This window comes from Halomonas sp. A29, assembly GCF_046723295.1.
In the GTDB taxonomy this organism is placed as follows: Bacteria; Pseudomonadota; Gammaproteobacteria; order Pseudomonadales; family Halomonadaceae; genus Halomonas.
This window is the reverse complement of sequence record NZ_JAXQPR010000011.1, coordinates 1-114,818: the sequence shown is the minus strand read 5'-3', so window position 1 is coordinate 114,818 and position 114,818 is coordinate 1. Positions and strand designations below refer to the sequence as shown.

Here is a 114,818-nt window from a genome sequence, read left to right as displayed (position 1 = left end):
CGCTTTAACGCTTGAGGCTTTCACCACTTCACAACCCGACCTCGGCAACTCAAAAACAGCAACAGCATCACTATCAACCAAGACAGTAAAAATATCCTCTCCTTGCTCGGGCACCCAGTCTAAAATATATGCCAAATGCATGCTCGGAAATTCACTTTTTATAGAATCAAGCAAACGAGAATTGGCCTCATCATGGAAGAGATACTGATGACCTCTTTCCAGTTCCTCTCGGACCTGTTTCTCCAAATCACTCCCTATAAGCTTCATTGTATTCTCCCAAGCGCATGTATAAAATCAGAGCAACTGTGTCGCCTCCACCACTCGAGCTATGACACACTGAAACCCAACCGTTTACTGGCTCATAAAACTTTAAATAGCCATAAAAAAATCTCATGACCGGACACAAACACCACACACACCATCACAGCCATGACAGCGGAAATAGCTGCTTGATAACGCCCGCCATAGCTTTCAATTTTTTGAATAAAAATAACAAAGCAAGAAACAAATAAAGCAAGTTCGTAAGAAACCCCATGTGGACTCTTGCCAGGATAGGCTACTCCTGCTGCAATTGTTGGCAACGAGAAAAAAAGATGAACCACAATAGACAACAACAACACCTTAATGGCAGTCGCAAACGGACGTGAAATTTTTCCCCTTGAATATTTATCAAACGCCAGCACAACCAAAAAAATTGAAAGAAACAGAAACATAGACTTCAAAAACGCCATCAACACTCCTGCCAGAAAAAAGCTTGGCGCCACTGTCATCCAAGGGCCCTCAATGAAGCATACAATGCCAACCAGAGAAATTTTCAGCCATGCTTGATCCGGTTAAATTTCTCAGGGCGCGACTCTATTCACCGTTTTTCATCGAAACGGTAGCCGATGTAATACACCGGCTACCAAGGCAGATCAGGCTTCGCTAAGCAACTGCTGATTTCGAGGGAATATCTTGTTCTCGAATTCTCGTAGGCAAGAGTCCGCAGCCACCATGAGCTCCTGCTTGAGTCGCTCGGCACCGTTTGCCAATAGCTCAGCATGGCTCGGTGAGTCATAAGTTTTACTCGGCGACCTGCTACAGTGGGCTTCGGCTATTGTTTGCATCGACCTCGTATCGATCACCTTAAGCCTTGCGGAATATGCAACGTCATAGGTTCTCATGGCGGAGGGATAGTAGGAAAATCCCCAGCCCAGGGTTTCAACATCGACCAGCAAGTCGCTAGCCGCATAGTCCCTTGCCAGACCCGCTACGCTCTTTTCTTTGGTCACGAAGCCGCTCTCGTCCATTTGCTCTATGCCAAGCCGCTCAGCAAGCGATGCCGCCAAACCACTGCTTATACGACCCGCAGGGTCCTCGATCTCGTTCTCTTCAACAATGTTGTTCCCTGCTATCACCATTGCTGCATAGCCTACTAGCCCGCCCACCATGGCTTTTCCTGTTGTCATAGCAACAAAGCTCGGCTTCTCACGACTGGATATTGTGATTGAGCTAGGCGACGTCTGCTCTACCTTAGCGGTATCCATGGGTACTGTGTTGGTACTAGCACACCCAACCAGCATGAAACCCAAGAAAAATACTGCGACCCCTTTGTACATCTTACTTCCTTTATAAACATATTTTTCACACCCTAATCAGGGTGCAACAAGGAGTGCCGAGGGCACCCAGCGCTGCCGGCCTCTGGAGGTTACTCTCCATGACGACATGTCCAAATAAGGCATGAGCCGGCCCCCGCACAGCGGAAGGTATGCTGCTAGTGTTAGCGGTTCATATAGACATCCCTGCTTGGCTTACGTTACTCTTCTTTTCGGCCATAGCGACGAAAACTTTAATTATTTAGCCAAGAAATAGGGCCATATGCTAAATTCGAAATCGTGGTGACGGCACCTCATGGCGGCGAATCATTCGCCGTTTTTTTGTATGGTGGGAGTGGAGAAGTTGGATGGCAGGCTGCGCTTGGCTAAGCGTACCTGCGACAGCACCTTGCCTACTGACCCTCCTCTTTCGGATGACGCCTCTTTTCCGGATATTTTTGCCAGTGCCAAACACTAATAGCATCCAAAATTGCCACAAACATAAAAATAATCACGAATCCTGCTGCCCAGACACGATGCCAACGCTGCTGCGCCGGCCCATAGCCTCGTAGCTCTCCCCCAAAAAGAGCATACAGCCACTCCCATATCACCACGCCATTCCAAAAAAACACGAAAGCAAAACAAGCAAACAAAGCGTTAATTAAATTCCGCTTCAAGCAGCCTTTCCATGACATATCGCGCTTAGACACTACGATCACTCCCTATTGTCAGTTTCAGGCAATGAAAGGCTGGGATATTGCTGACAACCGTTTCCGTCATCCCTCCTATCACATCTGCCGAGGGCAAGGTCACACTAAATGTTGCCGGTGTGGCGAAGTACGGCACCGTAACCTGAGAGGGGATATATGGCCCGAGTCCTTTAATAGACTCACCTAGGCGTGTGCCAACCCCACCAGCGGCTGCTCCCGTGCCTATGCTCCGTATCACAGATTTATTTTCGTCATACATCCAGCTGGTCACCGTAGTATGGCTACCTCCAGCGACCCCACCGATGGCGGCATTGCCCCACAGACTACGACCTGCCAACGGACCATAAACCAGCGCCGTGCCGCCAGCCGCAAGCGTTTGGCCGAACCGGTATTCGCCACCCTGTACGTGCTGGCCCGCCGCATCAAAGCCTGCCCCAGTGGCAAATAGACCTACCCCACCGCAAGCAGTCGGCAGCGTGGCAACTGGCAGCACCTTGCCTACTTACTCTCCTCTTTCGGCTGAGGTCTCTTGTCTGGGTATTTATTCCAGTGCCAAACAGCAATTAAGTCCATCAGGAATCCGACTAGATACATACCCAAAAAGCCCATGGCCCAGACACGATGCCAGCGCTGCTGCCCCGGCCCATAACCTCGCAACTCCCCAGCGAACAAGGCGTATACCCATTCACCAATAACCACGCTATTCCAGAAGAAAAGGAAGATCGCAAAAATACCCAAGGTATACTTGACCTGGCGCTTAAAAAAGCCTGACCATGACATATTCCTCACTGCCATTATTGCCGCTCCTCAAGGCAGGTGCATTACCCTTTGCAAGACAGGGCAGATCACCTATAATCAGACTCTTTTTTGTCACACCTCTTAGATGGGTATTTTCTATAATACCGAGTGTTAAAAACATCCAACAATAGCCCCAGCATAAACACGACTACAAAGCCCGAAGCAAAAAAACGATACTTCCGCTGCTCGCCGGACGTATAACCTTGAGACTCCCATCCGAACAATGCACACAACCACTCCCACAAGTCCAAACCATTCCATAAAAAAACAAACCCCGCCAAGCAAACAGCAAACAGCTTGACATTTCTCTTAAGAAAAGCCGCCCATGCCCATACAGACTTACTCATCTACCGCCCTCTTTTTCAGCATCAGAAAAACTTATAATAGCTGGCATATTACCAATCAACATCTGAACACCATTACCCACGGATTCGGCGCTAGGTAGAGGTATGTTAATAGTGGCTGGCGTCTGGAAATACGGTACGCTGACACTGCCTGGTATGTGCTGAAGACGCTGACCTATCACGCCACCGGCGACCGTGCCCACCCCGGCAGTGCCTGCACCCAATAGAGCACTCCTCCCCACCGGCTTACCCTCATCGTAAAGCCGGTTGGTCACTGCGGTATGTGTCCCCCCTGCCGCACCGCCGACAGCGGCATTATTCCACAAGCTTCGACCAGCCAGCGGACCATACACCAGCGCCGTGCCGCCAGCCGCAAGCGTTTGGCCGTACCGGTACTCGCCGCCTTGTAGCGATTGGCCTGCCATGTCAAAGCCCGCCCCGGTGGCAAAATATCCCGCAGCGCGCTGGGTGCCCAATGTATAGAAAGAGCCGGCCCCGAAAGGCAATGCCGCCATGCTGGAAACACCGCGCACGAACGCATCCATATCCTGCTGCTGCTGCAAGGGTGTGCGCGTATCCACACCGTTGAGGTTGTAGGGCAGCCCTGCCGCCATCGCGATACTACCCGGGAAAAGCAGCTGCGGCTCGCGCGCATTCGGTGTCTGTACGGGTGGGATCCAGTACGGAGAATTCTCCCCACCCGTGTGACGGATGATGAAATTGGCCAATTCTCGCGGCGCGTTCGGTACCACCTGGCGCAGCTCCTGCGATCCGTCGGCCAGCGTAACGTTGACCCACTGGCCACCGAAGTCGTAATAACCCAACTCATCGGAGCCTAGCCCTGGCAGCAAGGGAACGATGATATTGTCACCGGGCGCTTCTCCATTCGCGAGGTTGTGCATGCCACGCATCGCCTGCTCGATCTCTTCCAGGGTAAAGCGCCCCTCGCTTAGATCCGCCAGATCCCTCGCCAACTTGCGCTCTTCGGAGTGCAACTGCCTGTTGTAGCTTTCCACCTGGCCGGCGATAAAGGCGCCGTTGTTAACGTCGCCGCCGCTGAGCTCGGCCGCGACGATGCCCACAAGCTGAGCGATGGTGTTGCTGAGCACCGGGTTGGCGCGACCGTTCTCAACGAGGTGATGGACGAGCGCTTCGCTGGCACCCGCAGCCAAGGCACCGGTGCGGAAGTCGCCGCCCATGGCTTCGGCGACCAATCCACCCGTCAGGGCGTGCAGGGCAATCTTTTGCGGACTGCCCTCGTCCCAGCGGTTGTCGAAGGCACGGTCGCCCACGGCATTGAACAGCACACCGCTGACGACGTGGTGCACGGCGTTTTCGAGGCTGTCGCCGAGGTGGCTGCGGTAGCTGCCGCCTTCCACAGCGCTGCGAATGCCTGCATCGATAACGGCCTGGGTGGCGCGCTGCCCGGCGAAGCGGGCGATATCGCTCCCTTGGCCAAAGCTGAGGTTGAGGTTGTTGGTGGCGCCGGTGGTGGGGTTGGTCTGCGTTCCCCAATACTGATCGGTCATGCCGCGGGTGGCACCGGCCGTCAAAGCGGCGGTGGCGGCGCCGCGCAGGCTGTCGCTGGAGAAGGTATCTTCGAAGGTGGCGCCGAGATCGCCACGGCTGTTGATGGCGCTGACGGTGGCGGTGGTGGCCATGCTGGTCATCGCGGCTGTGGCCGCGACGTTGGCCCAGCCGGCGGAGGCGCCGGCCGATGCGGCGGCCCAGGCACTACCGGCGGCGGTCGAGGCTCCTGCCGCCGAGACACCACTGGCCACCAGGCCACTGGCAGCGCCGGCGGTGAAGTAGGTCACTACGACGGCCACTGCCAGCGCCGCCCCCGGCCCGAGGCCGGAGTGGGAGTAGTCCCAGCTGTCGTGGAAGGCCTTGACCTGCTGCCAGTCGACGTCGCCGCGCTGTTCCATTTCCTTGAGCCAGGCGAGGTCGGGGTTGGCCGCGACCATGGCGTCGATGGTGCGGGTGACGCTGTGGCGGTCGATCTGCTCTACGTCGATGTGGATGCCTTGGGCGGCCTGGATGATGAGCTCGCCCTGGGCCACGAGTTCGCTCTGGCGCAGCGTTTCGCGGGTGAAGCCTTCGCCTGAGGCGGATTGCCAGGCGAAGCTGCTCTTGCTGCGCTCGTGGGATTCAGTGTGCACGTCGCTGGCGGTTTCGAAGCGGATGGTGCCGCCGCTTTGCAGGGCGATGTCGCCGCCGGCATCCAGCCGCGCCGCCTGGTAGGTCTGGTCTTGCCCGCTGACGATGAGCAGGTCGCCGCCGGTAGTGACTTCGCTGCCGATCAAGCGAGTCTGGCTCACTTCGTCGCGCTGGGTGCGGCTGCCGCCGAACGTGCCGCGGCGGCGCGACTCGTAGAGGGAGTAGTCATGCTCTTGAGCGGTGAGGAACTCGATGTTGCCACCGGCCAGCAGGGCGGCGCCTTCGCCGGCCTGGAGGCGGCTGGCGGTCAGGCGCAGGTCCTCGCCCGCGGTGAGAGTGAGGTTACCGCCCGCCGAGAAGTCGCTGCCCTGCACGCGGCTCTGGCTGTCGATGGTGTGGGTTCTGCGGGTGCGGCGCTCGTCATGCTGGCTGGAGTGCCCCGCTTCGATCTCGATGTCGCGCCCGGCGATGGCCGCCAGGTCGCCGGCGGCGCTGACGTTGGCGGCGCGGGCGTAGAGGTCCTGGCCGGCCATCAGGGTGAGGTCGTTGCCGAACGCGAGCGTGGTGCCAACCTCCTGCTGCTGGCTGCGCTGGAGGCGACCGCCGCTCATGGCGCTGCCCGTGGCCAGGGTCTCCAGGGCCAGGTCGCGACCGGCGGCAATCAGGCCATTGCCGCCGGCGGTGACGTCGACCGCAGCGAGGCTGAGGTCGCGCCCGGCATTGAGGATCAGGTTTTGACCGGCGGTCAGCGTGGCCTGGTAATCGATGCTGGCACTATTGAGGGTCACTCTGCCGTAGCGGTTGGACTGGGTGTCGAGGGTGCTGGCGATGTTCAGGTCGCGACCGGCGCCCAGCGCCAGGCTGCCGGCCGAGTCGAGGGCGGCCCCGGCAATGGTCAGGTCGCGACCGGCACCGGCTTGCAGCAGGCCATCGGCGTCGGTGACCGTGAGCGCGGTCTGCCGGCCCGCCTGGCTCGTCAGCGCTAAGTCCCGGCCGGCCTGCAGGGTCAGTTCACGCTCGGCGGTCACCCCGCCCCCTTGCAGGGTGAGGTCGCGGCCGGCAAACAGCGTGACGGCCCGGCCGTCGATGTCGCCGCCCCGATGCAGCAGATCGCTGGCGGCCATCAGCGATACTTCGTCGCCGGAGATGCGCCCGTTGAGGTTGGCGATACGGTCCGCCGAGACGGTCACACCCTGGCGGCCAGCCAGCGTACCGGAATTGACCAGCTCATTGGCCACGTTCAGGTTGAGGGAGCTGCCGGCGATCAGGGTGCCGTCGCCACGCAGGTCGCCTTCGCGCACCCGGGCATAGACCTGGGGCACCAGCACCTTCACCGTGCTGCCATCCGCCAGGGTCACCGTCTGTTCCACCAGCCACACGATGTCGCTGGTCAACTGCGCCATTTGCTCGGCGGTAAGGGCCACGCCGGGGCGCAGGCCGTGCTGCTGGGCGAAGGTTGCGGCGTTGTTCATCAATGCGGCGTACTGCGCCTCGTCGTCGGCGTAACCTTCGAGGAAACGCTGCCCGGTGAGTTGGGTGACCTGCTCGCGAATCAGGCGCTGCTCATAGAAACCGTCACCCAGGCGCTTCTGGGTCATGGCCGGGTCGGGGTGCAGGGCCGAGAGCAGGTAGTCGGAGCTGAGCCACTCGCGCTGGTTGGTGAAGCGCGGATCGGTCTCGACCAGCGGCCGGATGCCGGTGGGCCTGAGTTGGAACAGGCTGTTGCTGGGCAGCTGGAGCTGGGGCGTCAGGGTGCGAATGACGTCGCGCGGCAAGTCCGCAGTGGCCCGGCGGTCGACGCTTTGCGCCTCGGTTGATTGCCGATCCGCCCGAGCCTGGCTGCCGACTGCCGAGGTGTCGACCAGGCTCAAGTCACCGGAGCGCGACGTGATGCTGGCAGGCACGCGTGCCGGCACTTCGATCATGCCTCCGCCCACATTGACGTTGCCGACACCGGGCTTGATGGTGCCGGTGCCGGAGGCGGAGCCGTTGATGGTGACGTTATTTTGTGCGGCGTTGATTTGGGTGCCGGTGCCGGCCGGGTTTCGGTTGCCTCCGAATTCGCCCGCTTTTAGGTCGATCGTGGTCGTGCTGGTGCCGCCGCTGTAATCTTCCCACTCCGTCCAATAACGAGTTATATCACCAGTATTATTTTCCTGATGAAACTGCTCCCAATAACTCCACCTAACCTTTCCTGATTCTTGTATCCTTTGCTCTCCAAGCGCTTCGACATTCTTAAGGCTAGCCAAATCAGTCGTCAGCACCCCTCCTGACAACACCTTACTCTTATCATTGACAAGTGAACCACCTGAGATTGCTAGATTACCACCAGAAAGTATTTCTCCCGGCAAAGAGGTTATTACTCTACTCGTATACTCAATGCGTTCCAGTTCGTACTCCCACCAATGCATCACCCCTCGATCGGTAGGTTCATGATAATAAGCGAGAACGCAACTCCTCGAACGATTATGACATGCCGTCGTTTCATAAAAATCGCCTATAGGCCTTTTATCTGACCACCCAGAAGGCTGAAGATAAGTTACCTGCTGCGGCCCGCCCCCCACCAACTCGAGCCTTGTCTCGAAATAATCGTTGGTGTTGTTCAGCACATCCGCCGCGATGGTCATATCGCCCAGCGCCTCGATGGTGGCGCTGTTGTTGTCGATGCGGCGGGCCTGGCCGGTGGCATTGCCGGCGGCGTTGAGCCTTCCCGCGATGGCCAGGTCGCCGGCGCTGAAGATCAGCGCCTCGTCGCGATTGGTCAGGTTGCGCACGCCGAGGTCGAGCCGTTCGCGGGCGGCGATGACCGGGGAGATACCCCCCGCACGCTGGTTGGTCAGGGTATTGGCCTGAATGCCGAGCCAGTCGCCGTAGATGCGCCCGGTGCCGAGGTTGTCGAGGGTGGTCGCCTCGATGCGGGTGGTCACGCCGTCGATCAGCCCGCGGTTGGTGAGCAGGCCGGCAGTGAGCCGGGTGGTGGTGCCGGAGAGTTCGCCGCTGGCGGCGTTGACTATGGTACTGGCGGCAAGATCGAGGGTGGCGCCGGCCTGCAGGGTGCCGCGATTGGTCAGGTTGCCGGTAGTGGCAAGCTGGAGGTCGCCTGCCGCCTTGAGCTCCTCGCCCTGGCCCAGGATGAAGTCACTGGCGAGCTGAAATGCTAGATCGCCCAGCGACAGCAGCCGGCCACTGCCGGGCAGACGCACCAGGTTCAGGGCCAGGCGCTGATTGGCGACCAGGGTGCCGCCCTGGTTGTCGAGGTCATCGGCCCGCACGTCGAGTGTGTGCCGCGAGGAGAGCAGGCCATCGCGGTTGTCGATGCCATTGGCCGATACGAGGTCGAGCCGTTCATCGGCACGCATCGCACCCTGCCGGTTGTGGATCTCGTCGGCGGCGATGCTCACGCGATGGCCTTCGATCCCTTGCTCATCGCCTAGCGTGGTGCCGTTGAGCAGGCGCCTGGCGGCGATGTCGAGCAGGCCAAGGGCACGCACCAGGCCGCCCTGGTTGCGCAACACATCGCCCAGGACGAGGCGTATGTCTCCCAGCGCCAGCATCTCACCGCTGCGGTTGTCGAGTTCGGTGGCCGCCAGGGTCAGCTCGCCCCGGCTGAACAGGGTGCCGTTGCGGTTGGTGACGCCTGTAGCCTCGATCTCCAAGCCTCCGGCACCCACCAAACCGCCACTGTTATCGAGCAGGCCACTGCGCATGACCAGCGTGCCGTTGGCCAGGATGCCGCCGGCATCGGCATTGTCGCGGTTGAGCAGGCTGCGGCCCTGGGTATCTAGGGTAAGGTTGCCGCCGGAACGCAGCGTGCCGCCGGTGTTGTCCAGCACGCCGCTGACGATAGTGAGTACGTCGCGAGCGGCGATCTGGCCCGCGGTATTGTCCAGCCGCCGCCCGGCGGTATTCAGCGTGACGTGCTCGCCGAGCAGGGCGCCGCCCTGGTTGTTCAGCTCTAGGCTATTCGAGCGCAGCCTGCCGCCCGCTTCCATCGAACCATTGCCGTTGTCGATAGTGCCACCGATGGTAAGGGTGAGATCACCCTCCACCGTACCGATCGCGCCTTGGGCATTGCCGAGGCTCGCCGCCTTTAGATCGAGTGACCGCTGGGCCAGCAGTTGGCCCTGGGCGTTGGCGACACTCCCCTCGACCGTCAGGCCAAGCGTACCGCCGGATACCAGCTCACCCTGGCGGTTATCGAGCGATACCGCATTCACGTAGGCATCACCTGCCGCTTGCAAGGTGCCCCCGAGGTTGGCCACGCTACCGGCCTGCAGAGCAAGATCGCCATTCGCGGCGACAAAGCCATTGGTATTCGCCAGGCTTGCGCTGGAGAGACGCAGTTCTCCCTCGCCGAGCTGCATGATGCTGCCACGCAGGTTGACCAGCGCCCCCTCCACTGTGAGCACGACATTTCCCACCGCTTCCATCTGCCCCTGGGTATTGTCGAGTGCCGTCGAGGAGATGCTCAGGCCATCGCGAGCCGCACTGATGAGGCCCTCACGGTTAACGAGCGAGCCCGCCGCGAGATGCGCGGCATCCGCCAGCAGTTGGCCATGGCTGTTGTCGAGTACGCCCTGAACCTCGATATCCAGCACGGCGCCTACAACGATCTCTCCGGCCTGGTTATCCAATTCGCTCAAGATAAACCGGGCATCGCCCGCCGCCTGAAGCGTGCCCCCTTGGTTGGTCAACTCGCCACCGCGCAGCACCAGGTCGGTGTTACTGGCGATCAGGCCCTGGGTGTTGTCCACCGCCTGGGCAACGTCGAGAGTCAGGGAAGCATCCGTGCCAAGATGGATCAGTTCGCCGCCGCGGTGCTGGAGACGATCCGCTTGCAGGGTGATGTGCTGAGCCTGGGTGCGGGCGCCGTCGAGCACGAACTCGCCGCCTTGAAGCGCGAGGTCACCCCGGCTGACGATCAGCCCATCGCTGCCGTGCAGGTTCGCGGCGGCAACCTGGAGTTCGCCCTGGTCGCTCAGTTGGACGATCTCGCCAGCTTCGTTGGTCAGGGTGTCGGCAACGTCGAGGCGCAGGCCATCCGCGGCTTCGATACGCCCTTGGGCGTTGTTCAGCGTGGTGGCAGCGACGTCGAGCGACCCCTGCACCGCACCCATCAGGCCCTGGGCGTTGTTCAACCGACCCGCGCTGAGATGAAGGTCGCCCTCGGCGACCAACTGCCCTTGGCTGTTGTTGAGTTCACCCTGAACGTCGATATCCAGCCTGCCACCTGCGACGAGCTCTCCGGCTTGGTTATCCAATTCACTCAGGGATAGCTGAGTATCGCCAGCCGCCTGAAGCGTACCTTCCCGATTGATCATCTCGCCGGCCTGGAGCACCAGGTCGGCATTACTGGCGATCAGGCCGGCGCTGTTGTCCAGGGTCTGGGCAACATCGAGGGTCAGGGAAGCATCCGCGCCAAGATGGAGCAGCTCGCCGCCGCGGTGCTGGAGCCAATCCGCTTGCAGGGTGATGTGCTGGGCCTGGGTGCGGGCGCCGTCGAGAACGATCTCGCCGCCCTCCACGGTAAGGTCGCCCTGGCTGACGATCAGGCCATCGCTACCGTGCAGGTTCGCGGTGGCAATCTGAAGCTCGCCTTGGTCGCTCAGTTGGACGATCTCGCCGGCCTCATTGGTCAGGGTGTCGGCCACCTCGAGGCGCAGGCCATCCGCGGCTTCGATTCGTCCTCGGGTGTTGTCGAGGGATTCGGCGGCGACATCGAGAGTGCCTTGTACCGCGCCCATCAGGCCCTGGGTATTGTCCAGCCGATTGGCACTGACGCTCAGGTCGTGCTCGGCCACCAGGCGGCCTTGGCTGTTGTCGAGCGTTTCGGACTCGATGTCGAGCGAGCCACCGGCTCTTACGGTACCGGCGGCGTTGTTCAGTGCGTCGGCCCGGATGGCGATACCGGCATTGGCGATCACACGCCCGCCGCTGTTGTCGAGCGTGCCGGTGGTCAGGTTCAGGGTGTCGTTGCCGGCCTGGACGAGTTCCCCGTCGCGGTTGGAGAGGTTCGCGGCGCTGAGTTCGAGCCGTTCGGCCTGCACGCTGGCGTCATCGGTGCGCAGCGTGGCTGCGGCGCTGGCGGTAAGGGTGTCGCTGGCGGTGAGCGTGGCGCCACTGGCATTGATATCGCCACGGCGGGCAGTGATGTCGATATTGCGAGCCTGGGTTTCGCTGCCGGCCAGCGAGACGGTATCGGCTTCGGCCAGGAAACCGCCGCCGGCCAGGTTGCGGCCCTGGGCCGTGATGCTGTCGCCGGCGGTAAGGGTGAGCTGGCCGCTGTCGCCAAGGCTTAGGCTGCCGGCGTCGACACCGGCGGCCAGGGTGGCACCGGCCGCGCTGTGAATGCTGCCTTGCGCTGCCGTAGCACGGAGCTCCAAATCGCCCTGGGCCAGGATGGTGCCTGCGCCGAGGTTATCGATCCGCGCCTGGCTCGCCAGTCGGATGTCGCCTTCGGCGGTGATCGAGCCGCGGTTGACGATGCGCCCCTCCGCGGTGAGTACCACTTCGCCCACGCCGCCGGCATGCGTCGCCGCGATGTTGCCGGCGTTGTTGACCCCGACGCCGGCCTCGGTGGCGACCAACCGGATCTTGCCGGCGTACATGCCGCCCAGGTGGGCCACGTCGATGGCGACTTGCGGCGCGTTGCCCTGGGTGTTGAGGCGTTCGATTACCTGGCCGTCGGCGCCGATGCGGTTGGCACCGGCCACCACGTTCAGGTCGTTGGCCCAGACGCCGCCCTGGACCTCGACGGCACGTGCCAGCACCGCGGTGTAGTCGGTGCCGCTGGCATCCAGCCCGGCGCCGCTGATTCGAACGCGACCATCCTGCACACGATAGCCGGTCAGCTCGCCGTTGCGCAGTTCGGGGGTGCCGGTGGTCAGGGTGGCGCGACTGGCGTTGATGAAGCCGGCACCATTGACGTCGATGCCCGCCGGGTTGGCGATGACCACTTCGGCCCGCGAGCCGGCCACTTCCAGGTAGCCGCGCAACTGGCTGGGGTTCGCGGAGTTGACCTCGTTGAGGATGACCCGGGCTTCCCCACTGGTGAGGTGGGGGTTGCCCTGCACCCAGCCGCCCAGTTGGGTCTGGGTGTTGCTGCGCGAGTTGTTGAGAATCACGCCCTTGGAGGAGACGTCGAACTGGCGGTAGCTGTTGCGCGAGACGCCGGCTGCGCTGGGCGTCTGGATGTTGACCTGGGGCACGCCGTTGGCGGTTTCCAGCACGGTGGGGCGCTGGTTGCCCGGGGCGCTGGGGTCACTGGCGATGCTCGCCTGGACGAGCGGGCTGCCGAGCAGCAGGGCCGCCAGCGTGGCGGCAATGGCCGGTTGGCGAAGCAAGCGACGGCGCTCGACCCTACTGCCTTCCGCCGGTGACTTCCCTGTGGCCACGGCAAGCTCCGAGGCGGCAACGAGCTGGCCCTTGGCCCGGTTGAAAATGAGTCGATAGCATTGCCGATTCATAAGAGCGTCCCTGCGTGGCTTATGTCAGTTATGTCGGTTACTTCAATCAGAACGAGAGGTAGAGGCTGAAGCCGATGTCGCGGTGGTCGGTACGAAAGCCATCTGGCTTCATCACCGGGGTGGCGATGAAGGCGTCATAGCTCAGGTGACCGAATAGCGTGCCGCGCAGGCCCGCCACCGCGCCGGCGAGCTCCGAGCCCAGCAGCCATTCGGTGCTGGGGCCGCCCACCCGGCCGTAATCGAGCCCGGCGTAGAGCGATTGGCCACTGTTGCCCAGCGCCAGCCCCAGGTCGTTACGCACCAGCCAGCCCCGCTCCGCCACCAGGCTGGCTTCGTTGAAGCCGCGCACGGTGTAGCGGCTACCGATGGAGAAGCGATCCAGGGGTGTCAGCGGGGTCAGGTTGTTCTGCATGCGCCAGCGCCCGCGATACTCCAGCGCCTGGCTGCCCACCTGGAACGGCAGCGTAAGCCCGGCATGGGTGGAGATGAGCTGGAAGCGCGAGGTGCCCTCGTCGAATGCCTCTTCGGGCGCTGGCAGGGAACCGAAGGCGCCGGTGCCGCGCTTGTAGGCGGTGCCGAGGTCCAGGGTGGCCCGGCCGATGAACTCGCGGTGGTCGATGCCCGCCTCCCAGCCGCCCACTACCCGGCGTTGGATCTCGATCTCGATATCGTCGATGTAGTTGCGCGAGCGGCGCTGGAAGCCACCCAAGGACACCGTGGTCTTGCGGGTAGCATCGCGATAGACCAGGCGCGACAGGGTCACTCCGGCCTGCTGGCTGGTGCCGCTGTAGACGTACTCCTGGAAGGCGCCGGCGATGGTCTGGTAGTAGTCGTGGTCGCTGTAGTCGAGCGCCAGGCTCCAGTAGCCCCAGGGCACCGAGTAGTGGAGGCTGTGGCTACGACTGCCACGCGGCCCGGAAGCGCCGCCGCCGAGGTCCCGCCCCAGGTGGATATGGAAGAGGTCGTTGATGCTCAGGGGGTTGTCGAGGGAGATGCCGACGCCGCCCATGTACTCCCCGGTGGCCTCGCTACCGCTGTCGTCGGCCGTCCACGAGGGGCGCAGTCGCCAATCCTGCTGGTAGTCGATAACCAGGTCGCTGGCGCCCGGCGCATCCGCCGGTGCGATCTGGATATCGGCCTCGACGGAGGGCAGGCGCTGGAAGTTCTCCAGCGCCTGTTCGATGTCACGCAGATTGAGCACATCGCCTTGCCGCGCGGGCACGGCGTTGCGCAGCGAGGCATGAGAGCGACTGGGATCGGCGACGCGGATGGCGGCGATGCGACCGGGAACCAGGCTCAGCGTCAAGGTGCCAGCGCTGAGGTCCTGGTCTTCCAGCAGGATGCGGCTGGTGATGAAGCCACGCTCGATCAGCGCGTTCTGGGCGCGCTTCATGACCAGGTTGATGCCTTCGGTACCGAGGCAGCGGCCGATGGGAGAATCCTCACCCCGCTCACCGGCGGTAGCGTCCAGTACCCAGACGAAGCGCTGCGCTTCCTCACCTTGCAAGGCAAGCTCGTCGATGACGAAACAGGGCGCTTCCTGCTCGGGCAGCCGATCGAGCTCCTCCACGGGAACCGACAGACGAATATCCGCCTGGGGGAGTTCGCGCTCCTGAATGGCCTGCTCGCGCTCCTGCTGGCGGCGCAGCGCCTCGTCCGGCGTCGCATCCTGTGCCAAAAGTGCCGTCGGCAAGCTCAGCGCCAGCAAGGCTGGCATGAAGATAAGGCGGGGCAGCCTGCGTTCCCTGCCGACGGTCTTGCTGCCGGTTGCCTGCGTAAAGCAGCCGGCGATTCCCTGTCGTACGGCGTCCATTGCACCACTGTCTTTATCGATTGAGTTTTATGTCCTGCATCCGGCACTGCTCGCTGTCCGCTCTAAGGTGGCGAGACTGGCGTGGTACCGGATTGAAGGTGTTATCGGCAGGCATGGCGCAAGCTTTAGCCCCATTTGACTTCAATTCATCCCAGCGAAGCGCCGGCCATTGACCCAAGACAAGGACAGCCAAGGTCGCAGCAGGCATAGTCTCAATAACAAGCAAATGAAATGCTTTTTTAACCATCTTACGGGAGGAAGCGATGTCCACCGTCTCGTATCCCAATACCCAGGCCGACATGGCCGAATCCCCCCTCGATACCCGCGGCCGCGGTCTCGCTGCGGTCGTCTACGTGCTCTACCTGGGCAGCATCATGGCGGTGGTCACCGCCCCTATCGGGGTGCTGATCGCTCATCTGCGTCGCCGCAGCGCCGCCGACTGGGTCGCCAGCCACCTGCAGTTCCAGATCCGCACCTTCTGGCTGGGCGCACTAGGTGGCGCCGCAGCGCTTGGGGCATGGAACCTGCTGGGGCTGGTCGAGGCGCCTGCCTGGGCCTCCTGGGTGCTCGGCTACGGCTTCTTCACCGCCTGCCTGGCCTGGACCATGGGCCGTTGCGGCGTAGGCATCAACCGCCTGATGCACGACCGCGCCATCGACGACCCACGCAGCCTGTTGTTCGGCGGCGCCAAGGTCTCGCTAGAAGATTGATTACCGGAGCACGCCCATGAACACCGCCGCCTCGACACTGCGCCTCACGCCATCACGCTCCGGCGCTGTTACCGGCCTGGCCTGGGGCTTCATCGCCTTCTCCGCGCTGGTCTTGGCGCTGGTCACGCTGCCGCTGCTGCCCGGCGAGGCACTGGTCGCCTCGCTCGGCGTGGAAGCCGGCAGCGGCGGGCTCACCGGCGGCGTGGCCTGGCTGATCGAGCGCAGCCGCACCGTGGCCGGCCTGCTGATGGTAGGCGCCGCCATTACCCTGGCGCTCTCCGTAGCGCTGTTGCAGCGTCGTCGCTGGGCCAGGCCTGCCTTCATCGGCCTGGTAGGTGCCGGCTTTGTCGGCGTGCTGGGCGGTGCCGCGCTGACCCCATTGACCTTCGGCTTCATGGCCGACGCGGCGGGCAATATGACCGGCTCCGAGGATCCGGTAGCGGGGCTGATCGGCGCGCTGGCGCTGTTGATCCTGATCGCCACGGTTCTGGTGGTGCTGTTCGCCTGGGCCGGCTGGAAGCTGACCACCCCGGCAGTTCGTGCCGAGTTCGAACGCACGCCCATTGCCGCGGAGGGCTGAGTGGCGGATCGCCAGGAGTTGACCCACCCACGGCCACTGCCCAATCCGGGCTGGGGGCCGCTCTCGGCGCTACCCGGCAACCCGCTGATGTGGGTGCTGATCCTCAGTGAGATGGTGGTGTTCGCTGCGTTCTTCGGGCTGTTCGCCTGGCTGCGTGCCGGTGAGCGCGAGATCTTCGATGCCTCCCAGCAGCTGCTCGACCCGGTAGCCGGCGGCATCAATACCATGGTGCTGCTGACCAGCGGGCTGTTCGCCGCTTTGGCGGTGCAGGCGATTAGCCGTGGAGCCAAGCGCCGTTGCCGCCAGTGGCTGGGGGCGGCCTTTGCCCTGGGCGTGGTGTTCTGCGTGGTCAAGGTGATGGAGTACGCCGACAAGCTTGGCCAGGGTTTCATGCCCGAGACCAACACCTTCTTCACCTTCTACTACCTGCTGACCGGGTTCCACTTCGCCCACGTGCTGTTCGGCCTGGGGCTGATCGCCCTGGTGGCCTGGCGCATCTCCCACGACAACGTGGAGACCGCTGCCGCCTTCTGGCACATGGTCGATCTGATCTGGATCCTGCTCTATCCCATCATCTACCTGCTGAGGTGAGCCCATGAGCGACATGACGCATGCCACTCGCCGGCTGTTGATCACCTGGGCGGTGCTGATGGGGCTGACGCTGGTCGCCATGCTCTCCGCCCGGCTCGGCGGCGATGCCCGTCTGGCCGCCCTGCCGCTGTGGTCGGCCGGCCTGCTGCTGGCCACCACCTTCTTCAAGGTCCACCGGGTACTGATGGTCTACCTGGGTCTGGCCGACGCCTCGCCCGCCTGGCGCGGCGCCTTCGTCGGGCTGGTGCTGGCTACCCTGGCGCTGGTGGCATCCGGCTATCTTGTCGCCCAGTTAGCCTAGCCTTCGTCCTCGAGAGGAGTGAACGAAACGGCGCCGCTATCGGGGATAGCGGCGCCGTTTGCCGTGGTAGTGACGTCGGGGTCAGCAGGTGGGAGGTGGTGGCCCTACCCCAGCCCACTCGGCCAGCCGCCGAGCCAGGCGGATCAGGCCGTAGACGGCGAACGGCGCGACAAACATCATCAGGATGCCCCAGTCCTGGGTGTTGATCACCCAGGCCAGCGGGGTGATCACGGCGAAGGCGGCCAGCAGGCCGAGGCACAGCGCAATGGCGGGACGGTTCAAGGTCATTTTTTACCACCTCCCCTAGTTGCCAATGATTTGACGGTAGATGCCCGGCAGCGCAAGCGAGAGATGCTCCGGCCGGTTGACGATGGCGTAGCTGCCGCGACCGAACAGGTGCGATACGTACTGGTGCGCCTCGCTGTCGATGGTCACGCCGAAGACCCGCACCTCGTGCTGGCGTGCTTCGAGCACCGCCCGGCGGGTGTCCTCGATGCCGTAGCGGCCCTCGTAGTAGTCGGTGTCGTTGGGCTTGCCGTCGGTGAGCAGCAGCAGTAGCCGATGCCGGTTGGGGCGTTCGGAGAGCTGCTTGGTGACGTGGCGGATCGCCGGGCCCATGCGGGTGTAGTGGCCGGGCTTGAGCGCCGAGACACGCCTGGATACCCGTTCGCTCATGGGCTCGTCGAAGGTCTTCAAGGTGTTGACCCACACTTTCTGGCGCCGGTGCGAGGTGAAGCAGTGAATGCTGTAATCGTCGCCGCAGCCTGCCAGGCCATGGCCCAGCACCAGCAGTGCTTCCTTGGCCACGTCGAGCACGCGCCGGTCCTCGAGCCAGGCATCGGTGGAGAGCGAGACGTCGACCAGGATGGAAACGGCCAGGTCGCGGGCCTGCTGGCGGGTGGCCTGATAAAGCCGATCGCTGGACTCGCCGGTGGCGGCCAGGTCGCAGCGCGAGCGGATCACCGCATCCATGTCGAGTTCGCTGCCGTCGTACTGTCCGCGCAGGGTCTCACGACGCGGCCGCAGCGCCTCGAACTCGCGGCGCACCCGGCGGATACGCCGCTGGGTAGCGGCGTCGGGCTGCCACTGCTCGCCCTCCTCGCTCGCTAGCTCGGTGTGCACCAGGCAGTGGTCGGGCAGGTAGATCTGCTTGCGGTAGTTCCACTCCGGATAGGTATGCTTGCCGCGCAGTCGCTCGCCCAGCGCCTCGTCCGGCGGCAGGTCGAGGTCGACCTTGATGCGCGTCGCCGCCCGCTGCTTGTGCGGGCTGAGGATGATCTCCTCCATCTGCTCGGCGGCGCGCTTGGCTTCCTCGTCCTCGTTGTCCTCCACCAGGCGGTTGAGGTTCACCATCTCGGTCCAGGAGAGCATCTTCTCGAAGCGGTTGGCGACGAGTGGATCGTCGCGCTCGGTCTGATCCTGCTGCTTGCGTTCGGCCTTGCGCTTGCCGTCGCTGACGGTCTGAGCGCTGTTGGTCTCGCCTTCTTCCGGCTCCTCCTGGCTCTCGTCGCGGCCCGCCCCGGTACCCAGAGTGACTACCTGACCCCACAGCGGAACCGGCAGCGGCGGGCGGTAGCCTCTCGGCGCATGGATCCCTTCCAGCGAGAGTGACGGGTCAAGCACCGCGCGATGCATCGCCGCGGCCCAGCCTTCCAGCGCCTGCTCTTCGCCGAGCAGCACGCGCAGGGTCTGCTCCAGCGCCAGCTCCATCGGCGGCAGACGGTTACGGGCCGGACGCACCACCAGCAGCGCCAGGCTCAGTCGGCGATAGCGTTCGGCAAGCCCGGGGAAGCGCTCGAGCGCCGCGTCACGGGCACGCACCGCCTCGCGCAGGCGAACCAGGTCGTCGCGCAGCGGATCCCGCTGAGGTACTGGCTTGCTGGCCACCGCCAGATAGGCCACCAGCCAGAAGTAGAGATCGCGGTTCAGCTCGGCATCGGGGAACAGGTCGATACGTGGCGGCAGCAGCAGGTTCTCTTCGTCGCGCCGAGCCTGGTCGATGGCCTCGTCGTCGAAGCCCAGCTTTTGGCGCAGAGAAAGGCGGTGGTGGGAGCTGCGCGCAATGATGGCCGATACCTCCACGCCCGCCTCGCCGCCGCTGGCGCGGAAGAAGACGCCGAGCACGTGGCGCATCTGCTCCATGGAGACGGCCGCTTCCGGATAGCGCTGATAGCTGGCGGCGCTGGAGGCCCAGCGATGCCAGTGGCGACCGACGAACTCTTCGAGTTCAAGAAACTGCATGACCGATCTCCTGATCAGGGAAGGCGGTGTAGGACGTCCTCTTCGGCCTGCCCCCTACGCCCCTCGCTGTAGAGTGCTTCAACCGAACGTCGCGCGAATCGACTCGATCAGGCCTTCCTGCACGTCCAAGTCGTCCGAAAGCGGTTCGACCAGGGTCGCACGGGTGGCCTCGAGGATCGGCATGCCGGCCTTGATCAGGGTGGCGCAGTAGACCAGCAGGCGGGTGGAAACACCCTCTTCCAGATCCTGCCCCTTGAGTTCGCGCAGGCGCCCGGCCAGGTTGACCAGTGCAGCGCAGCGCTCGTGCGACAGGCCGCTCTCGCGGGCAACGATGTCGCACTCCACCTTGGGCGGCGGGAAGTCGAACGACATCGCCACGAAGCGCTGGCGGGTACTCGGCTTGAGCGACTTGAGAATGTGCTGATAGCCCGGGTTGTAGGAAACCACCAGCATGAAATCGTCCGGCGCCTCGAGCAGCTCGCCGGTACGCTCCAGCGGCAGCATACGGCGGTCATCGGTGAGGGGGTGCAGCACCACGGTGACGTCCTTGCGCGCCTCAACCACTTCGTCGAGGTAGCAGATACCGCCCTCGCGCACGGCGCGGGTCAGCGGCCCGTCGACCCAACGGGTCTCGCCGCCCTGCAGCAGGTAGCGGCCGGTGAGGTCGGCGGCGGTCAGGTCATCGTGGCAGGAAACGGTGAACAGCGGACGGCCCAGCTTGGCCGCCATATGGCTGACGAAACGGGTCTTGCCGCAGCCGGTCGGCCCCTTGAGCAGCATCGGCAGACGCTGCCGGTACGCCTGCTCGAACAGCGCGCACTCGTTGCCGACCGGTTCGTAGTAGGGCAGGTCCCGCTCGAAGGCGGAAGCGACTTTGGTGGCGGTAGCGGTATGAGACATGGCGAAGCTCCAAGAGGTGAATAGGACGGGGCGGCGTGCCGCCCCGTCACTGGCTCACTCGGCGGCGACGATGGAGGGCTGCTTGACGTGAGCAGACACCTGCTGGCGCGCCGGTCCGAAGACCGCGTAGAAGAACATGGCGGCGGCGATGGCCACGAAGATGCCGGTGCCGAAGCGCATCACGTAGAACAGGTCAAGCTGTGCCTGCACCTGCATGAAGTTCATGCCCAATACCCGCTGCAGGTGAGTCTGGACGACACCGGCAAAGGTCAGGGTGAAGGTCATGAACCACATCGCCGAGGTCATGATCCAGAACGCCCACATGTTGAGCACCTGGTTGTAGGGCTGCACGCGACGCATCTGCGGCATGGCGTAGGTGATGATGCCCAGCAGCAGCATCACGTAGGCACCGTAGAAGGCGAGGTGGCCGTGGGCCGCGGTGATCTGGGTGCCGTGGGTGTAGTAGTTGATCCACGACAGGGTGTGCATGAAACCCCACACACCGGCGCCGAAGAAGGCCACGGCGGCACAGCCCAGGGTCCACAGCATGGCGGCCTTGTTGGGGTGGTTACGGCTGCCCTTCCAGAACATGTAGAAGGCGAATACCACCATGGCGAAGAACGGGATGACTTCGAGGGTGGAAAAGATGCTGCCGATCGGCTGCCAGTAGCCGGGGGTACCGATCCAGTAGTAGTGGTGGCCGGTGCCCAGCAGGCCGGAGAACAGCGCCAGGCCGACGATCACGTAGAGCCACTTCTCGATGATCTCGCGGTCGACGCCGGTCATCTTGATCAACAGATAGCCGAGCAGCGAAGCCATGATCAGCTCCCACACGCCTTCGACCCAGATGTGCACGATCCACCACCACCACAGCTTGTCGAGCGCCAGGTTGTCGGGGTTGTAGAAGGCGAACAGCCAGAACACCGCGGCCAGCCACAGGCCCAGCATCAGCACCATGTTGATGGCGGTCTTGCGGCCCTTGAGCATGGTCAGGCTGGTATTGAACAGGAACATCAGGAACGAGATGGTGATCAGCAGCTTCGACCACAGCGGCTGCTCAAGGTAGTGACGCCCCTCGTGGATGCCGAATTGGTAGCTGATCAGCGCGCCGGCGCCGGCAATGGCGAACAGCAGCAGCTGGAAGTAGGCCAGCTTGGGGCTGTAGATCTCGTTCTCGGCCTCTTCCGGCATCAGGTAGTAGGTGCTACCCATGAAGCCGATCAGGAGCCACACGATCAACAGGTTGGTATGACTGGTACGGGTGATGTTGAAAGGCATCGCTTCGGACAGGAAGTGCGGCCACACGTAGGCCGCCGCGGCCAGCAGCCCGAAGACGATCTGCAGCGCGAACAGCGCCATGGCCAGCATGAAGAAGGGCAGGGCCACCTTCTGCGTTTCGTATTTCATCGTTCGACTCCTTGGTGCCTGGAATGCGGATCAGCCGGCCGGATGCGGCGGCCAGCCCTGGGTGTTGATGGAATCGGTCCATTCCAGGAAATCGATCAGGGCCGCCATTTCTTCGTCGTTGATGTCGTGCGCGGGCATCTGGCGACGACCGGGTGCGCCGGTGGGCTGGGCATTCATCCACGCCTTGAGCGCCATGCGCGCGCCTTCGGGGTTGCTGTGGCCACCGAAGCGGGTCCAGACGTTGCCGATCTCGGGCGCGAAGTAGGAGCCTTCGCCGAGGATGGTGTGACAGTTGATACAGTTGTGCTCTTCCCAAACGTGCTTGCCCAGGCGAACGGAGTCCGTCAAGGGCTGGGTCGAGGTGTTGACGATGTAGAAATGGCTGTGAGCCGTCAGCGCGGCAAACAGCAGGAAGAAGAACAGCGAGCCGCCGTAGAAGATGTTACGGGCCGCCGCCTTGGTGAGGCCTTCGGTCATGGGCCTTTCCCCCTCGCTAGTGACACTTAAGGGACCTGCGACCGAAGTCGGCGAGCCCCACCCCTTAAACAAGCATTTTCAATGCATCTTAAGAGTACTGCCACGGGAAGGGGGCAGCATTGATCTTCGTCAAATCGGCGGTGATGAACGGCAGAAGCGGCGAACTAGCGGGGCTGACGCGGGGGCGGTGGAATGTCGCACGGCGGGCCGGAGCGGGCCCGCCGGTGGGAGATTCAGCGTTTCATGTCGGTGATATCTTCGATCCAGGTCAAAGCCGCCACCCCGGCCGGCAGCCCCAGCGTGGGGATCGCCAGCATGGCCACCTGCTTCAAGGCTTCGGGCTCGATGCCTTCGTCCATGGCGCGACGCATGTGGGAGTGCACCGCTCCTTCAGAACCGCCACCCACGGCCAGCGCCAGCTTGACCAGGCGTCGCGTACGGTCGTCCAGCGGGCCGGCTTCGGCGCACGCCTTGCCCAGCGAGGCGTATGCCCGCCATACCTCAGGGTAGTCGTCGGCGACCTTGCCGGCACCGGAGGGAAGATCGTGATTGGCCATACGGTTGTCCTCGTCTTGTCGTGAATGTCTCGCCAGGCTTCAGTATAGAGGCCCGGTCTGGCGAAGAAAGCGGCGCATCAAAGCGGCAGGAAGAACAAGGGATCCTTGGTCATGGCCGTGCCCATGATGTAGACGAACACCACGATGGCGGCCAGCGCCGCCAGGCCGCGGGTCATGGGCGTGCGCCCGCGCTTGATCGCCACGGTGCCGAGCAGGATGTAGCCGACCAGCCCCAGCAGCTTGGCCGCAAGCCATGGATGATGCTGCGGCCACATGGAGAGCATCGTCATCAGCGTAATGCCCAGCACCAGCAGCAGCGTGTCGTTGACGTGGGGCAGGATCCTGACCCAGCGCCGCTGCAGCAGCGTGACCTCGCGCACCGACCACCAGGCCCGCACGATGAAGAAGGTAATGCTCAATACCGCGGTGGTCATATGCAGGTGCTTGATCAATGCATAGTGTTCGATCATCGACTGGCTCCGGTTATCCCTTTCGCCCGCCTAGCCTCTTGGCCGCCTTATCCCTCTTGGCCGTCTACGCGGGCACTCAATAGCGGCAGCGTATAGTGAAACAGGAAGATGAGATAGGCGATACACCAGAAGATGATGCTCAGGTTGTAGGTCCAGTGGGTGATCTGCGGAAACATGGCGAGAATCGGCGCGCGCAGCAGGGCGGCGGCGAACATCAAGCCCAGGCCCACGCCGATACCCGGCAGGGTGCGGATCTCGCGCCCGGTGTGCCCCAGCGAGACCCGCGCCATCATCGCCAGCATCATGGCGGCAATGCCCCCGATGGCCAGGGCGTGCACGGCCAGCTCGACGCGGAAGGCCCCGAACAGCGCCATGGCCCACATCGCCAGGCCGAGCGGCACGAAGGCGTAGCTGAGGTGAAGCCCCCACAGCAGCGGCTCGCGCAGGGTGAGATGCCCTTCCCAGCGCGCCAGGCGCACCAGGCTGGCCGCTGCCGCCACCAGCATCACCGCCGCCAGCAGAACTCCTGGCACCGTCACGCCGAGCAGTGCCGCCAGCTGCAGCAGTACCACAGCAGCCATCGACAGCACGGTCACCTTCTCCAATAAGAGAATCGGGGCCGGCTGCGGCCGGCCCAGCTTGCGCGAGGTGAAGAAGGGAATCACCCGCCCACCGAGCAGCACCATCAGCACGGCGATCAGCAGCACGGCGAGGTAGGCCCCCTCACGGATCAGCGCCAGCTTGCCCTGGGTCACCCCCAGGTGCATGGCCAGGTTGGCACCGGCCAGCAGCAGCAGTACCGGCACGAACATCAGGTTGCGCCACAGTTTCGCTGCCACCACCAGGCGCGCCATGACCAGCGCGGCCAGCGGCAGGAAGGCGAGGTCAAGGGTCATCAGCAACCAGGCCGGCAGCCCCACGGGAAACGCCAACGCCAGCCGCGCCGCCAGCCACAGCGCTACCAGACCGAGCAGCGGTGCGCCGCTCACGCTCTTCTTGCCGGTCCAATTCTGCACCGCGGTGAGCAGGAAGCCGACCACCACGGCGGCACCGAAGCCGAAGATCATCTCGTGCTGGTGCCACCACATCAGCCCACCGTGGGGGCGCAGCAGGATGTCGCCGTGCCAGAACGCGAACCACACCACCATCGCCAGCACACTGAACAACGACGCCAGCAGGAAGAAGGGGCGAAATGCCAACCGCGCCAGTGGAAGGCGCGGCTGGCGGGGAGCGGGAGGTGAAGTGTTCATGGCGGCATACCCGACTTGAATGGTTGGACGAATCCAGTATGCGGGCTCACGCCGGGCGGCTTCATGACCAGTATCAAGAATGCTTCTTTTTAATGACCGCGCAGCCAATGATTGCTAGTGGCTGGTGCCTTCCTCGTACTGCGTCTTGTTCCACACGTTATATTTTCCCGAAGGCTTTCGCATCGGCATGCGGCCCAGCTCTTCCAGGGTGTTGGCGTCGAGCCACAGCAGGTAGCCGTCGTCGTCCCAGATGCTCAGCAGCAGGGTCTCGCCGCGGCGGTCGAACTCCACGTGGGCGGCGGTCTTGCCCGGCTCGGGAATCAGCGTCTCGACGATCTCCAGGGTCCGCTTGTCGATCACGTGGATACGGTCGTGGTTAGGGCCGAAGAAGACGTCCACCCAGGCGTAGGGCGAGTTCTCGTGGCTGCGCATGAAGAAGCCGGGGCCGTCGGTCTCGATCTGGGTGACCAGCGACCAGTCGCTCATGTCGAACACCGAGACCTGGCCCTTGTCGATGTGCGGAATCGCCATCACCCGGCGGCCATCCAGTTGCCAGGTGATGCCAGCACCCAGGTGCGGCATGCCCTCCAGCGGCAGGTCGGCGACCTTGACCTCCTCATCCATGTCGAACACCTGCCCGCCCTTGCCGCCGCGGGCGGCACCGACCAGGTAGCGGTACTCCATGTCGAAGAAGAAGTCGTCGAGGTAGTCCGGCGCCTCCATGCGGTGCAGGGAGAAGTCGCCGACCAGCGCCTCGTCGCCCGCGGCACGCTCCTCGGGCCAGCGGATCTCCCACACCTCGGGAATGTCGCGCAGGGCAGCGACGAAGCTGTTGCGCGGTGGCGCGGTGTAGACGGCGCTGACCCGCGAGGTCTCGCCGTTGAGGCCTTCCACCGGAATGGATGCGATCAGCTCGAGGTTGCGCGCATCGAGCAGCACCAGGGTGTGGGGCAGGTAGTTGCCGGCCAGCACGTAGTTGCCGTCGGCCGAGACCGCGATGTTGCGCATGTTGATGCCGGCACGCACCTCGGCAGTGACCTCGAGATTGTAGATGTCGTACTTGGTTACCCAGCCGTCGCGGGAGCCGAAGTAGACGTAGCGACCGTCGGGCGAGTACTTGGGCCCGCCGTGCAGCGCGTAGCGGCTGGGGAAGCGGGCGATGCGCTCGAACTTGTCACCGTCGAGCAGGCTGACGTGGTGGTCACCGATCTCCACTACCAGGAACAGGTTCTTGAGGTCCTCGACTTCGAACACCGGTGCGTCGGGCAGCGTGCCGTGGGCGTGGTTGACGATATGGCTGGCCAGTATGTCCGCGTCGGTCCAGCTCGGCTCGACCTCCGGTCGCTCGTAGATCCACTCCGCCAGGGCGGCGATTTCCGCGTCACCGAGCAGTGCGCCGTAGGCCGGCATCTGGGTAGCCGGGCGGCCGTCGCGTATCACCTCGATGGCCTCGGCGTGCTTGAGCCGCGAAAGATTGTCGGGCAGTAGCGCGGGGCCGATGCCTCCCAGGCGGCTGACACCGTGGCACACCGAGCAGTGCTGGTTGTAGAGCATGTTGGGGTCGGGCTCATCGGCCAGCGCCGGCAGGGCGGGCGCGGCCAGGCCGATTAGCGCGCCGAGCAGCAGCTTGGTGATCTTCACAGCACTGCCCTCCCCATGACCAAGGCGGGTTCGATATCGACATCGCTGCGGGACAAGCGCGTCATGCCCGGGGCCAGGGTCGCGGCCAGGCTCACCACCTCGCCCACCACGATCAGGGTCGGCGGCTTGAGCGCCTCACGCTCGATCACCTCCACCAGGTCGCCCAGGGTGGCAAACACGTTGCGCTGTTCGTTCGTGGTGCCACGCTCCACCAGGGCCACGGGATGATCCGCCGGCAGGCCGTGGCGCTGCAGTTCGCGGCTGATCAGCGCGGCATTGGCCAGGCCCATGTAGAACACCGCGGTATGGTGAGGCACCGCCAGGGCGGCCCAGTCCAGCGCCAGCTCGCCGTCTGCCTTGGCGTGGCCGGTGACGAAGGTCACGCTCTGGGCATGATCGCGGTGGGTGAGCGGGAAGCCGGCATAGCTGGAGCAGCCCGAGGCCGAGGTGATGCCCGGCACCACGCGAAAGCCGATACCGCACTCGATCAGGTACTCGGCCTCCTCGCCGCCGCGACCGAAGATGTAGGGGTCGCCGCCCTTGAGGCGCAACACGCGCTGGCCTTCTCGGGCCAGCTTGACCAGCAGGGCGTTGGTCTCCTCCTGGGGTAGCGAATGGTGGCTCGAGGCCTTGCCCACGTAGTACTGCTTCGCCTCGGGTCGGGCCAGTGCCAGTATTTCCTGGGACACCAGCCGGTCGAAGACCAGGCAGTCGGCTTGCTGCAGCAGCGACAGGGCACGCAGGGTCAACAGGCCGGGGTCGCCGGGGCCGGCGCCGACGATGGCGACCTCGCCGGGGGCCAGCGGTGCCTCGTCGAGAGCGAAGCCCAGGTGTCGCGAATGGCGATGAAGTGTCATGGTCGGCCTCTCCCCGAAGCGTCAACGGTCTTTTTCGTGTTCTCTTTTTCGTGTTCTATGGGGCCTACAGCTCGATGGCCTGGATGGCATCGTAGGCTGCCGCCACGCGACGCTGCCGGCCATGTTCGACGCCGATCTCCTCGTTGCTCAGGTAACAGCCGGGATCCTCTTCCCAGGGATCTCCCGTCACCTTCCACGCCCTCACCCGGGTATTGCCGTTGCAGATGGAGAGATAACGGCAGTCGCCGCAGCGCCCCTTGAGCGGGCGCGGACGCTGGCGGAAGCCCTGCATCAGTTCGTCCTGGCTGTCGCGCCAGATCTCGGAGAACGGCCGCCGGCGCACGTTGCCGATGTCGTGGTCCCACCAGAAGGTATCCGGATGCACCATGCCGAGGTTGTCGATGTTGGCGATGTACTCGCCCGAGGCGTTGCCGCCCCAGTGGATCAGACGCCGCTCCAGCTCCTCGGCCCGTTCGGGAAAGTGTTCGCGGGCCCACATCAGCAGGAAGGGGCCGTCGGCGTCGTTGTTGCCGGTGACGTACTCACGCTCCACGCCGCGCTCGAGCTCGGCCCGGCAGTGGTCGAACAACCGGGTCATGGCGTCACGGGTCATCTGGTACCAGGCGTCCTGCTTGCGATGGCGATGGCCGCGTCCGCCGTAGTTGAGGTGCGAGAGGTAGAACTTGTCGACGTCATGCTCGTCGATCAGTGCCAGGATGGCGTCGAGCTGCTCGTAGTTGTGCTGGGTCAGGGTGAAGCGCAGCCCCACCTTGATGCCGTGCTGCTTACATAGCTTGACGGCATGCATCGACTCGCGGAACGCCCCCTGGCGGCGGCGGAACTCGTCATGGGTGGCCTCTAGGCCGTCGATGCTGATGCCCACGTAGTCGTAGCCGCACTCGGCGATGCGCGCGATGTTGCTCTCGTTAATCAGGGTGCCGTTGGTGGAAAGCCCGGTGTAGATGCCCAGCTCCTTGGCGCGCCGGGAAATCTCGAAGATATCGGGCCGCATCAGCGGCTCGCCGCCGGAGAGGATCAGCGCCGGCACGCGGAAGCGCTTGAGGTCGTCGAGAACGGTGAAGACCTCCTCGGTGGAAAGCTCGCCCTTGAAGTCGATATCCGCCGACACCGTGTAGCAGTGCTTGCAGGTCAGGTTGCAGCGCCGGATCAGATTCCAGATCACTACCGGGCCGGGAGGCTTGGGCGGCGGTCCTCCGGTTTCGAGGCCGTGGGTTGATGGCTCGAGCAGCGACTTGACATAGCGAGTGACGCGAAACATGGAAACCTCCTCTGGCGCGAGCGAACCTCAGCGCGGCGGACCGGGTCGGCGAGCGAGCCGCAGGCCGGTCTTCTTGAGAATGCGGGAGCTGTACAGGATGCGGTGGTCGCGGCAGGCGTCGCCGAGGAGTTCGCGCAGCGACTCGGCCTGGCGTTCGACCTCGGCCTGGCTCTTGCCATGCAGCATCACGAACAGGTTGTAGGGCCATTCGGGCAGGTGTCGTGGGCGGCGGTAGCAGTGGCTCACGCCGGGGATGGCCGCCACTTCGCGCCCCAGCCGCTCTATGTGCGCATCGTCCACGTCCCATACGGTCATGCCGTTAGCCAGGTAGCCCAGGCGGTAGTGATTGGGCACCGCAGCGATACGGCGAATCACGCCGCTCGCCTGCATGCGCTGCATGCGTGTGCGCACTTCGTCGCCACTGAGTCCGAGCGGTTTGCCCACCGCTCCCCAGGGGTCCGGCACCAGTGGTAGACCCGCCTGGGTAGCCACGATGAGGGCGCGATCGAGATCGTCCAGGCCGTCCGATACGTCAGTGGCCATCGGCTTAGACGGGCAGGTGGAGACGGACATGGAATTCCTCCTGCTTGGGCATGTTGAATACCGCAAGGCCGGTGGCGGCCTCGATCGCCTCGATTACCTCACCGATGCGCTCGGGGGTCTCGGTGGCCAGCACGAACCACATGTTGAGCCGATGCTCGCGGCGGTAGTTGTGGGCCACTTCGGGGAAAGCGTTGACCGCTCCGGTAACCCGTTCGAAGTCGGCTTCCGGCACTTCCAGCGCCGCCAGGGTCAGCCCGCCGCCCAGGCGTTCGGCGTGGTACATGGGGCCGAAGCGGCTCAGCACGCCCGCTTCCAGCAGCCGCTCGAGGCGATAGAGCAGCTCCCCTTCGGAGAGCGAGAGCTCGGCCGCCACGGCGGCGTAGGGTGACTCGACCAGCGGCAAGCCATCCTGCAGGCGGTTGATGATGCGCCGGTCGGCGCCGTCCAGTTCTACCGGCTCGGGCCGGTGGGCACGCGCGACGCTCATGACTGCTCCTCGCGGGTATAGCGACCGCCGCACTGCTTGTAGGCTTTCAAGCTGAACAGCACGCGATGGGGAATAGCCTGCAACCCCAGGCGTTCGATGATCTCATCGAGCGCACCCAGCACGCGGTCGCGCCGGGTGCCGTGGATCATGCAGAACAGGTTGTAGGGCCAGTCGGGCAGGCGCCGCGGGCGGCGGTAGCAGAGCGTCACGGCAGGCTCCGCTGCCAGGCGCCGTCCCACTTCGGCCACGGTGGCGTCGGGCAGGTCCCAGACCACCATGGCGTTGGCGCGGATGCCCAGGGCACGATGCCTGACCACCAGCCCCATGCGCTTGATCAGGCCTTCGCCCTGCCAGCGCTCGACCCAGGCCAGCACCTCGCCTTCGCTCATGCCGCACTGTTCGGCCAGCGCCTGCCAGGGGCGCTCGGTCAACGGCAGGCCGTGCTCGAGCAGTGAGCGCAACCGCTGTGACGCCGGGTAGGCATGAGAGGCGATGAAAGGTGACGAAAGCGGCGTCATGTGGCCTCCAGCTCGGCCCAGGGAATCGGGAAGCCGAGGTCGATGTGGTAGCCCTCGACCATCGGCAGGCGCAGCAACGGGCGCCCCAGCTCTTCTTCCAGCGCCTCCAGCCGCGCCTCGAGCTCGATCTCGTCGGCTGCCACCATCACGAACCAGAGATTGAAGTCGTGTTCTCTTGCGTAGTTGTGGTTGACGCCAGGCGAGCGATTGATCGCAGCCGCCACTTCGTCACGCTCGGCTTCGGGCACTGCCACCGCGGCCAGCAGGCTGGCGCCGGCGCGGGCATGGTCGAACACCGGCCCCACTCGGCTCAGCACTTCTCCCTGCTGCAGGACCTGCAGCCGCTCGATCACCTGCGCTTCGCTCGCCCCCACGCGCTCGGCCATGACAGCAAAGGGTCGCTCGCAGAGCGGCAGGCCGCGCTGGTAGGCATCGATGAGGCGACGGTCGAGTGAGTCGAGTACAGCCATGGACAGTTACCGGGCAGGCCGATGGAAGCATGATCTTAAGCGGTATCTTACATGCCACATCAGTCCCGAAAGCCGCCATCGGACGTGCCGTTGACGCAAGTCAAAAGAGTCGAGCGACTTGCCAATCGCTTGATGACGGTCAAGGCAGCACCTTGCCGGGGACGGGACACTGCGGCGACGGTGCGCTCCTTGCGCGCCCCATCATTACGCTGCCGCACGAGGTGCTGCATGAAGCTGCCGGCCCTGCCAATGCTGATCTGTGCCGCCCTGGCTCTACCGGCCCTGGCGAGCGGCGACGCACTCAGCCCCCAACGCCAGGCCGAGCTGGAGACCCTGCTCTATCAGGACTGCGGCTCGTGCCACGGCATGACCCTGCGCGGCGGGCTGGGTCCGGCGCTGCCGCGTGACCGCATGGAAGGCTTCAGCGTCGAGGCGCTGGCGCACATCATCCAGCACGGTATCCCCGGCAGCGCGATGCCGGGCTGGAAGGCGCTGCTCAGCGACGCCGAGGCGCGCTGGCTGGCCGAGCATCTGCGTACCGACAACCGTCTGGAATCGCTGCAGCAGGACTGACCCGGAGATCCGCCATGCCCATTGCCCACCCTCTCAAGACACTGCTTGTCGCCGGCGCCCTGGCCCTGCTTACCACCGGTCAGGTCCTGGCCGAGACTCCGGTCTGGAACGGAGAGCTGCGCGGCACCGGCGATCTTGGCGTGGTCATCGAGCGGGCCACCGGCAGCGTGGCGCTGGTCGACACCAGTGCGAAGACGGTATTGCGCCATATCGAAGGCTTCGGCGATCTCTCCCACGCCTCGGTGAAGTTCACCCGCGATGCGCGCTATGCCTTCGTCTTCGGCCGCGACGGCGGCTTGACCAAGCTGGATCTGCTCAGCGGCGAGATCGCCGGGCGCATCATTCAGGGCGGCAACAGCATCGGCGGCGCCATCTCCCAGGACGGGCGCTTCGTGGCGGTGGGCAACTACGAGCCGGGTGGGGTGAAGGTGTTCGATACCGAGACCATGGAGCTCGTCATCGACGTGCCGGCCACCTACGAAAAACCCGATGGCAGCAGCGCCCAGGCCAAGGTGGTGGGTGTGGTCGACGTGCCGGGCAACGTCTTCGTCTTCAGCCTGTTCGAGGCCGGCGAGATCTGGACCCTGGACATGTCCACGCCCGAGCCTGAACTGACCAAGTTCCGTGACGTGGGCAGCATGCCCTACGACGCCCTGATCACCCCCAACGGCCGCTACTACATCGCCGGCCTGTTCGGCGAGGATGGCATGGCCCTGCTCGACCTGTGGTACCCGGAAAACGGCGTGCAGCGCATCCTGCCCGACTACGGCCAGGGCGAGGAGCGCTTGCCGGTGTACAAGATGCCCCATCTCGAGGGCTGGGCCATGGCCGGCAACCGGGCCTTCTTCCCTGCCGTGGGGCGCAGCGAGGTGCTGGTGGCCGATACGACCGACTGGTCGCTGACCCGGCGCATCGCGGTGCATGGCCAGCCGATCTTCGTCATGAGCCGCCCCGACGAACGCCAGGTGTGGGTCACCTTCGCCCACCCCAACAACAACAGGGTGCAGGTCATCGATACCCAGACGCTGGAAGTGATCCAGACCCTCGAGCCGGGCGAGTCGATCCTGCACAAGGAGTTCACTCCCCGCGGCGAGCACATCTGGATCTCGGCGCGCGACAGCAACCAGGTGGTGGTCTACGACACCCGAACCTTCGAGGAGCTGGCCAGGCTGCCGGCCGAGTCGCCGAGTGGGATTTTCTTCACGAACAGAGCGCATCGCATCGGGTTGTAGAAAGGGGCTCTTGACAGGCTCTCGTCTCGGCGCTAAACCAAGGAAAACTATAATATTTTCCTGACGCGAGAGCCCCTTGATGGATATCAACCATATCCTGCAACTGCCCTTCACCCATGAAGGTGGTTGGCAGCAACTGCGCCGCGAGCGCCCTTCCCTCAACGCCCTGGTCCTGCGCCTGGTACTGCCGCTGTCGCTGCTGCCTCCGGTGATGCTGCACTACGCCATTCACCGGCACGGCGACGCCCTGCTGGCGGGCCTGGCCGAGCGCCCCTGGGCGCTCATCGCCCCGGTACTGCTCAGCGCCGAGCTGATCACCTTCCTGATCATGGGCTGGCTGATCCACGGCGTGGCGAGCGCACACCGCCTGAAAATTTCCTTGCACGACGCCTATCTGCTGGCGGCCATGGTGCCGCTGCCGCTGTGGTTCTCTGCGCTGACGCTGTTCGTTGCCGACATGCTCTTCATCGTCAGCGGCGTGCTGCTGGCACTGATGATCTCCTGCGGGCTGGTCTATCACGGCCTACAGGCACTGGCCGAACGCGAGGAGGCCGACGTGATGGTGATGTCGGCGACCTATACGGTCATCGCCTTCGGCCTGATGGCCTGGGGAGTACTACTCGCTCTAGTGTGGGCACTCTAGGGCTCTGACCAACTCACTTTCTGGAAAGCCCGCGACAAGCACCGCGACAATGCGCCTCAGGCTGGCTCGGGACTAAAGATGTATTTTACATACACATTAAAAAAATCCCCCCCGACGAAGGAGAGACGCATGCTCACCCAGCAGCAGGAGCAGCTCATCGAAGCCACCGCCCCGGTGGTCGCAGAACATCTCGACACCATCACGCAGCGCTTCTATCCGCTGATGTTCGCGCGCTATCCCGGCGTGGCCTCGCTGTTCAACGCCGCCCACCAGCAGAGCGGCGCGCAGCAGCGTGCCCTGGCCGGTGCCGTGCTGGCCTACGTGCAGCTGCGCCAGAACCCCGCCAGAGCGCGGGAAGTGCTTGGCATCGTGGTCGAGAAACACGTGTCGCTGGGCATCCAGCCCGACCAGTACCCCATCGTCGGCGAGTGCCTGATGGCCGCCATCGGCGAAGTACTGGGCGATGCCCTCACGCCTGAAATCGCGGATGCCTGGGGCTCGCTCTATGACGAGCTGGCCGGCCTGCTGATCGAACTCGAAGAGCGGCGTTACCGCGACTTCGCCCGGCAGCCCGGTGGCTGGCGCGGCCTGCGTCGTTTTCGCATCGCCGCGACCCGCCAGGAGAGCGCGGTGATACGCTCCTTCGTACTGGAACCAGAGGATGGCGGCCCCGTCGCCGAACATCAGCCCGGCCAGTACATTGGCGTACGTCTCACCGTCGAGGGCGAGCCGGTCTATCGTCACTACAGCCTTTCCGACATACCCAATGGCCGCAGCTACCGGATCTCGATCAAGCGCGAGGCCGAAGGTCGTGTCAGCCGTCATTTCCATGACGTCCTGGCGGTAGGAGATGGCGTGGAGCTGCTGCCCCCGGCCGGGGAGCTGGTCCTCGCAGAGGGTGACGAACCGCTGCTGCTGGCCAGCGGCGGCGTGGGGCAGACGCCGATGCTGCCGCTGGCCAAGCAGGCGCTGTCCCAAGGACGCCAAGTGGTCTACCTGCATGCCGCCCTGGACGCCGAGCACCACGCCTTTCGTGACGACATCGCCGCGCTGGAGCGACAACATCCGAACCGGCTCACGAGCGTATCGGTTCACGAGCGAGGCAGCACCGCCGACCATATCGGACGTATCGACCGCGAGCTCCTCGCACGCTATCTGCCTGTGGGCTCGCCACGCTGCTATTTCGTCGGCCCGCAGGGCTTCATGAGTGCCATCAACCAGGCGCTGGCGGAACTGGGCGTCGACGAAGGCCGTCGTCATTTCGAGCACTTCGGCCCGTCGCACCCTCTCGTCGCTGCCTGACGATGCCTTGGCGCCCTGGTTGTCCAGGGCGCCAAGGCTTGCATTCGCCGCCCAATTCGCCTCGCCATGACCCTCATCAAAAGCCGCTCTCCCGTAGTCGACTAGCATGGTCGGGTTTACCCAGACTGCGAGGAGAGCGACATGGAGCTCGTCTGCCCGGCCGGCAACCTGCCGGCCCTGAAGCGGGCGGTGGATGAAGGCGCCGATGCCGTCTACTTCGGCTTCCAGAATGCCACCAATGCCCGGCAGTTCGCCGGCCTCAACTTCACCGACAAGCGCGCCCGCGAAGGCATCGACTACGCCCATGCCCGCGGCAAGCGGGTATTCTGCGCCATCAACACCTATCCGCAACCCGACGGCTGGGCCCAGTGGACCCACGCCGTGGACAAGGCCGCCGAGCTCGGCGTCGACGCCCTGATCATGGCCGACATGGGCCTGCTCGACTACGCCGCCCGGCGCTACCCGGACCTCGCCCGCCACCTCTCGGTGCAGGGCTCGGCCACCAGCCACGAGGCCCTGCGCTTCTACCACGACCAGTTCGGCATCAAGCGCGCCGTGCTGCCGCGGGTGCTCTCCATCACCCAGGTTCGCGATCTGGCCAAGCAGAGCCCGGTGGAACTCGAAGTGTTCGCCTTCGGCAGCCTGTGCATCATGGCCGAGGGGCGCTGCTACCTGTCGTCGTACCTCACTGGCGAGTCGCCCAACACCCGCGGCGTCTGCTCGCCGGCGGCCCATGTGCGCTGGGAGGAGACGCCCCAAGGACTGGAGTCGCGCTTGAACGGCGTGCTGATCGACAGATACGGCGACGACGAGCGGGCCGGCTACCCGACCCTGTGCAAGGGACGCTTCGAGGTCGGCGGCGAGACTTACCACGCCATCGAGGAGCCCACCAGCCTCAACACCCTGGAACTGCTGCCGGAGCTGCGCGAGCTGGGCATCAGCGCGGTGAAGATCGAGGGTCGTCAGCGCAGCCCGGCCTACGTATCGAAGGTGGCCAGCATCTGGCGCCAGGCACTGGACCGCCTGGAGCGAGCGCCGGAGCGCTTCCACCCCGACCCCGCCTGGATGGCCGGCCTCGGCGAGGTCTCCGAGGGCGCCACCACCACCCTGGGCGCCTACGAACGCCGCTGGAAATAGGAGGTTTCATGTCATCCGATTCCCTGCAGCTCGCCCTGGGCCCGGTGCTGTTCTACTGGACCCGCGAGCGCTACGCCGACTTCTATCGCGAAGCCGCCGGCTGGCCGGTGGAGATCGTCACCTTGGGCGAGTCCGTCTGCTCGCGCCGCCGCGACATGAAGCTCGACGACTGGCTCGGCATCGGCCGAGAGCTGACCCAGAGCGGCAAGCAGGTAGTGCTGGCGAGCCAGACGCTGATCGAGTCAGAAGCCGACCTGCGCGACCTGCGCAAGCTGTGCGACAACGGCGAATTCACTATCGAGGCCAACGACCAGAGCGCCCTGCAGCGCCTGGCTGCCGCCCGCCTGCCCTTCGTCGCCGGCGCCGCACTGAACCTCTACAACCCCGCTTCCATCGGCGTGATGGCCCGCGCCGGCATGCGCCGCTGGCAGGCGCCGGTAGAGATGTCGCGCAGCGATCTCACCCGGCTACTCGCCGACAGCAAAGCCGAAGGGCTCGACCAGCCCTGCGAGGTGTTCGCCTACGGCCACCTGCCACTGGCCTGGTCGTCGCGCTGCTTCACCGCCCGGCGCCACCAGAAGCCCAAGGATCGCTGCATGTTCGTGTGCCAGAAGTATCCCGAGGGCCTGGCGCTGCGTTCCCAGGAATCCAAGGAAGTGTTCACCCTCAACGGCATTCAGACGCTTTCCGGCGCCTGCCAGGACCTGCGCCACGAGGTCAGCGACATGGCCGCAATGGGCGTAGCCGTGGCGCGCCTGAGCCCCCGCGCCGAGGGCATGGCCGAGGTGGTCGCCGCCTTCGACGCCGCACGCCGCGGCGAGCTGCCCGCCGCCGACCCACTGGCCCTGGTAGACGCCGAGGTATGCGACGGTTACTGGTTCGGCCGACCGGGTATGGACAACAGCCGGCTGCCCGCCGGCTGAGCCGCCCGCGATGAGCGCCTTTGCGGCCGTGTTCGAGCCCCGCCAATCGGCGGGGTTCATCGTTCCCCACGGATCCAACTGGCCTTTTTCTGACTTGGATCATGTTCTCCCGCTGCCGAAGGCACTAGCCTTCACACACCATATGTTGTGTATAGAAACACCAAACGGCAGCACATATAGGGAGATTACGGTGAACGCCCCCACAAGCCAGGCCGGCCCGCGCCGCATCGACGTCGCCTCGACCGTCAACGAGTACCTCGAACGCGCCGATTGGCGCGTGCACGCCAACGCCAACCAGGGCTACTCCCTGGGCGGGCTGATCCTCAACGTCTCGGGCAAGCTGATCGCCAACTACTGGCTCGACGAGGTCTACCCGGCCGAGGTCGGCGCCGCCCACCGTGAGGGCGACCTGCACATCCACGATCTCGACATGCTGTGCGGCTACTGCGCCGGCTGGTCGCTGCGCCAGTTGCTGATCGAGGGCTTCAACGGCGTGCCCGGGCGCGCCGAGAGCGCACCGCCGCGCCACCTCTCCAGCGCGCTTGGGCAGATGGTCAACTTCCTCGGCACGCTACAGAACGAGTGGGCCGGCGCCCAGGCCTTCAGCTCCTTCGATACCTATCTCGCCCCCTACGTGCGCAAGGACGGCCTCGACTTTGCCGCGGTGAAGCAGGCGATCCAGGAGTTCATCTACAACCTCAACGTGCCGTCGCGCTGGGGCAGCCAGACGCCCTTCACCAATCTCACCTTTGACTGGGTGTGCCCGGCGGACCTGCGCGACCAGGTGCCGATCGTCGGCGGTGAGGAGCAGCCCTTCACCTATGGCGAGCTGCAGGCGGAGATGGACCTGCTCAACCGTGCCTACCTGGAGGTGATGGAGGCCGGCGACCGCCAGGGACGGGTGTTCACCTTCCCCATCCCCACCTACAACATCACCCCGGATTTCGACTGGGAGAGCGACAACGCCGAGCGGCTGTTCGCACTGACCGCCAAGTACGGCCTGCCCTACTTCCAGAACTTCCTCAACTCCGACCTGGAGCCGCACATGGTGCGCTCCATGTGCTGCCGCCTGCAGCTCGACCTCTCCGAGCTGCTCAAGCGCGGCAACGGCCTGTTCGGCAGCGCCGAGCAGACCGGCTCGCTGGGCGTGGTGACGCTCAACTGCGCGCGGCTGGGCTACCGCTTCGCCGGCGACCGGGCGGGCCTGTTCACCGAGCTCGACCGCCTGCTGGCGCTGGGCCGCAACAGCCTGGAGCTCAAGCGCGAGCGCATCCAGCAGTGGATGGACGAAGGGCTCTACCCCTATACCCAGCGCTACCTGGGCACCCTGCGCAACCACTTCTCCACCCTGGGCGTGAACGGGCTCAACGAGATGGTGCGCAACTTCTGCGACGACCGCTATGACATCACCGTCCCCGAAGGGCGCCAGCTAGCCCTGGAGGTGCTCGACCACGTGCGCGCCAGGATGCAGGAATTCCAGGCCGAGACCGGCCACCTCTATAACCTGGAGGCGACCCCGGCGGAGGGCACCACCTATCGCTTCGCCCGCGCCGACGCCGAGCGCTTCCCCGGCATTCTGCAGGCGGGGGCGCCAGAGGCGCCCTACTACACCAACTCGAGCCAGCTGCCGGTGGGGCATACCGACGACCCCTTCGAGGCGCTTATCCACCAGGACCCGCTGCAGACCCGCTACACCGGCGGCACCGTGCTGCACCTCTACATGCGCGAGCGGCTCTCCAGCGCCACCGCCTGCCGCAAGCTGGTGCACACCGCGCTGTCGCGCTTCCGCCTGCCCTACATCACCGTGACGCCGACCTTCTCGATCTGCCCGGTACACGGCTACCTGGCCGGCGAACACGAGTTCTGCCCCAAGTGCGACGAAGCACTGCTGGCAAGACGCGCCGCGGCCGTACCGGCCTGAGCGTTTTTAACCGCTGTCATCAACCCTTTGGAAGGAGCCAAACCATGACGAACATCGATACCCTGCCCACCGAGCAACGCCAGCGCTGCGAGGTATGGACCCGCGTGATGGGCTACCACCGCCCGGTCAGCCAGTTCAACGTCGGCAAGCGTTCCGAGCACCGCGAGCGCCGTCACTTCACCGAACGGGCCGCCGCCCTGACGCCCTGACATTCGACCGACTGAGCGGCCGGGCCCTGCGCCCGGCATGAGCCCTCAGTTGGGTAAGGAGCTTCTCGATGATCGCCACCGACCTCGACCCGTCCTCACACCAGCCTCTCGACGGCATTCGCCTGCCCATCGCCGGCATGACCCAGATGACAACGCTGGACTATCCGGATCACCTGGCCTGCGTGGTATTCCTGCAGGGCTGCCCGCTGCGCTGCGGCTACTGCCACAATGGGCACATGATGCCACCGCGCCGCGGCGACGAGAGTGAATGGCAGGCGGTACGAGAGTTTCTCGAGGAGCGAAGAGGGCTGCTTGAGGCGGTGGTGTTCAGCGGCGGCGAGCCGACCCTGCACAATGCGCTGCCGACGGCAGTCCGCGAGGTGAAGGCGATGGGCTTCAAGGTCGGCTTGCACACCGCCGGCCCCTACCCGGCGCGGCTCTCGCGGCTGCTGCCGTGGCTCGACTGGGTGGGGCTCGACGTGAAAGGACGCGGGGGCGACTTCGACCGTATCTGCGGGCGCCCCGGCATCTGGCAGCGCAATAGCCAGAGCCTGATGGCGCTGCTCGACAGCGGTGTGGCCTTCGAGTGCCGCACCACCGTGCACTGGCGCGATTTCGACTTGGCCGACGTGGAGCGCCTGGCGCTGACCCTGGCCGACTGCGGCGTGCGCCATTACGCCATCCAGGTGGCCCGCACCCGCCAGTGCCTCGATCCGGCCTACTGCCAGCCGGTGGAGAACGCCCCGCCGCGGGCCATGCTCGCCGGCCTGGTCAGGCGCCTGAGGCCGTATTTCGAACGCATCGAGCTGCGCGAGTAAGGAAACACCGTACAAATGCCTGCGCGAGCGAATCGCTGCGTTGCGCGGTGCGCGGAATCCTCACATATACCCCATATGCTCCGGTTCCTGTGCTCCGGGCGCCTTGCGCTTCATCTCGCTCGTCGATTTGTTCAGTGCTTCCTTAGGCTTTCAAAGACCCAGATTCTCCGGCCCGAAGGCATCGGGCAGGAGCTGTTCCATGGTGTAGCGCTTGAGCAGCCGGCCCTCGGCGTCGACCACATGGATGCGTGTCGCGGCGTCGGCGAACTCGCGGATGCGCTGGCGGCAGTCGCCGCAGGGCGAACACAGGTGCTCGCCGGGGCCGATCACGTAGACGTGACGCAGTCGCCGCTCGCCGGCGCTGACCATGGCGGCGATAGCCGAGGCTTCCGCGCACAGTCCCTTGTAGTGGGCCACTTCCACATTGGCGCCGTAGAAGCGCGCGCCGCTCTCGCTCTCCACCATGGCGCCCACCGGATGCTGCGAATAGGGCGCATAGGCGTTACCGCGCACCGCGATCAATGCGCCAACGATCGCCGCGTCGATGTCGCTCATACCGCCCCCGCCGCGTCGTCACGCAGTACCGCTTCGAGGGCCACCTCGACCATCTCGTTGAAGCTACGCTCGCGGGCTTCGCTGGGCAGCGACTCGCCCTTGAGAATATGGTCCGACACGGTGCAGATGGTCATCGCCCGAGCGCCGAACTCCGCCGCCACGCCGTAGAGCCCCGCCGCTTCCATCTCCACGCCGACGATGCCGTAGCGCTTCATCAGCTCGAAAAGCTCGGGCTGCGGGTTGTAGAACAGATCCGCCGAGAACAGGTTGCCCACCTTCACCGCCACGCCCTGGGCTGCGGCGGCATCCACTGCATGGCGGGTCAGCTCGAAGTCGGCGATGGCGGCGAAGTCGTGACCCATGAAGCGAGTGCGGTTGACCGCCGAATCGGTGCTCGCGCCGAGGCCGACAACCACGTCGCGCACCGCCACGTCGTCGCGCACCGCGCCGCAGGAGCCGACCCGGATCAAACGCTTCACGCCATAGTCGGTGATCAGCTCCTTGGCGTAGATGGAAACCGACGGAATGCCCATGCCGTGTCCCATCACCGAGATCTCGCGACCGCGATAGCGGCCGGTGAAGCCGAGCATGTTGCGCACGCTGTTCACCTCGCGGGCATCCTCGAGGAAGGTCTCGGCGATGTGCTTGGCGCGCAGCGGATCGCCGGGCATCAGCACGGTGTCGGCGAAGATGCCGCGTTCGCCCTGGATATGGGGAGTCGCCATGTCGAGGCTCCTAGGCAGCGAGAGGGTCGTTGGGGAGTGGCTTGGAAATAAAACTCGTGCCGTCGGCCATGGGCGCAAGCCCCAGATGCACCGCCAGGCTCTGGCCGATGTCGGCGAAGGTGTCGCGTGCACCCAGCGAGCCGGGCGGGAGCCCCGCGCCCAGCGCCAGCACCGGTACCCTTTCGCGGGTGTGGTCGGTGCCGTGCCAGGTAGGGTCGCAGCCATGGTCGGCGGTAATTACCAGCAGGTCGTCGTCGCGCAGCTTGGCCAGCAGCTCGGGCAGCCGCGCATCGAAAGCTTCGAGGGCTGAGGCGTAGCCGGCCACGTCACGGCGGTGGCCGTAGAGAGTGTCGAAGTCGACGAAGTTGGTCATCACCAGCGAGCGCTCGCCGGCCTCATCCAGGGCAGCCAGGGTGGCGTCCATCAGCGCGTCGTGACCGCTGGCCTTGATCGTTCGAGTAATGCCGCAGTGGGCATAGATATCGGCGATCTTGCCGATGGCGATCACCTCGCCGCCCTCGCTCTCGAGCTTCTGCAACACCGTGGGTGCGGGCGGCTCGACGCTGTAATCGCGGCGATTGGCGGTGCGGGCGAAGTCATCTGCGCCCTGTCCGACGAAGGGCCGCGCGATCACCCGACCGATATTGTAGGGCTCGAGCAGTCGCCGGGCGGTCTCGCACAGGGCGTAGAGCCGCTCGAGGCCGAAGGCTTCCTCGTGGGCAGCGATCTGGAACACCGAGTCGCCCGAGGTATAGACGATGGGCTTACCGCTGGCCACGTGCTCCTCGCCGAGCCGGGCGATGATCTCGGTGCCCGAGGCGTGGCAGTTGCCCAGCACGCCGGGCAACTCACCCTCGCGGATCAGCGCTGCTAGCAGCTCGGGCGGAAAGCTCTCCTCGCGGTCGAGGAAGTAGCCCCAGTCGAAACGTACCGGCACGCCGGCGATCTCCCAGTGACCCGAGGGGGTGTCCTTGCCCGAGGAGATCTCGCGGGCGTGGCCGTAGGCGCCGACCACTTCGGCCGGCAGCTCGACGCCCTCGGCCCAGGCGCCGGTGCTCTCGCGGTGGGCGTGGAACAGCCCCAGCCGGCCCAGGTTGGGCAGCGCGAGGGGGCCCTTGCGACCGGCACCGTCGCACTGCCCGCGGGCACAGGCGCCGGCAATATGGCCCAGGGTGTCGGCTCCGGCGTCGCCGAAGTTCACCGCATCCGGCGCCCCACCGATGCCGAAGGAGTCGAGTACTAGTACGATGGCGCGATTCATGGCGCCTCCCGACGGATCACGTCCTGAATGAGTGTAGGCAATCTGACGTCACCGGCGGCGACGTCGTTCACTTCGATGGCGGCAAGCAGCTGCATGGCGGCACGCTCGGCGTCGGCTTCGCTTCGAGCATGCACCCAGGCCAGCGGGCGCTCGCCGTCGACCGTCTCGCCGAGGGCGGCGATGCCGGTCAGCCCGACGGCATGATCGATGGCGTCATTTGGTGCACGGCGCCCCCCGCCCAGCGCAACTATGGCGAGGCCCACGGCACGGGTGTCCATGCGCGTGACCCGCCCGCTGCGCTCGGCATGCACGGGGCGCACGATGGGGGCCTGGGGCAGGTGGCGGTCGTGGCGCTCGAGTAGGTCGGCGGGGCCGCCCAGGCCCGTCACCATTCGCGCGAAGCGCTCAGCGGCGGCGCCGCTGGCAAGCCGGTCGTCCAACAGGGCCATGGCTGCATCACGGCTCTCAACCAGCCGGCCGGCCAACAGCAGCTCGGCGGCGAGTTCGCGGGTCACCTCAAGCAGGCGGCCGCCCCGCTTTTTGCCGATGAGCAGGTCAATGGCCTCGCGCACTTCGACGGCGTTGCCGGCGCAGGGCGCCAGCGGCTGGCTCATGTCGGTGAGCAACGCGGTGGTGGGCGTACCGGCACGGCTCGCCACCTCGGCGATAGTACTCGCCAGTTCGAACGAGGCCTCATGGGTGGGCATAAAGGCGCCGCTGCCGCTCTTGACGTCCATTACCAGGGCGTCGAGGCCGCAGGCGAGCTTCTTGCCCAGTATCGAGCTGACGATCAGCGGCAGCGACTCTACCGTGGCGGTGACATCGCGGATGGCATAGAGCCGCCGGTCGGCCGGCGCCAGCTCGGCGGTCTGGCCGACGATAGCCACGCCTGCCTCCTTGACCAGGCGACGAAAGCGCTCCCGCGAGGGCGCGATGTCGTAGCCGGGAATCGCCTCGAGCTTGTCCAGGGTGCCGCCGGTGTGGCCCAGGCCGCGGCCGGAGACCATCGGCACAAAACCGCCGCAGGCGGCGATCCACGGCCCCAGCACCAGCGAGACGAGATCGCCCACGCCGCCGGTGGAGTGCTTGTCCAGCACCGGCCCCGGCAGGTCCAGATCATGGCCCAAGCCGCGCCACGCCAGCACCTCGCCGGAGTCGCGCACCGCCTCGGTCAGCGCCACCGTCTCGGCGGCATTCATGCCGTTGAGAAAGATCGCCATGGCCAGCGCCCCCACCTGGGCGTCGGAGAGGCTGCCGTCGCTGATGCCACCCACCAGCTCACGGATCGCCTCGGGCGAGAGCGCCTCGCCGTCGCGCTTGGCGCGGATCAGCTCCTGTGGCAGTGCTCGTGCCGGCATCAGTAGCCCTCCGTCGAGCCCTTGTCTTCCCCGACACCGAGGGTCTCGAGCAGGCTGCCGAGCAGGCCCGAGGCACCGAAGCGGAAGTGCGCCGGCGTGATCCAATCCGCTCCCATCACCTGCTCGGCAAGCTGCAGGTAGGCGGCGGCGTCCTCGGCGGTGCGCACGCCGCCGGCGGCCTTGAAGCCCACGTCGCGCCCGCTCGCCTTGATCGCGGTGAGCAGGACCTTGGCGGCCTCCAGGGTGGCGTTGACCTTCACCTTGCCGGTGGAGGTCTTGAGGAAATCAGCGCCGCCGTCGATGGCGAGCATGCCGGCACGGTCGATCAGCCCGGCGCCCTTGAGTTCACCTGTCTCGAGGATCACCTTGAGCACGGCGTCGCCGCACTCGCGCTTGCAGGCGGCAACCAGCTCTTGGCCGACCTCGGCGTCGCCCGCCATCAGCGCACGATAGGGAAACACCACGTCGACCTCGTCGGCCCCCGCGGCGATGGCCGCACGGGTCTCGGCCGCAGCGCGTTCGATGTCGGCCTCGCCGTGGGGGAAGTTGGTCACCGTAGCGACCTTCACCTTGCCGGCCAGGCCCTGCCCGGCCAGCGCCTCACGGGCGGTTTCGATGAAAGCGGGGTAGATGCACACCGCCGCAGGATGACCCGCTGGCGTATTAGCACGACCGCACAGTTCGCGAATGACGGCGTCGCTGTCGTCGTCGTTGAGGCTGGTGAGGTCCATCAGCGCCAGGGCCTGGCGTGCGGCCTGCTGTAGATCGGTCATGGTATTACCTGTGGAATCAAGAAGTCGTTGGCAGCAGCCATCAGATCACCCCGCCCAGAGCGAGGAAGAAGCCGGCGATCGCCGCCGACATCAGGTTGGAGAGGGTGCCGGCCAGCACCGCCTTGACGCCGAAGCGAGCAATATCGTGGCGCCGGCTGGGAGCGATGCTGCCCAGGCCGCCAAGCAGGATGGCGATGGAAGACAAGTTGGCGAAACCGCACAGGGCGAAGGAGAGGATCGCCACGGTATGCCCGCTCATGACTTGGCCGGTATTCGCTACCAGCGAATCGCCGTCGATGTAGGGTGCCAGGTTGATGTAGGCGACGAACTCGTTGACCACCAGCTTCTGGCCGATGAAGGAGCCGGCCAAGGTGGCCTCCGCCCAGGGCACGCCGAGCACGAAGGCGAGCGGTGCGAACAGCCAGCCCAGGATCAGCTCCAGGCTCAGCTCTTCGACGCCGACCCAGCCACCCACACCGCCGAGCATGCCGTTGATCAGCGCGATCAGGCCGATGAAGGCGAGCAGCATGGCGCCGACGTTGGCCGCCAGGCGCAGCCCCGAGGTGGCCCCGGTCGCCGCCGCATCGAGGATGTTGACTGGCCTGTCCTCCTCCTCGATGACCTGGTTGGCCTCCTCGGTGTCATCCACCGGCTGCTGGGTCTCGGGCATGATCAGCTTGGCGAACAACAGCCCGCCGGGGGCCGCCATGAACGAGGCCGCCACCAGGTACTCCATGGGGATGCCCAACGCCGCGTAGCCGGCCAGCACCGAGCCCGCCACCGAGGCCAGCCCGCCGCACATCACCGCGAACAGCTGCGAAGGAGTCATGCGGGCGATGAAGGGGCGCACCACCAGCGGCGCCTCGGTCTGGCCGACGAAGATGTTGGCGGTGGCCGAGAGCGATTCGGTACGTGAGGTACCCAGTGCCTTCTGCAGCGCCCCGCCGAGGATTCGGATCACCCACTGCATGATGCCGATGTAGTAGAGCACGGCGATCAGCGAGGAGAAAAAGATGATGACCGGCAATACCTTGATGGCAAAGACGAAACCGACATTGCCGGTATCGGCCAGCCCACCGAAGAGGAAGTCGATACCGTCGTTGGCGTACATCACCACTTGGCTGACGCCGGCGGAAATGGTCTGCAGCACCGCCTGGCCGAACGGCACGTAGAGGACGAAGGCGCCAATGCCGGCCTGGATGGCGAAGGCACCGCCCACGGTTCGCAGGCGAATGTCACGCCGGCTGCTAGAAAAAACGAGAGCGATGGCGATCAGCGTCGCCATGCCGACCAGGCTCATGATGGCGGTCATGGTTCCTTCCTTTCGTGCCGGCGGCGGTATGCCAGGATCCACCGCATCTGGTTGTCGTGATGTCAGCGCAGTGGGAAGGCTGCACGAATGTGAAAAATATAACATTCAGTGTAAGACTTCCAACATCTCAACGCCTGAAACGAAAAAACCGCTACGCACAGGGTAGCGGTTTTGTCAGATGGGGCACTTACCGGCCGGCGGCCGCAGAATCGGAGTCAGCCGAAGTCCTTGCGCAGCGCCTCGAGAACGTCGAAGGCACGCAGCAGATCCTCTCGGGATACGCTGCAGAAGCGATTCAGGGAGCGCTTGAGGTCGGTAGTCGAGACGCCCTCGGTACGTGTCAGATAGACCACCTCGCAATAGGGTGACAGGAAGTCGAAATGGCCCTGCCAATCGTCGCCGATAGCAAAGGTGCTCACCCCATAGCGCTGGACGTCCTCGACTTTCTGTTCCCAGCGCGTCTCGGGGATGACTTCGCTCACGTAGCGAATGGAGCGAACGATTTCGGCACGCTGCTCGAAGGGGATCAGGGTTCTCTTGCCCTTGCCGGCATTGAACTCGTCGGTCGAGACCGCCACGATCAGGCGATCGCCCATTTCAGACAGACGGCGCAACAGGTTGAGGTGGCCGATATGAAACATGTCGAAGGTGCCGTAGGTGATCACGGTGCCACTCATGGTATCGCTCCTCTAGAAATCACACGGCTGGCCGGGTCACGACTTCCACCAACCGCGCATGCGTTCGAAACAGGGTTGCGGCATCAACAGCATGAGGACCTGCAGCCACTGCCGCGGGCGCATGCCAACCAGCGTCAGCGAGGCCAGGTCCGCCCTCACCGGTTTCCCCAACCGCTTCTTCTTGACTGCCCAGCAGAGCACCTTACGGTTGACCGCCGCCTGGAGGTAATGAGACTCATACCACGACAGTCGCCCGGCGAATTCGGCTAGCAGATCGACACTGGGGTGAACGCGGTCCAGGCCGTTCTTGCCTCCCCCAGTGCCGTTGCTCTCGATCAGCCAAAGGCTGGTCACGGTATCGTCGTAGTGGATCGCCTCGAGAGCGCAAAGCGCCTTGAGCCAGAAATAGACATCGCCTCCATGCCGGTAGCGGCCGGCAGGGAAGCCCCCCAGCGCAAGGAAGCGCCCACGACGAATGCAGACGCCATTCATGTTGATGAAGTCGCAGTAGGAGAACGCCTCCAGCGCCTCACGGCGTGCCAATACCCCGGTGGGAATGCTCTCCGTCCTGGGCTGGCGTTGATGCCCCTCCATCTTCTGAAAGGCATTGACGAACAGTTCAATATCGGGGTGCCTGGCGATAGCCTCGGCAAAGCGGGACAGGTGATCGAAGAGCAGGATATCCTCGGCATCGAAAAAGACCAGCCAGGATGCCTTGGCTTCTTCGGCCCCGAGATTACGCGCCGCCTGGCCACCCGGACCGGGCTCGTCACGCTGCAAGAGACGCAGCCGTCCTTTCCTGGCATGCTGTTCGAGAAGTTCGTAGGAGCCGTCGGTGGAACCGTCGTCCACGGCGATGACTTCGAAGTCCCGAAACGTCTGCTGGAAGAGGCTGGAGAGCGAGGCTGCCAGCGTCGCTACCTTGTTATAGACAGGTATCACGACCGAGAAGAATGGCATTTCAGTGGCTCCGACGGCGACGCCAGCGGTGATAGAACTCTACCGCCTGCTCACCGAACCACAGCCATATCAGGCGCTGCATCCAACGTGAAGCGAGACGGCGCCCGAGGTCGAGTTCATAGAGGCTTCGATGCCAGAACAATGCCGGGCGATTGCCCGCTATCAGCGCCTGCATCATGCCCAGGTCCCGGCGGTCCTCGAAGGTTCCACGGGAGCGCTTGAAATGGACGACCTGACTGAACGAGACGCAGCGCAGCTCACCCAGGTGAAAATGGCAGGAGGGGTCTTCGAGCATTTCTCGCAGCGTGCGCCCGTGATACCTGCGGTCTCTGTCATTGCGCTTTATTCGCGGCCGCTGCACCCGTTCGGCGGCGAGTGACAGATAGTCGATGTTCTCGGCCTTGCGCAGTCCGTAGAGTTCGAGTACCAGGCTCGTATCAAGCAGGACTTCGTCATGGTGGTAGCGATTGTTGGCCATGAACGAGCGGAAGTAGGAGAGCCTGGCCGAGGTGACGGAGAAGCGCCCCAGGCGAGCAAAGCGCAGGAAATGATTGGCGCTGTCGTCGAGCAGCCAGCGCGCCATCCGGATCGCTTCCTCACCGGCCAGGATCAACCATTCACCGTGCTTGTCCGCCGCCTCGCTGCAGTCGCTCCACCGCGGCATTCGGTAAACCAGCAGTTCGAGCGTGGATGCTCGTCCCGGCATGATGATTTGGGTCAGCGTTTCCAGATTGGCCCTGGCGCGCGGGGTGAGCCGAATGCTCTCGCGATAGCCGGCCTCCTCCACGGCGAACGGAAAACCTTTTGCCCGGGTCCTCGACTTGTTTGGTCTGATGGCCAGCCTCCAGGTAGTCTCGGCCAGCGCCAGGGCTTCAAGAGCTGAACGCCGTGTCATCGGGAGCGTGGGTAAGCTCAGGCCTGCATATGTTGCTTTCATGGCAGTGCTCCCCTCAACTGCATCCCTATGGAATACGATCAGCCAAAGAAGTTATCGCCGATCCACTGATTGCGTTTCGACAGTCGCTTCAAGGTGTCCGGGTCGGGCCTCCAGCCAAGCCCATTCAGGAATTCATCGAGACACTCGAGTGTCATGCTCAACGCCAAGGAAGCGTGGCTCGATTGGCCCTGAAGCGCCTCGAGAATACCGCGGTAATCGTGATCCTTCGGCACCACGACCTTGGCATTCCGCTCACTGTGTTCGGACGGGATGCCGGACAGGTACCCCTTGTGGTAAACGGCGTGGTAGCTCAGCGACAGGAAATGTTCATCGGCTGCCGGTACACGGACGAGCCCATTGACCCGAACGGCGTTGTCCAGCATTTGCCGCGCCTTGGCTGCCGGATAGTAGCTGCCTTGATGATGGTCGGTTCCGGGAAGACCGCTGACGCTATAGATGTCGCAAGGAATGTCCTTGCTCCTGCGATTGACGCTCACACAGGCTGCGAGCTTCTCGGCATCCTCGTCGGCGACGAGAATGTCGACATCTTCGTCCGGCTCGACGTGGGGCAAGGTCTCGAACCAGCGCAGCACGACATAGTCGATCTCCCTCTCCTGCAAGGTCTCGAGGAACCCCGCCACGCCCCTGCGGCCATCGATATATCGCCTGTGCGTCACTGGCTGATGCAACAGGCTCGCATATCGCTGCCTGGCATATCGCTTGAGTCTCTTGAGCAACATACCGCCCCCCGTCTATCGCAGCGCTCCGGCACCGGACGCGCGCCCCTTCAAGAAGCGCCGTAAACGGCGCCGTCCCAGACGCTTCGCGCCTGCCAATGTCATGCCGATCAGCGTGACGTGGCGCACGAGAATCAGCAGCGGGCGTGGAAAGGAATACAGGCACATGAAGCGCGGCAGGCCGGTATAAGGCAGCCAGCGCCGAAGATAAGGGCGGTACTGGGTGGTGGGGGGAATGTCACCGGGAAAGGTGTCCGGTACCGGGTACCAGGCGTAGTTGCCCTTCAACGAATTCCGTTCCTGCCCGGGCTGCAGGTATTCGAAATCGATGACCTTGAGCCCCTTGCACGGGTCATAGATGACATTGTGCGGATTGAAATCGATACATTCGTATCCGAGACGCCGGTAGTGCAGGATGAGCGAGCGCAGACGTTCGATGGCCCATATCGGCAGCAGCCCATGAGGGTAGAACAGCGGCTTTGGCGAAAGAATGCTCGGCAGGCTGTTCTCATACCACTCGAACACCAGGTACGAGGGGCCTACCGCCAGGATCTGCGACACCTCCGGCAATGAGCTGCCCAGCTCCCGCGCCTTGACTTCACGTTCCAGAAAGCGCTCCCGGCCCGGCCGGAAGGTCTTGCAGATCGCCTGGCGGCCATGGAAGTCGATCAGCTCCACCTTGGCCCGACGCGCATGCTTGCTCAGGTCGGCCAGGACAGGAAAGGGCGTGACGAAGGCCTCGTTGCGCTGCCGGGCGCTGGCCAGTACCTCCTCCATTCGCTCGGGCGCCACCACACCGAGATACTCCGCCGCCTGCATGGCGTTGTCGGAAGAGTGGACGGGATTGCAATGCTGCGAGGCGGGGACGCCACGGTTGACCTGCCGGCGCATCTGTTCCTTCACCGCGAACACACGGGCGTTGTCCACCATTTCGGAAGCGCCCGAAGCCTTCGAGGGCGAGCGGTCGGGGTAGACGTCATGTGCCACGAGCAAGCGGGAGGGCAAGCCGCCGCTGCAAGGAAACGGACCACGCCCCCAGTTGCCGCCGCGGATCTGATCGGCCACCTCGTCGCGATGAGCCCCTTCGATCGGCATGTCGCAAAGCACATCGAAGCCATGGCGGGTGAGCGTGCCCCGCAAGGCGTCGAGGTGTGCCAGCCCACGCTCCCGAATCAGAAAGACTGCCAGGCCCGGCACACTGTCATGAACGGAATCCTGCAGCCGTGACTTGAGCCAGGGATTGACGCCGGACAGCTTGAGCATGGTGTCCGAGAAAGGCGACCAGCCCGCCGCGGCAAGCCGGTCGTCCAACTCCTCGAGGCCGAAGCGCTGCGATAGCGGCCACAGGCCACAGCGAGCATTCAACGCCTCGATGACCTGAACATACGGCGAGGTCGCGCTGTCTTCGCCAACAGCGGTATCGCTGGCCAGGCCGCTGGCCGGGCCGAGGTGGTAAACCGCCTCGGCGCTTATCACCATCAGCCGCTGGGCATCGCTGGCAAGCCGGGGTGCCGGCTGCGCGCGCACCGCGTCCAGCAGCTCGCGTGAGCGGCGAACCGGCAGATAGGCCACCCCGTTGCGGTCGCTGCCCCGCAACCCTCCGACACTGTAGAGGGTACAGCGAAGATCGCCAGGGCGTGCCCTGGAGCGCAGCAACCCCGCTATCTTCGGCAGCCCGTCGTCGGCCACCAGCAGCACGATATCCTCACCGCTGGGCCAGGCCACCTCGGCCCCTGGCCAGTGCAGGAAGGTGTGATCGATGTCACGCTCCACCAAGGTGGCGGCCAACGTCTCGAAACCCACTGACCCGGCCACATAGAGCTGTCGATGATCGCGACGCTTGCCCCCTAACTTCCGGAATAACTTGCTCCACATTTTCGCCCATCTCATCACGGGGACCCTCTTGGTAGCGACGCTCGTCAGACCCTGTCATCAGGGCGGGAGGCGCCGTTCTCTCGATGAAGCAGTCGTCGAAAACCTTGAGCGCGGCCGACGGCTTGAACAGGCCGGAAGAGACTCCCGGCCAGAGCATGACGTCCTGCCTGCGCACGAAGTGCTCGACCCGGATGGGTACACGAGCGTTACCTAAAGCACTGATCACGGCGTAGCGATGCTGACCTACCAGCACCTGCCAGCGCCAACGACCGTCGGGATGGCTAAGCACGAGGGCGCGAATGTCGCCATCGGTGCCGTCGTGGCGGCGAACGCCGTTGACACGCACCGATTCCAGCACCCGCGCCAGGCGCTCGACCTCGACATGCAGCTTGAGCTCGCTCACCGGCCCGCAGAACTTCCAGCCGGCTTCGACGCCGAGCGGCTTGCCGAGTACGCGCGCATTTTCGCGCCCCTCGGCGCGCCGCCGCTGGACACGCTTCTGCTCCAAGCCGAGCGGATCCCAGGGCCAGGGGGTGAGCCACGCAGGCAATTCCGCCAGGCCACCGGCCTCACTCTCGTCGAGACCGAGGAACTCGGCCGCCGAACGGGGTTGCCAATCGCGGTAGAAATTCTTCAGCGCCTTACGGATCAGCGCCCGTTCATGGCCGGGGCTGGCCAGGGCCTGCTGCATCACGGTGGCGAGCGGACGCGGCCGGTCGAAAGGAAAGTTGAGAAAGCCAAAGCCCCACTCCACGGGAGCGTCAAGTAGCAGGCGACGCCCCGGGTGACGATAGCTGAGCAGCAGCGGATTTCCCTCGTGGTTGCGCGCATCGATGGGCGCAAAGCGTTTCATCGACTGCAGATGGAACCCCATGGCTTCCACCTTGCGGATGAACCAGAGTTTAAGCAGCAGTGGTTCGATTCGCATTTCACCCCCCCTTGGTCAACGGGCTCAGCCTAGGCACCTGGCGGGCACCTGGAATTCGACTCGGCTGAGCGGGGTACGGGGCTGTCGTCAACAGCCGAGCCTGACGCTCTCTCCAGATCAGGTCCGCCAATCCATCGGTCGGCCGATAGTCCAGTGGGGCCGCCTGCAACAGTTGCCGTACGCTCGAGTGGTCGGCGCTGGCCAGAGCCCGCTCGAGCCGGTGCAGGAAGGCTTCGAGCATTGGCCATTCCCAGTAGCGCTCGGAGCTGGTCAGGATCCGGTCGTGGCAGGTCCGTGCCGCCGCCCCGCCGATCAACAACTCCTCGAAGAGCTTCTCACCCGGTCGCAAGCCGGTGTAGATGATCTCGATATCGCCGCCAGGGCGCCGTTCGTCCTTCACCGTGAGGCCGGAGAGTCGAATCATGTTCACCGCGAGGTCACGAATGCGCACCGGCTCGCCCATGTCGAGCACGAACACCTCCCCACCGCTGCCCATGGCTCCGGCCTGGATGACCAGCTGCGCCGCCTCGGGAATGGTCATGAAATAGCGAGTGATATCGGGATGGGTGACCTCGACCGGCCCACCCTGCTCGATCTGTTGGCGAAAGCGCGGCACCACCGAACCGCTCGAACCCAGCACGTTGCCGAAGCGAACCATGCAGAAGCGGGTCTGGCTGCCGGCGCGAGAGAACGCCTGGCAAATCAGCTCGGCCAGGCGCTTGGAGGCCCCCATGACATTGGTCGGCCGCACGGCCTTGTCGGTGGACACCATGACGAAAGTGGCCACCCCTCCCTGCATCGCTGCCTGGGCCAGCTCGAGCGTGCCGAAGACGTTGTTGCGCAGGCCTTCGACCAGGTTGTACTCCACCATCGGCACATGCTTGTAGGCCGCAGCATGGTAGACGGTATGCACGGCGAAGGTGTCGAAGATCGTGGTCAGGGCATCGTGGCTCTGGACCGAAGCCAACAGCGGCTTGAGTTCGATGCCCGCTGCCACGGCGGGATGTCGCAGCAACTCCTGCTCGATGGCAAAGAGAGCAAACTCGCATTTGTCGAGCAGCAGCAGTCGCGCTGGCTGCTGGGTCAGGATCTGGCGGCAAAGTTCGCTGCCGATCGACCCGCCCGCGCCGGTCACCATGACCGTCTTGCCCCGGATCTCGGCATCCATCAGGTCGGAGAAGGGCGGCACCGGCTCCCTGCCCAGCAGGTCTTCCAGCGCCACGTCACGCACTTCCGAAATGCTTGCCCGACCGGAGATGACGTCAGCGCTGCCGGGGATGGTCTTGACGGGTACGGACAGTGCGGAAAGTCGCTGCAGGATCTCTCGGCGCCGGCAACGCGGCGCACTGGGAATGGCGAGCAGCACCATGTCGGCCTTGTACTCTGCGATCAATGCCGCCAAGGCAACCGGCTGATGTACTCGCAGCCCTTCGACCAGGGTGCCGTTCAGGCCGCGCCAGTCGTCGACGAAGGCGACCGGCTCGTACTCGCTGCCATGACGCAGGGCCGCCACTAGCTCGCTCCCGGCCGCACCGGCACCGTAGATCACTACCGGCCGCCGCTTGCAGCGCTGGCTATGGAGATAAAGCTCACGCAGCACGAACCGCACACCGCCCACACCCAACAGCACCAGCAAGGCATAGGTGATGACGATGGGCAGCACCAGTTCGGGCCCCTTCAACCGCGTGACCAGCAGTACGACCAAGGCCGACGCCACCACCGCCAATGCGGCGATCAATACGGTGGTGTGATTCATGTAGCGGATCACCACCCGATACAAGCCCAGCCAATGGAACAGCACGATACTGGTCACGGCGACGATCAGGCTGGTCGACCACAGTTCCAGATCGATCAATGGCACCAGGCTTTCCCGGTGAAGCACAGCGGCCAACAGCAAACCGGTGACGACGATCAGTCCGTCGATCGCCACCAGCACGCGTCGTTTGACGCAGCGTGGTAATACCAGCAAAGGCTGCAAGGAGATGTGCATGGCTCTCTTCCCTCTGAATGGTTTCCCGGTCATGGCCGACCGGGAAGCTCCAGGGCCGACGCGACCTGCGCCCAATCGAGATATTTGAAGTTCTGGTTCTGCGATGCATTCCTGCCGCTCTGCACCACGACCAGACCCGTGGCGAAGCGCTCTCCGAAGTTGTGCGAACTGACCTCGAGCCCATCGGTCTCGCGTACGCTGCCGATCCCCCTTTCCTGGTCCTCGTCGATGCGGAAGACACCCCGTAGGCGATAGGGAGGGGCGGCATCGAGCACGGCGAAGCGATGGTTACCCTGGCTGGAAACGATCAAGTACTGGTCGCCATAAAGTGCCAACCCTTCGATATCGGGCTCCAGCGGCTCTTTCGCCTCGATGACGACTTCACGGCTGGTTCCCGCCTCCGGATCCGCCTGCATGACCCAGACGCCAAAAGCCTCCTCGCCGACGAACAGCAGGGAACGGGCATCGTCCGCCACGCAACCCTCGGGCTGGGAGTCCAGCCGGAAGGATCGCAGCAGCTCGACATGGGGCTCGCCCTGGGTCATTCCCAGGCGATGCTGGAGATAGCTGCCATCCTTGGCATTGGTGAAGACGTGCAGTTCATCGCCGTGGCGATAGAGGCAGGTACCGTAGATCCCCTCCAGGCCGGTAGGCACCAGGCCGACCAGGCTCACCTCACCGACCGGGTCGATCTCGAACACTGCCAGGCTCTCGCTATCGCGGTGGGTCGCCACGGCAATGTCCATGCTCCGCCCGTCGAGGTACACGTCCTGGCGCAGGTCGACATTGTTGAGCCGGCCCACCGGCAGCGACTGCAATCGCTGCCCCTCCAGGTCGTACACCTCCAGGCCACGCTTCTTGTCGGTACCCAGCACTCGGCTCTGCCCCGGCGCTTCGCCGTTGTACCAGATGGCAGGATCGTCGGCGGCATCGCCGCTGCTCTCCACCGGCACGGTCTCGCCCTGAGCGCTGATGACAGCCAAGGGTTGCGTCGCAGCCGGCATGGGTGGTGAGCCGAGCCACATCAGCGCATAGACAGCGCCAAGTGTCACCGCGACACCGGCCAGTTGACGGTAAAGCCGCCTGCTCGGCCTGTAGTGCGAATTGCCCATGGCTTCCTCCCAGTCACCAGCGTTCGAGCTCCGGCTTTCCCGGGACATCTACGACAACATCCTTGAGCCTTATCCAGCCCTGCCCATAGAGATGCCAGCAAACCGCCAACATCATCCAGAACAGGGTCGAGCGAAGCCCATTGTGGGTAAGCGAATAGATCAGCGGCCCCGCCACTCCCAGCCAGACGTAGGGCGGCGCCCTGCGCAGCGCGAGGAAGATCACTGCCAGGAACAGTCCGAACCCCGGGATGCCATAGGCGAACAGCATATTGGCGTAGGAGGAGTGGATCTCGCTGCTGTGGTAGGGAACGAAACGGCGACGCTCGCCCTCGGCTGCCCCCAGGATGGCGTACTCGGGGAAGTTGGCCAGCCGATCGTACTTGCGCTCCTCGTAGGCGTTCTCCACCTTGTCCGGGGCGCGATCCATGCGCGACTGCAGGTTGCTGCGCACCTGGCCATCCGAGCTCAGGTTTACCATCAGCACCACCACCAGGATCAGCGGCGCCACCAGCAGCAGCCTAGCGAAGCGGCGCAGCCGGTCCATGTTGGCCACGACCCAGCCGCTCCCGACCAGCACCGCGCCGCCCATGGCGCCGAGCGAAGAGGCCGCCAGGATGCTGACCACCGCTGCCACCAGGCCGGCCAGCATCAGTGGCCGCAACGGCGGGCGGAAGTCGTCGAGCAGCATGAGGACGACGATGCCGCACAGCGAGAAGTAGGCGAGCTGGTTGGGGTTGTTGAAACTGCCCGTGGTGCGGTTCGCCCCCCCCCCCAGCTGCAGCAGTACCTGGCTTGCCGCCACCAGCAGGGCGATGGAGAGCGCGTTGCGGATCAGACTGCGTCCCATTTCTCCGGATACGCTGAGAAAACGCAGCAGCGCCATCCCCACCAGGAAGTTGAAGAAGTAGAAAGCGGGGTAGATGAAGAAGGCGGTGCTCTCCATGACCAGCGCCCAGCCCAGGCAGACCAACAGCACCCATAACACCATCAGGGCCCAGCACAGGGCGAAGGAGGAGGCCGCAAGGCGCTTGTCGCCGAGGGCCAGCAGCGTCATCAGCAGGGCGAAGCCAAGCAGCAGGAAGTCGGCAGGTTGAGGCTGGCCGCTGGGAAAGACATACAGGCTCGCCAGGCTCAATCCGAAGAACAGCAGCGTGGTAGCGATCAGGTGCATGGCTATGCGCTCTAGAGGTTGGCCATCATGCGGAACGTGACGTTGCGCGCGACCAGTTCGTCATAGGTGCCGCTGTCGACGACACGACCCTGATCGAGCATGTGGATCACGTCGCAGTTCTTCACGGTGGTCAGGCGGTGGGCGATCATTACCAGCGTCTTGCCGCCGGCGATGGCATCGATGTCGGCCATTACCCGCTGCTCGGTAATGCCATCGAGCGCACTGGTCGCCTCATCGAGCACCAGCACGCTCGCGTTGCGGTAGAGCGCCCGGGCAATGCCGATGCGCTGGCGCTGCCCGCCCGAGAGCTGCACACCGCGCTCCCCGACATGGGTCTCGAGCCCCTCCGGCAGGGAGGCGAGAAGCTCATCGAGCTGAGCCATGCGCACGGCCTCTTCGGCCCGGCCCACGTCGATCTCATCACGCGGCACACCAAAGGCCACATTTTCGAGGATGGTGGCATCGGCCAGGAAGATGTGCTGAGGTACGAACCCGATACTGGCCTGCCAGCGCAGCAGGGTAATCTCGGTCAATGGCTTTCCATCTACCAGGATGCGCCCCTGCTGTGGCTCGATCAGTCCCAGCAGCAGGTCGACGGCGGTGGACTTGCCCGAACCGGACTCGCCGACCAGCCCCACCCGGGAGCCAACGGGAATGGTCAGGCTAAGGCCGTTGAGCGCTGCCACGCGCTTGCCCGGATAGTGGAAATGCACGTCGTCGAGCCGGATGCTGGTTGTCGGCACCAGCGGCGGCACCGTACTGCCCGTTCCAGCGGCTTCGGCCTCGGCATGGGCATGGCTTGCAACCAGGTCGTCACGAATCGTCTCGTAGGCCGCCATGTTGCCGCGGATATTGGAGATGGAGGAGTAGATCTTCTGGTAGGCGGGCAGCATCTTGAAGCCAGCCAGCGCATAGATCGACAGGGCCGGCAGGATCGTGCCCAGATTGCCCTGATGGGCATTCAACAGATAGAGCACCAGCAGGATCACCGAACCGAAGGCGACCATCTCGATGGCGTAGCGGGGCGCCTCACTGAGTCCCTGAGTCACTCCCTGGCCGCGTGCCACCTGCTGGCTGGCCTTGTCGAACTGACGCGTAAAAGTCGCCTGGCGACGCAGCAGCAACAGGTCCTTGATACCACCGAAGCCTTCCGTCATCAGCTTGAAGCGCTTGGCCTGGGAGCGCGACACGCGGCGGCCATTGGAGATGAGGAAGCGCCGCACCGTCTTGTACAGCAGCAGGTAGGTGACAATGAATATCACGATGCCGCTGGCAGCCACCACCGGGTTGTAGATAAAGATGGTAAGCGTCATGCACGTCACCATCACCAGCTTGGCATTGAGCTGCATGAACGGGTTGATGATTTTAGTGGTAACTCGCTGGACCTCCTGGGAGGCGCGATTGATCAGCCGGCTGCTGCTGCCGCCGGCATGGAACAGCCAGGGCTGGTGAAGGTAGTAGCGATAAAGCCGGCTGGAGAGCTCGGCGCCCACTCGGGCACCGTAGAGCGACAGCCGCCAGGTGGTGTACATGGAGAACAGCGCTGCCACCAACAGCACCAGGAGTACGCTGGCTCCCAGCAAGGTAAGGAAGCGCTCGGGGCTTTCCAGGCCGCTCCACTGATAGGCCTGGGCCAGCCAGCCCTCGCCCTGCAATCGGCTCATATCTCCCACTACCGACATGAAAGGGCCGATGGCAATGACGCTGGCGATCTCGGCGAAAGCCATGATGACGATCAAACCCTGCAGCCGCAGCAGGCGTCGACGCTGGCCCGGGGTCAGCAGCGAATAGAGTTCGCGTAGTTGAGTCACCATCTCCGGTCACCGGTAGGCATAAATATAGTTGCCGTAATGACCGTAGCGATTGCTGGTCGGCTTCTCCAAACCGTTGAGGATCGCGCCCTTGAGCCGTACCCCCGCACTTTCCAGCCTGCGCTTGGCCGCCTTGATCTCGGCGGGTGGGTTGATGCCGAAGCGCACCACCAGCAGGCTGGTGCCGGCCAGCTTGCCGACGACAGCGGCATCGGTGACCGCCAGTACCGGCGGCGTGTCGATCACCACCAGGTCATAGATCCCGCTCATGGCCTGGAGAAAGTCGTGGAAGCTGCGCTGCATCAACAGCTCGGACGGGTTGGGCGGCACCGTGCCCCGGGCTACGTAATCCAGCCCCTCCACTTCGGTGGCACGGATCGCCTCGCTACGATCGATACGCTGGGCCAGCAGCTCCGACAGTCCTGGCACTCCCTTGTCATGGAAGGCGTGGTGCAAACGACCGCGGCGCATGTCGGCATCGATCAGCAGCACCTTTTGACCGGCCTGTGCGCACACCGCGGCCAGGTTGGCCGCCACGAAGCTCTTGCCCGCTCCCGGCCCTGCGCCCGCGATCATCAAGCGATTGTTGCCTGCTTCCAACATGGCGAAGTAGAGGCTGGTACGCAGGCTGCGCAGTGCCTCGACCGCCAACTCGGTGGGGTCGGCAACTGCCAGCAGGCCGCGGAAGACATCCTGTTGCAGCTTCGATCCGGCCGGCCGGATGCGCCGCGTGAGCTTGGCCTGCTCGGCGGAAGCGGGCAGCGTGGCATAGACCGGCAAGCCCACCTCCTCGAGCTGGTCGGGGCTCTTGATCGCCTGGCTCAGCAACAAGCGCAGGATGACACCCAGCGCTGCCAGCAAGGCACCGACCAGACCGCTGACCAGGGTGGTAAGCGAGACGCGCGGTGAAATGGTACCCGGCTGCATTTCGGCATTGTCGAGAATCCGTACGTTACCTACCGTACCGGCCTTCAGCAGGCGCATCTCCTGGCGCTGATTGAGCAGCTGTACATAGACCTGCTGGTTGACCTGGGTGTCCCGGGTCAAGCGCAGCACCTCCTGCTGGGTCTCGGGGAGATCGCCGATCAAGGCGTCGAGCCGCTCACGTTCGGCCTGCAGCTGCGAGCGTTGCCGCAGCAGCGCCTGGTAGTTGGGGTGGGTCGGCCGGAAACGCTCGGCCAGATTCGCTTCGGCCAAGGCAAGCTCGGTCAACTGGTTTTCGACCGCCACCAGCCGGCTGAGCAGATTCTGGGTTTCGAAGCTGAGATCCACGGAGTCGCGCTGGGAACGGTAGGCGTTGAGCTCATTTTCCGCCTCGGTCAGCTGTACGTTGACCTGGGGGATCTGTTCGTCCAGAAAGGCAAGCTGCTTCTCGGCCTCCTCAGACTGACGCTGTACGTTCTGGGTCAGGAAAACCCCCGTGATGGTGTCCAGCGTCTGCTGGGTCAGGCTGCGGTCGGTCCCGCTCAGGAACACCTGGTAGACACCCGAATCCTTGCCGCGCGGCATGATCATGAAGCGCTGCTGGAGCTGGCTGATCGCGCTCAGCCTGGAAACGCGCCGGACCTCGAACTCGGCGCCCGGATGGGCGCTCAGCTGGCTGACGAAGAGGCGATAGCCCTGTTCGTTCATCACGGTCTCGCCGGCACGGCCGAGAAGCAATGTCGTGCCATCCAGCAGCAGTTCGTAAGTGTCTTCACCCGTGACTCTCAGGGTGTGCTGAAGCCCCTCCCGCTCTGCCGGCAGCTCGAAACGCGAGATACGCAAGGACTCTCCCGCCCAGACATAGGGTGTGCCCAGCGACTCCTCGCCATCTTGCAACCGTTGACGCAGGAACCCAGGTGTCAGGCTCTCGAACCAGCCGCGCCGGAAGCCATGGTTGACCAGGAAATCGCCTACCCAAGGCATCCGGCGAGGCTCGATGCGAACCGTCAAGTCGAGCCGATCGACGGTTTCTCCCATAACCATGCGCGACTGCAGGATTTCAAGCTCAGCCGCCGTTGGATTTCCAAACTGCTCTCCTCCTGCCAGGGATTCGAGCAGGCCCAGCATCGCGCCGCGGTTCTCGACCTGGATCAAGGCATCGGACTGATAGATACGAGGCTGAGAGCTGGCATGGAAATACCCTGCCAACATGAACACGACAATAACGGTCAGAATGAGAAATTTTCTGTCGATCAATGCATCCAACAGTTTCCTCAGACTGATATCGCCGCCCTCGGCAGGCGCCTGGGGAGCCGTGGGAGGGTTGGGAAAAATCGTCATGAGCGGTTCCCTCTCATCGCGTGATCAGTCAAGCCTTTGGCTTACAAATCACCCGTGTTGTTTATGGATCTGGCCAAATCCCCAGGGAGCGTTACCGAAGGTAGAAGTAGCGAGATGACGTTGTTCCAGCGTGCCAGCGGTGCGGATGTGACGTAGATGACATCCTGGGGATTCAGCGGAAAGCGGGTGCCCAGCATCAAGCGAGTCGCATCGCTGATATCCAGTTGATAAACCGTGGCCAACTTCTCGCTTTCCGGCGGGTTTCCGCGCACCACGAAGATACCGGAGGGCTGTGCACGGCTCTCGTTGACACCACCGGCGCGGGCCAGGGCATCGGTCAGCGACAGGCGCTCGTTGCCCAGGGCAATGGCGCCGGGCCTCAACACCTGGCCGAGCACGACCACGTTCTGGTTCTCGGAAGTGGGCACGTGAACGAGGTCACCGTCACGCAGCAAGCGGTTCTGGGTCAGATCCCCTTGGCGCAGCATGGCATACAGGGAGATGCTCTCTTCGCGTCCATCGCGAGTGAGTACAACGTTGTGCCAATCGGCATTGGGTCGAGCGCCGCCGGCTTCGCTGATAGCGTCGAGGAGAGTCAGCGGCACGATGGTCAGCGGCTGCGCTCCAGGACGTTCCACCGCTCCGCTGACATAGACCTTCTGCGAGCGGAACGCGGCAATTCCGACTTCCACCTGCGGCTCGGTGATCACATTCGAGAGCCGCCGACTGAGCATGCCGCGCAACTCCTCGAGCGTCATGCCCGCCACCTGCACGCGCCCCACGTAGGGGTAGAACATGGTGCCGTCGGGCCGCACCCGATTCCCGGTCTCGGATGCCGCACGCTCACTGCCAGCGGGTATGGTCAGTTCCGGATGGTCGTAGACAATGACACTGAGCACGTCGCCGGGACCGATGCGATACTCGTAAAGCTGGAGGTCGCGCTGAAGCTCGGGAGGCAGCGGGCGCGAGGCGGGCTCGACCATACGCATTCCCATGACCAGCTCAGGCGTTATCGGCTCTATGTCGACGCGGGAGTCAAGCGACTCCTCCAGCCGGTTCTCGTTGATATGGCCGCCAGGAGAGTATGCGCACCCGGCCGCTAGCAGCAGCACGAGCAACACAGCCAACGCCCCGGTGAACCTCGCTGCCCCTGTCACCAGCGATTGGCCGTCCGACTCTGCGAGTACCCAAGCGCTGTTTCTGTCTTCTGTACACGTTGTCATTGTTCCATCCCCCGCGGGACCCCATAGACACGCTACCGCCCCGGATTTCACTGGCAGTCATCCGAAGACCTGTTTTTTCTTCTTTTCCCAGCCTCATCGACAGCGACCTGTAATTTACATTTGGTGACATTTACGAAAAAGCCACCATGACGCTTTGATGAAGCAAAAGATACATTCAGGTTACATTGGCGTTTCGATGCCACCAGATGGTTTTTACCTCAGCCTCGTGCTGAAAATCGGTGGCAAAAAAAGGCTCAGGAGAAGCAGCAGAAACTGCGCTGGACGCATGAGAAAAATCAGATGTGAAAATTAGACAGGCGTACCCTTCGCAGGAGAAAAATCTCCTGTTACGAAAAGACGACAAAGAGTTGAATATCAGCCTCGAAGAGGGCTACCAGTGATTGACAATCGCTGAATCCACTGATTGCAGGCCTCATCGATGAGTTGGTGGGCCCGTTGGAACGCCTCCGCAGGACGGCGGTAAGGATCGGGGATGTCGAGCCCCTCCCCCTGTGCCAGCCAGTAACCCAGGCGCATGACCTTGCCAATTGCCTGCGGCCAGCGCTCGGAGATCATGCGTCGCTGCTCGTCGCTCATCACCAGGACCAGATCGGCCTCAGCCAGGTGCTGGGCATCGAGCTGCCGCGCCGAGTGGCCGGAAACATCGAACCCTGCGGATTCGGCAAGCGCGCGCGCGCTGGGCTCGACACCCTGGCCGACCAGGGCGGTCAATCCTGCCGAACTCACCTGACAGTGGGGCAAGCGCTGCTGGAGCATCGCTGCGGCCACCGGGCTGCGACAGACGTTACCGCGACAAACCACCAGAATGGAGCGGATCATGAGCGTAGTACACTCGACATGAACGGATTTGAGGGAGCCTTGCCAGGACTATCATAGCGCCCGGCTCCCGGGAGTGGAAAAACCCTGCCGCCTGGCTCAGCATAGAGCCAGCCAAAGTGATCTTCGCGCCAGGTTCTTCGAATCAGTGACAAGGTGGGAGCAGCGAATGAAAGACCGCAGCGCCATGCGCCTGGCCCGTCTGCAACAGGTGCTCGCCGGCGGTGGTACCATCCATCTTCGTGAAGCCGCGCATCTCTGCGGTGTCTCGGAAATGACCATTCGCCGCGACGTGGCCGCAAGCGCAGGCGCCATGACGTTGCTCGGTGGGCGCTTGGTGATGGCCAACAATCCTCATTATGCGCCGGCCTATGACCTCGACCAGCAGAAGGATAGCCACGCCCAGGCCAAGCGCCGGCTCAGTGAACGGGCGGCCGGCTTCATTGCCCACGGCGATACCCTGTTCATCGACTGCGGTACCACCCTGCTGCCCCTGGTAGGCCGGCTCGCTGCCTATGAGCGGCTTACCGTAGTGACCTATGCCCTCAACGTAGCCAATGCGGTAAGCCTGCTGCCCGAGGTGCGCCTGGTACTTCTCGGTGGGCTTTATCATGCCAGTTCGCAATCCTTCGGCAGCGACGACATGAGCACGGCGATCAAGCGCCTGGGGATCAATCGCGCCTTCATCTCGGCGGCAGGCGTGCACGCGGAACGCGGCGTGAGCTGCTTTCACTTTCATGAAGTCGCCCCCAAGCAGGCCGCCATCGCCAGCGCCGAGCAGCGCCTGCTGGTGGTCGACGAAAGCAAGATCGGCCAGGTCCGCCCCGCCTACTTCGCCAAGCTGGACGACTTCGATGTGGTGATCACCGACGGCGACGTGGCACCTTCACCGGAGAGCGGCGGACCGAGAATCGTCGCCGCCTGACACCCAGAAGCAACGAAGCCAGGCAAAGCCCGGCTTCGTTGGGGTAGGGTCGAGCGCAGGAGTCAGGCTTGAGACGAAAATTCGGCGAGCGAAGGCCAGACAAGGCAAAAATCGGCGAAAGGACGGAGTTTACGTGTTGTAAATGAGTACCTTGAGCCGATTTTTAACGCAGTATGGCCGAGCGCAGCCAGTGTTCGCCCAAGCCTAGCCGCACTTGGACCAGCCGCAGCCCGCATAGCAGGTAGGACAGCCATCCATCATGATCAACTCACCGCGACACTCGGGGCAGTGGCCCACCACCGTGGGGCCGTCACCCTTCTCTTCGGCGACTGCCGCCTTGGCCTGCTGCTCGGCGCGGACCTCCTCCTCGGGGGTGGGCGGCTGCCAGGGGTGACCGTGGGCCAGGCGGTGGGCGTAGCGGCTGACCAGGTCTTGTACCGGCACCTGGTTGCCATCTTGGTCGAGGAAGCCGCGGCGGTAGAGGATCTGCTGGATCGACCAGGCGATGGCCGCCACCTCGGAGTCGTGGAACATGGGCTTGCCCCAGCGGTTCATGCCGCAGCGCACCAGGCCCTTGTCCCAGGCCACCTTGCGCAGGTCGGCCACCGCCTGGGTGACGTAGCCGCCGCGGGCGGCCAGCGACAGGCTGCGCATGGTGGCGGTAATCCACTGGTGCTCGCTGGAGAGCTGGCCGGAGGGGAAGAAGAACTCCACCGGGCGCTCGATCACCACCCGCTGGCCGTCGAGCACGCCCTCCACCGGCATGAAGGAGACCAGCAGGTAGACCTTCTTGCGACCCTCGGCACCGACGTAGGAGATCTTCTCGGAGACGGCCTCCAGCGTGCCTTCCGGACGCGAGGGGATACGTACCGTGAGCGGGTTCTCGTCGGCCAGCGGCGCCTCTTGCACCGCCTTCTTGACGCTGTAGGAAACGATCTTTGACTTGATTTCGACGGCCATCACGGGGCTCCTGCGGAAAAAGGTTGAACGGCATACAGCGGCTCGGGGCTGATCCGTCGACAGGCCTGCGAGGAGGCGCTGTAAACCCATCCCTGGGCGCTACCTTCGCCATCCATGGCGAAGGACCTCCTCTTCGGCCTGTCCCCGGCGCCCCTCGCTACCGGCAGCTGAAGGATCACAGGCTCACCATTTGCCATAGGTGCCTTCCTTCAGCGCATCGTAGAGATTCGCCGCATTGTGCTCCTCGCCGTCGTAGATCACCTTCTCGTCGCCGGCCAGCTCCAGCGTCTCGCCGTTCTCCAGCTCGAACACGTAGGTGGTGTTCTTGAGGTCGTCCTCGCGCACCAGCACGCCCTGGAACGCTTCCGGGTTGAAGCGGAAGGTGGTGCAGCCCTTGAGCTTGCTCTCGTAGGCGTCCAGGTAGAGATCCTTGAACTGCTCGAAGGGGAACTCGGTGGGCACGTTGACCGTCTTGGAGATGGCCGAGTCGACCCACGCCTGGGCCGCCGCCTGCACCGCCACGTGCTGCGTCGGGGTCACCGAATCGGCGGTGATGAAATAATCGGGCAGGTCGCTCTCCACCGCGTCGCTGGCGATGAAGTGGCGGTAGGCAGCAAGCTCGAAGGAAACCACCTCCACCTGCTCCTTGGTCTTCTTGCCCGACTGGATGACGTTGCGGAAGTAGCGGTGCGAGAACGACGGTTCGATGCCGTTGGAGGCGTTGTTGCCCAGCGACAACGAGATGGTGCCGGTCGGCGCGATCGAGCTGTGGTGGGTGAAACGCGCGCCGTGCTCGGCCAGTGCCGCGACCAGTTCCGGTTCCACCTCGGCGACCTTCTGCATGTAGCGGCTGTAGCGCGCGTGCAGGATACGCCCGGGCACCTTGTCACCGATCTCGTAGCCATCCTTCGCCAGCTCCGGGCGCTCGCGCATCATCTTCGGCGTGATCTCGAAGTCTTCAGCCAGTATCGGCGCCATGCCCTTCTCGCGGGAGAGCTCCAGCGCCTGCTTCCAGCCCTCGATGGCCAGGTTGCGGCTCACCTCTTCGGTGAAGGCGAGCGACTCGGGCGAGCCGTAGGGGATCTTGAGCATGGTCAGGGTCGAGCCGAGGCCGAGGAAGCCCATGCCGTGGCGGCGCTTGGCTTCGATCTCACGGCGCTGGCCCTCGAGCGGAAGGCCGCTGATCTCGACCACGTTGTCGAGCATGCGGGTGAAGATCGCCACCACCTGGCGGTAGCGCTCCCAGTCGAAGCGCGGCTTCTTGCCGAAGGGGTCGATGACGAAGCGGGTCAAGTTGACCGAGCCCAGCAGGCAGGCACCCTCCGGCGGCAGGGGCTGCTCACCGCAGGGGTTGGTGGCGCGGATCTCCTCGCAGAACCAGTTGTTGTTCATGCGGTTGACCTGGTCGATCAGGATGAAACCCGGCTCGGCGAAGTCGTAGGTGGAACGCATGATGGTGTCCCACAGCTCACGGGCCTTGATCACCTCGACGATACGACAGGCGACGCGGCCCTCGGCGTCGACACTGTAGCCCTCCTCGATCACCGGCCAGTCGCGGTAGATCAGGTCCTCGGGCTTGACGTCCTCCTTCTCGCCGCCGTGCAGCGGGAAGGCCAGCGGCCAATCGGTGTCGTTCTTCACCGCCTCCATGAACTCGTCGGTGATCAGCAGCGAGAGGTTGAACTGGCGCAGCCGGCCGGCTTCGCGCTTGGCTTCGATGAAGCTGCGCACGTCGGGGTGGCCGATGTCGAAGGTGCCCATCTGGGCACCGCGGCGACCGCCCGCCGAGGCCACCGTGAAGCACATCTTGTCGTAGATATCCATGAACGCCAGCGGGCCGTTGGGGCCGGCGCCGGCACCGAACACGAAGGCCCCCTTGTGGCGCAGAGTGGAGAATTCGTAGCCGATACCGCAGCCCGCCTTGAGCGTCATGCCGGCATCCACCACCGAGGAGAGGATGTCGTGCATGGAGTCGCGGATGGTGCGCGAGACGGTGCAGTTGATCAGGCTCACCGCCGGCTTGTAGTCCTCGGCGCCGGCGTTGGACATGATGCGCCCAGCGGGGATGGCGCCGTGCTCCAGCGCCCAGCGAAACTTGGGCAGCCACTCCTCGGCGCGCTCGCCTTCCACCGCGGCCAGAGCCCGCGCAACGCGGTCCCAGGTCGCTGCCACGTCCTTGTCGACGGGGCGTCCATGACGATCCTTGAGGCGATACTTGGAATCCCAGATATCGCGTGAGGGCACTTGCATAGGCACCTCGTGGGATGTCTTGACGGCCTTGGTGGAAGTACTCATGCAGGGATCTCCAGTAAGGGTCAAAAGTTCAAATCGTTCAAGATTGCTGACGCGCCATGCGTTCGAGGCGCGCCAACCACTCGCCGAGCCGGCCCTGGGCCAGCCCTTCTTCGCGGCCGTCCAGCAGGTTCTTGACCATCAGGCCGAGCTCGGTATCGCCCTCGATCACAAGGCGGCGTTGGAAGAACAGCGCGTCGGGGTCCTCGCGCCGGGTTGCCAGACACAGGAACTCGCGCCACCCGCCGCGAATGGTGGCCTCGCCCACCTCCAGGGAGAGCCTGAAGCGCTCCTGCTCGAGGGTCAGCGTCAGGATCATGCCCAGATCCTCGAGATGCAGCGAAATCCGTCGCCCTTCCAGCGCATCGAACTCGCCCTCGGCCAAGGGCTCGGCGAAGGTGCGGTTGAGCAGCGGTTCGATCAGCTGGCGTTTGACCCGGAATGGCACGCGGGGGTCGATGGCGCGGATAAGGCGGGCCGGCGCGGGCGGGCGTGGCAAACGCGACAGGGGCAACGGCAACATGGCGACTCTCCGATGGAGCGAACCGGTGGATTCGGCGCGGCCACAAGGCCACGAAACCGATCATCCTAAGCCCGACGCCGCCCGCCTGCACTGATATGCGTCAAGCCCGTGACAATGCCCTTACCCAGGGCCTTGGCTACCATATATAGCCAAGAGAGCCGGATCAAGCACCACATCTAGACTTTATTTTTAACGCTAGCTCTTGCATTGCGGTAACTATTTGATCCCCAAGCGGCGCGCCAGCTTGTGCAGGTTGCTGGGGTCCACGGCCAGCCCCCGAGCGGCATTTGCCCAGTTGCCGTCGCATATGGCCAGCGCCTGACGAATCGCCCGTCGCTGGGCGGATTCGACCTGATGACGCAGCGCTTGCACGGCCCCGGGGCGCACTTCAGTCTCGCTCTCCTCGTCCCTTGGGGTTTTCAACGCTCCGACATGTGGCAAGTCGAGCCACTCAGACTCGAGGGTGACGATGTCGTCACGCCGTGCGCCATGGCCCAGCGCCTTGATCGCCGCCCGGCTGATGACGTGCTCCAGTTCGCGCACGTTGCCCGGCCAGGCGTAATCGAGCAGTGCTGCCTCGGCCGCCGGCGCAAGTCGCAAGCTACGCACCCCGAGCCGGGCGCGGTTGATCTCGAGAAAGTGGCCGGCCAGCACCAGCACGTCACTGTCGCGTTCGCGCAGCGGCGGGATCGCCACCGGGTAGACCGAGAGGCGATGATAGAGGTCGGCACGAAAATGGCCGTCGCGTACGCCGTCGGCCAGCTGGCGATTGGTAGCGGCGATGATGCGCACGTCGACCCGCCGCGGAGTGTCCTCGCCCAGACGCTGAATTTCGCCATTCTGCAACGCCCGCAGCAGCTTGGCCTGGATGGGGATGGGCAGCTCGCCGACCTCGTCGAGGAACAAGGTACCGCCGTCGGCGGCCTCGAAGCGTCCCGCACGGCCTGCCGTGGCCCCCGAAAAGGCCCCCTTAACGTGCCCGAACAGCTCGCTTTCGGCCAGCGTTTCCGGCAGCGCCGCACAGTTGACCTGTATCAGCGGCTGATCCCGGCGCGGCGAGCGCTGGTGCAACCGGCGAGCGAACAGCTCCTTGCCCACGCCGGTTTCGCCCATCAGCAGTACCGGGAGATCGGAATCGGCCACCACGTCGAGTTCACGCAGCAGCCGCTGCAATACGACGCTGTGCCCAAGAATGTCTCCGCCTTCACCGGGCTCGGCCTGTATGACCGCGCCCTGGTGCGCCATGCGCAGCGCTCGCACCTCCTGCTCCAGGCGCGAGACACGCACCGCCGATTCGACCAGCAGCGCGTAGCGCTCCAGCGCCGTGCGCGACGCATCGTCGAAGGTGCCGGCTACCAGGGCATCCAGGGTCAGCACACCCCAAGGCTCCCCTTCGACATGCAGGCTGATGCCCATGCAGTCGTGCACGTGCAGCGGCTCGCCGGGCTGATGCTCGACCAGGCCGTCATAGGGATCGGGCAGGGTCGAATCCGGCGGAAACAGGGTCGAGCTGCGGCTGGTGAGAATGGCCGCCAGGCGCGGGTGGCGGGCCACCTCGAAGCGCCGCCCCAGCGCCTCGCGCACCAGACCTTCCACTGCCACTGGTACCAGCACATCATCCCGAAGGCGCAGCAGGCACACCGCACCACAGCAGAAGCTCTCGCGCAGGGTGCGTACCAGCCGCTGCAAACGCACGGCGCTAGGCAGGTCGGCGGCAAGGTCGGCGAGAAGCGAGTCGTCGAGCATGGTTGAAATCACCACATCTGGGTTAATAAAACCCTAACACAGCAGGGTATTTTTCACCATAAATCAGACAACCCATTGTCATAAAAGAAAAACACAACCTGGCACGCCACTTGCTCCAGTTAAGCGTCTTTCCCTTTTGCAGAGGCACGCTCATGAACCTGCTCGAACAGACCGTTGGCCGCATTGCCCTGTCGCTGCCCGGCGCCACCCGCATCTTCCATACCCACAATATCGACTTCTGCTGCGGCGGGCGCATCAGCCTGCGCCAGGCCGCCGAGCGAGCTGGCCTGCACGTCGACCGACTCGTCGCCGAACTCGAGGCGCTACCGGCCGCCAGCAGCGAGCAGCGCGACTGGCGCGAGGCCAGCAATGACGAGCTTATCGATCACATTCTCACCCGTTACCACGACGTGCACCGCGCCCAGCTGCCCGAACTGATCCGCATGGCCCGCCGGGTCGAGCAGGTGCACGGTGAGCGCGACAGCTGCCCGAACGGGCTCGCCGAACTCTTGACGATGATTTACCAGGAGATGGAGAGCCACATGCAGAAGGAGGAGCAGATCCTGTTCCCGTTGCTGCGCAGCGGCATGGGTGCCCGGGCCCAGGGGCCGATCGCCGTGATGCGCCAGGAACACGACGACCACGGCGTGAACCTGGAGCAGGTGATGCTGCTCACCGACGACATCACCCCGCCCAAGGGTGCCTGCACCACCTGGCGTGCGCTCTACACCGGCCTGCGCGAGTTCCGCGAGGACCTGATGGAGCACATCCACCTGGAGAACAACTTGCTGTTCGAACGGGTCGGTTGAGGAAACGCTTCCTAAGCACACCTGCCGAAACGCAAACGGCGCCCCCGCGGGGCGCCGTTGTATTTCGGTGGGTAGATTAGACGGTACGTGAGAAGCGCCCCTCATTGGGCTTGAGGTAGGCATCGAAGGCCATCGCCATGTTGCGCATCATCAGGCGCCCGGTGGGCAGCACTTCGATGGCCCCGTCCTGGATCGACAGCAGGCCATCCGCCTGCATTTCTTTGAGCTCGCCGAGGGCTTCGGCGAAGTAGTCGCGGAAGACGATGTCGTGGCGCGCCTCGATGGCAGCGAAGTCGATTCGGCCGTGACACATCAGGGCGTTGATCACGTCGCGGCGCAGGCGGTCGTCGTCGTTGAGGCGGTAGCCGCGCATCACCGGCAGCCGCCCCGCTTCGAGCCGTGCCTGGTACTGGGCGGTCTCCTTGACGTTCTGACTGTAGCTGTCGCCGACCTTGCCGATGGAAGTGATACCCAGGCCGATCATGTCGCAGTCGGCATGGGTGGAGTAGCCCTGGAAGTTGCGCTGCAGGGTGCCGTTCTCCCTGGCCAGGGTCAGCTCGTCGTCGGGCAGGGCGAAGTGGTCCATGCCGATATAGACGTAGCCGGCCGCAGTCAGTCGACGAATGGTCAGCTCCAGCAGCTCCAGCTTGCGCTCCGGCGGCGGCATGTCCTCGGGGCGGATCAGCCGCTGGGCCTTGAACAGCTCGGGCAGGTGCGCGTAGCTGTAGGCGGCAATGCGGTCGGGACGCAGGGCGATGATCTTCTCGAGGGTGGTATCGAAGCTCTCTACCGTCTGCAGCGGCAGGCCGTAGATCAAATCGACGCTGACCGACTGAAAGCCGGCTTCACGGGCGGCGGCCACCAGCTCGATCACCTGCTCCTCGCTCTGTACGCGGTTGACCGCCTTCTGCACGTCGGCATCGAAGTCCTGCACGCCGAAGCTGAGGCGATTGAAGCCGAGGTCGTGGAGCTCATGGATCTGCGCCGGCGTGACCGTACGCGGGTCGACCTCCAGCGAAAACTCTCGCTCCTCCACCGGGGCGAAATGGAACGCCTGGTCGAGGGCCGCCATCAGCTCACCTAGCTGGGCATTGCTGAGGTAAGTCGGCGTGCCGCCGCCGAGATGCAGCTGGGTCATTCGCCGCGCCTCGTCGAACAGTGCGCCCTGCAGGCGTATCTCCTGCTTCAGCCAGGTCAGATACTCCGCGGCCCGCTCAGTGTTGTGGGTGATGATCTTGTTGCAGGCGCAGTAGTAGCAAAGGCTCTTGCAGAACGGGATGTGCACATAGACCGACAGCGGCTTGGGCGAGGCAACCCGGTTGCTACGCTCGGCGGCGGCACGGTAGTCGTCCTCGGCGAAGGCCGCATGAAACTGGGGCGCGGTCGGGTAGGAGGTATAACGTGGCCCGGGGCGGTCGTATTTCTCCACCAGGGGGCGATTGAAAAGCTGATCGTCTTGCATGATCGAAAGCGGCCTCTTGAAACCTCGACATGGTACTCGCCATGCCGTATTGCGCGTCAGTATGGCATCGCAGCCGGATGTCGTCTCGACAGCTCGCCGCTCTCTTGTCCCGAGTCAAGTTTGCTCGCTGCGTGCAGCTGTAGCGCCATTGGGGAGCAAGCCGGGCGCATCGAGACCGAGCTTGGCAATTGCAATAACATGTATATAAAATACTACTTAGTAGGGCTCCGGGAAACCGTGCTGCCGCAGAAGAGGAGATGGCCATGCAGGAGACACTGGTACGCTTCGGCTGGCGCATGCTGGCCTATGGTGCCGTCGGTCTGGGCACCGCCGGGCTGGTGGTACCGCTGTTGCCGACCACTCCCTTTCTGCTGCTGGCCGCCTGGGCAGCGCCCAAGGGTTCGCCACGCCTGGCGAGCTGGCTATGGCAGCACCCGCGGCTAGGGCCGACCTTACGGGCCTGGCGGCAGCAGCGAGCCATACCCAGGCCGGCAAAGCGTGTTGCCACGTTACTGCTGGCCCTGAGCTGGCTGATACTATGGCTGGGCGGTGCGCCCACCCCCGTGTTGGGCGTGACAGCATCGATCTTCTGCTGTGTGGCCGCTTTTCTCTGGACGCGACCCGATGCCACACCGACGACTAGCAGCGAACGCCACGATCCAAGTACTGTTATGATAAAGCGGTTTTAGGGTACTTAAATTGATGCTTATCAAGCCAACGCCGGACTTGCCATGCACCTGACCCGCTATACCGACTACGCCTTGCGCGTACTGATCTACCTGGCCGTCAAGGGCGAGGAGCGCGCCACCATCCATGAGATTGCGGAGAGTTTCGGCGTGTCGCGCAATCACCTGATGAAGGTGGTACAGGACCTCAGCCACAGAGGCTATATCATCACCATTCGCGGCAAGAACGGCGGCATGGTGCTCAATCGCTCTCCCGAGGAGATCACCCTGGGCGCGCTGGTACGCGATACCGAGCACGAACTCGGCCTGGTGGAATGCCTCCGCGACAGCAACGACTGCATCATTACGCCGGCCTGCCGACTCAAGCCGATCCTCAACGAGGCTCTCGGTGCCTTTCTGGCGGTACTGGACCAGTACACCCTGGCCGACATGCTGGGCAAGCGACAGCCACAGCTCGCCCGCTTGATGCAGATCCCGATAAGCGCCCACTAGATGTGCCAAACTCCATTTGGCTTTTGCAGCGAGGCCAGACCCAAAGAGGTTCTACCCAGACCCGACTTGATTCACCGTGACCACAAGTATCAGGAGAAAACCATGAAGAAGTTTACCGCCGCTCTTCTTGTCGGCGCCGCCGCCCTGGCATTCACCGTCACTGCCCAAGCCGAGCCCGATGGCGAGGCGATCTACAACCAGGCTTGCATGGCCTGCCACATGACCGGAGCTGCCGGTGCGCCGATCAAGGGCGATGCCGATGCCTGGGCGCCGCGCCTGGAACAGGACATGGACACCCTGTATGCACACTCCATCGAGGGCTTCGGTGCCATGCCGCCGAAGGGTGGACACATGAATCTCAGCGACGAGGAAGTCAAGGCTGCCGTCGACTTCATGCTCGAGCCGGTACTCTAACCCGTCCCCTGCTGCAGGCTTCGGTGGGGGTTCCACCGGGCCTGCACGCCTTTCTCGTGGCGACTCACTCCGCCGCCCCATCCCCATCCCTGCCCTTGCCTGTTTCGTCGTACCGCGACGTTTTCGAAGCGCCTACTCCAAAAGTGTTACCTCTTCGAACTTGATATACGTCACACCGCCCATGACCCAAGTCAATTAAGGACAGCCAGCCAGCTGGCATGATGGCGTCAGGTACAAAAGATTCATTTCGAATACCTGTTAATGCCTGTCGCCTTTTACGTTCACTGCGACGGGCACGCAATTAAGGAACGCCTCATGTCCACCCGGCGCAGCCCGCTCTTTTCTCTAGCCTTCATCTGGCTACTCGGCCTGTTGGTGCTGCTCGGCCTACCCGCCCATGCCTTCGAGCTGTCACAGGTGAAAACCGGCTTTCCCGCTGCCACTCGCCTTGCCGATGTGACAGGGAAACATGCCGCCAAGGCGGTCTATGCCGGTGAGACGCTGCTGGGTTACGTCTTTGAAACCGACGATGTCGCACCGATTCCGGCCTATTCGGGCAAACCGATCAACATGCTGGTCGGCATCGACCTGGAGGCCCGCATCACCCAGGCCATCATTCTCGGGCATGAAGAGCCGATCATGCTGGTGGGCATCCCCGAGCAGCGTCTGGTCGACTATGCCGGCGCCCACGTCCCCCATCACGTCAGCGAGCGGCTACGCGTCGGCGAGAATCTGGATGCCATCTCCGGCGCCACGGTGACCGTGATCGTGCTGACCGAGACGGTGATGCGCTCCGCCCGCCGGGTGGCTGCCGAACAGGGGCTTATCGAGGATCCACTGGCCACTCCCCCCGCCGAGGTGCGCTACGACGTGTTCGAGCCGGCCAACTGGGAAACGCTGGTCGGCGACGGCACCATCCGCCGCCTGCACCTGACCCACGGCGAGATCGACGAGGCCTTCGTCGGCACCGCAGCAGAAGGCTACGCCAGCGGTCAGGCGGCCGACAGCACCTTCATCGATCTTTACGTCACCTATCTCAACGCGCCGACTGCCGGTCGCAACCTGCTCGGCGACATCGTCTACGAACAGCTGATGGAGCGACTCGAAGAGGGCGAGCATGCCATCGGGGTCATGGCCAGTGGCGACTACTCCTTCAAGGGCTCCGGCTACGTGCGCGGCGGCATCTTCGATCGCATCGAAGCCTCCCAGGGCAACACCAACATCGCCTTTCAGGACAGTGACCATCGCCGCATCGTACGCCTGGGCATCGACGGCGCACCGCGGCTGACAGAGCGCGACATCTTCATCATCCGCAGCGAAGCCGAGTTCGACCCCGGCGAGCCCTGGGAGCTCGGCCTGCTGGTGCGCCGCGCCGCCGGGCCGCTGGAAACCGAGTTCGTCCGCTTCAATGCCCACTACAGCATTCCGGAAGTCTATATCGAACGCTTCGAGGCACCGGTGGAAGAGGCGCTGTGGGTTCAGGTGTGGCGCGACCGCACTTTCCAGATCCTGGTGCTCGGCGCAGGCCTGACCGTGCTGACCGCCGTCATGCTGTTCCAAGATGTACTGGTGCGCTACCCCAAGGTGTTCAACCCGCTGCGGGTCGGCTTCCTGGTCTATACCGTGGTGTTCATCGGCTGGTACTCCCTGGCCCAGCTCTCGGTGGTCAATATCCTGACCTTCGTGCATTCGCTGATGGGCGGCTTCAGCTGGGAGTCGTTCCTGATCGACCCAATGATGTTCATCCTCTGGTCGTTCGTGGCGGTGACGCTGCTGATGTGGGGCCGCGGCGTGTTCTGCGGCTGGCTGTGCCCCTTCGGCGCCATGCAGGAGCTGATCAACAAGGCCGCACGCAAGCTCAGGGTGCCCCAGTTCGAAGTGCCCTTCGCCCTGCACGAACGGCTGTGGGCGATCAAGTACATCATCCTGCTGGCGCTGTTCGCGGTCTCGCTGCACTCGCTGGGCCAGGCCGAACGCTACGCCGAGGTGGAGCCGTTCAAGACCGCCGTGACCATGCGCTTCCAGCGCGAGTGGGCCTTCCTGGCCTATGCCCTTGGCCTGCTCGCCATCTCGGCCTTCACCCACAAGGCCTACTGCCGCTACATCTGCCCGCTGGGCGCGGGACTTGCGATTCCCGCCCGCCTGCGCCTGTTCGACTGGCTCAAGCGCCACCGCGGCAGTTGCGGCACCCCTTGCCAGATCTGCGCCAACGAATGCGAAGTGCAGGCCATCCACCCCGACGGCCGCATCAATGCCAACGAGTGCCACTACTGCCTGGACTGCCAGGTGACCTACCACGACGACCGGCGCTGTCCGCCTATGGTCAAGCGTCGCAAGCGCTTCGAGAAGGCGACTCGCGCCTCCTCCGCCGGCGGTGCCGTGGGAACCTTTCCGGCCGATGCTGCGCAGGGCAGCCAGGCCACACTGCAGCGCATCCCCACTCTTCAGGAGGAGTGAACCATGAGCGACAAGAACGACCACATCAAGGATCTCAGCCGGCGGCACTTCCTGCGCAACAGCGCGGTGACCGGCGTGGCCGGGGCCGGCCTGGCCGGCGGCTTCGGCGCTGGCGCCCTGATGGGCAGCCGCCCGGCCGAAGCCGCTGCGGGCAACGGCCATGAAGTGGCACCGGGCGAGCTGGACGAGTACTACGGCTTCTGGAGCGGCGGCCACTCCGGCGAAGTGCGCATCCTCGGCGTGCCCTCCATGCGCGAGCTGCTGCGTATCCCGGTATTCAACGTCGACAGCGCCACCGGCTGGGGCATCACCAACGAGTCCAAGCGCGTGCTGGGCCCGAACGCCCCGCTCAACGGCGACACCCACCACCCCAAGGTGAGCTATACCGACGCCCGCTACGATGGCCGCTACTGCTTCATCAACGACAAGGCCAACACCCGCGTGGCGCGTATTCGCCTGGATATCATGCGTGCCGACAAGATCATCACCATTCCCAACGTGCAGTCGATCCACGGCCTGACCCTGCAGCGTGTGCCCAGCACCGAGCGGGTCTTCGCCGCGGGTGAAATGGTGGTGCCGCTGAACAACAACGGCGACTACCTGGACGACCCATCTCAGTACTGGACCATGATGTCCTGCCTCGATGCCGAGACCATGGAGCTCAAGTGGCAGGCGATCGTCGACGGCAACCTCGACAACTGCGACACCGACTACACCGGCCGCTTCGTCGCTGCCTCCTGCTACAACTCGGCGCGCGGCATGACCCTGCCGGAGATGATGGGTCCGGAGCGCGACTGGACGGTGTTCTTCGACGTTCCCGCCATCGAAGCGGCCGTGGCCGCCGGTGACTACATCACCATCGGTGACTCACCGGTACCGGTGGTCGACGCTCGCGAGCAGGCCCATGAAGGGCGCAATACCTTCGCCCTCTACGTGCCGACCCCGCGTAGCCCCCACGGCGTGAACACCATGCCCCCGGAAGGCAAGTACTGCGTGGTCAGCGGCAAGCTCTCCCCCACCTGTACCGTGGTCGAGTGGTCCCGCGTGGCCGAGTGGTTCGACGGCGGTCTGTCCGACCCACGCGACACCGTCGTCGCCGAACCGGAAGTGGGCCTGGGTCCGTTGCACACCACCTACGACAACCGCGGCAACGCCTACACCTCGCTGTTCCTCGACAGCCAGGTGGTGAAGTGGAACGTGGAAGACGCCATCCGCGCCTACAACGGCGAGGAGGTAAACTACATCCGCGACCGTATCGACGTGCACTACAACATCGGCCACATCAAGGCCTCGCTGGCCTGTAGCCGCGACGTCGACGGCAAGTACCTCACCGCGCTGTGCAAGTTCTCCAAGGACCGCTTCCTGCCGGTAGGCCCGATGCACGCCGAGAACGACCAGTTGATCGATATCTCTGGCGAGCAGATGAAGCTGATCCACGACGGCCCGACCTACGCCGAGCCCCACGACGCGCTGATGATTCGTGCCGACCAGCTCAACCCCAAGGCGATCTACGACCGCGACGATCCCTACTTCGCCGAGACCGTAGCCATGGCCCTGGCCGATGGCGTCACGCTCGAGCGCGACAATAAGGTCATTCGCGACGGCAACAAGGTACGCGTCTACATGACCTCCGTGGCGCCGAGCTTCGGTACCACCGAGTTCCGCGTGAAGCGGGGCGACGAAGTCACCATCGTGGTCACCAATATGGACACCATCGAGGACGTCAGCCATGGCTTCGCGCTGGTCAACCACGGCATCAACTTCGAGATCCACCCCCAGCAGACCTCGTCGGTGACCTTCATCGCCGACAAGCCCGGCGTGCACTGGTACTACTGCAGCTGGTTCTGCCACGCCCTGCACATGGAGATGTCCGGCAGGATGCTGGTGGAAGCGTGATGTAAACCGGCCGGCCCCACGGGGCCGGCCAAGACCGACCTGAGGTAACCGTGATGAGACGTACTCTTTTCTCTTTTCTGGGTAGCTGCGCCCTGCTGCTGACGGCGACCTTCGCCTTCGGTGAGCTGCGCATCGAACCCGGCAACGGTCCTCTCCAATCTCATATCGATACTGCCGCTCCCGGCAGCGAGTTGACGCTCGCCGCAGGCATCCATCTCGGCGGTATCCAGATCGACAAGCCCCTGACCCTGCGCGGCGAGCCCGGGGCAATTCTCGATGGCCAAGGCAGCGGCGACGTGATACGCGTACGCGCCGAAGACGTGCGCATCGAGGGGCTGACCCTGCGCAACTCCGGCTTCAACCTGACCGAGATGAACGCCGGCATACACGCCGAGCGTGGCGCCCACCGAATTCACGTCGAGAACAACGTGATGGAGAACGTGGCCTTCGGCGTCTGGGCGTGGCACTTGGAAGCACCCAGCGTGGTCGGCAACCGCTACGTCGGCAATACCGGCATCCGCTCGCAGGATCGCGGCGACGCCATCCGCCTGTACAACATCGATGGCGGCCTGATAGCGGACAACGACGTACGCGACTCCCGCGACGCCATCTACGTCGATACCAGCCGCGACCTGGTGTTTCGCAACAACCGCCTGCGCGACTCGCGCTTCGGCATCCATTACATGTTCACCCACGGCGGCAAGATCGTGGGCAACCACACCAGCGGAACCCGTGCCGGCTACGCGCTGATGATGTCCCGTGACCTCGAAGTGGTGAACAACCGCTCCGAGCGCGACATGAACTACGGCATCCTGATGAACTACGTCAACTACAGCACCATTGCCGGCAACGACATCCGTGGCATCACCGCCTGGCACGGCCCCGGCGGCAGCGAGCACGGCGTCACTCTCGGCGCCGAAGGCAAGGCGCTGTTCATCTACAACTCCCAGAGCAACGAGATATACGGCAACCGCCTGGCCGACAGCGAACTCGGCATCCACCTCACCGCAGGCTCCGAGAACAACCGGATCCACGGCAACGCCTTCGTCAACAACCGCCAGCAGGTGATGTACGTGGCCACGCGCACTCAGGAGTGGTCGAGCGAAGGCCGCGGCAACTACTGGAGCGATTACCTGGGCTGGGACCTGGCCGGCGACGGGGTCGGCGACACGCCCTACGAGCCCAACGACGCCGTCGACCGTCTGCTGTGGCGCCACCCCGAGGCGCGTCTGCTGCTGCACAGCCCGGCCGTGGTGGCGCTGCGCTGGGTACAGCGCCAGTTTCCGATCTTCCGCGCCCAGGGCGTGCAGGACAGCGCCCCGTTGATGCATGCCCCCACCCCTGGAGAGGCCCGATCATGAACCCGGTAATAGAATGTCATGGGCTGACCAAGCGCCATGGCGACCTCACCCGCCTCGATGCCCTCGAGCTCACCGTACAGGAGGGTGAAGTTCTGGCCCTGCTGGGGCACAACGGCGCCGGCAAGACCACCACCATGAAGCTGATCCTGGGCCTGATATCGCCCAGCGCCGGTACGCTCTCGGTGCTCGATGGCGCCCCCGACGGCCCTCATGCCGAGACGCTGCGCCGCCACCTGGGCTACCTGCCCGAGAACGTCAGCTTCTACGAACAGCTCTCCGGGCGTGAGGTACTCGCCTATTTCGCCCGACTCAAGCGGGTCGACCGCCGCCAGGTCGACGTGCTGCTGGAAAAGGTCGGCCTTGGCCACGCGGCCAAGCGCCGGGTGAAGACCTACTCCAAGGGCATGCGCCAGCGCCTCGGCCTGGCCCAGGCCCTGCTCGGCGAGCCGCGCCTGCTGCTGCTCGACGAGCCCACCACCGGGCTCGACCCCGCGGCCACCCGCGACTTCTACGAGACGGTGCGCGAGCTGCGCGAGCGCGGCTGCACCGTGCTGCTCTCCTCCCACGTGCTGCCTGGCGTGGAGCCCTACATCGACCGCGCGCTGATCCTCGGCGCCGGTAGGCGCCTGGCACTGGGCAGCCTCGACGAGCTGCGTCGCGAGGCCTCGCTGCCGTTGACCATTCGCGCCAAGGGCCGCTGGCCCGGCGTGGACTGGTCGGCGGGCTGGGAGGACACCCGCATAGCACCGCGCTATCTCAACGGCTCCGCGCTGGAGCTGGGTGTACACCCCTCGGCCAAGATGAGTGCGCTGCGCCGCCTGACCGACACACCCGGCGTCGAGGACATCGACGTCATGCCGCCGACCCTGGAGCACCTCTACGCTCACTTCTCGGCGCCGGTCGCCGCGGCTTCGTCATCTATGGACAAGCGAGGTACGCCATGAACACCGCCCTCATCGTCGCCCGCAAGGAGTTCCAGGACGGCCTGCGCAACCGCTGGGTGCTAGCCATCGCCGTGATCCTGGCCGCGCTGGCGGTCGGCATCGCCTGGTTCGGTGCCGCTGCCAGCGGCGGCATGGGCTTTACCTCCCTTGCCACTACCGTAGTCAGCCTGTCGACCCTGGCGGTGTTCCTGATTCCGCTGATCGCCCTGCTGCTGGCCTACGACGCCGTGGTTGGCGAGCAGGAAGCCGGCACCCTGCTGCTGCTGCTGACCTATCCGCTGAGCCGCACCTCGCTGCTGCTGGGCAAGTTCCTCGGCCACGGCCTGATCCTGGGCGCCGCTACGGTGCTGGGCTTCTCCGTCGCCGGCGCGGTGATCGCCTTCGCCGCGGAGGACGTGTCGGTAGGCGACCTGGTGGCCAGCCTGGGGCTCTTGATCATCAGCAGCGTACTACTCGGCTGGGTGTTCATCGCCTTCGCCTATCTGATCAGCGTGTGGGTCACCGAGAAGGCCCGCGCCGCCGGCCTGGCACTGGGCGTGTGGTTCCTGTTCGTGCTGGTCTTCGACCTGGGCCTGCTGGCGCTGCTGGTGAGCGTGCAGAGCGGCGGCGACTGGCTGCCCTGGCTGCTGCTGCTCAACCCCACCGACGGCTTCCGTCTGATCAACATGGTCGGCTTCGAGTCGGCCCAGGCGTACACCGGCGTGACCGCCATCGCCCAAGGCAGCGCCTTCCACGTCGGCTGGCTGCTGCTGATCCTGGTCGGCTGGATCGTCGCCCCGCTGGGGCTGGCCGTGCTGCGCTTCCGCCACCATTCCGCTTGAGCGGGCCTGTTCATACTCTCGGGCTCGTCCATCTGGCCTGGCCGTTTCGGAGAACATCACCATGACTCGTACCACCCTTACCGCCCTCGTCCTGGCCGTGCTGCTGGCGGGTTGCCGCAGCGACGCCGATACCGCCCTGGCCCCGGCCCAGCCGATCACCGACGGCGACAGCTGTCATGTGTGCGGCATGCTGATCGCGGAACTGCCCGGCCCCAAGGGGCAGGTCTACCTGAACCGCGACGAGACGGTGCGCAAGTTCTGCTCCACCGCCGACATGTTCGCCTTCCTGTTGCAGCCCGAGAACGCGAACCGTCTCAGCCACGCCTGGGTACACGACGTGGCCGTCACCCCCTGGAGCCAGCCGGCCGACAAGGCCTTCATTCTGGCCAGTGACGCCTGGTACGTGGCAGGGCACACCCAGCGCGGCGCCATGGGACATACCCTGGCATCGTTCAAGGAGCGCCATCACGCCGACGCCTTCCGCGAGACCCACGGCGGCGAAGTGCTGGCCTTCAGCGACATCGACCTGGAACTCCTGACCGAGCTTGCCCGGGCGGATGCCGGCATGCAGCACAACGGCGGCATGCCTGGCCACGGGGAACACGACAGCGCCATGCATGGCCACGCCGCCCACGGCAGCATGCATAACAGCCACTGAGCGACACGGCTGTGCCGACTTCGCCTCCACCGGGCGGAGTCGGCGCACCCAGCGCAGCGTGCTACCATCCGGGGCTCGTCGTTCAGGAAACCGGCCATGCCCTCGACCCACCGCCCCCGTTTTCGCCCCTACCTTGCCTGGCTCTTGCTGGCAGGCCTCGCCGCCGCGCCGCAGGCCAGTGCCACCAACTACAACGTCGGCGATGCCGAACAGCACGAGCACTGGCACTCGGTAGTGCTTTCGCTGGGCGACGAACGCCATTTTCGCGCGCTCGAACAGCACAGCTACAGCGACTCCATCCTCAGCGTGAACTACACCGCCGGGGTGTGCGATCTGCCGTGGCTGGAGGTGCGCGTCGAACTGGAGGAGCACCAGCCGGAGAGCCGAGTGGCCAACCTGGTACCCGGCGACCTGCGGGTCGACTACGCCACCATTCACAGCGGGGCGGCTGAATTCATCACCCAGCGCGGCGACCGCGGCTTCTACGTCAACTTCTACCTTGATGAAATCGACCTGCTGATCGACGAGATGCGCGGCGGCGAAACCCTGCGGCTGCGCTTCGACCGCGGCGACGAGGACTACTGGTTCATGAGCTTCGAACTGGCGGGCGCCGATGCGGCCATCGACCGTGCCAAGCGGCTGTGCGAGGCGGCCGGCTGATGGCGGCGCTGCTGTTCCGGCTGGCCAACGTGACCGAAGAGGAAGCGTGGGAGGTGCGCCGGCTGCTCGACGAGCAGGGTTTCGACACCTACGAGACCCACGCCGGCTTCTGGCGCCTGGGCGTGGACGCCATCTGGCTGCGCGACGCCTCGCAGCTGGAAGCGGCCCGGGAGGTACTCGAGCGTTACCAGATCGAGCGTCAGGAGCGGGTACAGCGAGAGCATGCCGACCGGGTCGAGCGCGGCGAGGCCCCAACCCTGTGGCAGCGCCTGCGCCATCACCCCGTGCAGATGCTGCTGGTAGCGTTGGCGGTCGTGGCCATGCTGGCGCTGACGCTGGTGCCCTTCCTCGGCCTCATCTAGGGGAACAGCCGGGTGTCGAGATACTCCACCGAGAGATAGTCCTCGAACGACCATAGGCGCACGAAGCGGCCACGCTCGCGCCCCTGGCTGCCGTCGCCGCCCCACACCGCCAGGCTATCCGGCTCCTGCGGCATCCCCGCCTTGAGCTGCTCGAACCACCATTCGGCCATCTCCGCTTCCCACGGCTGGCCGTACTCGGCCTCGAGCCGGGCCTTCACGATCGCGTAGTCCTCCACATTGGGGTGAAACGCCACCACCAGGGCGAGCCGATCGCTGCCCGCCGGGAAGACGTAGCGCAGGTCCGTTTCCGGCTCGCCGTCCACCTGCAGTTCACCGTCGATGATGAGGTCGTCGTCCTCGGTTTGTCGTATCTCGACGTCGGCCACGCCATCGCTATCCAGATGCGCCATCACCTCTTCGGAGGACATCCCGAACTCGGCGCTGCGATAGCCATCGGGGCCTTGTGCGGCCGTGGCGGCGCCGGCCCAGGCCAGTGCCAGCGAGGCCAGAAGCCCGCCGAAAAGCGCTGCGGGTCGTGTGGATATCGCCATGGAAATTCCTCTAGGTCACTCTTGATACGCTTGATGGTCACTCTGCCACGACGTGGATCACGCCGCGCATGTCGCGGCTCGCGTGGGGCTGACAGTGGTATTCGAAGGTACCGGCCTCGTCGAAGGTGCGCTCCCAGCTCTCCCCGGGGAAGAGGCGCCCCGAGGCGACCCCGTCTTCCGGAAAGTAAACGTCGTGACTGGTGCGCTTTTCGACGCTGACCCAGCGCACCGTGGTGCCCACGGCTATCTCGAGTTCGGCGGGGTGGTAACCATAGTCGCGCATTTCCACCTCGACTGTCTCTTCCTGGGCCTGGACCGCCCCGCCAAGCAGGGCGGCCAGAAGGGCGGTAGCGAGTACCGACTTGCGCCGCGCGATCACCGTGAGACCCGCGTGGCATTGATCTCCACCCGATCCTCGTCGAAGTCGCCGGGGATAGTGGCGTCGAAGGCCAGGCCGAGCTGCCAGGAGACGTGGTGGAAGCGCGAGTCGGCGTGATCGTCGTGCAGCGCCACGTTGAAGCTGTACCTGTGGTCGGTGGCGAGCGGCTTGTCGCCTTCCTGTCCGGTACGCAGGGCGCGGGTCAGGTAGGCGGTCCACACACCGTCGGCCTCTTCTGCACTGAACACGATGGCCTCGCTGTCGGAGAAGTGGCGCTCGTCGAGGACATAGCCCGACTCTACGGTGCCATTGCCGCTGTTGAAGCGCGCCAGGTCGAGGTAGACCCCGCCGCCCAGCAGCTCGGCGATCTCCGCTTCGTCCTTGAGCTTGTCCCAGCCGCCGCGCGGAGCACCGCGCCGACCGCGCACCTCGACCTCGGTACGGCTTTCGGTCAGGTACTTGGTGACGCCGTTGCCGCTCATCAGGTCGAGCCGCCCGGCGAGTTCACTGGCCGCCAGCGCCTCGCCTTCCGGGGCGTCGGGCATGTAGGCGGAGTCATGGTGGCAGCTGGCCCAGCAGCCGCCGCGGTCGGCCATGTCGACGCGCTCGTCGGAGAAGCTGACGGTAAGCTTCATGGGGTTTTCCGGATCCATCATGCCGCCTTCCACGAAGGGCAGCGGGGCATGCTCGCCGGCTTCCCACTGGAAGCGCATGAACAGGTAGTCGTCGTCGAACGAGGCCTGCACGGTCATAGGTACGTGGCCACGCTTGTCACCCAAGTCATAGGTCTCGATCTTCTCGGCGCTGGTGGCCAGCGCACCGATCTGCGCCTCTTCGCCCTGGTGGCACCAGATGCAGCGATCGCCGAAGCTGAAGGCGCGTCCGCCGCCGTGAGCGCTGCCATCCTGGATCCACTCGATGGACGCCTGGCCGGGCAGGAACAGGGTGATGTCGAGCGCAGGCACGTCGGACCAGTCGAGCGTAGCGGCGATGTCGCCCTCGACGGTCACGGCCTCGCCCAGCTCTTCGGCCTCGAGCGGCAGCTCGGGCTCGCTGCGCATCTCGTCGGTCACCGGCTCGTCATGCTCGAAACGGTAGGCCCACACCGGCGACTCGTCCCACTCTTCGGGCAGCTGGTGGGCGATGCCCTGGTGGCACTCGATGCAGGTCTGGCCCTGCTCGAAGGCGCGAGCGTGCTCGCGGGCCGCCCGGGGGGCCTGCTGCTCGAGATCCATTGCCGACCAGTCGTGGCAGTTGCGACATTCGCGAGAATCGGTGCGCAGCATTGAGCGCCAGACGTTCTCGGCCAGTTGGATACGCTTGGCCTCGAACTTCTCCTTGCTATCGATGGTGCCCAGCATCCAGTGCCATACCTCGCGGCTGGCCTCGATCTTGCGGATCATCTTCGGCCCCCAGGCATTCGGCACGTGGCAGTCGGAGCAGGTCGCCCCTACACCGGTCGAATTCTGGTAATGGGGACGGTCGAGGTACTCCTCGTGCACCCAGCTCATTTCATGGCAGGCCGTGCTGCAGAACCTGAAGCTGTTGGTGGCTTCCATGACGGTATTGAAACCGCCCCAGAATATGATGCCGGCCACAAAGAAGATCATGGCGGCGCCGAGCGAAGCCCCCATGATCGTGATCCTGCGCCAGTTGCGTAGACGCTTCACCATGATGTCAGTCTCCCCGAATTTTCATGACGCCAGTGGTGCCATGCCGATCCGCCATGCCGCCCTGTCGTGTTATCTCTGGCCCCTTGCCCAGCCACTCCCGGCATCGGTCGCCCAGGTGTGAAGCGGCTGGAGAAGGAGCCGGGGCACCCATGGGGCGCCCCGGCCTCGGCGCTTGATCAGCCGACGTGCTTCTTGCGGTTGTAGACGTTGAACTTGCCGGTCGGTGTGTTGAGGCCCTCGACCACCGCCTTCACTTCAAGCGTCTTGTCGTCGAAGACCACGATGGCGCCGTCGTTCTGATGGCCATCGCCGCGCGCCCAGATGGAAACCCACACTTCGGTACCGGTCTGGTCGTACTCCATGTGCACGGCCACGGCGTCGTGCTCGACGGGACGATCGGCGACGTGGATCGGGGTCAGCTCGCGGGTCTCCTTGTTCATGACCATGACCCACTGGTTGACGTCGGCCTCGGGATGCATGGCCTGGTCGATCCAGACGTTGTCGGAATCGGGGTGGGTGCGCACGAAGAGTCCAGGGCCGTCGGTCTCGACGCTGTCGCAGATCTGCCAGGCCTGGTCGGGATGGCCTTCGGGATCGTTGCCCCAGAAGGTCATGCGGCCCTCACCCAGGTGGGTGGTGCCGGCCACCGGACCGCACTCGGGATCGATCCAGTTGGCGCCCGGGCCCGGATGAGGCTTGACGCCGGTCTCCAGCATGCTGACCAACTTGCGCGTCTCGGTGTCGATGAACACCATCTTGTCGCTCATGTTGGCTGCGATCTGGAAGTAACGACCAGAGGGGTCGAAGAAGCCGTCGTGCAGGTATTCGGCGGTCTCCATCTGGTCGATGCGCAGGTTGTCGATATCGCTGTAATCGACCTGCCAGACCTGGCCGGACTCCTTGACGTTGACCAGGAAGGTCGGCGCATGCGGAGTGTTGTAGAGCGCGGCGACGCGAGCCTCGTTGCGGAAGTTGCCCTGAGTGTCGTAGCTGCGGGTGGAGACGACCTTCAGCGGCTCCATGGTTTCGGCATCGGCGATCACGAAGTGCGGCGGCCAGTAGGCGCCACCGATGACGTACTTGTCCTTCCACTCGCCGTAGTGGGAGACCGCCACGTCGCGGGCGTCGTAACCAATAAAGACTTCGGCGGTGACCTGCGGCGGGTCCATCCACAGGTCGATCTTGGAGAGACGGCCATCACGGCCCTGGACGTACCAGAAGCGGCCGTCGGAGCTCTCCTTGGCCACGTGCACGGCATAGCCCGTCTCGACCTCGGTGACCAGTTCCTTGGTATCGGCGTCGATGATGCCCATGGCGCCACGGTCACGCAGGATGGTGACCATGAAGTTTTCCCAGTTGCGGTCGTGCTGGGGCTCGGTGGGCAGATCCTCGGGCGCGACGAATACCTGCCAGCGCTCCTTCATGTCGGCCAGCGACATCTCCGGCGGGTCGACCGGGTCGTGCTGGATGTACTGCGAAATCAGCGTGATGTCATCCGCGGAAAGAATACCGTCGAAGTTGTTCATGCCGCCTTCGGTACCCAGCGTGATGATGCTCTCCAGACGACGCTGGCCCAGCTCCTGGGTGGTTGCCGGCAGCAGGTTCGGGCCGGTGGCGCCATTGCGCAGGGTGCCGTGACAGCCGGCACAGCGCTGGAAATAGATAGTGTTGGCGCGCTCCATCTCTTCTGCAGACAGTTCCGGTGCCGCGGCGTGGGCGGTTCCCATGGCGGCCAGCGGGAAGCTGAGGGCGAAGATCCCCTTGGTCAATGCTCTCTTGTACATAACGTGCCTCGCTTGGTTTCCCCTTCGGGTAGTGGCTGGCGGGTGCCCGACATGACCTTTTCTTCTACGCTCAGCGACCATGACTCTCAGCCACCCCCCACCTGGGGCCAGTAGAGCAGCTTTGCCTTTCGTCTCACTTGACCACTGTCAATTGATGCATCCTGGAGTTGACTTAAGTCAGAGGAGGGAAGAATTAAACGTCGACAGACGGTAAAAGGCCCGCTGAGCGGGCCGGGCAAGGATCAAGACAGGGCGAGAAGAGGCGAGAAGGCGCCGACGAATTCAGCGACAGGGGCGCAACGCAGCGCAGCGCGAGGCGTCCGCTGCCACGCTCGGCAGCGGCGCAGGTAGATTCTCCTCTGGCGTGTTGGCAAAGCGTCGCAGGGCGGCGATGTCTTCGATATGCACGCAGTTGCGCTCACAGCTGACGCCGACGTCACGCAGACGGGCCATGGCACGCGAGAAGCTTTCCGGTTTCATGCCCAGCCGGCCGGCGATCAGCAGCTTGTCGCAGGGCAGACAGACGGTGGCCTCGTCGACATCGTCCGGACACAACGAGACGATGAAGGCCGCCAGCCTCTGGTAGGTGGGCTGCAGCGTGAGCTGATCGAGCTGGCGCACCAGCGAGCGCAGCATGCCGGAGAGATTGGCGAGCATATTGAGTGCCAGGCCATGGTTGCGCTCCAGGGTGGTCAGGAAGTGCTCGGCAGGGAACAGCAACAGCCGTGCATCCTCGGCCACCGCCGCATTGACCGGAAACCCCAGCCGATCGAACATCGCCGCTTCGGCAAAGGATTCGCCGCGGGTGAACAGTCCCACCATGCACTCGTTGCCGTCGGGACTCTCGCGGAACAGCTTGACCCAGCCGCCCAGCACTACATAGAAGCGATCCGCCGGCTCGCCCTTGCTGAACAGCAGCGTGCCACGGCGATAGCGGCGCTCCAAGGCACCCTCGGTGAGCAGCGCCAGGGTTTCGTTCTCGAGCCCGGCAAACAGCGGCACCTGGCGCACGGCCTGCAGGGCCTCGGGGCTCAGCGGCGACTTCATGGGGATACCTCCTCGAACTTTCTCGCATCGTTCGGCTGCGCCGTCTGGGCCAGCCGATTCAGGTTGCCGCGTATCACTTCGGCTTCGGGCGACGCCTCCGGCAGCACGGCGAGCAGTCGTTCCCAATAGGCCCGGGCCGCTACCATCTCTTGTTGTTGGAAGGCCAACGAGCCGGCCAACCACAGCCCCTGGATGTGCCGGGAGTCGATGGCCAGGGCGCGTTCTATGAGCCGCTGGGGCTCGCCGACCAGCGTGCCCTGGCGCTCGGCCATGACATCCGCATAGCGGATCAACAGGTCGGGGTCCCGCTCGCCGCCATGGGCCATGGCCTCGCGGAAGGCGCGCTCGGCGGCCTCCAGGTCATCGAGGAACACCAGGGTGCGGCCCAGCAGGATCCAGCTCGCGATATCGTCAGGCGCTTGCGCCAGGCGCCCCTGCAATTGCTGGACGAGGTGCTGGAATTCGCGTTCGAGCGTCGCCTCGGAGGGCGGCGACGCCTGGGTGGCAGGCGTCATCGCCCCCGCCGGTGTCGCGAGAGCGAAGACCTCCTCCGCATGCCCCACCGTCAGGTAGAGCCCCGTCGCCATGAACGGCAGCACGGCCACGCTGATGCCGGCGGCCACCAGTGGCATTCGCCTGCCGCTTTGCTGCTCACGACGCCGCGGCGCCTGATCTTGGTGAGCCGGACCTTCGTCGTGCCCGATGGCACCGCTGTCGAGCAGCTCACGCTCCAGGTCGGCCAGGGCGCTGTCGTGCTGGGCCCGGGTCAGCGTGCCCGCCGCCAGGTCGTGCTCCAGCTCACGGGCCCGGTCGCGGTGCACGGCCAGGTTGATTGCCTGCTGCGACTGTCCTTCGTCGCGGCGAGGAGCTCGCAGCAGCGGGGTGACCACGAAACCCAGGGCCAAGACGCAAAGCCCCATGGCCAGCAGCAGAAACAGTCCGTTCATAGCGGCCCCTTGGCGTTATCGCCTAGATAAACCCGGTCGAGCATGGCGCGCTCATCGGCGGTGAACGCGGGTCGCTGCGTCATGCGACGGCGGCCCACGACGATGCGCCACCACACGATCGCGCCACCGAACAGCAGCAGGAAGGGGCTGGCCCAGAGTAGATAGGTATTGGCCTGCAGCGGCGGCCGGTAACGTACATAGTCGCCGTAGCGCTGGACCATGAACTCGACGATGGCGTTAGCGTCGTGCCCGGCCAGGGTCATGTCGTAGACCCTTCGGCGCATGTCGGCGGCCAGTTCGGCATTGGATTCGTGGATGGTTTCGCTCTGGCACACCGTGCAGCGCAGCTCACGTACCAGGGTGTCGTATTGGCGCTTCTGGGCCTCGCTTGCGAACTCCAGCGGCTGGGCGATGGCCAGCGCCATGGCGAGCCCCGCCGCCAGCCACAGCGGCAGGACAAGCAGGGTGTTGAGCAGGTGTCTTTTCATGAGCTTGCCACCCTCCTCGCTGCGCTTCCGCGCGGCTCATCGCGCAGCTTTTCTGCTCTGAGTCTCTCTATCAGGGGCAGCACCTCATCGAGCAGCAGCTGGCGCGACAGCGGCCCGATGCGCTTGTAGCGGATCACGCCTTCGGCGTCGAGCACGTAGGTTTCCGGGGTGGCATAGACGCCCCAGTCGATACCAGCATCGCCCCTGGGGTCGTAAGCGATGGTGCGGTAGGGGTTGTCGCTGACGCTGAGATAGCGCAGCGCCGCCTCGCGCTCGTCGCGGTAATTGAAGGCGTGGATGGGAATGCCGCCCCGCGCCAACTCCATCAGCAGCGGCTTCTCCGAACGACAGGTGCTGCACCAGGTGGCCCAGACGTTGACCAACGCCACCTCGCCGATGAAATCCTGCTCGGTGACGACGCGCTCGGCATCCTCCAGCGCCTCCAGCATGAAGGGCGGTGCCGGCTTGCCCACCAGCGGCGAGGGCAGGTCGCGGGAGTTCATGCCAAGGCCGATGAACAGCAACCCGAGCAGGGAGACCGCGGCCACCAGCGGTATCAGCATGCGCAGTTTCATTGGCCTGCCACCTCCCGAGGCTGGACACCCACAGCTTCACGCTGCGGGCGGGTGACGCGGTGCCTGGCCAGGCGATAGCGCTTGTCGGCAGCGGCAAGCAGCCCGCCGAGCGCCAGCAGGATGGCGCCGAACCACATCCAGAACATGTAGGGCTTGTAGTAGAGGCGGAAGCTCCAGGCATCCCCCACCAGCCGCTCGCCCAGCGAAACGTAGACGTCGCGAGTCGCGGTGCGGTGCAGCGAGGCCTGGTTCATGGGCATCTGGGCGTGGGTGTCGTAGTAGCGGCGCTGCGGGTGGAGCAGCGCGACCGGGCGCCCGTCACGGGTGACCTCGACTACCGCCTGGTCGGCCTCCCAGTTGGGGCCGCGCACGCCCTCCATGCGCAGCAGGGTGAAGTCGAAACCCGCCGCCGAGGCGGTCTGGCCTGGCTCCATGCGCACGTCGCGCTCGACTTCGTAGGTATTGACCATGGCAATGGCCACCACCACCAGCGCCAACCCTACATGGGCCAGATGCATGCCGATGAAGCTCGGCCGCGTGATCTTGCGCAGTCGCGTAGCGAGCGGCTGACGCGCCGACCCCAGGCGCTTGTGGATATCGAGCAGCGCCGTAAGCACGATCCAGGTCGCCAGCATCAGCGCCAGCGCAGTCATCGGACGCCAAGCGCCAAGAGTGAGCGGCCACAGCCCACCGGCCACCACGCTGACCGCCAGCACCCAGCGCAACTGGCGGAAGGTTTCTGCGGGGTTGGCCTGCTTCCACATTACCGCGGGGCCGAGACCGACCAGCAGCAGCAGGGGCAGCATCAGTGGGGCGAACACCGCGTCGAAGTAAGGAGGTCCCACCGAGATCTTGCCCAGCCCGAAGGCATCCAGCGCCAGCGGATAGAGAGTGCCGATGAAGACCGCGGCGCAGGCCACCGTCAGCAGCACATTGTTGGCCAGCAGCAGCGACTCGCGGGAGTACCAGGCAAAGGCGCCGCCGAGGCCCACCCTGGGGGCACGCCAAGCGTAGACGGTCAGCGAGCCGAGCAGGGTGATGGTGAGCATGCCCAGAATGAACACGCCGCGCTCCGGGTCGGTGGCAAAGGCATGCACCGAAGTGATGACCCCCGAGCGCACGATGAAGGCGCCGAGCACGGTCAGGGCAAAGGTGACGATCGCCAGCATCAGGGTCCAGACCTTGAAGCCGCCACGCTTCTCGGTCACCGCCAGCGAGTGCATCAGCGCCGTGGCGGTGAGCCAGGGCAGGAAGGAGGCATTCTCCACCGGATCCCAGAACCACCAGCCGCCCCAGCCCAGCTCGTAGTAGGCCCACCAGGCGCCCACCGCGATACCCAAGGTCAGGAACACCCAGGTCACCGTGGTCCACGGGCGCGACCAGCGCGCCCAGGCAGCATCCAGCCGGCCGCCGAGTAGCGCAGCCATGGCGAAGGCGAAGATCACCGCCGTTCCCACATAGCCCATGTAGAGCAGCGGCGGGTGCAGAATCATGCCCGGATCCTGCAGTAGCGGGTTCATGCCGCGGCCGTCCATGGGGCCCGGTACGATGCGCGCGAAGGGGTTGGAGGTGAACAGCGTGAAGGCGATGAAACCCACGCCGACCATGCCCAGCACCGCCAGCACCCGGGCCAACATCTCACGGGGCAGCGACTGGCTGAAACAGGCCACGGCGGCTCCCCAGGCCCCGAGGGTGAAGACCCACAGCAGCAGTGAACCCTCGTGGCCGCCCCACACTGCCGTGACCTTGTAGATCAGCGGCTGGCCGAGACTGGAGTGGCTGGCCACGTAGCGCACCGTGAAGTCACTGGCGACGAAGGCCCAGGTCAGCACCGCAAGCGAAAGCGAGAGGAAGACGAACTGGCCGGCAGCCAGGAAGCGCGCGCTGCGCATCAGGCGGGCATCTTTTAGCTGGGCTCCCACCAGCGGCAGCACGCTCTGGGCCAGGGCCAGGCACAGCGCCAGGACAAGGGCAAAGTTTCCGAGTTCCGCCACCATGGGCCGGCACCTCCCGCCATCCCGCAGACGACACCGTCGCCTGCCAGTTACTGAGAACGTTCGTGGCCGAGACGAGCGAAATGGGAAAGGGTCGATGCCGCCTCGGCCGGCATGCAAGGATGGTCCGGCCAACGCAGCAAAAAGACCATACCCGATACTTCTTTTCCCGGGAGGCTTGTGATCCAGGTCAAACTAACGGGCGTGGTGGGATGTCGCGCCCCGAATCGCGCGGCGAAAGCCTGACAGCGAGCGCGTCTGGTCGTAAGCTAGGCACACCGTTTTCATCATCAAACATCATCGCCAAACAATCAGGAGCTCCCGTGCTGAAGCGAACCCTGCTTTCCCTGCTCGTTGCCGCCAGCCTGCCGCTGGCCGCTGCTCATGCCAACGCGGCCGACGTGGTGCTGCACACCAACCATGGCCCCATCGCCATCGAGCTGTTCGAGGAGCAGGCACCCAAGAGCGTCGAGAATTTCCTGGCCTATGTGCAGGAAGGCCACTACGACGGCACCCTGTTCCACCGCGTGATCGACGGCTTCATGATTCAGGGCGGCGGCTTCGACCAGGACTTCCAGCAGAAGACGACCCGCGCACCGATCGCCAACGAAGCCGACAATGGTCTGCGCAACGAACGCGGCACCCTGGCCATGGCACGTACCGGCGACCCGCACTCGGCCACCGCGCAGTTCTTCATCAACGTCAACGACAACGGCTTCCTCAACCACCAGGGCACCCACTCGGGCCAGGCCTGGGGCTATGCGGTGTTCGGCCGTGTGGTCGAGGGCATGGACGTGGTCGATGCCATCAAGCGCGTGCCCACCGGCAGCCGCGGCCCGTTCCAGGACGTTCCGCGCGAGCCCGTGATCATCGAGCGCGCCGAAGTGCAGTGAGCTACTACTGAGCCAATAGCCGTCCAGGCGCAGCGAGGCCCCGCCATCTCTCGATGACGGGGCCTCGTCGTTTGGCTTGTCAGTCCTGCCTGGCTAGGTTCGCAGCATGAAGCGGCGCACACCGGCCAATACCAGCACGGCCGTCGCCGCGCCCAGGCTATTGGCCAGGATATCGTTCCAGTCGCCACCGCTGCGCCCCGGCACGGGGATCTGCAGGTATTCGATGCAGATGCCGTAGAGCACCACCGCAATGAAGGTGCGCACCAGCGGCAGCCCGGCAAGGCCGACCAGACCTGCCAGCCCGGCGTAACCGATGAAGTGGTTGAACTTGTCCCACGGCAGGTTGGTAGGCATCTCGCTGCCCGGAGTCAGGCTACCCACCGCAATAGCCACGGCCCCCAGAATGGCCAACATCGTCCATAGACGGTGTCGCTTTCTATCCTCACCCCAGGCCAGCCGCCGCAGCCAGCCGGCTTCAGGCATTGTGGTACTGGATGGCACGGTGGTAGCGCGGGCTCAGCTCGTGCAGCGCCTCCATGAAGGCGGTGACGTTGTCCGGGCTGGTGAACTGGCTGATGCCGTGGCCCAGGTTGAACACGTGGCCCGGTCCGTGGCCATAGCTGTCCAGAATTCGAGCCACCTCGGCACGGATGGCCGCCGGGCGCGCGAACAGCACGTTGGGGTCGAGGTTGCCCTGCAGCGCCACCTTGTGGCCTACACGGGCACGGGCGTCGGACAGCTCGGTGGTCCAGTCGATGCCCACGGCATCCGGGCCCGCCAGGGCGATGTCCTCGAGCCACTGGCCGCCGTTCTTGGTGAACAGGATCACCGGCACGCGACGCCCATCGTGCTCGCGGATCAAACCGGCGACGATCTGCTCCATGTAGCGCAGCGAGAACTCGAGATAGGCCGGCGTGGTGAGCGTCCCGCCCCAGGTGTCGAAGATCTGCACCGCCTGGGCGCCGGCACGAATCTGTGCGTTCAGGTAGTCGGTCACCGCACTGGCCAACATGTCGAGCAGGTCGTGCATCACGCTGGGCGTATCGTAGAGCATGGTCTTCACGTGACGGAAGTCCTTGCTCGAGCTGCCCTCCACCATGTAGGTGGCCAAGGTCCAGGGGCTGCCGGAGAAGCCGATCAGCGGAACGCGGCCGTTCAGCTCGCGGCGAATCGTCGACACCGCACGCATCACGTAGTCCAGGTCGCGCTCGGCATCGGGCACGCTCAGCGCCGCCACGTCTTCCGCCGTACGCACCGGCTTGCGGAACTTGGGCCCTTCGCCGGTCTCGAAATAGAGCCCCAGCCCCATGGCATCGGGAATGGTGAGAATGTCCGAGAACAGGATGGCGGCATCCAGCGGATAGCGCTCCAACGGCTGCAGCGTCACCTCGCAGGCCAGGTCGTGGTTGCGGCACAGGTCCATGAAGTCGCCGGCCTCGGCGCGAGTGGCGCGATACTCCGGCAGGTAGCGGCCGGCCTGGCGCATCATCCATACCGGAGTGCGGTCCACCGGCTGACGCGAGAGGGCGCGCAGGAAGCGATCGTTCTTGAGATCCATGCAGGCAGTCATCCACAGGAAATGTCGGCCTATTGTAGCGCATCATTTTTCGCGCGGCTTGACCCGGGCCAAGATCGGCGCCACCGCATGATCGTGAGCCACGCCCCCGTTCCTGCTAGAATGCGGGATTCACTTCCGGCATCGCCGTGGTCTTGACCGAGGTACCCCGTGACCATTCGATTCATCGCCGCCTCCCGGCTGCCCACCCCCTGGGCCACCTTCACCATGCACGGCTTCGAGGACGACGCCACCGGCAAGGATCACATCGCCCTGACGCTGGGCGACGTGGCCAGCGGCGAGCCGGTGCTCGGCCGGGTGCACTCGGAGTGCCTGACCGGCGACGCGCTGTTCTCCATGCGCTGCGACTGCGGCTACCAGCTGCAGGAAGCGCTCAAGCGCATTGCCGACGAAGGCCGCGGCGTGCTGCTCTACCTGCGCCAGGAGGGCCGCGGTATCGGCCTGCTCAACAAGATCCGCGCCTATCATTTGCAGGACCAGGGGGCCGACACCGTGGAGGCCAATGAACAGCTCGGCTTCGGCGCCGACATGCGCCGCTACGATCTCTGCGTACCGATGCTGGAGCATCTGGGTATCTCCAGCCTGCGGCTGATGACCAACAACCCACGCAAGGTCGATGCCCTGACCAAGGCCGGCGTCACCATTGCGGAACGAGTCCCCCTGACCACGGGTCTCAATCCACATAACGAGCAGTATCTCTCCACCAAGGCAGGCAAGCTCGGCCACATGATGGCGCTGGGCGACTTCACCCAGGCCAGCGACGTGGATATCGAACGCAAGCCCTGAGCTGACACGGCACCGGGGCGCCCCTGAGGGAAACGACCCCATGCCAGCGACGGAAAGAACGGGCGGCCACCACCTCCTCGAGGAGCTGCTCAACAGCATCAGCCACGGCATCGGCGCGGCGCTGAGCCTGGCCGGCGTGATCGTGCTGCTGGTACTGGCCAGCATGGCCGCCCATGTGGATCCGTGGAAGATCGTCGGCATCAGCCTCTACGGCGTAACCCTGGTGCTGCTCTATACCGCCTCGACCCTTTACCACGGCGTTCGCCACCCACGGCTCAAGCGTGTGCTCCAGCACCTGGATCACTGCGCCATCTACCTGCTGATCGCCGGCACCTACACGCCCTTCCTGCTGGTCAACATGCGCAGCCCCACCGGTTGGACGCTGTTTGCCATCGTTTGGGGCCTGGCGCTGGCCGGCATCGCCTGCAAGCTGGCCTGGCCCCACCGCTTCACCGTACTGCGAGTCGCGATCTACCTGATCATGGGCTGGCTGATCGTGTTCGCCAGCGACGAGCTGAGCGCCAGTCTGCCCACGGCCGGTATCGCCCTGCTCGCTGCCGGCGGCATTACCTATACCCTGGGGGTGATCTTCTTCGCCGTCAGCGTGATCCCCTTCAACCACGCCATCTGGCACCTGTTCGTGCTCGGCGGCAGCACCTGCCACTATTTTGCCGTGTACGCCGCAGTGCTGCCATTCGGGGGATAGCAGGGAAGCCATGCGTGGCTTCCAGAAGTCCCCTCGTTTCGTGTAGAAAAGAGAACGGCTTATGACAACAACAAGAACAAAGGAAATGCATGAAGTTCAGTCTGGTTGGGCGCTACTCCTTCCTGTCGCTAACGCTGATGATCGGCTCAGTGGCGGTTTTGAGTGCGCTTTATGCCACGGTGTCGGACTCAGTGACGGAGCGCCTGGCCGGTGAACGGCTGGAAGCCCAGGTGGCAGGTACGGCCAACCGGCTGACCAATTTCATCGAGAATCGCATCTACCAGCTCGAAACCTTGTCGACCCATCCTTCCATGCCGTTGTATCTGCTTTACAGCGATGCCGTACCAGAAGGTCTGCAAGAGCTGGTCCGTGTGGAAGCCGATGCACCGGATCTCTATGGCATCCTGTTCTTCGACGCCAATGACGCGCTGACCGAGGTCGTACCTGGCCAGGCAGCTTCGGGCGAACCCTACTGGGGACGTGAGAGCTGGTCGATCGACGCCCTGCCCTCCGCCTATCTGGACAAGAGTGAAATCATCGGCCCAAGCCTGACCTCCGGTGTCGGTCCGGGCTGGCTGCTCATCCGTCAACCGCTGAGAGACATTACCGGCCAGAACACCGAGGGTGCTATCGCCCTGCACGTTCGCCTTGCCTCCCTGACCGAGCTGATGCGCATCGAAAACCTGGCAGGCGTACTGCGGCCGTTCTTGCGAACCCCGGCTGGCGACCTGTTGGACCCCACCGGCAATCTCCAACCTGGCGAGCCAGAAGGCCTGAGAAAAGGCCCGGAAGTGCTGCCCGGCTGGCGCATCGATTACCTGGTATCGGCCGGAGACATCCTCAGCCCGCTGCGAAACGTGCAGTTCGGTCTATATGCCTTGGCCGGGGTAATGGCCCTCGGCATAGTGGCACTGTTCTGGGCGCTGGCCCGGAGCCTGCGACGCCGGGTGAGCCGGTTGGTGGCAGGCGCAGAGGCCTTCGCTTCCGGCAACCTGCATTTTCGCCTGCCGGCGCCTCGCAACGACAAGGATGAGATCGATGTCGTGGCCCATGCCTTCAACGCCATGGCGGATCGCCTTCAGGATATGATCGAACGAACGGTCCAGGCGGAAAAGATGGCCGTGCTGGGTGAGTTCGCCACGGGAGTCGCCCACGAAGTCCGCAATCCTCTAGCGACGATCAAGTTGACGGTTCAGGCACTGGAAAAAGGCGAGGCCAACACCCGGCGTCGGGCTCTGCTGGTTTCGGTTGAGGAGGAGATCGATCGTCTCAACCGGGTGGTGGGCGACCTGCTCGATTACGGCCGCCCGGTCGCCGGCGAACCACAGGTGGTTGAAATAGGGCAGATCTTCAGGCATGCCTGCATATTGACTTCGGGCCTGGCCGAGAGCCGGGGGGTGGAAATCCAGGTCAATGGGGATTCACGACTTGCCCTCTATGCCAGTGCGGATCAGGTCATTCAGTGCCTGGTCAATCTTGTGGCCAACGCCATCCAGGCCTGCGAAGCGGGGGGGCAGGTTCACCTGCAGGCGTATCGCACCGGCAGCAACCTGGCGATCGAAATTAGCGATGATGGCTGCGGCATGGATCAGCAAACGTTGGGCAAGGTGGAGGAGCCGTTCTTCACGACCCGCCAAGAAGGCACCGGGCTGGGCTTGAGCATTTCGCGTCAACTGATAGAACTCAATGGTGGCGCGCTAGAAATCCGCAGTCGCCCGGGACAAGGGACGACCGTCACCATGACCCTGCCGGCGCTACAGGCCGAGGGCGACACTCTGCCCAACCGATGCCGATAAGAACAAGAGCCTGCGACGAGGACACGCCATGCACACCCATATCCTGATCGTCGATGATGAAAGGAGCTTCATACGCTCGCTTACCTTCGCCCTGGATGAAGCGGGGTTCGCCACGCGCAGCGCCCACACCGGAGAAGCGGCCCTGGCGGCCTTGGCAGAAGCCCAACCCGACCTGATGCTGCTTGACCTGAGGCTGCCCGGAATGAGCGGCATGGAGGTGTTGGCAGAAACCTCTCGCCAGTATCCGGAACTGCCGGTCGTGATGATCTCTGCCCACGGCGATACCCGGGCTGCCGTGCAGGCGGTCAAGGCCGGCGCGACCGACTATCTGACCAAACCCTTCGCCCTGGATGAATTGCTCCACCTGATTACGACGCTGACCGAACGCAACCAGATGCGGGATGAATTGGCCTATCACCGCAGCCGCGGCGCATCCTCGTCAGGGCTGGTGGGAAGTAGCGAAGCCATGCAGCGGCTGTGGCAGACCATTCAGCGCATTTCCGGCAGCAGCGCCAGCCGGGTACTGCTACTGGGCGAATCCGGCACCGGCAAGGCCATCGTCGCCAGGGCCATCCACGACCAGAGTGCGCGCTGCGACAACGCTTTCGTGGAGATCAACTGCGCTGCTCTGCCGGAACAGCTGATCGAAGCCGAGCTGTTCGGGGCGGAAAAAGGCGCCTATACCGGTGCGCATCAGAAGCGACCCGGCCTGGTGGCGCTGGCCCATGGCGGGACTCTGTTCCTGGACGAGATCGGCGAACTGCCCATGGCCTTGCAGGCCAAGTTCCTGCACTTCCTCGAGAACGGCGATTATCGCCCGGTCGGCGGCGCTTCCAGTTACACCGCCGACGCCCGGGTGATCGCCGCCACCAATCGATCACTGGAGGACGAGGTCCGTGCCGGGCGCTTTCGCGAGGACCTCTTTTACCGTCTCAATGTCATCGAACTGACCCTACCCCCGCTACGCGAACGCGGCGACGACATACACGAACTACTGGACGCCTTCATCGACGCCCAGGCCCGAGAGGAGGGTTGTCGCCCCATTACCATTTCCGAGGAGACCCTGGTACGGCTGGTCGCCTACGGTTGGCCGGGCAACGTGCGAGAACTGCGTAATCTGGTCGAACGCCTAACCATCCTGCATCCAGGCCAGCGTATCCGCCCCGGCCACCTGCCCGCCGAGTTTCATCAAGGCACCTCTGCCTGCGGCCAGGATGGCGATGCCACGCTGGGCGAACGTTTGCATAATACCGAGCGCCAGTTGGTACTCGATGCGCTCAACAAAAGCGGCGGACGCAAGGGACAGGCCGCCGAACAGTTGGGGCTTTCCCGCCACGCCTTCAAGCGCCGCCTGCAGCGGCTTGGGCTTGCCTAGCCGGCACATGCCGTCGGAGCGGATACCGCTCCCTTTCTCCTGACGATGAGCGCTTACCGCTCATTTCCCGTGCCGCAGGTTGAGGAAATGGCCGCCAGGGCGCCCCTCGATTCCTGGCACGCTTATTGCTCAGGTTATGGGTGAGCCACTCATAACAACAATCACGACCACGCCGGACTCAACCGGTCCAGGAGGCAAGCTTGCCGGGACTGACAGCCCGCCTGCGCGCAGCACTCTGCGCCAGCGGTTTAACCGTGACCCTCGCATTCTCCATGAGCGTCGCGCATGGCAACGAGACAACCATCAACGAGACGACCTCGGTCGGTCGAGTGGAACTCGGTGCACACGTCGAGGAGGCAGATGCCACCATCGCCTGCCTCTATCCGATGACCGGTCGCTCCGCCAGCTACGGTCGCGACAGCATCGTCGCCATCCGCATGGCCCTCGAAGAGCTCGCCACGGATCCGGAAGCGCCCCGGCTCCGGGTGATCGTGGACGACTCTCGCTCCAAGGCCTCCTTCTCGGTACGCATGGCCGAGGACTTCATCGAGCAGGACAAGGCCAACATCCTCTGCGGCATCGTCAGCTCCGGCGTGGGCATGGCCGTCAGCCGGTTGGCCCGGCAGCGCAGGACCATCCTGGTCGGTACCGACCACGCCTCCTCCCGGGCCACGCTGGAGGAAGGTCACCGCTACTATTTTCGGGTTTCCAGCGACACCTGGCACTCCCATGCCGCCGGCGCGCGCTATCTTCAGGAACTCCAGCAGGAGAGCGGCTGGAGGAAGATCGCCTTTCTCGGCCCCGATTACGAATACGGTCGCGTCGCCTGGCGCGACCTGCAGGAAGCCCTGGATCTTTATGGCGTCAGCCATGAAGTGACCGGAAGCTACTGGCCGAAGCTCTATGAGCCGGATTACTCGCTCTATATCCAATCCCTGCTGGAATCTCCTCCGGACGTGCTGGTCGTTGCACTGTGGGGCGGAGATTTCACGGCCTTCATCGACCAGGCTCGTACGACTCGCCTGTTCGACCTCATGCGAGTGGCTAACTTCGATACCGGCGGCGATTACGAAAGCCTGGCCGCCCTCGGCGAGACGCCCCCGGAAGGGCTCATCCTCTCCGCACGTCATCACGTCAACTGGCCAGATACGGCGCTGAACCGCCAATTCGTCTCTCGCTTCCACGAGCTTACCGGACGCTACCCCAACTACTCGGCCCAAGGGGCCTGGGCCGGCATTCTCATCATTGCCAAAGCCATCGCGCTGGTGGGTGACGTGACCGATACCGAAGCGATGGTGGAAGCGCTGGAAGGGTTGGAAATCCAGCTTCCCAAGGATCCGGAAGGCTATGTCTCCTACATCGATGCCACCACGCATCAGATCATCCAGGCCCAGGCCATCGGCACGCCCGTAGCCAGCCAGGAATATCCCCCGGCCCGGGTGGTTCTGGGCAACTGGAAGGTCTACGACGCCGAATCCCTGAAACCTTCACCGTCGCTCATCGAGAGGCGACGCGGGAGGTCTGGTGGCGGCTAGCCCGCTCACCTTTCCTGTACGGCAAAGCAGCACGACAACGGCACAACAACAACCAAGGAGTCATCCATGAAGCGCGCAACTCGATTCTCAGGCTGGCAGCGAACCCTGCTGGGCACCACCGCCACGGTGGCGATCGTCTCGGCCGGGCTGGTCTCCACCACCACCGTCGCCAAGGCGGAAGACACTTTCAAGGTCGGTCTCGTGACCTTTCTCTCCGGCGGCGCCTCCGGCCCCTTCGGCGTACCTGCCGCCCAGGCAGCGGAAACCGTGATCAAGGCGATCAACGCCGGCGAACTGCCCCCGCCTTACGACACCCCGGGAGTCAACGGGCTGCAACTCGAGTCCGTGGTGATCGACGAAGCCGGTGGCCCCACCCAGCAAGTCGAGGAGTACCGCAACCTCGTGCAACGGCAGAACGTGAATGCGGTAATCGGTTATATCTCCAGCGGCGACTGCCTGGCCGTCGGCCCGGTGGCCGAAGAACTGCGTACCTTCACCATCGCCTTCGACTGCGGCACCCCGCGCATGTTCGAGGAGCTCGCTAGCCCCACCTACTTCTTCCGCACCGGCCTCGATGCAGTCGCCGATAACGTCGGCGCGGCACGCTACCTGCTGGACCGCCACCCCGACGCCACACGTATCGCCGGTATCCAGCAGAATTACGCCTGGGGGCAGGACTCATGGCTCGACTTCACGCTTTCCATGGAACAGCTGATGCCGAATGCCGAGATCGTCAACAACCAGACGCCCCAGCTCTTCTCGGGCAGCTACGGTAGCGAGATATCCGCCCTTCAGACCCGCCGGCCCGAAATCGTCCATTCCAGCATGTGGGGCGGCGACATGGAGTCGTTCGTTTCACAAGCCAACTCCCGCGGCCTGCTGGGCCAGGCAACCGCCATCCTGACCACCGGCGAATCCGGCCTGCATCGGTTCGCAGGGCAGGCACCCAACGGCACTATCCTCGGCGGTCGCGGCCCCTTCGGGGCTTTCATGCCGGAGAACGCGCTGAGCGAATGGTTCAACGAAGCCTACGAGGCCGAGCACGGCACCCGGCCGAGCTACCCCGCTTCGAAGATGGCGCAGGCCGTGCTGGCCCTCAAGTTTGCCGCCGACAACTCCGGCGCCGACGGCGTGCCCAGCAGCGAAGAGCTGGCCAACGCCCTGAAGGGAGCCGAGTTCGAATCCGTCAGCGGCACCGTGCGCATGGCCTTGGCCAATGGCCATCAGGCCATGCAGGACATGCTCTATGGCGAGTATCACTACACCCCGGGTGAGGGTGCCGAGCTGCGCAATGTCCGCTCCTACCGCGGTGAGTGTGTCTCTGCCCCGGATGGCCAGAATGCCCAAGAGTGGATTCGTGCGGGCTTCCCCGGCGCCCAGTGCGATTGAACTCTCTCCCGCCGGCAGCCTTGGCGCTGCCGGCCAGCGAGAACGACTGAACCTGGACGACGGTCCGTTCAGCGGCGCTCAGTGTCGCTGAACGGTCAGCGCCCAGGCAGTGGTTCCCCACCGATAACTGGAGCAGTGCGATGTTAACGGTCTGGGCAATACTGATTGACGGCTTCATCTATGCCTCATGGCTGTTTCTGGTGGCGGCGGGACTGACCGTCATCTATGGCGTCATGAGGATTCTGAACATGGCCCATGGCAGTCTTTATGCCTTGGGCGCCTACGCTGCGGCTTCGGCCATTGGCTGGTATTACGCCGGGGGTGGCAGCCAGCTATGGCTGGCCTTTGCCATCCTCGCCTGCTGCGCCCTCGCCATTGGCGCACTCAGTGGCCTGCTGATCGAGCGGGGCATACTGCGGTTGATGTACGGGCGTGACGAAATCCTGATGCTGATCGTCACCTTCGCGATCCTGCTGATTCTCGAAGATGCAATGAAACTGCTGTGGGGCACGACGCCCTATTACGCATGGCAGCCCTACGCCGCCATGGGCAGGATCGACATCGATGTGCTCACGGTTTCCGGCTACGACATCATGGTGCTGTGCCTGTCGATCGCCATCGGTCTTGGCCTCTGGTTCTGGCTGGAACGTACCCATCTCGGCAAGATTCTCCGCTCGATCATCCACGATCGAGAAGTTTCCGAGGCCATGGGCGTCAATGTCCGCCGCATGTTCACCATCACGTTCATGGTTGGCGCCACCCTGGGGGCCATTGCCGGCGGCATCACCGCACCAATCATCTCCGTGGTGCCCGGCATAGGCATCGAGGTCATCGTGCTGGCCTTTGCAGTGGTGGTGACCGGCGGTCTGGGCAGCATCACGGGCGCTGCCGCTGGAGCCATCATCGTCGGCCTGGCCAGGGCCACCTCGATCCACACCATGCCTCAGTTCGAGCTGTTCATCATCTACGCAGTGATGGCTGCGGTGCTCATTTTCCGGCCCAACGGCCTGTTCGGTCAGGTAACTGCGAGGAAAATCTGATGCCTCTACAGAAATCCGAAATCCTGATGATCGCCGCCGCCGTGGCCATTGGCCTGGCCGGCTTCATGAGTCCGAACTGGCTGATCTTCCTCACCACACTGGCCGTCGCCAAAGCGCTGGTGGTGCTCGGTGTGGTCATGCTCATGCGTTCGGGCCTGGTTTCTTTCGGCCAAGGGCTGTTCTTCTGCATCGGTGGCTATGCGGTGGGCATGGGAGGGCGCTTCTGGGGAATCCAGGATGCCCTGCTACTGATTCTGCTTGGCGTCGCGGCTTCGACAATCATTGCCATGATCCTGGGCCTGCTGTTGACCCGTTATCGAGAAATCTTTTTCGCCATGTTGACCATGGCCTTCTCGATGATCCTGTTCGGCGTCCTGGTCAAGAGCCATAACCTCGGCAGCACCGACGGTTTCAGCGTCATGCAGTGGTCCCTGCTCGGCTGGATACCGCAGTCCGGCATGAGCGTGTTCTGGCTTACGCTGATGCTCGGCCTGTTGGTGGCGCTGTTTCTGAATCGCTTTTTCCAGTCCAGCATCGGCCTGGCCTGCGAGGCGATCCGCGAGAACGAAGTGCGCGTGGAGTACATGGGCATCTCTCGTCGCCAGGTGCTCTACATCAACTATGTCCTGGCTGCGGCGATCGGCGCCATGGGGGGCTCGCTGACGGCCTTGGCTGCCGGACACGTCGACCCCGAAATGGCCTACTGGACCATCTCCGGCGAGTTCGTCTTCATCGCACTGCTCGGCGGTACCGGGCACGTGGCGGCAGCATTCATCGCCGCCATGATCTTCGCCATGGTCAGGACCTATGCGGTGGAGATCGTTCCCAACTCCTGGCAGATGATTCTCGGCATCGTGCTGCTGCTGATCATCCTGTTCCTACCCAAGGGAATCTGGAGCCTGTTCCGTCGTTCACGGAGGGCCACGACATGACCGAGATTCTCAGAACGGAAGGCTTGTCCCGCTATTTCGGCGCGGTGACAGCCGCGGAAGACATCAACGTCACCATCACCCAAGGCGAAATCGTCGGTGTCATCGGCGCCAACGGTGCCGGCAAGACCACCTTCATCAATATGATCACCGGCTACCTGCCCCCCTCTAAAGGCAGCATCTTCTTCAATGGCCGTCCCATCAAAGGGCTGGGGCCGCGCAAGCTGATGCGTGAGGGTCTGGCCCGATCCTTTCAGATCCCCCAGCTCTTTCTCGAACTCTCGGTAATCGACAATCTGGCTATCGCCCTGGCAGCCGCCCAGAACCAGCACATGCAGATGCTGCGTCCGGTGCGCACTCCCGAGCGCCTGGCAGCAGCGAACGAGATCGTTGGCCAAATGGATATCGCCAAGTACCGCAATGAAATGGTGACCGCGATGCCCCAAGGGGCACGCAAGTTGCTCGATATCGCCATTGCCATGCTCGGTAACCCCAAGATGCTGCTGCTCGACGAGCCCACCAGCGGGGTCAGCATGGCAGAAAAGCATGCCCTGATGGACACGGTCATGGAAGCAGTGAAACGACGCAACCTGACGGTACTGTTCGTCGAGCACGACATGGAAATCGTTCGGAAATACGTCACGCGCGTGATGGCCTTCGCCAACGGCGTAGTGATCAAGGATGGCCCGGTAGCGGAGGTAATGGCCGACGAGCAGGTGCAGGCCCTGGTGACCGGCAAGCGATCTCACAAGAGCTCTGCGACCGAGAAGGGGGATGTCTGACATGAGCCTGGAAATTTCCGACCTGAACGTCTCGATCGGCCCCATCACTATCCTGCGGGACATCAACCTGACGATTCCCACCGGCCAGATGGCCGGTCTGATCGGTCACAACGGCGCCGGCAAGACCACCCTGATCCGCGCCGTCATGGGCCTGTTGCCGGCTGAGTCCGGCACCATCCGCTTCAAGAACCAGGAGCTGACCCGACTCTCCTCCCATCGGCGCGCCAAGTTGCAGATCAGCTACATGCCCGAAGACAGGCGCCTCATCCCCGAACTGACGGTGACCGAGAACATGCTGATGCCGGCCTGGGCCAACAAGATTGGTGACGGCAAGAAGCGCCTCGAGTGGGTTTACTCGCTGATGCCGGAAATCGCCGACTTCGGTGAGCGCAAGGCGCTGCAGCTCTCCGGCGGCCAGCAAAAGCTGGTAGCCCTGGGCCGGGCACTGATTCCCGGGCGTGAGCTGATCCTTCTCGACGAGCCATTCGAAGGGGTCGCGCCAGTGTTGGCGCAACGGCTTTCCGCGGTCATTGCCGACCTGCGTGGCGAGGGCCTGACGGTACTGATCGCGGAGTCCGATGACAGCCACTCCGCAAGTCTGGTCGATCAGACCTGGCGCATCGAACGAGGCACCGTCTCGTTCGGCCGTCAGGGGCACGATGAGGCCACCAATCAACAACAACATCCTGCCCTGAAAGCGACAAGGAGTCAGCCATGAAGATTCGAGCTGCGGTACTGCAAGCCACCGGTGCCAAGCGCCCCTTTCAGGAGACGCAGCCGCTGGTAATCGAGGAGCTGGAGCTGGACCCGCCCGGCAGCAATGAGGTGCTGGTGCAGATCAAGGCGGCCGGCCTGTGCCATTCCGACCTCTCGGTCATGGATGGGAACCGGCCTCGACCGACCCCCATGGTACTGGGTCATGAAGCCGCCGGTATCGTGAAAGCAGTGGGCGATGGCGTGCACGACCTACAGGAAGGTGATCACGTGGTGACCGTCTTCGTCCCCAGTTGCGGTCATTGCGCGCCTTGCGCCGAAGGGCGACCGGCGCTGTGCGAGCCCGCCGCCAAGGCCAATAACGCCGGCACCCTGATTAGCGGTGAGCGCCGACTCCACCGGTCAGACGGTACGGATGTGCATCACCATATCGGTGTCTCCGCCTTTGCCGAGTATGCCGTGCTGTCACGCCACTCCCTGGTCAAGGTGGATACCGAACTCCCTCTCCATCATGCCGCCCTGTTCGGCTGCGCGGTCCTGACCGGGGTGGGCGCGGCGATCAACTCGGCCAACATCAAGGCCGGCCAGACGGTCGCTGTCGTCGGCCTCGGTGGGGTCGGGCTGAACAGCGTGCTGGGAGCCCTGGTAGCGGGCGCCTCGGAAGTGATCGCCATCGATCTGGACGACGACAAGCTGACCCTGGCCAAGGAACTGGGCGCCACCCAAGCCTTCAACAGCGGCAAGGCGGACTGCATCGACAAGGTCAAGGCATTGACCAACGGCGGTGTCGATTGCGCCATCGAAATGGCCGGCTCCGAAAAGGCGCTCGAGTTTGCCTATCAGATAACCCGCCGGGGCGGGATCACGGTGACCGGTGGCCTGCCGCATCCCGACAAGAAAGTGGCAATTCAGCAGGTCAGCCTGGTGGCGGAAGAACGTACCCTGAAGGGCAGTTACGTCGGCAGTTGTGTACCCATTCGAGATGTTGCCCGCTACATCGCCCTATTCCGCCAAGGCAGACTGCCTGTGGATAAATTGCTCAGCGACACCTTGACCCTGGACCAGATCAACGACGGTTTCGAGAAGCTGGCGGCGGGCAAGGCCGTGCGGCAGATCGTGCTGTTCGATTGAGCGAAGCCAGACAAGGCAACAACAGCGTTATTCCCAAGAACAACAAGTAATACGGAGATGAACGCCATGCTTACGAATGAACTGACTTCAATGATTTGCAAGAGCGGCGTAGTGGCCGGCCTGACTCTGACCGCGGCGGCGGCCTTCGCTCAGCCTTCCATGGAAATACTGCAACGTGACGCGCCATCGAACTGGGGTAAATGGGGCGACGGCGATCAGGTCGGCGCTCTGAACTACCTGGGTGACGCTGAAGTCCTCGAAGCGATCGGGGCGGTAAACAGTGGCAAGACCTTTACCCTGCAGGTTCCCATGACGGCCGGCGACGGCCCGGTGTTTCCCGGCCGCATCCCCGTGCAGCACTACATGTCGCAGGACGAAGCCCTCTACTCCTCGGGCAAGCTCGACCCGCTTGCTGGCGGAGTCAAATATTCCGATGACGTTGCCTTCATGTACTTGCAAGGCACGACCCATGTGGATGGCCTTGCCCATGGCTGGTACGGCGACCAGGTCTACGGTGGGGAAAGTGCCCAGAGTACCATTCACGGCCATGCTCACGGCGACGTGGGTGCCATAGGAGAGAAAGGTATCGTGGGGCGCGGTGTGCTGTTGGATGTGGGGCGTCATCTGGGCAGTGGAGAACACCACCGGCTGGCTCCCGATACCTGCGTCGGCCTCGACGACCTCAGAGCCACGGCAGAAGCCCAGGGAACTGCCATCAATCCACGGGATATCCTGGTCATCCGCACCGGGTCCATCTCCCGCTACTGGGACGAAGAGCCAGATGCCGCCTGGGATGCCATGACCGAGCCGGGCCTTTGCTACAGCCTCGAACTGCTGCAGTGGATCGACGAACTGGAAATCCCGGTCATCGCAGCGGACAACCTGGCGGTGGAAAAGGTCTCACAGGAAATCGACGGTGAAACGTACGTTATCCCGCTGCACGGCGCACTGATGCGGGACATGGGGGTGGTGCTATCTGAAATCTGGTGGCTGGAGGACTTGGCCGCAGATAGCGCCGAGGACGGTCAATACAGCTTCCTGTTGGTGGCCGCGCCGCTGAAGATGATGCAGGGCTCCGGCTCCCCAGTGAACCCGGTCGCCATCAAATGAACCGAAAACCGGGCCCGGTCAGGCCCGGTCTTGGCTGCACCCTATTCACTCTGGCTAGACTCGACGACGCAGCCGCTCCAGCCGCGCGTAGAGGTACTCGGTGAAGAAGCCGTGCATCAGGAAACGCTGGCTCAGATTCCAGGGGCCGACCAGGTAGTGCGGATATTTGTTGTAGGCCATCTCGGCCAGGGTCGGGTCGCCGATCAATTGGCCGATGCGGATGGCGATCGACTGGTCGAGGTTGAAGCCGTTGATGGCGTCGCGGTACTCCTCGCGGGTCAGCAGCAGGCAGAACAGGCACATGAACAGCGCGTGGGCGCTTTCGAAGTCCAGCACCTGAGTGCGCCGGCGCGCCGTCTCGAAGGCGCCCTCTTCCAGCGGGCGCCAGTTCGTCCAGTTGATGGCATCCGGCGCCAGCGGTGCCGGGCGCTGCTGCCAATGGCCCATCTCCTCGATCACCCGGAACAGCTCCTGATCGTGCTTGACGAAGCTGGCATCGAGCATGTCGTCGATACACCGGGGGTAGAGCCCCAGGGGCTCGACCGTCACCTCCGGGCTGTTGTCGATGAGGAAGTTGAGGATATTGGACTCGGTGGCGAAGTGGCGCAGGATCAGCTGGTTGGCGCTGGGGCTGACAAAGTGAGTACAGAACCAGCAGATCATCCGCTGCAGCAGACCATGGGCGCGGAACTGGGGCAGCGGCAGGCGCTTCATGAACCAGATCAGATGCAGCAGCATCGCCAGCAGGAACTGCAGCAGCGGGCGCAGCGACCAGCGCGTCGGGCTCTCGATGTCGTTCAGCCACAGTCGCACCGCCTCGGGCTGGATGGGTAGCGAATCGTCGGACTCCAGCGCACGAAGAAAGGGGCTGCGGGGCCTGCGCCTGGCATCAGCCATGGTCGACCTCCTCCAGTTGCAAGGCGTAGAGCCGCGCCACCACCCGCGCGGTGCGCAGGATCGACTGCTGGTCTTCCGGCGTGCGGCACACCCGGTCGATCAGCGAGTAGAGCTTGTCCAGGTGGGCGTCGTCGTTCTCGCCGTGGTAGCGCATGAAGCAGGTGTAGCGGCCGTCGCCGCCGGTGGCCTCGTCGATCCGCCGGGCCCAGTCGCCGGCCATCTTCTGCCCCAGCCCCTCGATGATCCACATGGCACCGATCAGGTCCACCGGGTTGGGCTGGCTGGCGCGGTACATCATGAAGGCGTGCAGCGCCTCGCTGCCGGCATTGCGCTGCCCTGCGCGGATCTCGTCCGGTTCGCCGCCCGCCGCCACGAAATCTGCCTCCAGCATCTCGTAGTCGCGATGCTCCTCCTTGGCGTGACCGATCACCTCCGAGCGCACGTCGGCATAATCGCGCTCGAAGCTGGAAGCGCCCCGGGTGATCCAGCGCGCGCCTTCGATCACCTGCTGGCGCAGGTGCAGCAGCAGGTTGCGGTAATCCTCGCGGGTGAAGTTGCCGCGTTCCAGGCGCTGGATGATCGGCACCCGGCCCAGTTGGCGCTCGAAATCGAACCAGACTCGCATCAGCCCCTGCAGGCACTCCTGCCCCAGTTGGGTAGTGACCTTGCTTTCCATGATTACTCCTCCACGACCGTAAGCTGCATGTAGACGTTATTGAAGCGGCCGCTTTCCGGCACCATGCAGAGGATGGTATCGCCAGCCTGGTAGTCCTGGGTGCGACGGAACTCGTCGAGCATGATGAACATCGAGGCGCAGCCGGTGTTGCCGCGGGTATAAAGGTTGGTGTACCACTTCTCTTCGGCAATCGCGGCGCCGGCCTGGGTCAGCATGTCGAAGATCTTGCCGCGAAAGTAGTGCGACGAGTAATGGCACAGTACGTGGTCAATCCGGCCCACCTCGACCCGCCCCTCGTCGATCAAGCGCAGCAGCCCGTCCACCCCGAGCTTGACGATGTTGTCGAGCAGGCGGACATCCTGTCGAATCAGCAGGGCGCCGGCGGCCTCCGCTTCGGCATAGGTGGCAAAGTCCTGCCAGCTTCTCTCGTCGCCAGCGGCTGCCCGGCCGACGCTCATGCATACCGGGTAGGCGTCGGCGTGGGAGAAACCGCGAATCCAGTCGATGCGAAGACAGCGCCGGCGCGGAACGTTTTCCAGCAGCAGCGCACCCGCGCCGTCCGACAGCATCCAGCGCAGGAACTCGGCATTGAAGTCGACCTCCTGGGCCACCGCCTCGTAGCGGCTGGCCTTGAACAACCTCGAGGCCAGCTCGCTGGCAATCACCAAGGCATTGTCGTGCTCCCTGGCCTTGAGCCCGGTGTAGGCCGCCTTGAGCGCCATCATGCTGCTGGAGCAGATACCATGGCTGCTGTGCAGCTCCACGCCGGCCACGCCCAGCTCCGCCTGCACCATGCTGCCGAACCCCGGCAGCACCAGGTCGCCCTGGCTGGTGGCCACACTGAGCATGTCGAGCCGCGACTTGCTGAGAAAGCTCTGGTCGAGGCAGGCCTGCCCCGCCCGAGCGGCCATTGCGCCGTTGCTGATCAGGGTGTTGTGCTCGGCATCGATGGCATAGTGGCGCTGCCGAATCCCGTTGGACTGCAGAATCCGGCGCTTTAGCCGGCTCGGCTTGCCATGCACCAGGCCGAGCACCGCCTCGATCCGCTCGTTGTCCACCGGCTCGCCCGGCAGGTAGTGTCCGGTACTGGTGATATAGACGCTCACGCCGGCTCTCCCCTGTGCTTCAGGTAATGACGCAGGCAGCGCAGGTTCTCCTCCAGGTAGGGGAACACGCACAGCAGCGCCATGAAGGTCAGGTAATAGGGCAGGTAGCGTTCCCCGCCGTGGGGTACTTCAACGGGCACGAGACGCATCTGCCCTGCCCAGTTGAATGTCACCAGGTCCATCACTACCGGCCAGTTGATCACCATGATCATGGCCAGCATGTAGAGCGGCAGGCTGCCCAGGTAGGTGTGGGCATGCATTTCCCAGATGCTGATGTGCCGCCGCGGCGCGGCGTAGTGCACGTCCCAGTGGGCCACGGCTTCGTGCAGTACCCAGGCCAGCAGGCAGATCAACAGCACCAGCACGTTGATGCGAAAGAGCAGGCACATGAGGATGGGGATGCCCACCTGAATGCCCATCGCCGAGTGCATCAGGGTCTCCTTCAGCCCCGAGGTCTCCTCGATATGCGTGGCACGGTGGCAGCACCAGTCGACGAAGCCGGCAATCCCCCATAACGGCAGGAAAACGTACAGCAGGACATGGACCAACAGCGTGTGGGTATCCATGGCGATTTCCCTCTGTTTCAGCGACTCTCACGACGCTCTTGCAAGGCGCTGGCGTTTCATGGATGATGTTAGGAAACACTGTTCGATAACTAATATCCACCAGGCGCATGGCATTTGCAAGCGCCAATCGAATGGAAACACGACATTATGAAACAGGGAACGCATAACTTGGACTCGTCATCGAAAGACGCCAGCGAACCCCAGGCCAGTCGGGACCGCTACCCCGATGCCCTGCGCGCCGGTGCCCTGCTGGTGGTGGTATTCGGCCACTGGATCGCCACTCTGCCACGGCTGGAAAACGGCCTGATGACCACCACCGACCACCTGCTGCTGGTGTGGACGGGCGCCGGCGTACTCACCTGGGTGTTGCAGGTGGTCCCGCTGTTCGTATTCGTCTCGGCAGCGGTGAGCGCAGACGGCGCCCAGCGCCGGCTGGAGCAGGGCCATCGCCAGCTGCACTGGTGGGCCGGCCGGGCGCTTGGCCTGGCACGCCCCACCGTCACCTACCTGGCGGTACTGGTAGCCTTCGTGGTCCTCGCCGCCTACACCGGGGGGCGCCTGCTCGGCCCGCTCAACCACTCGCTGACCGTTCATCTGTGGTTCCTGATGATGCTGCTTGGAGTGCAGGCCCTGCTGCCGCTCAGCGTCTGGGCCGACAACCGCTGGGGACTCAAGGCCGTGGCGGGCCTGTTGCTGATCGCCGCAGCGGTTGACCTCCTGCGTGCCGGCATCACCGCTCCCGGCGAGCTGATGGAGCTGGGTACCCGCGTCACCGCCAACGGCGGCGGCATCGGCTGGCTCAACGCCATCGTCGTCTGGCTGCTGCCGCAGCAGCTCGGCATCGCCTGGAAGCGCGGCCGCTTCTCGGGCCTGGGCAGCGGCCTCGCCCTGCTGCTGTTCGGGCTGTTGTGGCTGGCTGCCGCCGTGGCTTCGGGCTACCCCGTGGCCATGGTCGATGGCGCCTTCGGCGTTCCCAGTAACCTGCTTCCTCCGACCCTGGCCCTGGTGGGCGTGATGTGGGTGCAGGTAGGCGTCGTACTGACCTGTGAAGGGCCCATGCGCCGCCTGCTGGAGCGCCGCCGCATCGACAGGGTGGTGACCATCCTCGGCGCGCTGGGCATGCCGCTCTACCTCTGGCACAAGCTCGCCGAGCTGCCGGCCGCCTGGCTTGGGGAGCGCCTCGGCCTGCCCATCGATGCCGGCATACCGGGCGAGGTGGGCTTCTGGCTCGGCCGCCTGTGGTGGATCGTGCTGTGCATCGTCTCCGTCGCACCGGTGATGGTCGCGGTGGTGACCTTCGAGATGAGCCGCAAGCGCGATGTGGTCTCCGCCACCGGCACACCGGTCATTCTCGTCGGCGGCGCGGCACTCCTGGGTGGCATCATCGCCAGCCTGGCCCTCGGCGCCCTGCCCGGCGCTCTCTTCGGCCTGGCTGGCATCGCGGCTGCTTCCTGGCTGCTGCGCGCCCATCCACAGCCGGCAGCGACATCAACCTCTCGGAGCACGCCCGCCTGAAGGGCTTCAGGTAGCAGCGGTATACGCGGGCCTCCGAGGGCAGCTATGTTAGTAAAGGGTGGGGAGACATCTGCATCTGCCTGCGAGACCTGACAACGAAAAAAGAGCAAGGAGAGCCTCACATGCGCACACTATTCACGCTCTTGTGCTTGGTAACTGGGTTGATGGCAGGCTCGGCAGTGGCCCAGGAGGTCAACCTACCGCCAGAGCTCGAAATTGAATCCGAGGCGGCATTCGTCACGGCCTGGGGGCCACGCGTTGAAGGCGAGATTTTCGAGTATTCGACCGGCGGTGAAACCTATCAGGGCTACCTGGCACGCAACGTCAATGATGAGAGACCACGGCCGGCAGTACTGGTGGTGCACGAGTGGTGGGGGCTTAACGATTATGCCCGTGCACGTGCCGACCAGCTCGCCGCCCTGGGCTTCGTGGCATTGGCAGTGGATATGTATGGCGGCGGCCAAGTCGCCACGCATCCCGACCAAGCGGGCGAATTCTCCTCGCAAGTCATGCAGGATTGGCCAGCCGCACGTGCCAGGTTCGAAGCAGCCATGACCCAGCTACGCCAACACCCAGCCGTGGCAGATACCGGCATGGCGGCCATCGGCTACTGCTTTGGCGGTAGCGTCGTAATGAACATGGCCTTGTCCGGCATGCCGCTCAAGGCCGCCATCAGCTTCCACGGCGATCCCACGCAGGCAGCTTCCGCACGCGGGAATTTCAGTGGCGCGGTGCAGATCCACAATGGCGGCGCGGACTCGCTCGTCGAGCGTGAAGACCTGACGGCCATGGCGCGCGCGCTCGAGGCACAGGGAGCCGATGTCGATGTCATCACCTACCCCCAGGCCCTCCACGGCTTCACCAATCCCGGCGCTGACACACTGAGCGAGGAATTCAATTTGCCGGTTGGCTACAATGCTGCCGCCGATGCTTCCTCCTGGCAGTCTGCGCTGCTACTGCTGGATAGAACCCTCAATCAATAATTGCTCTACGAGGCCTAGCCTCAACTCCCACGGACAGTAGCTCCGCCCCCCGCTGACGGCTTGAAAGTGCAAGAGGCTCTCGCGTGGCCACTTCGCAGGCATCTGCGTGCCCATCCGCAGCCGGCTGGGGAGCCTTTGGGGCGCACCTGACCCGAGCGATGAGAGGCCGAATCGAACGCCTTGTAAGCCATATCCTACAAATTCTATCGGCAATGTCTTACACGCCGCTTGCGCCAGGTTAACGTCGAGAGGCCACCCGAATTGGCACAGTGGAGGCGTACTGAGCACGGAGGCTCAGCCAGGGATGACCGAGTCAGGAAGACTCACTATCCAGGGATGCTCGAGCGGAAGGATGCTTGAGGTGGAGGTAAGGAAGCGAAGATCCAGCCCGGCCGCAAGGCCGGGCTTTTCGTTGTGGCGTCATCTCAATTGTCGATGCCCGTGGCGGCAATCAGCGCCTCTGACAACTCCATAATGAGTTCTTCGGGTTGGCAGCGAATACCACCAGCGCTATAGAGGGCTCAACCCAGGCCGTGCCGGCCTCCCGAGGCCGAGATCAGCTTGGCGCCACAGGAGGTGTGGCAACCATGGTAGGCCACCGGCTTGCCATCGAGCGTGATGGTGGGGTGGCCCTCGACGATACTGCACACGCCATGGCCCTTCTGCGGGCAGCTTACCTTGTCGCCCACCACCGCTACTGGCTTGCCGTTCACTTGATAGCGGGACTGAGCGCTGATCACCCGACCGCCATGGGTCGTGGCATCGCCCAACAAAATTACACCGTCACCGGGGTCGAACATCGGCTTTCTCCCTGAAGGTACTGCACTTATTGATTGGATTCAGAGTTGAGGGACAGGGGCTCCCGGTCGCTCACATCGGGCTGGTAGCGGTAGCCATCGGAGGATGGCCGAACCACTCCATGTTCCAACTGCCACTGCCAGGACCGGGCGATGGCCTCCTCAATCTGTGCTTCCGTCATTTTCTTGGCCACCTCGTGCTTAGCCTCACGCCCTATTCCAGTACTCAGGTCATACATCATATAAGCCTTGACCAGGTCCTGTTCCGTACCGAGCCCTTTTTCGAAAAACTCGCCTGCATATGCCTGGGCCATTGAATCATCCAGCTCCACTGCTCTCATTATCCATTCAAAGGACTTTTTAAGGTCCACTGCCACACCAAGACCTTGGCGATATGTAATCGCCAAATTTCTCATGGAAGATGGGTAGCCAGCTTCTGCATTATTTTCGAGCCAGTAGAGATATTTTTCTTCGTCCTTTTCAATCCCCATCTCGGGGTCACCATAGCGGTAAAGATTCATGATATCTAGCTGTGCATCAGGCATACCTCGTTCGGCGGCTTCGGTAAGGTACTCCTCCCACTTGCTGGCATCTTTTTCGACACCTAGCCCTTCACGATACGCGATGGACAGCTCATCATAGGCCTCAGCTGCCCCCTGGTTGGCGGCTTCCCTCAGCCAGTACAGGCCCTGCTCGTGGTCTACCTCGACCTCTTGTGCTTCGAGACCGTACAGGTAGGCAGCCCCCACTAGGTACTGCGCTCGAACATCGCCTTCTTTTGCCTTGGCCAGGTTGGCTTCGAAATCTTGGCTATGTAAGATCTCCACAACCTTTTCACTTTCATCAAACACCATCCCCGCCTGTACGAGAGGAGAAAGCGCTAGCAAGATCGCAACCAGCACCAGCTTAATCATCGTGAACCCCATAACGAGTTCATTGTGCTAGCTGCGACCATCATCAATCCTGTAGCCATGGAGGCTCAGTCGAGGCCGATATTAGTCAGAAGTAAGAGATATGGGCTCCCGGTCGCTCACATCGGGCTGGTAGCGGTAACCGTTGGAGCTGGGGCGATAGCTGTTACGCTCTAACTGCCACTGCCAGGAAAGAGCAATGGCCTCCTGGATCTGCTCTTCCGTCATCCGCTCGGCCACTGCTTGCTTAGCTTCAATGCCCGGCCCCCCTCCTAGGTCATACATCATATAGGCCTTGACCAAGTCTTGTTCCACTACCATGCCCTTCTGGTAGTATTCACCCGCCATCCTTTGAGCACTAAGTTCATCCAATTCCACTGCTCGCATTATCCACTCAAAGGATTTTTCAAGATCCCTTTCCACACCTCGCCCCTGCCGATATCTGATGGCTAAATTTTCCATAGACATGGTCAATCCATCTTCAGCAGTTTTTACAAGCCAGTAGAGATACTTTTCCTCATCTGGTTCAATGTCGAGTTCAGAGTCGCCATCCTGATAGAGGACCAATAGGTCTATCATCGCCGACCTCAACCCTTGCTCGGCCGCGTCATTGAGATGCTCCTCGCATCTCACATTATCCTTATCTACACCCAAGCCCTGACAGTGTATTCTTCCAAGCTCATAATGAGCCTCTGCTGCTCCTTGGCTAGCAGCTTCCGCCAACCAGTACAAGCCTTTTTCATGATCTGCTTCAATCCCCTTTTCCGCCAGGCCATACAAATAGGCTGCCCCCACTAGCACCTGAGCTCTAACATCACCCTCTTCTGCCTTAATCAGGTTTTCCTCAATGTCCTGCGTAGAAAATGCGCGCACCGCATCTTCATCTTGGAAAACCACCTGGGCCTGCGCGAGAGGAGAGAGCGCCAGCAAGATCGCAGCCAGCACTAACTTAATCATCGTGAACCCCATAATGAGTTCATCGAGTTGGCTGAGAACATCATCAACCCTGTAGCCATGGGGGTTCAGTCGAGTCTGATATCAGTCAGAAGTAAGCGATATAGGCTCCCGGTCGCTCACATCGGGCTGGTAGCGGTAACCATCGGAGGATGGACGAACCACTCCATGTTCCAACTGCCACTGCCAGGATAAAGCAATGGCTTCCTCAATCTGCTCTTCCGGCATTTTCTTGGCCAACTCGTGCTTAGCCTCTCGCCCTATTCCAGTACTCAGGTCATACATCATATAGGCCTTGACCAAATCCTGTTCCGTGCCGAGGCCTTTTTCGAAAAA

At 64.0% G+C, this 114,818-nt stretch carries 107 protein-coding genes (1 of these 107 running past the window's edge); 41 read left to right on the top strand and 66 right to left on the bottom strand.

Features of this window, described 5'->3' with window-relative positions:
* From SPH52_RS19470 to SPH52_RS19435, 8 genes are all read right to left on the bottom strand, one after another.
* Positions 1-267: the 5' portion of a hypothetical protein gene (locus SPH52_RS19470; RefSeq protein WP_411796723.1), read on the bottom strand. It extends 39 nt beyond the left edge of the window; only the first 267 of its 306 coding nucleotides appear in the window; its start codon is at positions 265-267; its stop codon lies off the left edge, out of view.
* Between the two features lie 92 nt (positions 268-359).
* Positions 360-731, bottom strand: coding sequence for a hypothetical protein (locus SPH52_RS19465; protein ID WP_411796722.1), 372 nt, complete (start codon positions 729-731; stop codon positions 360-362).
* Positions 732-914: 183 nt separating this feature from the next.
* The gene (locus SPH52_RS19460) at positions 915-1,598 is read right to left on the bottom strand and encodes a hypothetical protein (RefSeq protein ID WP_411796721.1); all 684 of its coding nucleotides are present in this window, start codon (positions 1,596-1,598) and stop codon (positions 915-917) included.
* Between the two features lie 389 nt (positions 1,599-1,987).
* On the bottom strand, positions 1,988-2,284 hold the full coding sequence (locus SPH52_RS19455; protein ID WP_411796720.1) for a hypothetical protein: 297 nt from the start codon (positions 2,282-2,284) through the stop codon (positions 1,988-1,990).
* Between the two features lie 498 nt (positions 2,285-2,782).
* A complete protein-coding gene (locus SPH52_RS19450; RefSeq protein ID WP_411796719.1) occupies positions 2,783-3,079 on the bottom strand; it encodes a hypothetical protein in 297 nt (98 codons plus the stop codon).
* A 50-nt stretch (positions 3,080-3,129) separates the two neighbouring features.
* Positions 3,130-3,429 carry a hypothetical protein gene (locus tag SPH52_RS19445; RefSeq protein ID WP_411796718.1) on the bottom strand — a complete coding sequence of 100 codons (300 nt, stop codon included), beginning with the start codon at positions 3,427-3,429 and terminating at the stop codon, positions 3,130-3,132.
* Entirely contained in the window at positions 3,426-13,052 is a 9,627-nt protein-coding gene (locus SPH52_RS19440; RefSeq protein WP_411796717.1) for a DUF637 domain-containing protein, read from the bottom strand. The genes SPH52_RS19445 and SPH52_RS19440 overlap by 4 nt, the downstream gene beginning before the upstream one ends.
* 46 nt (positions 13,053-13,098) lie before the next feature.
* The gene (locus SPH52_RS19435; protein WP_411796716.1) at positions 13,099-14,865 is read right to left on the bottom strand and encodes a ShlB/FhaC/HecB family hemolysin secretion/activation protein; all 1,767 of its coding nucleotides are present in this window, start codon (positions 14,863-14,865) and stop codon (positions 13,099-13,101) included.
* Positions 14,866-15,128: 263 nt separating this feature from the next.
* Here SPH52_RS19435 and SPH52_RS19430 point away from each other — a divergent pair, with 263 nt between their 5' ends.
* Genes SPH52_RS19430 through SPH52_RS19415 form a run of 4 tightly spaced genes read left to right on the top strand, consistent with a single transcriptional unit; the run spans position 15,129 to position 17,047 of the window.
* Positions 15,129-15,575 (top strand): DUF4870 family protein, encoded by a 447-nt coding sequence (locus SPH52_RS19430; RefSeq protein WP_411796715.1) that lies wholly within the window; start codon positions 15,129-15,131, stop codon positions 15,573-15,575.
* Between the two features lie 16 nt (positions 15,576-15,591).
* Positions 15,592-16,155, top strand: coding sequence for a hypothetical protein (locus SPH52_RS19425; RefSeq protein ID WP_411796714.1), 564 nt, complete (start codon positions 15,592-15,594; stop codon positions 16,153-16,155).
* Positions 16,156-16,746, top strand: a complete 591-nt coding sequence (locus SPH52_RS19420; protein WP_411796713.1) for a cytochrome c oxidase subunit 3 family protein — start codon at positions 16,156-16,158, stop codon at positions 16,744-16,746.
* Between the two features lie 4 nt (positions 16,747-16,750).
* Positions 16,751-17,047 carry a hypothetical protein gene (locus tag SPH52_RS19415; protein ID WP_411796712.1) on the top strand — a complete coding sequence of 99 codons (297 nt, stop codon included), beginning with the start codon at positions 16,751-16,753 and terminating at the stop codon, positions 17,045-17,047.
* 81 nt (positions 17,048-17,128) lie between these two features.
* On the opposite strand, the gene SPH52_RS19410 is transcribed toward SPH52_RS19415, so the two are convergent.
* The 15 genes from SPH52_RS19410 to SPH52_RS19340 form a co-directional block, all read right to left on the bottom strand.
* Complete coding sequence (locus SPH52_RS19410) at positions 17,129-17,335, bottom strand: hypothetical protein (RefSeq protein ID WP_411796711.1); 207 nt, start codon at positions 17,333-17,335, stop codon at positions 17,129-17,131.
* Positions 17,336-17,350: 15 nt separating this feature from the next.
* Complete coding sequence (locus SPH52_RS19405; protein ID WP_411796710.1) at positions 17,351-19,288, bottom strand: nitric oxide reductase activation protein NorD; 1,938 nt, start codon at positions 19,286-19,288, stop codon at positions 17,351-17,353.
* 78 nt (positions 19,289-19,366) lie between these two features.
* Positions 19,367-20,188: a CbbQ/NirQ/NorQ/GpvN family protein gene (locus tag SPH52_RS19400; protein WP_411796709.1), complete on the bottom strand. Its 822-nt coding sequence runs from the start codon at positions 20,186-20,188 to the stop codon at positions 19,367-19,369.
* Between the two features lie 54 nt (positions 20,189-20,242).
* Positions 20,243-21,595, bottom strand: a complete 1,353-nt coding sequence (locus SPH52_RS19395) for a cbb3-type cytochrome c oxidase subunit I (RefSeq protein WP_411796708.1) — start codon at positions 21,593-21,595, stop codon at positions 20,243-20,245.
* Positions 21,596-21,625: 30 nt separating this feature from the next.
* Positions 21,626-22,072, bottom strand: coding sequence for a c-type cytochrome (locus tag SPH52_RS19390; RefSeq protein WP_411796707.1), 447 nt, complete (start codon positions 22,070-22,072; stop codon positions 21,626-21,628).
* Between the two features lie 233 nt (positions 22,073-22,305).
* Entirely contained in the window at positions 22,306-22,629 is a 324-nt protein-coding gene (locus SPH52_RS19385; RefSeq protein ID WP_411796706.1) for a carboxymuconolactone decarboxylase family protein, read from the bottom strand.
* 77 nt (positions 22,630-22,706) lie between these two features.
* Positions 22,707-23,099: a SirB2 family protein gene (locus tag SPH52_RS19380; RefSeq protein WP_411796705.1), complete on the bottom strand. Its 393-nt coding sequence runs from the start codon at positions 23,097-23,099 to the stop codon at positions 22,707-22,709.
* A 47-nt stretch (positions 23,100-23,146) separates the two neighbouring features.
* Positions 23,147-24,349 (bottom strand): NnrS family protein, encoded by a 1,203-nt coding sequence (locus SPH52_RS19375; protein ID WP_411796704.1) that lies wholly within the window; start codon positions 24,347-24,349, stop codon positions 23,147-23,149.
* Positions 24,350-24,463: 114 nt separating this feature from the next.
* Positions 24,464-25,990 carry a cytochrome D1 domain-containing protein gene (locus tag SPH52_RS19370; protein WP_411796703.1) on the bottom strand — a complete coding sequence of 509 codons (1,527 nt, stop codon included), beginning with the start codon at positions 25,988-25,990 and terminating at the stop codon, positions 24,464-24,466.
* Positions 25,987-26,847: a uroporphyrinogen-III C-methyltransferase gene (gene cobA, locus SPH52_RS19365; protein WP_411796702.1), complete on the bottom strand. Its 861-nt coding sequence runs from the start codon at positions 26,845-26,847 to the stop codon at positions 25,987-25,989. The genes SPH52_RS19370 and cobA overlap by 4 nt, the downstream gene beginning before the upstream one ends.
* A 64-nt stretch (positions 26,848-26,911) precedes the next feature.
* The gene (gene nirJ / locus SPH52_RS19360; protein ID WP_411796701.1) at positions 26,912-28,126 is read right to left on the bottom strand and encodes a heme d1 biosynthesis radical SAM protein NirJ; all 1,215 of its coding nucleotides are present in this window, start codon (positions 28,124-28,126) and stop codon (positions 26,912-26,914) included.
* 27 nt (positions 28,127-28,153) lie between these two features.
* Positions 28,154-28,699 (bottom strand): Lrp/AsnC family transcriptional regulator, encoded by a 546-nt coding sequence (locus SPH52_RS19355; protein WP_411796700.1) that lies wholly within the window; start codon positions 28,697-28,699, stop codon positions 28,154-28,156.
* Positions 28,674-29,156 (bottom strand): Lrp/AsnC family transcriptional regulator, encoded by a 483-nt coding sequence (locus SPH52_RS19350; RefSeq protein WP_411796699.1) that lies wholly within the window; start codon positions 29,154-29,156, stop codon positions 28,674-28,676. The genes SPH52_RS19355 and SPH52_RS19350 overlap by 26 nt, the downstream gene beginning before the upstream one ends.
* Complete coding sequence (locus SPH52_RS19345) at positions 29,153-29,674, bottom strand: AsnC family protein (RefSeq protein WP_411796698.1); 522 nt, start codon at positions 29,672-29,674, stop codon at positions 29,153-29,155. Before SPH52_RS19345 ends, SPH52_RS19350 begins: the two co-directional genes overlap by 4 nt.
* Entirely contained in the window at positions 29,671-30,144 is a 474-nt protein-coding gene (locus SPH52_RS19340; protein ID WP_411796697.1) for an AsnC family transcriptional regulator, read from the bottom strand. Before SPH52_RS19340 ends, SPH52_RS19345 begins: the two co-directional genes overlap by 4 nt.
* 228 nt (positions 30,145-30,372) lie before the next feature.
* Between SPH52_RS19340 and SPH52_RS19335 the strand changes: the two genes are divergently transcribed.
* The 9 genes from SPH52_RS19335 to SPH52_RS19295 all read left to right on the top strand — a co-directional run bounded on the left by SPH52_RS19335 (position 30,373) and on the right by SPH52_RS19295 (position 38,902).
* Positions 30,373-30,717 carry a c-type cytochrome gene (locus tag SPH52_RS19335; protein ID WP_411796696.1) on the top strand — a complete coding sequence of 115 codons (345 nt, stop codon included), beginning with the start codon at positions 30,373-30,375 and terminating at the stop codon, positions 30,715-30,717.
* A gap of 14 nt (positions 30,718-30,731) precedes the next feature.
* Positions 30,732-31,949, top strand: coding sequence for a cytochrome D1 domain-containing protein (locus SPH52_RS19330; RefSeq protein ID WP_411796695.1), 1,218 nt, complete (start codon positions 30,732-30,734; stop codon positions 31,947-31,949).
* 79 nt (positions 31,950-32,028) lie between these two features.
* A complete protein-coding gene (locus SPH52_RS19325; RefSeq protein ID WP_411796694.1) occupies positions 32,029-32,592 on the top strand; it encodes a YIP1 family protein in 564 nt (187 codons plus the stop codon).
* A 129-nt stretch (positions 32,593-32,721) separates the two neighbouring features.
* The gene (gene hmpA, locus SPH52_RS19320) at positions 32,722-33,894 is read left to right on the top strand and encodes an NO-inducible flavohemoprotein (protein ID WP_411796693.1); all 1,173 of its coding nucleotides are present in this window, start codon (positions 32,722-32,724) and stop codon (positions 33,892-33,894) included.
* Between the two features lie 141 nt (positions 33,895-34,035).
* Entirely contained in the window at positions 34,036-35,031 is a 996-nt protein-coding gene (locus SPH52_RS19315; RefSeq protein WP_411796692.1) for a peptidase U32 family protein, read from the top strand.
* Between the two features lie 8 nt (positions 35,032-35,039).
* Positions 35,040-35,954, top strand: coding sequence for a U32 family peptidase (locus tag SPH52_RS19310; RefSeq protein WP_411796691.1), 915 nt, complete (start codon positions 35,040-35,042; stop codon positions 35,952-35,954).
* A 190-nt stretch (positions 35,955-36,144) separates the two neighbouring features.
* The gene (locus tag SPH52_RS19305; protein WP_411796690.1) at positions 36,145-37,875 is read left to right on the top strand and encodes a ribonucleoside triphosphate reductase; all 1,731 of its coding nucleotides are present in this window, start codon (positions 36,145-36,147) and stop codon (positions 37,873-37,875) included.
* 44 nt (positions 37,876-37,919) lie between these two features.
* Complete coding sequence (nrdD, locus tag SPH52_RS19300; protein WP_066447604.1) at positions 37,920-38,084, top strand: anaerobic ribonucleoside-triphosphate reductase; 165 nt, start codon at positions 37,920-37,922, stop codon at positions 38,082-38,084.
* Positions 38,085-38,152: 68 nt separating this feature from the next.
* Positions 38,153-38,902, top strand: coding sequence for an anaerobic ribonucleoside-triphosphate reductase activating protein (locus SPH52_RS19295; RefSeq protein ID WP_411796689.1), 750 nt, complete (start codon positions 38,153-38,155; stop codon positions 38,900-38,902).
* 150 nt (positions 38,903-39,052) lie between these two features.
* On the opposite strand, the gene cdd is transcribed toward SPH52_RS19295, so the two are convergent.
* From cdd to SPH52_RS19200, 19 genes are all read right to left on the bottom strand, one after another.
* The gene (gene cdd, locus SPH52_RS19290) at positions 39,053-39,457 is read right to left on the bottom strand and encodes a cytidine deaminase (RefSeq protein ID WP_411796688.1); all 405 of its coding nucleotides are present in this window, start codon (positions 39,455-39,457) and stop codon (positions 39,053-39,055) included.
* On the bottom strand, positions 39,454-40,182 hold the full coding sequence (gene deoD / locus SPH52_RS19285; protein WP_411796687.1) for a purine-nucleoside phosphorylase: 729 nt from the start codon (positions 40,180-40,182) through the stop codon (positions 39,454-39,456). Before deoD ends, cdd begins: the two co-directional genes overlap by 4 nt.
* 10 nt (positions 40,183-40,192) lie before the next feature.
* Positions 40,193-41,443 (bottom strand): phosphopentomutase, encoded by a 1,251-nt coding sequence (locus SPH52_RS19280; RefSeq protein ID WP_411796686.1) that lies wholly within the window; start codon positions 41,441-41,443, stop codon positions 40,193-40,195.
* The gene (gene deoA, locus SPH52_RS19275) at positions 41,440-42,801 is read right to left on the bottom strand and encodes a thymidine phosphorylase (protein ID WP_411796685.1); all 1,362 of its coding nucleotides are present in this window, start codon (positions 42,799-42,801) and stop codon (positions 41,440-41,442) included. Before deoA ends, SPH52_RS19280 begins: the two co-directional genes overlap by 4 nt.
* Positions 42,801-43,574, bottom strand: a complete 774-nt coding sequence (gene deoC, locus SPH52_RS19270) for a deoxyribose-phosphate aldolase (RefSeq protein ID WP_411796684.1) — start codon at positions 43,572-43,574, stop codon at positions 42,801-42,803. The genes deoA and deoC overlap by 1 nt, the downstream gene beginning before the upstream one ends.
* 40 nt (positions 43,575-43,614) lie before the next feature.
* Positions 43,615-44,886 (bottom strand): NupC/NupG family nucleoside CNT transporter, encoded by a 1,272-nt coding sequence (locus tag SPH52_RS19265; RefSeq protein WP_411796683.1) that lies wholly within the window; start codon positions 44,884-44,886, stop codon positions 43,615-43,617.
* A 215-nt stretch (positions 44,887-45,101) separates the two neighbouring features.
* The gene (locus SPH52_RS19260; RefSeq protein ID WP_411796682.1) at positions 45,102-45,563 is read right to left on the bottom strand and encodes an adenylyltransferase/cytidyltransferase family protein; all 462 of its coding nucleotides are present in this window, start codon (positions 45,561-45,563) and stop codon (positions 45,102-45,104) included.
* A gap of 36 nt (positions 45,564-45,599) precedes the next feature.
* Positions 45,600-46,523, bottom strand: a complete 924-nt coding sequence (locus SPH52_RS19255) for a glycosyltransferase family A protein (RefSeq protein ID WP_411796681.1) — start codon at positions 46,521-46,523, stop codon at positions 45,600-45,602.
* 1 nt (position 46,524) lies between these two features.
* On the bottom strand, positions 46,525-47,460 hold the full coding sequence (locus tag SPH52_RS19250; protein ID WP_411796680.1) for a hypothetical protein: 936 nt from the start codon (positions 47,458-47,460) through the stop codon (positions 46,525-46,527).
* A gap of 38 nt (positions 47,461-47,498) precedes the next feature.
* Complete coding sequence (locus SPH52_RS19245; protein WP_411796679.1) at positions 47,499-48,137, bottom strand: hypothetical protein; 639 nt, start codon at positions 48,135-48,137, stop codon at positions 47,499-47,501.
* Positions 48,138-48,212: 75 nt separating this feature from the next.
* Positions 48,213-50,072, bottom strand: a complete 1,860-nt coding sequence (locus SPH52_RS19240; protein WP_411796678.1) for a hypothetical protein — start codon at positions 50,070-50,072, stop codon at positions 48,213-48,215.
* Positions 49,960-51,000, bottom strand: a complete 1,041-nt coding sequence (locus SPH52_RS19235) for a hypothetical protein (RefSeq protein ID WP_411796677.1) — start codon at positions 50,998-51,000, stop codon at positions 49,960-49,962. The genes SPH52_RS19240 and SPH52_RS19235 overlap by 113 nt, the downstream gene beginning before the upstream one ends.
* A gap of 1 nt (position 51,001) precedes the next feature.
* Positions 51,002-52,990 (bottom strand): polysaccharide biosynthesis protein, encoded by a 1,989-nt coding sequence (locus SPH52_RS19230; RefSeq protein ID WP_411796676.1) that lies wholly within the window; start codon positions 52,988-52,990, stop codon positions 51,002-51,004.
* A gap of 29 nt (positions 52,991-53,019) precedes the next feature.
* On the bottom strand, positions 53,020-54,102 hold the full coding sequence (locus SPH52_RS19225) for a phytase (protein WP_411796675.1): 1,083 nt from the start codon (positions 54,100-54,102) through the stop codon (positions 53,020-53,022).
* Between the two features lie 13 nt (positions 54,103-54,115).
* Entirely contained in the window at positions 54,116-55,273 is a 1,158-nt protein-coding gene (locus SPH52_RS19220; protein WP_411796674.1) for a hypothetical protein, read from the bottom strand.
* 11 nt (positions 55,274-55,284) lie between these two features.
* On the bottom strand, positions 55,285-57,087 hold the full coding sequence (locus SPH52_RS19215) for an ABC transporter ATP-binding protein (protein WP_411796673.1): 1,803 nt from the start codon (positions 57,085-57,087) through the stop codon (positions 55,285-55,287).
* A gap of 6 nt (positions 57,088-57,093) precedes the next feature.
* Entirely contained in the window at positions 57,094-59,349 is a 2,256-nt protein-coding gene (locus SPH52_RS19210) for a polysaccharide biosynthesis tyrosine autokinase (protein WP_411796672.1), read from the bottom strand.
* Between the two features lie 41 nt (positions 59,350-59,390).
* On the bottom strand, positions 59,391-60,572 hold the full coding sequence (locus SPH52_RS19205) for a polysaccharide export protein (RefSeq protein ID WP_411796671.1): 1,182 nt from the start codon (positions 60,570-60,572) through the stop codon (positions 59,391-59,393).
* Positions 60,573-60,947: 375 nt separating this feature from the next.
* Entirely contained in the window at positions 60,948-61,412 is a 465-nt protein-coding gene (locus SPH52_RS19200; protein WP_411796670.1) for a low molecular weight protein-tyrosine-phosphatase, read from the bottom strand.
* Positions 61,413-61,578: 166 nt separating this feature from the next.
* Between SPH52_RS19200 and SPH52_RS19195 the strand changes: the two genes are divergently transcribed.
* Positions 61,579-62,334 carry a DeoR/GlpR family DNA-binding transcription regulator gene (locus SPH52_RS19195; RefSeq protein WP_411796669.1) on the top strand — a complete coding sequence of 252 codons (756 nt, stop codon included), beginning with the start codon at positions 61,579-61,581 and terminating at the stop codon, positions 62,332-62,334.
* A gap of 204 nt (positions 62,335-62,538) precedes the next feature.
* On the opposite strand, the gene SPH52_RS19190 is transcribed toward SPH52_RS19195, so the two are convergent.
* The 4 genes from SPH52_RS19190 to norR form a co-directional block, all read right to left on the bottom strand.
* The gene (locus SPH52_RS19190) at positions 62,539-63,294 is read right to left on the bottom strand and encodes a ribonucleoside-diphosphate reductase (protein WP_411796668.1); all 756 of its coding nucleotides are present in this window, start codon (positions 63,292-63,294) and stop codon (positions 62,539-62,541) included.
* A gap of 183 nt (positions 63,295-63,477) precedes the next feature.
* Entirely contained in the window at positions 63,478-65,589 is a 2,112-nt protein-coding gene (locus SPH52_RS19185) for an adenosylcobalamin-dependent ribonucleoside-diphosphate reductase (protein ID WP_411796667.1), read from the bottom strand.
* A 37-nt stretch (positions 65,590-65,626) separates the two neighbouring features.
* The gene (locus SPH52_RS19180) at positions 65,627-66,109 is read right to left on the bottom strand and encodes an SCP2 domain-containing protein (RefSeq protein ID WP_411796666.1); all 483 of its coding nucleotides are present in this window, start codon (positions 66,107-66,109) and stop codon (positions 65,627-65,629) included.
* Positions 66,110-66,325: 216 nt separating this feature from the next.
* Positions 66,326-67,855, bottom strand: a complete 1,530-nt coding sequence (gene norR, locus SPH52_RS19175) for a nitric oxide reductase transcriptional regulator NorR (protein WP_411796665.1) — start codon at positions 67,853-67,855, stop codon at positions 66,326-66,328.
* A gap of 152 nt (positions 67,856-68,007) precedes the next feature.
* Here norR and ytfE point away from each other — a divergent pair, with 152 nt between their 5' ends.
* Complete coding sequence (gene ytfE, locus SPH52_RS19170) at positions 68,008-68,664, top strand: iron-sulfur cluster repair protein YtfE (protein ID WP_411796664.1); 657 nt, start codon at positions 68,008-68,010, stop codon at positions 68,662-68,664.
* A 76-nt stretch (positions 68,665-68,740) separates the two neighbouring features.
* On the opposite strand, the gene hemN is transcribed toward ytfE, so the two are convergent.
* A complete protein-coding gene (gene hemN, locus SPH52_RS19165) occupies positions 68,741-70,126 on the bottom strand; it encodes an oxygen-independent coproporphyrinogen III oxidase (protein WP_411796663.1) in 1,386 nt (461 codons plus the stop codon).
* 263 nt (positions 70,127-70,389) lie between these two features.
* Between hemN and SPH52_RS19160 the strand changes: the two genes are divergently transcribed.
* The 11 genes from SPH52_RS19160 (at position 70,390) to SPH52_RS19110 (ending at position 80,877) form a co-directional block, all read left to right on the top strand.
* The gene (locus tag SPH52_RS19160) at positions 70,390-70,815 is read left to right on the top strand and encodes a YbaN family protein (RefSeq protein WP_411796662.1); all 426 of its coding nucleotides are present in this window, start codon (positions 70,390-70,392) and stop codon (positions 70,813-70,815) included.
* A gap of 42 nt (positions 70,816-70,857) precedes the next feature.
* On the top strand, positions 70,858-71,304 hold the full coding sequence (locus tag SPH52_RS19155; RefSeq protein ID WP_411796661.1) for an Rrf2 family transcriptional regulator: 447 nt from the start codon (positions 70,858-70,860) through the stop codon (positions 71,302-71,304).
* A 102-nt stretch (positions 71,305-71,406) separates the two neighbouring features.
* On the top strand, positions 71,407-71,718 hold the full coding sequence (locus SPH52_RS19150; protein ID WP_411796660.1) for a c-type cytochrome: 312 nt from the start codon (positions 71,407-71,409) through the stop codon (positions 71,716-71,718).
* A 315-nt stretch (positions 71,719-72,033) separates the two neighbouring features.
* Positions 72,034-74,175: a transcriptional regulator NosR gene (nosR, locus tag SPH52_RS19145; protein ID WP_411796659.1), complete on the top strand. Its 2,142-nt coding sequence runs from the start codon at positions 72,034-72,036 to the stop codon at positions 74,173-74,175.
* Positions 74,176-74,178: 3 nt separating this feature from the next.
* Positions 74,179-76,071 (top strand): TAT-dependent nitrous-oxide reductase, encoded by a 1,893-nt coding sequence (nosZ, locus tag SPH52_RS19140; RefSeq protein ID WP_411796658.1) that lies wholly within the window; start codon positions 74,179-74,181, stop codon positions 76,069-76,071.
* A 53-nt stretch (positions 76,072-76,124) separates the two neighbouring features.
* Positions 76,125-77,432, top strand: coding sequence for a nitrous oxide reductase family maturation protein NosD (locus tag SPH52_RS19135; protein WP_411796657.1), 1,308 nt, complete (start codon positions 76,125-76,127; stop codon positions 77,430-77,432).
* On the top strand, positions 77,429-78,376 hold the full coding sequence (locus SPH52_RS19130) for an ABC transporter ATP-binding protein (RefSeq protein WP_411796656.1): 948 nt from the start codon (positions 77,429-77,431) through the stop codon (positions 78,374-78,376). Before SPH52_RS19135 ends, SPH52_RS19130 begins: the two co-directional genes overlap by 4 nt.
* A complete protein-coding gene (locus SPH52_RS19125) occupies positions 78,373-79,197 on the top strand; it encodes an ABC transporter permease (protein WP_411796655.1) in 825 nt (274 codons plus the stop codon). Before SPH52_RS19130 ends, SPH52_RS19125 begins: the two co-directional genes overlap by 4 nt.
* A 61-nt stretch (positions 79,198-79,258) precedes the next feature.
* A complete protein-coding gene (locus SPH52_RS19120; protein ID WP_411796654.1) occupies positions 79,259-79,855 on the top strand; it encodes a nitrous oxide reductase accessory protein NosL in 597 nt (198 codons plus the stop codon).
* Positions 79,856-79,951: 96 nt separating this feature from the next.
* Positions 79,952-80,515, top strand: coding sequence for a hypothetical protein (locus SPH52_RS19115; protein WP_411796653.1), 564 nt, complete (start codon positions 79,952-79,954; stop codon positions 80,513-80,515).
* A complete protein-coding gene (locus SPH52_RS19110; RefSeq protein WP_411796652.1) occupies positions 80,515-80,877 on the top strand; it encodes a DUF6164 family protein in 363 nt (120 codons plus the stop codon). The genes SPH52_RS19115 and SPH52_RS19110 overlap by 1 nt, the downstream gene beginning before the upstream one ends.
* Here SPH52_RS19110 and SPH52_RS19105 read toward each other — a convergent pair.
* The 9 genes from SPH52_RS19105 to SPH52_RS19065 all read right to left on the bottom strand — a co-directional run bounded on the left by SPH52_RS19105 (position 80,874) and on the right by SPH52_RS19065 (position 90,318).
* Complete coding sequence (locus SPH52_RS19105) at positions 80,874-81,428, bottom strand: hypothetical protein (protein WP_411796651.1); 555 nt, start codon at positions 81,426-81,428, stop codon at positions 80,874-80,876. The genes SPH52_RS19110 and SPH52_RS19105 overlap by 4 nt on opposite strands.
* A 37-nt stretch (positions 81,429-81,465) precedes the next feature.
* Positions 81,466-81,807 carry a plastocyanin/azurin family copper-binding protein gene (locus SPH52_RS19100; protein WP_411796650.1) on the bottom strand — a complete coding sequence of 114 codons (342 nt, stop codon included), beginning with the start codon at positions 81,805-81,807 and terminating at the stop codon, positions 81,466-81,468.
* Positions 81,804-83,480: a NapC/NirT family cytochrome c gene (locus SPH52_RS19095; protein ID WP_411796649.1), complete on the bottom strand. Its 1,677-nt coding sequence runs from the start codon at positions 83,478-83,480 to the stop codon at positions 81,804-81,806. The genes SPH52_RS19100 and SPH52_RS19095 overlap by 4 nt, the downstream gene beginning before the upstream one ends.
* A gap of 176 nt (positions 83,481-83,656) precedes the next feature.
* Positions 83,657-85,264 (bottom strand): cytochrome D1 domain-containing protein, encoded by a 1,608-nt coding sequence (locus tag SPH52_RS19090; protein ID WP_411796648.1) that lies wholly within the window; start codon positions 85,262-85,264, stop codon positions 83,657-83,659.
* 282 nt (positions 85,265-85,546) lie between these two features.
* On the bottom strand, positions 85,547-86,311 hold the full coding sequence (locus SPH52_RS19085; RefSeq protein ID WP_411796647.1) for a Crp/Fnr family transcriptional regulator: 765 nt from the start codon (positions 86,309-86,311) through the stop codon (positions 85,547-85,549).
* A complete protein-coding gene (gene ccmI, locus SPH52_RS19080; RefSeq protein WP_411796646.1) occupies positions 86,308-87,258 on the bottom strand; it encodes a c-type cytochrome biogenesis protein CcmI in 951 nt (316 codons plus the stop codon). Before ccmI ends, SPH52_RS19085 begins: the two co-directional genes overlap by 4 nt.
* Positions 87,255-87,746 carry a cytochrome c-type biogenesis protein gene (locus SPH52_RS19075; RefSeq protein WP_411796645.1) on the bottom strand — a complete coding sequence of 164 codons (492 nt, stop codon included), beginning with the start codon at positions 87,744-87,746 and terminating at the stop codon, positions 87,255-87,257. Before SPH52_RS19075 ends, ccmI begins: the two co-directional genes overlap by 4 nt.
* Positions 87,743-88,321 (bottom strand): DsbE family thiol:disulfide interchange protein, encoded by a 579-nt coding sequence (locus SPH52_RS19070; protein WP_411796644.1) that lies wholly within the window; start codon positions 88,319-88,321, stop codon positions 87,743-87,745. Before SPH52_RS19070 ends, SPH52_RS19075 begins: the two co-directional genes overlap by 4 nt.
* On the bottom strand, positions 88,318-90,318 hold the full coding sequence (locus SPH52_RS19065) for a heme lyase CcmF/NrfE family subunit (protein ID WP_411796643.1): 2,001 nt from the start codon (positions 90,316-90,318) through the stop codon (positions 88,318-88,320). The genes SPH52_RS19070 and SPH52_RS19065 overlap by 4 nt, the downstream gene beginning before the upstream one ends.
* A gap of 368 nt (positions 90,319-90,686) precedes the next feature.
* On the opposite strand from SPH52_RS19065, the gene SPH52_RS19060 reads away from it, so the two are divergent.
* Positions 90,687-91,208 carry a peptidylprolyl isomerase gene (locus tag SPH52_RS19060; RefSeq protein ID WP_411796729.1) on the top strand — a complete coding sequence of 174 codons (522 nt, stop codon included), beginning with the start codon at positions 90,687-90,689 and terminating at the stop codon, positions 91,206-91,208.
* Positions 91,209-91,301: 93 nt separating this feature from the next.
* Here the strand turns inward: SPH52_RS19060 and SPH52_RS19055 are convergent, their stop codons facing one another.
* A complete protein-coding gene (locus tag SPH52_RS19055) occupies positions 91,302-91,622 on the bottom strand; it encodes a VanZ family protein (RefSeq protein ID WP_411796642.1) in 321 nt (106 codons plus the stop codon).
* A 61-nt stretch (positions 91,623-91,683) separates the two neighbouring features.
* Positions 91,684-92,766 carry a uroporphyrinogen decarboxylase gene (gene hemE, locus SPH52_RS19050; RefSeq protein ID WP_411796641.1) on the bottom strand — a complete coding sequence of 361 codons (1,083 nt, stop codon included), beginning with the start codon at positions 92,764-92,766 and terminating at the stop codon, positions 91,684-91,686.
* Positions 92,767-92,934: 168 nt separating this feature from the next.
* On the opposite strand from hemE, the gene ribA reads away from it, so the two are divergent.
* The 12 genes from ribA to SPH52_RS18990 all read left to right on the top strand — a co-directional run bounded on the left by ribA (position 92,935) and on the right by SPH52_RS18990 (position 106,077).
* Positions 92,935-93,570 carry a GTP cyclohydrolase II gene (gene ribA / locus SPH52_RS19045; RefSeq protein WP_411796640.1) on the top strand — a complete coding sequence of 212 codons (636 nt, stop codon included), beginning with the start codon at positions 92,935-92,937 and terminating at the stop codon, positions 93,568-93,570.
* A gap of 40 nt (positions 93,571-93,610) precedes the next feature.
* Positions 93,611-94,276 (top strand): PAQR family membrane homeostasis protein TrhA, encoded by a 666-nt coding sequence (trhA, locus tag SPH52_RS19040; RefSeq protein WP_411796639.1) that lies wholly within the window; start codon positions 93,611-93,613, stop codon positions 94,274-94,276.
* 89 nt (positions 94,277-94,365) lie between these two features.
* Complete coding sequence (locus tag SPH52_RS19035; RefSeq protein WP_411796638.1) at positions 94,366-96,072, top strand: sensor histidine kinase; 1,707 nt, start codon at positions 94,366-94,368, stop codon at positions 96,070-96,072.
* Positions 96,073-96,100: 28 nt separating this feature from the next.
* On the top strand, positions 96,101-97,447 hold the full coding sequence (locus SPH52_RS19030; RefSeq protein WP_411796637.1) for a sigma-54-dependent transcriptional regulator: 1,347 nt from the start codon (positions 96,101-96,103) through the stop codon (positions 97,445-97,447).
* A gap of 200 nt (positions 97,448-97,647) precedes the next feature.
* Positions 97,648-98,982, top strand: a complete 1,335-nt coding sequence (locus tag SPH52_RS19025; RefSeq protein ID WP_411796636.1) for an ABC transporter substrate-binding protein — start codon at positions 97,648-97,650, stop codon at positions 98,980-98,982.
* A 66-nt stretch (positions 98,983-99,048) separates the two neighbouring features.
* Positions 99,049-100,371 carry an ABC transporter substrate-binding protein gene (locus SPH52_RS19020; protein ID WP_411796635.1) on the top strand — a complete coding sequence of 441 codons (1,323 nt, stop codon included), beginning with the start codon at positions 99,049-99,051 and terminating at the stop codon, positions 100,369-100,371.
* A gap of 140 nt (positions 100,372-100,511) precedes the next feature.
* Entirely contained in the window at positions 100,512-101,411 is a 900-nt protein-coding gene (locus SPH52_RS19015; RefSeq protein WP_411796634.1) for a branched-chain amino acid ABC transporter permease, read from the top strand.
* Positions 101,411-102,343 carry a branched-chain amino acid ABC transporter permease gene (locus SPH52_RS19010; protein WP_411796633.1) on the top strand — a complete coding sequence of 311 codons (933 nt, stop codon included), beginning with the start codon at positions 101,411-101,413 and terminating at the stop codon, positions 102,341-102,343. Before SPH52_RS19015 ends, SPH52_RS19010 begins: the two co-directional genes overlap by 1 nt.
* On the top strand, positions 102,340-103,122 hold the full coding sequence (locus SPH52_RS19005) for an ABC transporter ATP-binding protein (protein ID WP_411796632.1): 783 nt from the start codon (positions 102,340-102,342) through the stop codon (positions 103,120-103,122). The genes SPH52_RS19010 and SPH52_RS19005 overlap by 4 nt, the downstream gene beginning before the upstream one ends.
* Before the next feature lies 1 nt (position 103,123).
* Positions 103,124-103,840, top strand: a complete 717-nt coding sequence (locus SPH52_RS19000) for an ATP-binding cassette domain-containing protein (protein ID WP_411796631.1) — start codon at positions 103,124-103,126, stop codon at positions 103,838-103,840.
* Entirely contained in the window at positions 103,837-104,967 is a 1,131-nt protein-coding gene (locus tag SPH52_RS18995; protein ID WP_411796630.1) for a zinc-dependent alcohol dehydrogenase family protein, read from the top strand. The genes SPH52_RS19000 and SPH52_RS18995 overlap by 4 nt, the downstream gene beginning before the upstream one ends.
* Before the next feature lie 66 nt (positions 104,968-105,033).
* Positions 105,034-106,077: a cyclase family protein gene (locus SPH52_RS18990; protein WP_411796629.1), complete on the top strand. Its 1,044-nt coding sequence runs from the start codon at positions 105,034-105,036 to the stop codon at positions 106,075-106,077.
* Positions 106,078-106,131: 54 nt separating this feature from the next.
* On the opposite strand, the gene SPH52_RS18985 is transcribed toward SPH52_RS18990, so the two are convergent.
* From SPH52_RS18985 to SPH52_RS18970, 4 genes are read right to left on the bottom strand one after another with little or no spacing between them, the layout of a single operon-like run.
* Positions 106,132-106,974 (bottom strand): DUF6999 family protein, encoded by an 843-nt coding sequence (locus SPH52_RS18985; protein WP_411796628.1) that lies wholly within the window; start codon positions 106,972-106,974, stop codon positions 106,132-106,134.
* Positions 106,967-107,650 (bottom strand): iron-containing redox enzyme family protein, encoded by a 684-nt coding sequence (locus SPH52_RS18980; protein ID WP_411796627.1) that lies wholly within the window; start codon positions 107,648-107,650, stop codon positions 106,967-106,969. The genes SPH52_RS18985 and SPH52_RS18980 overlap by 8 nt, the downstream gene beginning before the upstream one ends.
* Positions 107,651-107,652: 2 nt before the next feature.
* Positions 107,653-108,756 (bottom strand): beta-ketoacyl-ACP synthase III, encoded by a 1,104-nt coding sequence (locus SPH52_RS18975; RefSeq protein WP_411796626.1) that lies wholly within the window; start codon positions 108,754-108,756, stop codon positions 107,653-107,655.
* Positions 108,753-109,322, bottom strand: coding sequence for a diguanylate cyclase (locus tag SPH52_RS18970; protein WP_411796625.1), 570 nt, complete (start codon positions 109,320-109,322; stop codon positions 108,753-108,755). The genes SPH52_RS18975 and SPH52_RS18970 overlap by 4 nt, the downstream gene beginning before the upstream one ends.
* 168 nt (positions 109,323-109,490) lie before the next feature.
* Between SPH52_RS18970 and SPH52_RS18965 the strand changes: the two genes are divergently transcribed.
* Both SPH52_RS18965 and SPH52_RS18960 read left to right on the top strand, forming a co-directional pair.
* Positions 109,491-110,837: an acyltransferase family protein gene (locus SPH52_RS18965; protein WP_411796624.1), complete on the top strand. Its 1,347-nt coding sequence runs from the start codon at positions 109,491-109,493 to the stop codon at positions 110,835-110,837.
* 122 nt (positions 110,838-110,959) lie between these two features.
* A complete protein-coding gene (locus SPH52_RS18960) occupies positions 110,960-111,820 on the top strand; it encodes a dienelactone hydrolase family protein (RefSeq protein ID WP_411796623.1) in 861 nt (286 codons plus the stop codon).
* A 521-nt stretch (positions 111,821-112,341) separates the two neighbouring features.
* Here SPH52_RS18960 and SPH52_RS18955 read toward each other — a convergent pair.
* The 4 genes from SPH52_RS18955 to SPH52_RS18940 form a co-directional block, all read right to left on the bottom strand.
* Entirely contained in the window at positions 112,342-112,620 is a 279-nt protein-coding gene (locus tag SPH52_RS18955) for a PAAR domain-containing protein (protein ID WP_411796622.1), read from the bottom strand.
* A 26-nt stretch (positions 112,621-112,646) separates the two neighbouring features.
* Positions 112,647-113,531: a tetratricopeptide repeat protein gene (locus SPH52_RS18950; protein ID WP_411796621.1), complete on the bottom strand. Its 885-nt coding sequence runs from the start codon at positions 113,529-113,531 to the stop codon at positions 112,647-112,649.
* Positions 113,532-113,612: 81 nt separating this feature from the next.
* Positions 113,613-114,485, bottom strand: a complete 873-nt coding sequence (locus SPH52_RS18945; RefSeq protein WP_411796620.1) for a tetratricopeptide repeat protein — start codon at positions 114,483-114,485, stop codon at positions 113,613-113,615.
* 81 nt (positions 114,486-114,566) lie between these two features.
* On the bottom strand, positions 114,567-114,818 hold a 252-nt coding region (locus SPH52_RS18940), incomplete at its 5' end, for a hypothetical protein (RefSeq protein ID WP_411796619.1).

Bases quoted from the DNA above. Each gene is read 5' to 3' on its own strand.
- SPH52_RS19465 (WP_411796722.1), bottom strand. From the start codon at position 731: ATGGCGTTTTTGAAGTCTATGTTTCTGTTTCTTTCAATTTTTTTGGTT.
- SPH52_RS19460 (WP_411796721.1), bottom strand. From the start codon at position 1,598: ATGTACAAAGGGGTCGCAGTATTTTTCTTGGGTTTCATGCTGGTTGGG.
- SPH52_RS19450 (WP_411796719.1), bottom strand. From the start codon at position 3,079: ATGGCAGTGAGGAATATGTCATGGTCAGGCTTTTTTAAGCGCCAGGTC.
- SPH52_RS19445 (WP_411796718.1), bottom strand. From the start codon at position 3,429: ATGAGTAAGTCTGTATGGGCATGGGCGGCTTTTCTTAAGAGAAATGTC.
- SPH52_RS19440 (WP_411796717.1), bottom strand. From the start codon at position 13,052: ATGAATCGGCAATGCTATCGACTCATTTTCAACCGGGCCAAGGGCCAG.
- SPH52_RS19435 (WP_411796716.1), bottom strand. From the start codon at position 14,865: ATGGACGCCGTACGACAGGGAATCGCCGGCTGCTTTACGCAGGCAACC.
- SPH52_RS19430 (WP_411796715.1), top strand. From the start codon at position 15,129: ATGTCCACCGTCTCGTATCCCAATACCCAGGCCGACATGGCCGAATCC.
- SPH52_RS19425 (WP_411796714.1), top strand. From the start codon at position 15,592: ATGAACACCGCCGCCTCGACACTGCGCCTCACGCCATCACGCTCCGGC.
- SPH52_RS19415 (WP_411796712.1), top strand. From the start codon at position 16,751: ATGAGCGACATGACGCATGCCACTCGCCGGCTGTTGATCACCTGGGCG.
- SPH52_RS19410 (WP_411796711.1), bottom strand. From the start codon at position 17,335: ATGACCTTGAACCGTCCCGCCATTGCGCTGTGCCTCGGCCTGCTGGCC.
- SPH52_RS19405 (WP_411796710.1), bottom strand. From the start codon at position 19,288: ATGCAGTTTCTTGAACTCGAAGAGTTCGTCGGTCGCCACTGGCATCGC.
- SPH52_RS19400 (WP_411796709.1), bottom strand. From the start codon at position 20,188: ATGTCTCATACCGCTACCGCCACCAAAGTCGCTTCCGCCTTCGAGCGG.
- SPH52_RS19395 (WP_411796708.1), bottom strand. From the start codon at position 21,595: ATGAAATACGAAACGCAGAAGGTGGCCCTGCCCTTCTTCATGCTGGCC.
- SPH52_RS19390 (WP_411796707.1), bottom strand. From the start codon at position 22,072: ATGACCGAAGGCCTCACCAAGGCGGCGGCCCGTAACATCTTCTACGGC.
- SPH52_RS19385 (WP_411796706.1), bottom strand. From the start codon at position 22,629: ATGGCCAATCACGATCTTCCCTCCGGTGCCGGCAAGGTCGCCGACGAC.
- SPH52_RS19380 (WP_411796705.1), bottom strand. From the start codon at position 23,099: ATGATCGAACACTATGCATTGATCAAGCACCTGCATATGACCACCGCG.
- SPH52_RS19375 (WP_411796704.1), bottom strand. From the start codon at position 24,349: ATGAACACTTCACCTCCCGCTCCCCGCCAGCCGCGCCTTCCACTGGCG.
- cobA (WP_411796702.1), bottom strand. From the start codon at position 26,847: ATGACACTTCATCGCCATTCGCGACACCTGGGCTTCGCTCTCGACGAG.
- nirJ (WP_411796701.1), bottom strand. From the start codon at position 28,126: ATGTTTCGCGTCACTCGCTATGTCAAGTCGCTGCTCGAGCCATCAACC.
- SPH52_RS19355 (WP_411796700.1), bottom strand. From the start codon at position 28,699: ATGTCCGTCTCCACCTGCCCGTCTAAGCCGATGGCCACTGACGTATCG.
- SPH52_RS19350 (WP_411796699.1), bottom strand. From the start codon at position 29,156: ATGAGCGTCGCGCGTGCCCACCGGCCCGAGCCGGTAGAACTGGACGGC.
- SPH52_RS19345 (WP_411796698.1), bottom strand. From the start codon at position 29,674: ATGACGCCGCTTTCGTCACCTTTCATCGCCTCTCATGCCTACCCGGCG.
- SPH52_RS19340 (WP_411796697.1), bottom strand. From the start codon at position 30,144: ATGGCTGTACTCGACTCACTCGACCGTCGCCTCATCGATGCCTACCAG.
- SPH52_RS19335 (WP_411796696.1), top strand. From the start codon at position 30,373: ATGAAGCTGCCGGCCCTGCCAATGCTGATCTGTGCCGCCCTGGCTCTA.
- SPH52_RS19330 (WP_411796695.1), top strand. From the start codon at position 30,732: ATGCCCATTGCCCACCCTCTCAAGACACTGCTTGTCGCCGGCGCCCTG.
- SPH52_RS19325 (WP_411796694.1), top strand. From the start codon at position 32,029: ATGGATATCAACCATATCCTGCAACTGCCCTTCACCCATGAAGGTGGT.
- hmpA (WP_411796693.1), top strand. From the start codon at position 32,722: ATGCTCACCCAGCAGCAGGAGCAGCTCATCGAAGCCACCGCCCCGGTG.
- SPH52_RS19315 (WP_411796692.1), top strand. From the start codon at position 34,036: ATGGAGCTCGTCTGCCCGGCCGGCAACCTGCCGGCCCTGAAGCGGGCG.
- SPH52_RS19310 (WP_411796691.1), top strand. From the start codon at position 35,040: ATGTCATCCGATTCCCTGCAGCTCGCCCTGGGCCCGGTGCTGTTCTAC.
- nrdD (WP_066447604.1), top strand. From the start codon at position 37,920: ATGACGAACATCGATACCCTGCCCACCGAGCAACGCCAGCGCTGCGAG.
- SPH52_RS19295 (WP_411796689.1), top strand. From the start codon at position 38,153: ATGATCGCCACCGACCTCGACCCGTCCTCACACCAGCCTCTCGACGGC.
- cdd (WP_411796688.1), bottom strand. From the start codon at position 39,457: ATGAGCGACATCGACGCGGCGATCGTTGGCGCATTGATCGCGGTGCGC.
- deoD (WP_411796687.1), bottom strand. From the start codon at position 40,182: ATGGCGACTCCCCATATCCAGGGCGAACGCGGCATCTTCGCCGACACC.
- SPH52_RS19280 (WP_411796686.1), bottom strand. From the start codon at position 41,443: ATGAATCGCGCCATCGTACTAGTACTCGACTCCTTCGGCATCGGTGGG.
- deoA (WP_411796685.1), bottom strand. From the start codon at position 42,801: ATGCCGGCACGAGCACTGCCACAGGAGCTGATCCGCGCCAAGCGCGAC.
- deoC (WP_411796684.1), bottom strand. From the start codon at position 43,574: ATGACCGATCTACAGCAGGCCGCACGCCAGGCCCTGGCGCTGATGGAC.
- SPH52_RS19265 (WP_411796683.1), bottom strand. From the start codon at position 44,886: ATGACCGCCATCATGAGCCTGGTCGGCATGGCGACGCTGATCGCCATC.
- SPH52_RS19260 (WP_411796682.1), bottom strand. From the start codon at position 45,563: ATGAGTGGCACCGTGATCACCTACGGCACCTTCGACATGTTTCATATC.
- SPH52_RS19255 (WP_411796681.1), bottom strand. From the start codon at position 46,523: ATGCCATTCTTCTCGGTCGTGATACCTGTCTATAACAAGGTAGCGACG.
- SPH52_RS19250 (WP_411796680.1), bottom strand. From the start codon at position 47,460: ATGAAAGCAACATATGCAGGCCTGAGCTTACCCACGCTCCCGATGACA.
- SPH52_RS19240 (WP_411796678.1), bottom strand. From the start codon at position 50,072: ATGTGGAGCAAGTTATTCCGGAAGTTAGGGGGCAAGCGTCGCGATCAT.
- SPH52_RS19235 (WP_411796677.1), bottom strand. From the start codon at position 51,000: ATGCGAATCGAACCACTGCTGCTTAAACTCTGGTTCATCCGCAAGGTG.
- SPH52_RS19230 (WP_411796676.1), bottom strand. From the start codon at position 52,990: ATGCACATCTCCTTGCAGCCTTTGCTGGTATTACCACGCTGCGTCAAA.
- SPH52_RS19225 (WP_411796675.1), bottom strand. From the start codon at position 54,102: ATGGGCAATTCGCACTACAGGCCGAGCAGGCGGCTTTACCGTCAACTG.
- SPH52_RS19220 (WP_411796674.1), bottom strand. From the start codon at position 55,273: ATGCACCTGATCGCTACCACGCTGCTGTTCTTCGGATTGAGCCTGGCG.
- SPH52_RS19215 (WP_411796673.1), bottom strand. From the start codon at position 57,087: ATGGTGACTCAACTACGCGAACTCTATTCGCTGCTGACCCCGGGCCAG.
- SPH52_RS19210 (WP_411796672.1), bottom strand. From the start codon at position 59,349: ATGACGATTTTTCCCAACCCTCCCACGGCTCCCCAGGCGCCTGCCGAG.
- SPH52_RS19205 (WP_411796671.1), bottom strand. From the start codon at position 60,572: ATGACAACGTGTACAGAAGACAGAAACAGCGCTTGGGTACTCGCAGAG.
- SPH52_RS19200 (WP_411796670.1), bottom strand. From the start codon at position 61,412: ATGATCCGCTCCATTCTGGTGGTTTGTCGCGGTAACGTCTGTCGCAGC.
- SPH52_RS19195 (WP_411796669.1), top strand. From the start codon at position 61,579: ATGAAAGACCGCAGCGCCATGCGCCTGGCCCGTCTGCAACAGGTGCTC.
- SPH52_RS19190 (WP_411796668.1), bottom strand. From the start codon at position 63,294: ATGGCCGTCGAAATCAAGTCAAAGATCGTTTCCTACAGCGTCAAGAAG.
- SPH52_RS19185 (WP_411796667.1), bottom strand. From the start codon at position 65,589: ATGAGTACTTCCACCAAGGCCGTCAAGACATCCCACGAGGTGCCTATG.
- SPH52_RS19180 (WP_411796666.1), bottom strand. From the start codon at position 66,109: ATGTTGCCGTTGCCCCTGTCGCGTTTGCCACGCCCGCCCGCGCCGGCC.
- norR (WP_411796665.1), bottom strand. From the start codon at position 67,855: ATGCTCGACGACTCGCTTCTCGCCGACCTTGCCGCCGACCTGCCTAGC.
- ytfE (WP_411796664.1), top strand. From the start codon at position 68,008: ATGAACCTGCTCGAACAGACCGTTGGCCGCATTGCCCTGTCGCTGCCC.
- hemN (WP_411796663.1), bottom strand. From the start codon at position 70,126: ATGCAAGACGATCAGCTTTTCAATCGCCCCCTGGTGGAGAAATACGAC.
- SPH52_RS19160 (WP_411796662.1), top strand. From the start codon at position 70,390: ATGCAGGAGACACTGGTACGCTTCGGCTGGCGCATGCTGGCCTATGGT.
- SPH52_RS19155 (WP_411796661.1), top strand. From the start codon at position 70,858: ATGCACCTGACCCGCTATACCGACTACGCCTTGCGCGTACTGATCTAC.
- SPH52_RS19150 (WP_411796660.1), top strand. From the start codon at position 71,407: ATGAAGAAGTTTACCGCCGCTCTTCTTGTCGGCGCCGCCGCCCTGGCA.
- nosR (WP_411796659.1), top strand. From the start codon at position 72,034: ATGTCCACCCGGCGCAGCCCGCTCTTTTCTCTAGCCTTCATCTGGCTA.
- nosZ (WP_411796658.1), top strand. From the start codon at position 74,179: ATGAGCGACAAGAACGACCACATCAAGGATCTCAGCCGGCGGCACTTC.
- SPH52_RS19135 (WP_411796657.1), top strand. From the start codon at position 76,125: ATGAGACGTACTCTTTTCTCTTTTCTGGGTAGCTGCGCCCTGCTGCTG.
- SPH52_RS19130 (WP_411796656.1), top strand. From the start codon at position 77,429: ATGAACCCGGTAATAGAATGTCATGGGCTGACCAAGCGCCATGGCGAC.
- SPH52_RS19125 (WP_411796655.1), top strand. From the start codon at position 78,373: ATGAACACCGCCCTCATCGTCGCCCGCAAGGAGTTCCAGGACGGCCTG.
- SPH52_RS19120 (WP_411796654.1), top strand. From the start codon at position 79,259: ATGACTCGTACCACCCTTACCGCCCTCGTCCTGGCCGTGCTGCTGGCG.
- SPH52_RS19115 (WP_411796653.1), top strand. From the start codon at position 79,952: ATGCCCTCGACCCACCGCCCCCGTTTTCGCCCCTACCTTGCCTGGCTC.
- SPH52_RS19110 (WP_411796652.1), top strand. From the start codon at position 80,515: ATGGCGGCGCTGCTGTTCCGGCTGGCCAACGTGACCGAAGAGGAAGCG.
- SPH52_RS19105 (WP_411796651.1), bottom strand. From the start codon at position 81,428: ATGGCGATATCCACACGACCCGCAGCGCTTTTCGGCGGGCTTCTGGCC.
- SPH52_RS19095 (WP_411796649.1), bottom strand. From the start codon at position 83,480: ATGGTGAAGCGTCTACGCAACTGGCGCAGGATCACGATCATGGGGGCT.
- SPH52_RS19090 (WP_411796648.1), bottom strand. From the start codon at position 85,264: ATGTACAAGAGAGCATTGACCAAGGGGATCTTCGCCCTCAGCTTCCCG.
- SPH52_RS19085 (WP_411796647.1), bottom strand. From the start codon at position 86,311: ATGAAGTCGCCGCTGAGCCCCGAGGCCCTGCAGGCCGTGCGCCAGGTG.
- ccmI (WP_411796646.1), bottom strand. From the start codon at position 87,258: ATGAACGGACTGTTTCTGCTGCTGGCCATGGGGCTTTGCGTCTTGGCC.
- SPH52_RS19075 (WP_411796645.1), bottom strand. From the start codon at position 87,746: ATGAAAAGACACCTGCTCAACACCCTGCTTGTCCTGCCGCTGTGGCTG.
- SPH52_RS19070 (WP_411796644.1), bottom strand. From the start codon at position 88,321: ATGAAACTGCGCATGCTGATACCGCTGGTGGCCGCGGTCTCCCTGCTC.
- SPH52_RS19065 (WP_411796643.1), bottom strand. From the start codon at position 90,318: ATGGTGGCGGAACTCGGAAACTTTGCCCTTGTCCTGGCGCTGTGCCTG.
- SPH52_RS19055 (WP_411796642.1), bottom strand. From the start codon at position 91,622: ATGTTGGCCATTCTGGGGGCCGTGGCTATTGCGGTGGGTAGCCTGACT.
- hemE (WP_411796641.1), bottom strand. From the start codon at position 92,766: ATGGATCTCAAGAACGATCGCTTCCTGCGCGCCCTCTCGCGTCAGCCG.
- trhA (WP_411796639.1), top strand. From the start codon at position 93,611: ATGCCAGCGACGGAAAGAACGGGCGGCCACCACCTCCTCGAGGAGCTG.
- SPH52_RS19035 (WP_411796638.1), top strand. From the start codon at position 94,366: ATGAAGTTCAGTCTGGTTGGGCGCTACTCCTTCCTGTCGCTAACGCTG.
- SPH52_RS19030 (WP_411796637.1), top strand. From the start codon at position 96,101: ATGCACACCCATATCCTGATCGTCGATGATGAAAGGAGCTTCATACGC.
- SPH52_RS19020 (WP_411796635.1), top strand. From the start codon at position 99,049: ATGAAGCGCGCAACTCGATTCTCAGGCTGGCAGCGAACCCTGCTGGGC.
- SPH52_RS19015 (WP_411796634.1), top strand. From the start codon at position 100,512: ATGTTAACGGTCTGGGCAATACTGATTGACGGCTTCATCTATGCCTCA.
- SPH52_RS19010 (WP_411796633.1), top strand. From the start codon at position 101,411: ATGCCTCTACAGAAATCCGAAATCCTGATGATCGCCGCCGCCGTGGCC.
- SPH52_RS19005 (WP_411796632.1), top strand. From the start codon at position 102,340: ATGACCGAGATTCTCAGAACGGAAGGCTTGTCCCGCTATTTCGGCGCG.
- SPH52_RS19000 (WP_411796631.1), top strand. From the start codon at position 103,124: ATGAGCCTGGAAATTTCCGACCTGAACGTCTCGATCGGCCCCATCACT.
- SPH52_RS18995 (WP_411796630.1), top strand. From the start codon at position 103,837: ATGAAGATTCGAGCTGCGGTACTGCAAGCCACCGGTGCCAAGCGCCCC.
- SPH52_RS18990 (WP_411796629.1), top strand. From the start codon at position 105,034: ATGCTTACGAATGAACTGACTTCAATGATTTGCAAGAGCGGCGTAGTG.
- SPH52_RS18985 (WP_411796628.1), bottom strand. From the start codon at position 106,974: ATGGCTGATGCCAGGCGCAGGCCCCGCAGCCCCTTTCTTCGTGCGCTG.
- SPH52_RS18980 (WP_411796627.1), bottom strand. From the start codon at position 107,650: ATGGAAAGCAAGGTCACTACCCAACTGGGGCAGGAGTGCCTGCAGGGG.
- SPH52_RS18970 (WP_411796625.1), bottom strand. From the start codon at position 109,322: ATGGATACCCACACGCTGTTGGTCCATGTCCTGCTGTACGTTTTCCTG.
- SPH52_RS18960 (WP_411796623.1), top strand. From the start codon at position 110,960: ATGCGCACACTATTCACGCTCTTGTGCTTGGTAACTGGGTTGATGGCA.
- SPH52_RS18955 (WP_411796622.1), bottom strand. From the start codon at position 112,620: ATGTTCGACCCCGGTGACGGTGTAATTTTGTTGGGCGATGCCACGACC.
- SPH52_RS18950 (WP_411796621.1), bottom strand. From the start codon at position 113,531: ATGATTAAGCTGGTGCTGGTTGCGATCTTGCTAGCGCTTTCTCCTCTC.
- SPH52_RS18945 (WP_411796620.1), bottom strand. From the start codon at position 114,485: ATGATTAAGTTAGTGCTGGCTGCGATCTTGCTGGCGCTCTCTCCTCTC.